The sequence below is a fragment of the Streptomyces aureocirculatus genome (genome assembly GCF_000720475.1).
Taxonomy (GTDB): Bacteria; Actinomycetota; Actinomycetes; order Streptomycetales; family Streptomycetaceae; genus Streptomyces; species Streptomyces aureocirculatus.
Map to the genome: position 1 here is coordinate 1 of NZ_JOAP01000040.1, position 114,019 is coordinate 114,019.

At 71.0% G+C, this 114,019-nt stretch carries 103 protein-coding genes, 2 tRNA genes, 1 other RNA gene, 1 pseudogene and 2 riboswitches (1 of these 109 cut by a window edge); of the genes and pseudogenes, 75 read left to right on the forward strand and 32 right to left on the reverse strand.

Annotated features, from left to right (window positions below):
- Window positions 1–2,793 (reverse strand): FHA domain-containing protein (locus IG78_RS0129715; RefSeq protein ID WP_030568649.1); only part of this gene is annotated, 2,793 nt, incomplete at its 3' end.
- 484 nt (window positions 2,794–3,277) lie between these two features.
- Between IG78_RS0129715 and IG78_RS0129720 the strand changes: the two genes are divergently transcribed.
- The 4 genes from IG78_RS0129720 to IG78_RS0129735 all read left to right on the forward strand — a co-directional run bounded on the left by IG78_RS0129720 (window position 3,278) and on the right by IG78_RS0129735 (window position 8,578).
- Complete coding sequence (locus tag IG78_RS0129720; RefSeq protein WP_030568651.1) at window positions 3,278–4,927, forward strand: serine/threonine-protein kinase; 1,650 nt, start codon at window positions 3,278–3,280, stop codon at window positions 4,925–4,927.
- Window positions 4,928–5,066: 139 nt separating this feature from the next.
- The gene (locus IG78_RS0129725) at window positions 5,067–6,299 is read left to right on the forward strand and encodes a serine/threonine-protein kinase (RefSeq protein WP_030568653.1); all 1,233 of its coding nucleotides are present in this window, start codon (window positions 5,067–5,069) and stop codon (window positions 6,297–6,299) included.
- A gap of 146 nt (window positions 6,300–6,445) precedes the next feature.
- Window positions 6,446–7,552: a peptide chain release factor 2 gene (prfB, locus tag IG78_RS0129730; RefSeq protein WP_030568655.1), complete on the forward strand. Its 1,107-nt coding sequence runs from the start codon at window positions 6,446–6,448 to the stop codon at window positions 7,550–7,552.
- A 327-nt stretch (window positions 7,553–7,879) separates the two neighbouring features.
- The gene (locus IG78_RS0129735) at window positions 7,880–8,578 is read left to right on the forward strand and encodes a hypothetical protein (RefSeq protein WP_030568657.1); all 699 of its coding nucleotides are present in this window, start codon (window positions 7,880–7,882) and stop codon (window positions 8,576–8,578) included.
- A 105-nt stretch (window positions 8,579–8,683) separates the two neighbouring features.
- Here the strand turns inward: IG78_RS0129735 and IG78_RS0129740 are convergent, their stop codons facing one another.
- Window positions 8,684–8,875: a hypothetical protein gene (locus tag IG78_RS0129740; protein ID WP_030568659.1), complete on the reverse strand. Its 192-nt coding sequence runs from the start codon at window positions 8,873–8,875 to the stop codon at window positions 8,684–8,686.
- Window positions 8,876–9,124: 249 nt separating this feature from the next.
- Between IG78_RS0129740 and ftsE the strand changes: the two genes are divergently transcribed.
- The 6 genes from ftsE (at window position 9,125) to dacB (ending at window position 15,022) form a co-directional block, all read left to right on the forward strand.
- Window positions 9,125–9,814, forward strand: a complete 690-nt coding sequence (ftsE, locus tag IG78_RS0129745) for a cell division ATP-binding protein FtsE (protein ID WP_030568661.1) — start codon at window positions 9,125–9,127, stop codon at window positions 9,812–9,814.
- An 82-nt stretch (window positions 9,815–9,896) separates the two neighbouring features.
- Window positions 9,897–10,814 (forward strand): permease-like cell division protein FtsX, encoded by a 918-nt coding sequence (gene ftsX, locus IG78_RS0129750; protein ID WP_030568663.1) that lies wholly within the window; start codon window positions 9,897–9,899, stop codon window positions 10,812–10,814.
- Between the two features lie 119 nt (window positions 10,815–10,933).
- A complete protein-coding gene (locus IG78_RS0129755; RefSeq protein WP_030568665.1) occupies window positions 10,934–12,148 on the forward strand; it encodes a S41 family peptidase in 1,215 nt (404 codons plus the stop codon).
- Window positions 12,149–12,166: 18 nt separating this feature from the next.
- A complete protein-coding gene (gene smpB, locus IG78_RS0129760; protein WP_051853044.1) occupies window positions 12,167–12,688 on the forward strand; it encodes an SsrA-binding protein SmpB in 522 nt (173 codons plus the stop codon).
- Between the two features lie 121 nt (window positions 12,689–12,809).
- Window positions 12,810–13,180, forward strand: a transfer-messenger RNA (tmRNA) gene (gene ssrA, locus IG78_RS44975).
- Window positions 13,181–13,453: 273 nt separating this feature from the next.
- Window positions 13,454–15,022 carry a D-alanyl-D-alanine carboxypeptidase/D-alanyl-D-alanine endopeptidase gene (dacB, locus tag IG78_RS0129765; protein ID WP_078965899.1) on the forward strand — a complete coding sequence of 523 codons (1,569 nt, stop codon included), beginning with the start codon at window positions 13,454–13,456 and terminating at the stop codon, window positions 15,020–15,022.
- On the opposite strand, the gene IG78_RS0129770 is transcribed toward dacB, so the two are convergent.
- A complete protein-coding gene (locus IG78_RS0129770) occupies window positions 14,946–16,430 on the reverse strand; it encodes an MFS transporter (RefSeq protein ID WP_078965898.1) in 1,485 nt (494 codons plus the stop codon). The two genes, dacB and IG78_RS0129770, sit on opposite strands and share 77 nt — an antisense overlap.
- An 83-nt stretch (window positions 16,431–16,513) precedes the next feature.
- Here IG78_RS0129770 and IG78_RS0129775 point away from each other — a divergent pair, with 83 nt between their 5' ends.
- From IG78_RS0129775 to IG78_RS0129805, 7 genes are all read left to right on the forward strand, one after another.
- Window positions 16,514–17,647, forward strand: a complete 1,134-nt coding sequence (locus IG78_RS0129775; RefSeq protein WP_078965897.1) for a LysR family transcriptional regulator — start codon at window positions 16,514–16,516, stop codon at window positions 17,645–17,647.
- Window positions 17,648–17,820: 173 nt separating this feature from the next.
- Window positions 17,821–18,483, forward strand: a complete 663-nt coding sequence (locus IG78_RS0129780; RefSeq protein WP_030568682.1) for a hypothetical protein — start codon at window positions 17,821–17,823, stop codon at window positions 18,481–18,483.
- Window positions 18,480–19,514, forward strand: coding sequence for a hypothetical protein (locus tag IG78_RS0129785; protein ID WP_225882389.1), 1,035 nt, complete (start codon window positions 18,480–18,482; stop codon window positions 19,512–19,514). Before IG78_RS0129780 ends, IG78_RS0129785 begins: the two co-directional genes overlap by 4 nt.
- Window positions 19,515–19,730: 216 nt before the next feature.
- Entirely contained in the window at window positions 19,731–20,357 is a 627-nt protein-coding gene (locus IG78_RS0129790) for a hypothetical protein (protein WP_157855912.1), read from the forward strand.
- Window positions 20,358–20,622: 265 nt separating this feature from the next.
- On the forward strand, window positions 20,623–21,600 hold the full coding sequence (locus tag IG78_RS0129795) for a hypothetical protein (RefSeq protein ID WP_030568694.1): 978 nt from the start codon (window positions 20,623–20,625) through the stop codon (window positions 21,598–21,600).
- Between the two features lie 166 nt (window positions 21,601–21,766).
- Window positions 21,767–23,215, forward strand: a complete 1,449-nt coding sequence (locus IG78_RS0129800; RefSeq protein WP_078965896.1) for a nitrate/nitrite transporter — start codon at window positions 21,767–21,769, stop codon at window positions 23,213–23,215.
- 89 nt (window positions 23,216–23,304) lie between these two features.
- The gene (locus tag IG78_RS0129805; RefSeq protein ID WP_030568698.1) at window positions 23,305–24,450 is read left to right on the forward strand and encodes a uroporphyrinogen-III synthase; all 1,146 of its coding nucleotides are present in this window, start codon (window positions 23,305–23,307) and stop codon (window positions 24,448–24,450) included.
- Here the strand turns inward: IG78_RS0129805 and IG78_RS0129810 are convergent.
- A complete protein-coding gene (locus IG78_RS0129810; RefSeq protein WP_051853047.1) occupies window positions 24,396–25,010 on the reverse strand; it encodes an anthrone oxygenase family protein in 615 nt (204 codons plus the stop codon). The two genes, IG78_RS0129805 and IG78_RS0129810, sit on opposite strands and share 55 nt — an antisense overlap.
- Window positions 25,011–25,311: 301 nt before the next feature.
- On the opposite strand from IG78_RS0129810, the gene IG78_RS0129815 reads away from it, so the two are divergent.
- The 6 genes from IG78_RS0129815 (at window position 25,312) to IG78_RS0129840 (ending at window position 32,845) form a co-directional block, all read left to right on the forward strand.
- On the forward strand, window positions 25,312–25,908 hold the full coding sequence (locus IG78_RS0129815) for a CGNR zinc finger domain-containing protein (protein WP_030568702.1): 597 nt from the start codon (window positions 25,312–25,314) through the stop codon (window positions 25,906–25,908).
- A 225-nt stretch (window positions 25,909–26,133) separates the two neighbouring features.
- Entirely contained in the window at window positions 26,134–26,712 is a 579-nt protein-coding gene (locus IG78_RS0129820; RefSeq protein ID WP_078965895.1) for a sigma-70 family RNA polymerase sigma factor, read from the forward strand.
- Complete coding sequence (locus IG78_RS0129825) at window positions 26,709–27,578, forward strand: anti-sigma factor family protein (protein WP_063768107.1); 870 nt, start codon at window positions 26,709–26,711, stop codon at window positions 27,576–27,578. Before IG78_RS0129820 ends, IG78_RS0129825 begins: the two co-directional genes overlap by 4 nt.
- Window positions 27,579–27,667: 89 nt before the next feature.
- Window positions 27,668–30,292 carry a HelD family protein gene (locus IG78_RS50695; protein WP_037703006.1) on the forward strand — a complete coding sequence of 875 codons (2,625 nt, stop codon included), beginning with the start codon at window positions 27,668–27,670 and terminating at the stop codon, window positions 30,290–30,292.
- 429 nt (window positions 30,293–30,721) lie between these two features.
- Window positions 30,722–32,164: an NAD-dependent malic enzyme gene (locus IG78_RS0129835; RefSeq protein WP_030568709.1), complete on the forward strand. Its 1,443-nt coding sequence runs from the start codon at window positions 30,722–30,724 to the stop codon at window positions 32,162–32,164.
- A gap of 399 nt (window positions 32,165–32,563) precedes the next feature.
- On the forward strand, window positions 32,564–32,845 hold the full coding sequence (locus IG78_RS0129840) for an HU family DNA-binding protein (protein ID WP_016645140.1): 282 nt from the start codon (window positions 32,564–32,566) through the stop codon (window positions 32,843–32,845).
- A gap of 111 nt (window positions 32,846–32,956) precedes the next feature.
- Here the strand turns inward: IG78_RS0129840 and murA are convergent, their stop codons facing one another.
- Window positions 32,957–34,303, reverse strand: coding sequence for a UDP-N-acetylglucosamine 1-carboxyvinyltransferase (murA, locus tag IG78_RS0129845; protein WP_030568710.1), 1,347 nt, complete (start codon window positions 34,301–34,303; stop codon window positions 32,957–32,959).
- Window positions 34,304–34,556: 253 nt separating this feature from the next.
- Here murA and IG78_RS0129850 point away from each other — a divergent pair, with 253 nt between their 5' ends.
- From IG78_RS0129850 to IG78_RS0129880, 7 genes are all read left to right on the forward strand, one after another.
- A complete protein-coding gene (locus tag IG78_RS0129850; protein WP_030568712.1) occupies window positions 34,557–35,117 on the forward strand; it encodes a YqgE/AlgH family protein in 561 nt (186 codons plus the stop codon).
- Between the two features lie 64 nt (window positions 35,118–35,181).
- Window positions 35,182–35,478 (forward strand): DUF3039 domain-containing protein, encoded by a 297-nt coding sequence (locus tag IG78_RS42885; RefSeq protein WP_037687448.1) that lies wholly within the window; start codon window positions 35,182–35,184, stop codon window positions 35,476–35,478.
- Window positions 35,479–35,805: 327 nt separating this feature from the next.
- On the forward strand, window positions 35,806–37,431 hold the full coding sequence (locus tag IG78_RS0129860) for a beta-N-acetylhexosaminidase (RefSeq protein ID WP_030568716.1): 1,626 nt from the start codon (window positions 35,806–35,808) through the stop codon (window positions 37,429–37,431).
- Between the two features lie 297 nt (window positions 37,432–37,728).
- Window positions 37,729–38,631: an FAD binding domain-containing protein gene (locus tag IG78_RS0129865; RefSeq protein WP_030568718.1), complete on the forward strand. Its 903-nt coding sequence runs from the start codon at window positions 37,729–37,731 to the stop codon at window positions 38,629–38,631.
- Window positions 38,628–40,955, forward strand: a complete 2,328-nt coding sequence (locus IG78_RS0129870) for a (2Fe-2S)-binding protein (protein ID WP_037687155.1) — start codon at window positions 38,628–38,630, stop codon at window positions 40,953–40,955. The genes IG78_RS0129865 and IG78_RS0129870 overlap by 4 nt, the downstream gene beginning before the upstream one ends.
- Window positions 40,952–43,249 (forward strand): xanthine dehydrogenase family protein molybdopterin-binding subunit, encoded by a 2,298-nt coding sequence (locus IG78_RS0129875; protein ID WP_030568722.1) that lies wholly within the window; start codon window positions 40,952–40,954, stop codon window positions 43,247–43,249. The genes IG78_RS0129870 and IG78_RS0129875 overlap by 4 nt, the downstream gene beginning before the upstream one ends.
- A gap of 160 nt (window positions 43,250–43,409) precedes the next feature.
- Window positions 43,410–43,907 (forward strand): AAA family ATPase, encoded by a 498-nt coding sequence (locus IG78_RS0129880; RefSeq protein WP_030568724.1) that lies wholly within the window; start codon window positions 43,410–43,412, stop codon window positions 43,905–43,907.
- Between the two features lie 262 nt (window positions 43,908–44,169).
- On the opposite strand, the gene IG78_RS0129885 is transcribed toward IG78_RS0129880, so the two are convergent.
- Together IG78_RS0129885 and IG78_RS0129890 are read right to left on the reverse strand one after the other, a co-directional pair.
- The gene (locus tag IG78_RS0129885; protein WP_078965815.1) at window positions 44,170–44,925 is read right to left on the reverse strand and encodes a L,D-transpeptidase; all 756 of its coding nucleotides are present in this window, start codon (window positions 44,923–44,925) and stop codon (window positions 44,170–44,172) included.
- On the reverse strand, window positions 44,915–45,544 hold the full coding sequence (locus tag IG78_RS0129890) for a SigE family RNA polymerase sigma factor (RefSeq protein WP_078965816.1): 630 nt from the start codon (window positions 45,542–45,544) through the stop codon (window positions 44,915–44,917). Before IG78_RS0129890 ends, IG78_RS0129885 begins: the two co-directional genes overlap by 11 nt.
- A gap of 221 nt (window positions 45,545–45,765) precedes the next feature.
- On the opposite strand from IG78_RS0129890, the gene IG78_RS0129895 reads away from it, so the two are divergent.
- Entirely contained in the window at window positions 45,766–46,752 is a 987-nt protein-coding gene (locus IG78_RS0129895) for a L,D-transpeptidase (RefSeq protein WP_051853048.1), read from the forward strand.
- A gap of 69 nt (window positions 46,753–46,821) precedes the next feature.
- Here the strand turns inward: IG78_RS0129895 and IG78_RS0129900 are convergent.
- Window positions 46,822–46,896: transfer RNA gene (locus tag IG78_RS0129900), tRNA-Cys, on the reverse strand.
- A gap of 287 nt (window positions 46,897–47,183) precedes the next feature.
- On the opposite strand from IG78_RS0129900, the gene IG78_RS0129905 reads away from it, so the two are divergent.
- The 4 genes from IG78_RS0129905 to IG78_RS0129920 all read left to right on the forward strand — a co-directional run bounded on the left by IG78_RS0129905 (window position 47,184) and on the right by IG78_RS0129920 (window position 50,635).
- The gene (locus IG78_RS0129905) at window positions 47,184–47,612 is read left to right on the forward strand and encodes a hypothetical protein (protein ID WP_030568731.1); all 429 of its coding nucleotides are present in this window, start codon (window positions 47,184–47,186) and stop codon (window positions 47,610–47,612) included.
- Window positions 47,613–47,683: 71 nt separating this feature from the next.
- The gene (locus IG78_RS0129910) at window positions 47,684–49,138 is read left to right on the forward strand and encodes a hypothetical protein (RefSeq protein ID WP_030568733.1); all 1,455 of its coding nucleotides are present in this window, start codon (window positions 47,684–47,686) and stop codon (window positions 49,136–49,138) included.
- Between the two features lie 13 nt (window positions 49,139–49,151).
- Window positions 49,152–49,760 (forward strand): hypothetical protein, encoded by a 609-nt coding sequence (locus IG78_RS0129915; RefSeq protein WP_030568735.1) that lies wholly within the window; start codon window positions 49,152–49,154, stop codon window positions 49,758–49,760.
- A gap of 38 nt (window positions 49,761–49,798) precedes the next feature.
- Window positions 49,799–50,635 carry a histidine kinase gene (locus IG78_RS0129920; RefSeq protein WP_225882342.1) on the forward strand — a complete coding sequence of 279 codons (837 nt, stop codon included), beginning with the start codon at window positions 49,799–49,801 and terminating at the stop codon, window positions 50,633–50,635.
- Window positions 50,636–50,682: 47 nt separating this feature from the next.
- Here IG78_RS0129920 and melC2 read toward each other — a convergent pair whose 3' ends face one another.
- The 3 genes from melC2 to IG78_RS0129940 form a co-directional block, all read right to left on the reverse strand.
- Window positions 50,683–51,510, reverse strand: a complete 828-nt coding sequence (gene melC2, locus IG78_RS0129925) for a tyrosinase MelC2 (protein ID WP_030568740.1) — start codon at window positions 51,508–51,510, stop codon at window positions 50,683–50,685.
- A gap of 17 nt (window positions 51,511–51,527) precedes the next feature.
- Window positions 51,528–51,935, reverse strand: coding sequence for an apotyrosinase chaperone MelC1 (gene melC1 / locus IG78_RS0129930; RefSeq protein WP_030568748.1), 408 nt, complete (start codon window positions 51,933–51,935; stop codon window positions 51,528–51,530).
- Between the two features lie 382 nt (window positions 51,936–52,317).
- Window positions 52,318–52,728 (reverse strand): ATP-binding protein, encoded by a 411-nt coding sequence (locus IG78_RS0129940; RefSeq protein WP_030568751.1) that lies wholly within the window; start codon window positions 52,726–52,728, stop codon window positions 52,318–52,320.
- Window positions 52,729–52,886: 158 nt separating this feature from the next.
- Between IG78_RS0129940 and IG78_RS0129945 the strand changes: the two genes are divergently transcribed.
- From IG78_RS0129945 to IG78_RS0129985, 10 genes are all read left to right on the forward strand, one after another.
- Window positions 52,887–53,756: a helix-turn-helix domain-containing protein gene (locus tag IG78_RS0129945; RefSeq protein WP_030568753.1), complete on the forward strand. Its 870-nt coding sequence runs from the start codon at window positions 52,887–52,889 to the stop codon at window positions 53,754–53,756.
- Window positions 53,753–53,959, forward strand: a complete 207-nt coding sequence (locus tag IG78_RS0129950) for a DUF397 domain-containing protein (protein WP_030568755.1) — start codon at window positions 53,753–53,755, stop codon at window positions 53,957–53,959. The genes IG78_RS0129945 and IG78_RS0129950 overlap by 4 nt, the downstream gene beginning before the upstream one ends.
- A 55-nt stretch (window positions 53,960–54,014) precedes the next feature.
- A complete protein-coding gene (locus IG78_RS0129955; protein WP_157855913.1) occupies window positions 54,015–54,677 on the forward strand; it encodes a DcrB/PsbP domain-containing protein in 663 nt (220 codons plus the stop codon).
- A 249-nt stretch (window positions 54,678–54,926) separates the two neighbouring features.
- Window positions 54,927–55,382, forward strand: a complete 456-nt coding sequence (locus IG78_RS0129960; RefSeq protein ID WP_030568758.1) for a hypothetical protein — start codon at window positions 54,927–54,929, stop codon at window positions 55,380–55,382.
- A gap of 9 nt (window positions 55,383–55,391) precedes the next feature.
- The gene (locus tag IG78_RS0129965; protein ID WP_030568760.1) at window positions 55,392–57,188 is read left to right on the forward strand and encodes an alpha/beta hydrolase; all 1,797 of its coding nucleotides are present in this window, start codon (window positions 55,392–55,394) and stop codon (window positions 57,186–57,188) included.
- A 7-nt stretch (window positions 57,189–57,195) separates the two neighbouring features.
- Window positions 57,196–57,699, forward strand: coding sequence for a hypothetical protein (locus IG78_RS49535; protein ID WP_157855914.1), 504 nt, complete (start codon window positions 57,196–57,198; stop codon window positions 57,697–57,699).
- A 111-nt stretch (window positions 57,700–57,810) separates the two neighbouring features.
- On the forward strand, window positions 57,811–59,295 hold the full coding sequence (locus tag IG78_RS0129970) for an MFS transporter (protein ID WP_030568762.1): 1,485 nt from the start codon (window positions 57,811–57,813) through the stop codon (window positions 59,293–59,295).
- 230 nt (window positions 59,296–59,525) lie between these two features.
- Window positions 59,526–61,319, forward strand: a complete 1,794-nt coding sequence (locus IG78_RS0129975; protein WP_030568764.1) for a DEAD/DEAH box helicase — start codon at window positions 59,526–59,528, stop codon at window positions 61,317–61,319.
- 360 nt (window positions 61,320–61,679) lie between these two features.
- Window positions 61,680–62,321: an IclR family transcriptional regulator gene (locus tag IG78_RS0129980; protein WP_030568766.1), complete on the forward strand. Its 642-nt coding sequence runs from the start codon at window positions 61,680–61,682 to the stop codon at window positions 62,319–62,321.
- Window positions 62,322–62,409: 88 nt separating this feature from the next.
- Entirely contained in the window at window positions 62,410–63,219 is an 810-nt protein-coding gene (locus IG78_RS0129985) for a S16 family serine protease (RefSeq protein ID WP_030568768.1), read from the forward strand.
- A 180-nt stretch (window positions 63,220–63,399) separates the two neighbouring features.
- On the opposite strand, the gene IG78_RS0129990 is transcribed toward IG78_RS0129985, so the two are convergent.
- The 6 genes from IG78_RS0129990 to IG78_RS0130020 all read right to left on the reverse strand — a co-directional run bounded on the left by IG78_RS0129990 (window position 63,400) and on the right by IG78_RS0130020 (window position 68,443).
- Window positions 63,400–64,014 carry an ArsR/SmtB family transcription factor gene (locus IG78_RS0129990; RefSeq protein ID WP_030568862.1) on the reverse strand — a complete coding sequence of 205 codons (615 nt, stop codon included), beginning with the start codon at window positions 64,012–64,014 and terminating at the stop codon, window positions 63,400–63,402.
- A gap of 143 nt (window positions 64,015–64,157) precedes the next feature.
- A complete protein-coding gene (locus tag IG78_RS0130000; protein ID WP_030568770.1) occupies window positions 64,158–65,138 on the reverse strand; it encodes a glycine betaine ABC transporter substrate-binding protein in 981 nt (326 codons plus the stop codon).
- Window positions 65,135–65,986 carry an ABC transporter permease gene (locus IG78_RS0130005; protein WP_030568772.1) on the reverse strand — a complete coding sequence of 284 codons (852 nt, stop codon included), beginning with the start codon at window positions 65,984–65,986 and terminating at the stop codon, window positions 65,135–65,137. Before IG78_RS0130005 ends, IG78_RS0130000 begins: the two co-directional genes overlap by 4 nt.
- A gap of 5 nt (window positions 65,987–65,991) precedes the next feature.
- The gene (locus IG78_RS0130010) at window positions 65,992–67,233 is read right to left on the reverse strand and encodes a betaine/proline/choline family ABC transporter ATP-binding protein (protein ID WP_030568774.1); all 1,242 of its coding nucleotides are present in this window, start codon (window positions 67,231–67,233) and stop codon (window positions 65,992–65,994) included.
- On the reverse strand, window positions 67,226–67,873 hold the full coding sequence (locus IG78_RS0130015) for an ABC transporter permease (RefSeq protein WP_030568776.1): 648 nt from the start codon (window positions 67,871–67,873) through the stop codon (window positions 67,226–67,228). Before IG78_RS0130015 ends, IG78_RS0130010 begins: the two co-directional genes overlap by 8 nt.
- A 90-nt stretch (window positions 67,874–67,963) precedes the next feature.
- The gene (locus IG78_RS0130020) at window positions 67,964–68,443 is read right to left on the reverse strand and encodes an Lrp/AsnC family transcriptional regulator (protein ID WP_030568778.1); all 480 of its coding nucleotides are present in this window, start codon (window positions 68,441–68,443) and stop codon (window positions 67,964–67,966) included.
- Between the two features lie 121 nt (window positions 68,444–68,564).
- Here IG78_RS0130020 and hppD point away from each other — a divergent pair, with 121 nt between their 5' ends.
- Window positions 68,565–69,710, forward strand: a complete 1,146-nt coding sequence (gene hppD / locus IG78_RS0130025; protein ID WP_030568780.1) for a 4-hydroxyphenylpyruvate dioxygenase — start codon at window positions 68,565–68,567, stop codon at window positions 69,708–69,710.
- A gap of 144 nt (window positions 69,711–69,854) precedes the next feature.
- Here hppD and IG78_RS0130030 read toward each other — a convergent pair whose 3' ends face one another.
- Entirely contained in the window at window positions 69,855–71,474 is a 1,620-nt protein-coding gene (locus IG78_RS0130030; protein WP_225882343.1) for a tetratricopeptide repeat protein, read from the reverse strand.
- 91 nt (window positions 71,475–71,565) lie between these two features.
- Here IG78_RS0130030 and IG78_RS0130035 point away from each other — a divergent pair, with 91 nt between their 5' ends.
- The gene (locus IG78_RS0130035) at window positions 71,566–72,999 is read left to right on the forward strand and encodes an FAD-binding oxidoreductase (RefSeq protein ID WP_404827805.1); all 1,434 of its coding nucleotides are present in this window, start codon (window positions 71,566–71,568) and stop codon (window positions 72,997–72,999) included.
- An 18-nt stretch (window positions 73,000–73,017) separates the two neighbouring features.
- On the opposite strand, the gene IG78_RS0130040 is transcribed toward IG78_RS0130035, so the two are convergent.
- Window positions 73,018–73,497, reverse strand: coding sequence for an SsgA family sporulation/cell division regulator (locus IG78_RS0130040; protein WP_030568786.1), 480 nt, complete (start codon window positions 73,495–73,497; stop codon window positions 73,018–73,020).
- 248 nt (window positions 73,498–73,745) lie between these two features.
- Here IG78_RS0130040 and IG78_RS0130045 point away from each other — a divergent pair, with 248 nt between their 5' ends.
- On the forward strand, window positions 73,746–75,506 hold the full coding sequence (locus IG78_RS0130045) for an RDD family protein (protein ID WP_030568788.1): 1,761 nt from the start codon (window positions 73,746–73,748) through the stop codon (window positions 75,504–75,506).
- Between the two features lie 549 nt (window positions 75,507–76,055).
- The gene (locus IG78_RS0130050; protein WP_078965818.1) at window positions 76,056–76,709 is read left to right on the forward strand and encodes an RDD family protein; all 654 of its coding nucleotides are present in this window, start codon (window positions 76,056–76,058) and stop codon (window positions 76,707–76,709) included.
- Window positions 76,710–76,849: 140 nt separating this feature from the next.
- Here IG78_RS0130050 and IG78_RS0130055 read toward each other — a convergent pair whose 3' ends face one another.
- Window positions 76,850–77,170 (reverse strand): hypothetical protein, encoded by a 321-nt coding sequence (locus tag IG78_RS0130055; protein ID WP_030568792.1) that lies wholly within the window; start codon window positions 77,168–77,170, stop codon window positions 76,850–76,852.
- 492 nt (window positions 77,171–77,662) lie between these two features.
- Between IG78_RS0130055 and IG78_RS0130060 the strand changes: the two genes are divergently transcribed.
- Window positions 77,663–80,101, forward strand: coding sequence for an immune inhibitor A domain-containing protein (locus IG78_RS0130060; RefSeq protein WP_030568794.1), 2,439 nt, complete (start codon window positions 77,663–77,665; stop codon window positions 80,099–80,101).
- A gap of 134 nt (window positions 80,102–80,235) precedes the next feature.
- Window positions 80,236–80,553, forward strand: a complete 318-nt coding sequence (locus IG78_RS0130065; protein WP_030568796.1) for a hypothetical protein — start codon at window positions 80,236–80,238, stop codon at window positions 80,551–80,553.
- Here IG78_RS0130065 and IG78_RS44365 read toward each other — a convergent pair.
- The 4 genes and pseudogenes from IG78_RS44365 to IG78_RS0130085 form a co-directional block, all read right to left on the reverse strand.
- Complete coding sequence (locus tag IG78_RS44365; protein ID WP_051853050.1) at window positions 80,471–81,664, reverse strand: YncE family protein; 1,194 nt, start codon at window positions 81,662–81,664, stop codon at window positions 80,471–80,473. The genes IG78_RS0130065 and IG78_RS44365 overlap by 83 nt on opposite strands.
- A 70-nt stretch (window positions 81,665–81,734) precedes the next feature.
- Complete coding sequence (locus IG78_RS51735) at window positions 81,735–82,034, reverse strand: hypothetical protein (protein WP_030568799.1); 300 nt, start codon at window positions 82,032–82,034, stop codon at window positions 81,735–81,737.
- Window positions 81,976–82,464, reverse strand: a pseudogene (locus tag IG78_RS46470) (isochorismatase family protein); the annotation flags it as partial. The pseudogene IG78_RS46470 and the gene IG78_RS51735, both read right to left, overlap by 59 nt.
- Before the next feature lie 249 nt (window positions 82,465–82,713).
- The gene (locus tag IG78_RS0130085) at window positions 82,714–84,051 is read right to left on the reverse strand and encodes a nicotinate phosphoribosyltransferase (protein WP_030568802.1); all 1,338 of its coding nucleotides are present in this window, start codon (window positions 84,049–84,051) and stop codon (window positions 82,714–82,716) included.
- Window positions 84,052–84,131: 80 nt separating this feature from the next.
- Here IG78_RS0130085 and clpS point away from each other — a divergent pair, with 80 nt between their 5' ends.
- The 10 genes from clpS to IG78_RS0130130 all read left to right on the forward strand — a co-directional run bounded on the left by clpS (window position 84,132) and on the right by IG78_RS0130130 (window position 92,427).
- Window positions 84,132–84,449, forward strand: a complete 318-nt coding sequence (clpS, locus tag IG78_RS0130090; RefSeq protein WP_030568804.1) for an ATP-dependent Clp protease adapter ClpS — start codon at window positions 84,132–84,134, stop codon at window positions 84,447–84,449.
- An 11-nt stretch (window positions 84,450–84,460) separates the two neighbouring features.
- Window positions 84,461–85,066, forward strand: coding sequence for a DUF2017 domain-containing protein (locus IG78_RS0130095; protein ID WP_030568805.1), 606 nt, complete (start codon window positions 84,461–84,463; stop codon window positions 85,064–85,066).
- 343 nt (window positions 85,067–85,409) lie between these two features.
- Window positions 85,410–86,909, forward strand: coding sequence for an amino acid permease (locus IG78_RS0130100; protein ID WP_051853055.1), 1,500 nt, complete (start codon window positions 85,410–85,412; stop codon window positions 86,907–86,909).
- Between the two features lie 89 nt (window positions 86,910–86,998).
- Window positions 86,999–87,421 (forward strand): M67 family metallopeptidase, encoded by a 423-nt coding sequence (locus tag IG78_RS0130105; protein ID WP_030568808.1) that lies wholly within the window; start codon window positions 86,999–87,001, stop codon window positions 87,419–87,421.
- Between the two features lie 2 nt (window positions 87,422–87,423).
- Window positions 87,424–87,544: riboswitch (cobalamin riboswitch) on the forward strand.
- Between the two features lie 44 nt (window positions 87,545–87,588).
- A complete protein-coding gene (locus IG78_RS0130110; RefSeq protein WP_030568810.1) occupies window positions 87,589–88,593 on the forward strand; it encodes an ABC transporter substrate-binding protein in 1,005 nt (334 codons plus the stop codon).
- A 236-nt stretch (window positions 88,594–88,829) separates the two neighbouring features.
- On the forward strand, window positions 88,830–89,849 hold the full coding sequence (locus tag IG78_RS0130115; RefSeq protein ID WP_030568812.1) for a FecCD family ABC transporter permease: 1,020 nt from the start codon (window positions 88,830–88,832) through the stop codon (window positions 89,847–89,849).
- Window positions 89,850–89,908: 59 nt separating this feature from the next.
- Window positions 89,909–90,676 carry an ABC transporter ATP-binding protein gene (locus IG78_RS0130120; RefSeq protein ID WP_030568814.1) on the forward strand — a complete coding sequence of 256 codons (768 nt, stop codon included), beginning with the start codon at window positions 89,909–89,911 and terminating at the stop codon, window positions 90,674–90,676.
- Window positions 90,677–90,830: 154 nt separating this feature from the next.
- Complete coding sequence (locus IG78_RS52475) at window positions 90,831–90,935, forward strand: putative leader peptide (RefSeq protein WP_016638880.1); 105 nt, start codon at window positions 90,831–90,833, stop codon at window positions 90,933–90,935.
- Window positions 90,936–91,174: 239 nt separating this feature from the next.
- Window positions 91,175–91,462 carry a MoaD/ThiS family protein gene (locus IG78_RS0130125; RefSeq protein WP_030568816.1) on the forward strand — a complete coding sequence of 96 codons (288 nt, stop codon included), beginning with the start codon at window positions 91,175–91,177 and terminating at the stop codon, window positions 91,460–91,462.
- A gap of 14 nt (window positions 91,463–91,476) precedes the next feature.
- Window positions 91,477–92,427: a PLP-dependent cysteine synthase family protein gene (locus IG78_RS0130130; RefSeq protein WP_030568818.1), complete on the forward strand. Its 951-nt coding sequence runs from the start codon at window positions 91,477–91,479 to the stop codon at window positions 92,425–92,427.
- A gap of 205 nt (window positions 92,428–92,632) precedes the next feature.
- Here the strand turns inward: IG78_RS0130130 and IG78_RS0130135 are convergent, their stop codons facing one another.
- Window positions 92,633–93,091, reverse strand: a complete 459-nt coding sequence (locus tag IG78_RS0130135; RefSeq protein WP_030568820.1) for a type II toxin-antitoxin system PemK/MazF family toxin — start codon at window positions 93,089–93,091, stop codon at window positions 92,633–92,635.
- A gap of 251 nt (window positions 93,092–93,342) precedes the next feature.
- Between IG78_RS0130135 and IG78_RS0130140 the strand changes: the two genes are divergently transcribed.
- Entirely contained in the window at window positions 93,343–94,095 is a 753-nt protein-coding gene (locus IG78_RS0130140) for an MBL fold metallo-hydrolase (RefSeq protein ID WP_030568822.1), read from the forward strand.
- A 98-nt stretch (window positions 94,096–94,193) separates the two neighbouring features.
- On the opposite strand, the gene IG78_RS0130145 is transcribed toward IG78_RS0130140, so the two are convergent.
- Together IG78_RS0130145 and IG78_RS0130150 are read right to left on the reverse strand one after the other, a co-directional pair.
- A complete protein-coding gene (locus IG78_RS0130145; RefSeq protein ID WP_030568824.1) occupies window positions 94,194–95,444 on the reverse strand; it encodes a PTS transporter subunit EIIC in 1,251 nt (416 codons plus the stop codon).
- A 243-nt stretch (window positions 95,445–95,687) separates the two neighbouring features.
- Entirely contained in the window at window positions 95,688–97,019 is a 1,332-nt protein-coding gene (locus tag IG78_RS0130150; RefSeq protein WP_030568826.1) for a PTS transporter subunit EIIC, read from the reverse strand.
- Between the two features lie 222 nt (window positions 97,020–97,241).
- Between IG78_RS0130150 and IG78_RS0130155 the strand changes: the two genes are divergently transcribed.
- The 4 genes from IG78_RS0130155 to rdgB all read left to right on the forward strand — a co-directional run bounded on the left by IG78_RS0130155 (window position 97,242) and on the right by rdgB (window position 99,637).
- Window positions 97,242–97,475: a PTS sugar transporter subunit IIB gene (locus IG78_RS0130155; RefSeq protein ID WP_030568828.1), complete on the forward strand. Its 234-nt coding sequence runs from the start codon at window positions 97,242–97,244 to the stop codon at window positions 97,473–97,475.
- Window positions 97,476–97,658: 183 nt separating this feature from the next.
- Window positions 97,659–98,390 carry a ribonuclease PH gene (gene rph / locus IG78_RS0130160; RefSeq protein ID WP_030568830.1) on the forward strand — a complete coding sequence of 244 codons (732 nt, stop codon included), beginning with the start codon at window positions 97,659–97,661 and terminating at the stop codon, window positions 98,388–98,390.
- Between the two features lie 187 nt (window positions 98,391–98,577).
- Window positions 98,578–98,973: a frataxin family protein gene (locus IG78_RS0130165; RefSeq protein WP_030568832.1), complete on the forward strand. Its 396-nt coding sequence runs from the start codon at window positions 98,578–98,580 to the stop codon at window positions 98,971–98,973.
- Window positions 98,974–99,034: 61 nt separating this feature from the next.
- A complete protein-coding gene (rdgB, locus tag IG78_RS0130170; protein ID WP_030568833.1) occupies window positions 99,035–99,637 on the forward strand; it encodes an RdgB/HAM1 family non-canonical purine NTP pyrophosphatase in 603 nt (200 codons plus the stop codon).
- 61 nt (window positions 99,638–99,698) lie between these two features.
- Here the strand turns inward: rdgB and IG78_RS0130175 are convergent.
- The 3 genes from IG78_RS0130175 to bcp form a co-directional block, all read right to left on the reverse strand.
- Window positions 99,699–99,782: transfer RNA gene (locus IG78_RS0130175), tRNA-Leu, on the reverse strand.
- A 47-nt stretch (window positions 99,783–99,829) separates the two neighbouring features.
- Complete coding sequence (gene proP / locus IG78_RS0130180; protein ID WP_030568834.1) at window positions 99,830–101,353, reverse strand: glycine betaine/L-proline transporter ProP; 1,524 nt, start codon at window positions 101,351–101,353, stop codon at window positions 99,830–99,832.
- A gap of 204 nt (window positions 101,354–101,557) precedes the next feature.
- Entirely contained in the window at window positions 101,558–102,025 is a 468-nt protein-coding gene (gene bcp / locus IG78_RS0130185; RefSeq protein WP_030568835.1) for a thioredoxin-dependent thiol peroxidase, read from the reverse strand.
- 155 nt (window positions 102,026–102,180) lie between these two features.
- On the opposite strand from bcp, the gene IG78_RS0130190 reads away from it, so the two are divergent.
- The 3 genes from IG78_RS0130190 (at window position 102,181) to IG78_RS0130200 (ending at window position 103,458) form a co-directional block, all read left to right on the forward strand.
- Window positions 102,181–102,507 carry a DUF3618 domain-containing protein gene (locus tag IG78_RS0130190; protein ID WP_030568836.1) on the forward strand — a complete coding sequence of 109 codons (327 nt, stop codon included), beginning with the start codon at window positions 102,181–102,183 and terminating at the stop codon, window positions 102,505–102,507.
- A 97-nt stretch (window positions 102,508–102,604) separates the two neighbouring features.
- A complete protein-coding gene (locus IG78_RS0130195) occupies window positions 102,605–102,907 on the forward strand; it encodes a GroES family chaperonin (RefSeq protein WP_106967814.1) in 303 nt (100 codons plus the stop codon).
- A gap of 137 nt (window positions 102,908–103,044) precedes the next feature.
- Window positions 103,045–103,108, forward strand: a riboswitch (guanidine-III (ykkC-III) riboswitch).
- 29 nt (window positions 103,109–103,137) lie between these two features.
- A complete protein-coding gene (locus IG78_RS0130200; protein WP_030568837.1) occupies window positions 103,138–103,458 on the forward strand; it encodes a DMT family transporter in 321 nt (106 codons plus the stop codon).
- Window positions 103,459–103,515: 57 nt separating this feature from the next.
- Here IG78_RS0130200 and IG78_RS0130205 read toward each other — a convergent pair whose 3' ends face one another.
- Window positions 103,516–106,473, reverse strand: a complete 2,958-nt coding sequence (locus tag IG78_RS0130205) for a transglycosylase domain-containing protein (RefSeq protein WP_404827806.1) — start codon at window positions 106,471–106,473, stop codon at window positions 103,516–103,518.
- Window positions 106,474–106,698: 225 nt separating this feature from the next.
- Here IG78_RS0130205 and IG78_RS50700 point away from each other — a divergent pair, with 225 nt between their 5' ends.
- Genes IG78_RS50700 through IG78_RS0130230 form a run of 4 tightly spaced genes read left to right on the forward strand, consistent with a single transcriptional unit; the run spans window position 106,699 to window position 110,282 of the window.
- On the forward strand, window positions 106,699–107,520 hold the full coding sequence (locus tag IG78_RS50700; RefSeq protein WP_030568839.1) for an ABC transporter permease: 822 nt from the start codon (window positions 106,699–106,701) through the stop codon (window positions 107,518–107,520).
- The gene (locus IG78_RS0130220) at window positions 107,513–108,403 is read left to right on the forward strand and encodes an ABC transporter permease (protein WP_030568840.1); all 891 of its coding nucleotides are present in this window, start codon (window positions 107,513–107,515) and stop codon (window positions 108,401–108,403) included. The genes IG78_RS50700 and IG78_RS0130220 overlap by 8 nt, the downstream gene beginning before the upstream one ends.
- Window positions 108,404–108,410: 7 nt before the next feature.
- Complete coding sequence (locus IG78_RS0130225) at window positions 108,411–109,490, forward strand: ABC transporter ATP-binding protein (protein WP_225882347.1); 1,080 nt, start codon at window positions 108,411–108,413, stop codon at window positions 109,488–109,490.
- 9 nt (window positions 109,491–109,499) lie between these two features.
- The gene (locus IG78_RS0130230) at window positions 109,500–110,282 is read left to right on the forward strand and encodes a DUF1707 domain-containing protein (protein WP_078965820.1); all 783 of its coding nucleotides are present in this window, start codon (window positions 109,500–109,502) and stop codon (window positions 110,280–110,282) included.
- Between the two features lie 77 nt (window positions 110,283–110,359).
- On the opposite strand, the gene IG78_RS0130235 is transcribed toward IG78_RS0130230, so the two are convergent.
- Window positions 110,360–111,691: an SGNH/GDSL hydrolase family protein gene (locus IG78_RS0130235; protein ID WP_030568843.1), complete on the reverse strand. Its 1,332-nt coding sequence runs from the start codon at window positions 111,689–111,691 to the stop codon at window positions 110,360–110,362.
- Window positions 111,692–112,070: 379 nt separating this feature from the next.
- Between IG78_RS0130235 and IG78_RS0130240 the strand changes: the two genes are divergently transcribed.
- Both IG78_RS0130240 and IG78_RS0130245 read left to right on the forward strand, forming a co-directional pair.
- On the forward strand, window positions 112,071–113,369 hold the full coding sequence (locus tag IG78_RS0130240; RefSeq protein ID WP_051853052.1) for a DUF445 domain-containing protein: 1,299 nt from the start codon (window positions 112,071–112,073) through the stop codon (window positions 113,367–113,369).
- A 249-nt stretch (window positions 113,370–113,618) separates the two neighbouring features.
- Window positions 113,619–114,019, forward strand: partial view of a hypothetical protein gene (locus IG78_RS0130245; protein ID WP_030568845.1) — the 5' portion only. Its footprint extends 1,270 nt past the window's final position; only the first 401 of its 1,671 coding nucleotides appear in the window; it begins with the start codon at window positions 113,619–113,621; the stop codon falls past the right edge of the window.

Sequence of the window (114,019 nt, forward strand, 5' to 3'; positions counted from 1 at the left end):
AGCCCGCCCCGCCCCGCCCCCCGGCCCCCCGGCCCGCTGCGTCACCATCCGCCCGGACACCTCCCGCTGCGTATGCCACTCGGCGAACCCCACCCGGCCGAGCAGCTCCGCCCGCCGCTTCAGCTCCGCCGTCAGCGACTGCGCGAACTCCCGCATCCGTACGGGGTCGTTGGCCGTGAGGTGGGTGGTCACGTGCGGCAGCTCCGTACAGGGCCGCAGACCTTCACCGGGGCGCTGGCCGGTTCCGCCCGCGCTGCCGCCAGGACCGCCGTCGCGGCCGTCGATCAGCACGATCCCGAGCCGGTCCGGGCGCTCCGCCGCGGCGAGGGACGCCGCCACCGACCGCAGCAACTCCGTGCGTCCGCTGCCCGCGGGGCCCTCGACCAGAAGATGCGGTCCGTCCGCGGCCAGGTCCACCACGACCGGTCCGCGCGCCCCCGCCCCGAGCACCGCCCAGGCCCGTCCGCCGAGTGCCTGGGTGTCGTCGGCGGCGGCCGCCCACCGCGCCATCAGCGAGGCGGGCGTGGCCCGGGCGAGCCCCAGCTCGTCCAGGAGCCGCGCCGACTGCGGCAGCGGCGTCGCCACGCGCGCGTGCCCGGCCCCGGCCGCCCCGTCGGGCCGCAGCGGAGCGAGCGCCCGCGCGAACCGCTGCGCCCACGCCACCGACACCGCGTCCACCACGGCCACCGTGCCGTGCCCCGCGGGCCGCCCGTCCGCCGTGCGCAGCACCCGCAGGGCCGTCGCCACGTCCCCGCTGAGCAGCGCCGCGGCCCCGCACGCGCGGAACGCGGGCGACACCTCGCACGCCGTCTCGTACGTATCCGTCACCGGTGACACGGGGGAGGCGGCCGCCGTCTCGGCCAGGCACACCACATGGATCCCCGCCCGCGCCCCCTCGCGGGCCAGCCGCACGGCGGCCTCCCGCAGGTCCGCCGCGCCCGGGTCGCCGTCCACCACCACGACCGTGCGCGGCCCGGCCGCCGCCGGGCCCACGGCGGAACCGGTCAACTCCTCGGCGGAGAAGCTCCGTCCACCCGCTCCCGCCTCCGCGGGCTCGTCCAGGCGGCGCAGCAGCTCACTCGTACGCGCCGCCGCCTGCTCGCGGTCGTACGCGAGGAGCAGTCTGCAGTCCTGTCCGTGGCCGGGCCTGACGTGCGGCAGCCAGCCGAGCCAGGACCACTCCTCGGCACGCTCCCGCGCCGTGCGCCCGCGGTCCGTGCTGATCAGGACGATCTCCAGGGCGGCGGGGGAGTGCAGCGCGGCCAACTGCGCGAGCACCGACCTCGCCAGGCCCGCGAGCCGCTCCCGGGGCCCGGCGAGCCCCAGCGCCCCCGCCTCCCGCAGGCTGACCGTCACCGGCACGGCGGGAAGGAGGCCCGCCGCGCCGGGCGCGGTCCTGTCCGTCGTACCGAGCCGCACGGCGAGGGCCTCCGGATGCGCGGGCCCGCGCTCCCACAGCCGCGCCCCCGGGCCGAGCGCAGCAAGCAGCAGCGCCGCCGCGTCGGGCCACACCTCGGGCGCCGGGGCACCGGCCCCCGCCCCGCCGAAGTACTCGTCCCCGCCCGCCCCCGCGTACTCCCCACCGGGCCCTCCGACGCCGCGGAGACCGGCGTGCGTCTTGTCGTACGAGGGGTGCGGGGCGGGCGCGGCGTGCGGGGTGAGGGAGGAGTCGTGCGGGGGGTACGCGGTGGAGTCGTGCGCGTCGGTGTCGTACGTGTCGTACGTGTCGTACGCGTCGTGGGCGTCCTGCGTCCCCTCGCCGCGTTCCGTCCCGTCGCCCCTGCCCCCGGCAAGACGCCGCGCCCACGCCGAGAGACCGCCGCGCTTGCGAAGGCCCCGGGGCACGGTGGTGCCCCGCGGGGGCGTACCCGTACGGTGCCGCTCCGTCTCGGGCGTGCCGCCCTGCTGCGGCACCGCCGCTGCCCGTGCCCCGGGAGCGTCCCCGGTGCCGCCGCCCGCGTCCGCGGTCCCGTGTCCGGTCCCGCCGCCCCCGGCCGCCGCGCCCCAGTCCGCCGAGCCGTACGCATGCTGGGTCGAACCGTCCGCGGACGGCGGGGAACCGGCGGGAGCGCGGGGCGCGGGCACCGCGGCGCCGGCGGCGTCTCGCGCGCCCCCCTGCGCGTTCTCGGGCTCGGGCAGTGTAGCGACGCGCACCCGCACATGGCCCTCCCCGTCCGGCGCGGTCGGCAGGGGGCCGTCCGGGACGCTGCCGGTGGTGAGGCGCAGCACGGACTCGCCGACGCGCAGGAGGGAGCCGGAGGAGAGGGGGACGGGGCGGTCGCCGATCGCGCGGCCGTCGACCGTCGTGCCGTTCGTCGAGCCGAGGTCCGTGACCGTGACCCGGCCGTCGGGGGCGAGGGTGACCGCGCAGTGCACCCGGGACACGTCGGGGTCGTCGAGGGGCACGTCGGCCCGGTCGGAGCGGCCGACCTGGATCTGGCCGCCGTGCAGCAGGTGCACACCGCCGGCGTCGGGGCCCGCGACCACGTGCAGCCGCGTCGCGGCGTCGGCGAGCTCGGGGCCCGGCTCGGCGGGGGCGCCGACGGACAGGACGGCGCCGTCGATCAGGGGCGGCTCGCCGAGCGTGCAGCGCTGGAGGTCGAGGCGGTCCGACTGCGCGTACAGCACGGCGGGGCCCTCGCCTGCGGAGACGGCCGCGGCGAGGCCGGAGGCGACCGCGGCGAGCGCGGTTCCGGCGGGGGCGGTGACCAGCACGTCGCAGGCCGCCGCGGGGCGTCCCCCCGGCTCGGTCTGGCCGCCACGCGGCCCGAGGACGGTCAGCCGGATCTGCATCGCCGTCGGCGGTCCCTTCTGCCCTTGCCGCCCGGCACGGGGACTCGCGCTGTGATTCCCCCCACCGCACACGGGCACGTCGGCCAGTACGGGAGCATCCTCGCACCTGCCACTGACAACACGCCCGCCCCCCACCCACAAGTGATCTTGATTGGTCGGCTCTGCTCGGAAAAGTTCCCGCAAAGTGCCTGCTCGGACGGATGCGGGCGAGGGTGTCAGGCCGATTCAGGCGCCCGTACGGAGGTACCGGCAACCAACCGCGCCGGTCGCGCGTCTTCACACCGAACAAAGGTCCGTGCGCGGGTCCGTGCCACCCCCCGGCGAACGCGAGATCATCGGACGGCGCCCCGTCCGGCGGCACTACAGTGGGTCGGAACCCAAGACCGGAACCACAGACCGGGATCGCAGTACGGAACCAGAGACCGGGATCGCAGTCCGGAACCACAGGACCAGAGACCAGCCAGATCAGCAGGGAGCGCATGACGTGCGGCCGGTAGGCAGCAAGTACCTCCTCGAGGAGCCGCTCGGGCGCGGCGCCACGGGCACCGTCTGGCGAGCCCGCCAGCGGGAGACCGCGGGTGCCGAGGCGGCGGTGGCCGGTCAGCCCGGTGAGACCGTCGCGATCAAGGTCCTCAAGGAGGAGCTCGCCAACGACCCGGACGTGGTGATGCGCTTCCTCAGGGAGCGCTCCGTCCTGCTCAGGCTGACGCACCCGAACATCGTGCGGACCCGCGACCTGGTCGTCGAGGGTGATCTGCTCGCCCTGGTGATGGACCTGATCGACGGTCCCGACCTGCACAAGTACCTGCGTGACAACGGCCCCTTCACGCCCGCCGCGGCGGCCCTGCTGACCGCGCAGATCGCCGACGCGCTGGCCGCGAGCCACGCCGACGGCGTCGTGCACCGTGACCTCAAGCCCGCGAACGTCCTGGTCAAGCAGGACGCGAGCGGCATGCACCCGATGCTCACGGACTTCGGCATCGCCCGCCTCGCCGACTCGCCGGGCCTCACCCGCACCCAGGAGTTCGTCGGCACGCCCGCGTACGTCGCGCCCGAGTCGGCCGAGGGCCGCCCGCAGACGAGCGCCGTCGACATCTACGGCGCGGGCATCCTGCTGTACGAGCTGGTCACAGGCCGCCCGCCGTTCTCAGGCGGCTCCGCGCTCGAAGTCCTGCACCAGCATCTGAGCGCCGACCCGCGCAGGCCCTCCACCGTGCCCGACCCGCTGTGGACGGTCATAGAGCGCTGCCTGAGCAAGGACCCCGACCGCCGCCCGAGCGCCGAGAACCTGGCGCGCGGACTGCGTGCGGTCGCCGACGGCATCGGGGTGCACGCCAACGCCGCCCAGATCGCCGCCGCCGAGGGCGTGGCCGCGCTGCTCGCCCCGGACCCCTCGCCCGCGCCGGTGCCCGGCACCCCGGGCGCCGCCGACCCCACCCAGGTCCTGCCGAACACCAACGCGGGCGGTTACGACCCGGCCGCCGCCACCAGCGTCCTGCCGCACACCGGCGGACCCCAGGGCGGCGGGCCCCACGGCGGCGCCGACCCCACGGCCGTCATGCCGCCGGTGGGCCCGGGACAGGGCGGCGGCCCCGACGACCCGCACCCCTGGCAGAACCAGATGCGTGCGGCCCGCGACCGCAACGACCAGACCCAGGTGCAGCACCTGGACCCGAACCAGGACCCGCTGCGCCGCCGCCCCCAGCGCCAGGTGGCGCGCCCGCAGCAGCCCCAGCCGTACGCCCCGCAGAACCAGCAGCAGCCGTACCCTCCGCAGAACCAGCCCCAGCCGTACGCGCCCCCGGTACAGCCGCGCCGTCGGACGCCGCAGCCGCAGCAGCCCCAGCCGTACGCGCCGCCGCAGCAGCCCGCCCCGCAGCAGCCCGCGCCGCCGCAGCAGCCGGCCGCCCCGCGCCAGCGCCGCCGCGACAATCCGAACCGGACGCGCATCCCCGGCCTCGGCTGCCTCAAGGGCTGCCTGGTCGTGCTCGTCATCCTGTTCGTCGCGAGCTGGCTGGTCTGGGAGCTGAGCCCGCTCCAGGACTGGATCGGTACCACGAAGGGGTACTGGGACCAGGTCAAGGACGTCTACAACACCGTCGGCGACTGGATGGGCAAGGTCGGCGGGAACTGACGCCGGGCCGGGTCCGGCCACCGGGTCCGGCCGACTCTGTGGATTTGTCGACTCCTACGGGGTGATTTCCCGTGCGGATGTGATGGTTGGCGCCCTGGCCGCGTAGTTTTGGGCCCACACACATCCCGTAGGAGCAGTCTTGGGACGGAAGATCGGCAGCCGGTACACGGCCCACCAGATTCTGGGACGGGGCAGTGCCGGCACGGTGTGGCTCGGCGAGGGACCCGAGGGTCCGGTCGCCATCAAGCTGCTGCGCGAGGACCTGGCCTCCGACCAGGAGCTCGTCGGCCGCTTCGTCCAGGAGCGCACGGCACTGCTCAGCCTCGACCACGCGCGCGTGGTCGGCGTCCACGACCTGGTGGTCGACGGCAACGACCTCGCCCTCGTGATGGACCTGGTCCGCGGCACGGACCTGCGGACGCGTCTGGAGCGCGAGCGGCGGCTCGCCCCCGAGGCCGCCGTCGCCATCGTCGCCGACGTCGCCGACGCGCTCGCCGCGGCGCACGCGGCCGGGATCGTGCACCGCGACGTCAAGCCCGAGAACGTACTCCTGGACATGCAGGGGCCCCTCGGCCCCGGCGGCGCGCACCCCGCCCTCCTCACCGACTTCGGGGTCGCCAAGCTCATCGACTCCCCGCGCCGGACCCGCGCCACGAAGATCATCGGTACGCCGGACTATCTGGCGCCCGAGATCATCGAGGGCCTGCCGCCGCGCGCGGCCGTGGACATCTACGCCCTCGCCACCGTCCTGTACGAGCTGCTCGCGGGCTTCACGCCGTTCGGCGGCGGACACCCCGGAGCGGTGCTCAGACGCCATGTCACCGAGACCGTGGTCCCGCTCCCCGGCATCCCCGAAGAGCTCTGGCAGCTCATGGTCCAGTGCCTGGCCAAGGCCCCCGCGTCCCGACTCCGTGCCTCCGAGCTCGCCACCCGCCTGCGCGAGCAGTTGCCCCTGCTCGCGGGCATGCCGCCGCTGGACGTCGACGAGCCGGACGCGGAGCCCGAGGAGTCCTACGAGGAGGCGGCGCCGCAGCCGCGCGAGAAGCCCCCGCGCCGGGGTGCCGTGCCCCTGGTGCCGGGCGCCGCGCCCGCGGACGCCAACCGGGACACGCACACCTCCATGCGCGTACCCGCCCCTGACGAGCTGGCAGGCGGCGCCCGGGGCACCGCACGGGCCCCCCGCACCGCGGGCGCCGTCCGCCCCGGCTCGGCCCGCCACCGCGCCTCGACGCGCCGCCGCCGGATCACGCTCGGCGTGGCAGGGGCGCTTGTGGCCGCCGCGGTGGGCGTCGGCGCCTGGTACGCCACCTCCGGCGACGAGTCATCGCCGTCCACCCCGGACAACGGAAACTCGGCCCCGCCGGTCCCGTGAGCCCGGCCCTGGGCCCCGTGGATCGCGCTTCGCGCTCGTCCTCAAACGCCGGACGGGCTGAAACCTCGCCGCACCGGCAGCGCCCCGCGAGGGCCTGTCCCGGCCACCGGGGGAGGACTGCTTGCCGCAGCCGTTAGGCTGGAGCTGTGGCAGTCGTCGATGTATCCGAAGAGCTCAAGTCCCTCTCCTCGACCATGGAGTCGATCGAGGCCGTCCTGGACCTCGACAAGCTGAGGGCAGACATCGCCGTGCTCGAGGAGCAGGCGGCCGCGCCGTCCCTGTGGGACGACCCGGACGAGGCGCAGAAGATCACCAGCAAGCTGAGCCACCTCCAGGCAGAGGTGCGCAAGGCGGAGAACCTGCGCGGGCGCATCGACGACCTCGGCGTGCTCTTCGAGATGGCCGAGGAGGAGGACGACACGGACACCCGCGCGGAGGCCGAGTCGGAGCTCACGGCGGTCAAGAAGGCGCTGGACGAGATGGAGGTCCGCACCCTTCTCTCCGGTGAGTACGACTCCCGTGAGGCCGTCGTCACCGTCCGCGCCGAGGCCGGCGGCGTCGACGCCTCGGACTTCGCCGAGAAGCTCCAGCGCATGTATCTGCGCTGGGCGGAGCGCCACGGCTACAAGACCGAGCTGTACGAGACGTCGTACGCGGAAGAGGCCGGCATCAAGTCGACGACCTTCGCCGTCAACGTCCCGTACGCCTACGGCACGCTCTCCGTCGAGCAGGGCACGCACCGCCTGGTGCGGATCTCGCCGTTCGACAACCAGGGCCGTCGGCAGACGTCCTTCGCGGGCGTCGAGGTCCTCCCGGTCGTCGAGCAGACCGACCACATCGAGATCGACGAGAGCGAGCTGCGCGTCGACGTGTACCGCTCATCGGGCCCCGGCGGCCAGGGCGTCAACACGACCGACTCCGCGGTCCGCCTGACGCACATCCCGACGGGCATCGTCGTCTCCTGTCAGAACGAGCGCTCGCAGATCCAGAACAAGGCCACGGCCATGAACGTCCTCCAGGCGAAGCTGCTCGAGCGCCGCCGCCAGGAGGAGCAGGCCAAGATGAACGCGCTCAAGGGCGACGGCGGCAACTCCTGGGGCAACCAGATGCGTTCGTACGTCCTGCACCCGTACCAGATGGTGAAGGACCTGCGTACGGAGCACGAGGTCGGTAATCCGGAAGCGGTGTTCAACGGCGAGATCGATGGCTTCCTTGAGGCCGGAATTCGCTGGCGCAAGCAGCAGGAGAAGTAATTTCGGCGCTATGTCGACAAATTGAGCCGATCTGAAGCAGAGGCAACTGTGGCCCATGGGGCGACGGTTGCCTTTGTTCATGGGGCCTGTGTGGGCTTCCTGCGCCTTTTACGTCACAGTCACATGTCCGTACGCCGGTCAACCGCCCTATAACGGGCATCGCGCCCGCAACAGCCTTGACGGCCTTTCGAAAACTGGAAAGGCTAGCGGGCGGCATGCGTATCTCTGGGACGCGTGTGATCCGGGGGGCCGATCGAAAAGTCATCCCGCGACCGCGATCCGGGACGCTGCCTCACTGACGATTCAGCTACTGGGGGTAGCAGCCAGATGACGAAGAAGACGCGGATCCGCGTCGCGCGGATCGCCGCCGGCGCGGTGATCGCCGCCGGCGCCTCGCTGACCGCCGCCGGCGCAGCCTCGGCCCTCGATGTCGGCGTCGAGCTCGGCGGTACGGGCGCGAGCGCCTCCGCCGACGAGAACGGCATCGGTGTCGACGTGGACCTCCCGGGTACGGACGACGCGACCGACGACCCGCCGGAGCCCAGCAACCCGCCGGAGCCCACCGGCGAGCCGACGGACCCGCCGGAGCCCAGCGAGCCGCCGGAGCCCACCGACCCGCCGGAGCCGACGCAGCCGCCGGAGCCGACGAACCCACCCGAGCCCTCGGTCCCGCCCACCTCCCAGCCCACCGACCCGGGTGACGGCGACGGCGGTGACGACGACAACGGCAATGGCAACGGCAACAGCAACGGCACCGGCGGCGGCGGCAGCGGCGGCAACGACGCCGACCCCGACGGCGGCTCGGGCCCGGCCGAGCAGGGCGGCAAGGACAGCCTGACCGACACCGGCTCCAAGCCCGTCGAGCAGATCTCCGACAACGGCAGCGCCAAGAATGACGGCGAGCTCGCCGAGACGGGTGCCACCGAGACCACCTTCCTGATCATCGGTGCCGCCACCATGATCGCCGGTGGCATCGGCTTCCGTTTCCTGCCCCGCCTGGCAGGCAACCGGGGCGCCGCGGCCTGACCGTACCGGCAGTGCGCGTGAGAAGGGCCCGGAGCCTGACGGCTCCGGGCCCTTCCTCGTGTCCTGGGATGCTCTTCGGCCGCTCTTCGGCCCGGCGCCCTTCGACTACGCGGTCTGATGCGCCACCAGTGCCATCGCCATGATCAACACCACGAGCAGCCCTATCAGGGTGGCAGGGCTGAGGCCGCCGAAGGGGCCCTCCTGCTGCATCCGCTCCCGGCTGGCCCGGCACACGGGGCAGCGGCCCTCACTCACAGGCGCCGCGCAGTTCGCGCACACCAACCTGTCATAGGTCATGCGCTTCTCCTCCGCACAGTCTCAGCCTGCCCAACGCTCGGGGAACCCCAACCGTTCCCCCTACCACTGTGCCAGCTTCCGCGGAATTCGGCGCGGCCCACCGCCCGACAAGCCCCACGGCCCACCGGTGCCCCGTTTGCACCTGGTGGTTTCCGCAACAAAACGCGCAACTCAGGACGCCGACTGCGCGGCCGCACCCGGTTCGCGTATGGTCACGCTCACCTACCCCCGGCTACCCGTGGTGCATCCGTGATCCGATTCGACAACGTCTCCAAGGCCTACCCGAAGCAGAACCGCCCAGCCCTCCGCGATGTGTCGCTGGAGATCGAGAAGGGCGAGTTCGTCTTCCTGGTGGGCTCATCCGGCTCCGGAAAGTCCACCTTCCTGCGGCTGATCCTCCGCGAGGAGCGCACCAGCCACGGCCAGGTGCACGTCCTGGGCAAGGACCTGGCGCGGCTCTCCAACTGGAAGGTGCCGCACATGCGCCGCCAGCTCGGCACCGTCTTCCAGGACTTCCGGCTCCTTCCGAACAAGACCGTCGCCGAGAACGTGGCCTTCGCCCAGGAGGTCATCGGCAAGACGCGCGGCGAGATCCGCAAATCCGTGCCCCAGGTCCTCGACCTCGTCGGCCTCGGCGGCAAGGAGGACCGGATGCCGGGCGAGCTCTCCGGCGGTGAGCAGCAGCGCGTGGCGATCGCCCGCGCCTTCGTCAACCGGCCGAAGCTCCTCATCGCCGACGAACCGACCGGCAACCTCGACCCGCAGACGTCGGTCGGCATCATGAAGCTCCTGGACCGCATCAACCGGACCGGCACCACCGTCGTGATGGCCACCCACGATCAGCAGATCGTGGACCAGATGCGCAAGCGCGTCATCGAGCTGGAGAAGGGCCGCCTGGTCCGCGACCAGTCCCGCGGCGTCTACGGCTACCAGCACTGATCCGGGCCCCGGCGCCTGCCATGGCCGCCGGTGTCCGCTCCGTGCTGCCCCTCCGCTCCACCTGATCCACTGAAAGGCCGCCATGCGCGCCCAGTTCGTCCTGTCGGAGATCGGCGTCGGTCTCCGCCGCAATCTCACGATGACCTTCGCGGTCGTCGTCTCCGTAGCGCTCTCGCTCGCCCTGTTCGGCGGCTCGCTGCTCATGCGCGACCAGGTGAGCACGATGAAGGGCTACTGGTACGACAAGGTCAACGTCTCGATCTTCCTGTGCAACAAGGGGGACGCCGAGCAGGACCCCAAGTGCGCCAAGGGCGCGGTCACGAACGAGCAGAAGCAGCAGATCCTCACCGATCTGAAGAAGATGCCCGTCGTCGACACCGTCCAGCACGAGACGGCCGACCTGGCGTACAAGCACTACAAGGAGCAGTTCGGCGACTCCCCGCTGTCCAGCTCGCTGACCCCGGACCAGATGCAGGAGTCGTACCGCATCAAGCTGAAGGACCCAGAGAAGTACCAGGTGGTCGCGACCGCCTTCTCCGGAAGGGACGGCGTGCAGTCCGTGGAGGACCAGAAGGGCGTCCTGGACAACCTCTTCGAGCTCCTCAACGGCATGAACTGGGCGGCGCTCGCGGTGATGGCCCTGATGCTCGTGGTCGCCCTGATGCTGATCGTCAACACGGTGCGCGTCTCGGCGTTCAGCCGTCGCCGCGAAACCGGGATCATGCGGCTCGTGGGCGCGTCCAGCTTCTACATCCAGATGCCGTTCATCCTGGAGGCGGCCGTCGCCGGTCTGATCGGCGGCGGACTCGCCTGCGGATTCCTGCTCCTCGGCCGGTACTTCATCATCGACCACGGACTGGAGCTGTCCGAGAAGCTCGATCTGATCAACTTCATCGGCTGGGACGCGGTTCTCGCCAAACTGCCGCTGGTGCTCGCCATCGGACTGCTGATGCCCGCCCTTGCCGCGTTCTTCGCGCTGCGCAAGTACCTGAAGGTGTGACGCGGGCACCAAAGGCGTGAGACGGCGGGCGACTTCCGTTTCCCAGGTGTGAGGAGTGCCTCGGGCGCCGTACGGTCAACCGGCCGTGCGGCGCCCGTCGTTGTCCTAGACTCACCGACATGTCAGGCCCTGATCGGCTCGCCGAGCCCCGTCGCACCCGCCGCGGGGCAGCCCTGACGTTGGTCTTCGCGAGTGTCCTCGCCACCGGCGCGGCCACCGGCTCCTGGACCGAGGACGCGGCGCACGGCCAGAACGAGGCGCCGCCCGCCCGCTCCGTCGCCTCCTCCAAGGACAGCGACAAGGACCGCGGGTCCCGCGGCGAAGGCCGCGACCCCTCCGACGCGGCCGCGGACGCCGCCGCCGACGCCATGGCCGATGGCAAGTCGGGCAAGGACACCGCCGAGGCCGCCGAGGAGGCCGTCAGCCGCAGCGGCGACCGCTGGGCTTCGGTCTACTCCCAGGGGGAGTACCGCGCCTTCGAGCAGTCCCTGGACGGCGCCTACACCGGCGTCGGCCTGTGGGCCAAGCGCGCCGCCGACGGCAGGATCGAGGTGTCCCGGGTGCAGCGCGGCGGCCCCGCCGAGCGGGCAGGCATCCGCGCGGGCGACCGGCTCACCGCCGTCGACGGCGAGAAGGTCGCCGGACGCCCCGTCACGGACGTGGTGTCCCTGCTCCGCGGCGACCACGAGAACACCCCGGTCACCCTCGGCCTGCGGCGTGCCTCGCGCGCGTGGACCGAGACCCTGCGCCGCGCCCGCCTGTCGACGGACTCCGTGACCGTGAGCAGGCTCCCCGGCGGCGCCGTGATGATCAAGGTCGGGGCGTTCACCAAGGGGTCGGGCGAGGCGGTGCGCAAGGCGGTGCGCAAGGCACCCCCGGGCGCCGGCATCCTGCTCGACCTGCGCGGCAACTCCGGCGGCCTGGTCACCGAGGCCACCAAGGCGTCCTCCGCGGTCCTGGACGGCGGCCTCGTCGCCACGTACGACGTACGAGGACGGCAGCGCGCCCTGCACGCCCGGCGGGGCGGGGACACCACCAGACCCGTGGTCGCGCTCGTCGACGGCGGCACGATGAGCGCGGCCGAGCTGCTCACCGGGGCCCTCCAGGACCGCGGACGCGCGGTCGTCGTGGGCTCCAGGACGTTCGGCAAGGGCTCGGTGCAGATGCCGAGCCGACTGCCGGACGGCTCCGTCGCCGAGCTGACCGTCGGGCACTACCGCACCCCTTCGGGGCGGGCGGTCGACGGCCGGGGCATCACCCCGGACCTGGAGGTCGAGGACGGCGCCCAGGAGCGGGCCGAGACAGTATTGACTGGCCTCGGACCCCCCTCGTAGTGCGAAAATGGCCGCACTATGGCTAAGGAAAAGCAAAAGCGCAAGGCGGCCAAGGCCGCCGAGAAGGCGCCCGCGCGCAAGATGATCGCGCAGAACAAGAAGGCGCGGCACGACTACCACATCCTGGACACCTACGAGTGCGGCCTGGTTCTGATGGGTACGGAGGTCAAGTCCCTCCGGCTCGGCCGGGCCTCCCTGGTGGACGGCTTCGTGCACATCGACGGCCATGAGGCGTGGCTGCACAACATCCACGTACCGGAGTACGTCCAGGGGACGTGGACCAACCACTCCGCCACGCGCAAGCGCAAGCTGCTCCTGCACCGCGCGGAGATCGACAAGCTGGAGTCGAAGTCCCAGGAGACGGGCCACACGATCGTGCCGCTCGCGCTGTACTTCAAGGACAGCCGCGTGAAGGTCGAGATCGCGCTCGCCAAGGGCAAGAAGGAGTACGACAAGCGGCAGACGCTGCGGGAGAAGCAGGACACCCGCGAGACGAACCGCGCGATCTCGGCGGTGCGGCGGCGGCAGGGGATCGGGTAACCCCGTCCCCCCGGGTGCAGGAATAGGCTGGCACCCACCGGCGTTGGTCACGTACGATGGGACACGTCCCGCAGGTGACGGGACGCATCGGACCTCAGGGTCCGGCTTGAAAAAACAACATGGGGATGATCGGTTTCGACAGCGGATGTCGAAGCAGGGGAAGCGTGTCGAGGAAGCGGCAATGATCTCGTAAACCATATGTCGCAACCAATAATCGCCAACACCAAGCGCGATTCCTTCGCCCTCGCTGCCTAAGTAGCGACTTGCGAAGTGTCAGCCCGGGGGCTGTTCCCGACCCGGATCCTGGCATCAGCTAGGGAACTAAACTTCTAGACCCGGTCACGGGGTCTGGGAGGAAATCAAACAGTGACTGAGCCCGTCGGAGACTTGTCCACGAGATCTCCGGGGCCGAGAAAATCGAAGTGGACTGCACACGGAGAAGCCCTGATTCCGCACCGTTGGACGCGGGTTCGATTCCCGCCATCTCCACGAAGTCGACAGGCGACGTGTGCCCGCGAACAGCGCGGGCCATGTCGCCTTCGTCGTTTCTGCGCGGCTGCGCCGCGCGTTGCGGGGGCTGCGCCACCCGCACCCCCTTGGGTCGGACAGGTGACGTGTGCCCGCGAACAGCGCGGGCCGCGTCGCCTTCGTCGTTTCTGCGCGGCTGCGCCGCGCGTTGCGGGGGCTGCGCCACCCGCACCCCCTTGGGTCGGACAGGTGACGTGCTGACCCATGAGTAGACCTGTGAGACGCGTCCATCCCCGTATGCGCCACTGGATCTGGCCCGCCGTGCTCGGAGTCGGCGTGGCCGCTCTCTCCCTCGGTTCCCTGACCGCCCCCGCCGGGGCGGACTCCGAGCGGAGCGGGCTGCCCGAGGCCATCGACACCGTCCTCGGTGACCCCCGTATGGAAGGCGGCGCCGCGAGTGTCGTGGTCGCCGACGCCGCGACCGGCAAGACCCTCTACCAGCATCTGCCCAGCGGGCGGCTCATGCCCGCGTCCAACACCAAGATGCTCACCTCGGCCGCCGCCCTCGAACTGCTCGGCCCGGACCACCGCTTCCGCACCGACGTGCTCACCACCGGCGACCGGCACGGGCCCGTGCTCAAGGGCGATCTGTATCTGCGCGGCACCGGCGATCCGACGACGCTCGCCAAGGACTACGACCGGCTCGCCGCCGAGGTGGCCGACGCGGGCGTCAAGCGGGTGTCGGGGCGGCTTATCGCCGACGACACCCGGTTCGACGACCGGCGCCAGGGCGACACCTGGGGCGCCGACGACGAGTCCTCGTACTACGCGGCGCAGATCTCCGCGCTCAGCGTCGCCCCCGACACCGACTACGACACCGGCACGGTCGTCGCCCAGGTGGCGCCGGGAGCCGCCGCCGGGGACCGCCCGCGGGTCACCGTGACCCCGAAGACCGACTACGTGGACATCGACCTGCGGGCCAGGACCGTCGCCGCGGGCGGGGCCGACACCCTCGCCGTCGAGCGGCAGCACGGCAAGAACACCATCACGGTCACCGGGACGGTGCCCGTGGGCGGCGCCACCACCAAGGAGTGGATCACCGTCTGGGAGCCCACCCGGTACGCCGCCGCGATCTTCCGGGCCGCCCTGACCGCCCATGGCGTGAAGGTGAGCGGGCCCACCAGGGCGGGGATCGCCGTCCCCAAGGGGGCGCGTGAGCTGGCCGCGCACGACTCCATGCCGCTCAGGGACCTCCTGATCCCCTTCATGAAGCTGTCCAACAACATGCACGCCGAGTCCCTGACGAAGGCCATGGGGCACAAGGCGACCGGGCGGCCGGGGAGTTGGGGCGACGGCATCGCGGCCGTCGCCGGCTATCTGAAGACGGCCGGTGTCGACCCCGGCGCCCTGCGCCAGGTCGACGGCTCCGGTCTCTCCCGGAAGAACAACGTCGCCGCCGACCAGTTCATCGAGCTGCTGCGCTCGGCGAAGGGCGAGCCCTGGTTCGCCGACTGGTACCGGTCGCTGCCGGTGGCGTGCGACCCGGACAAGTTCGACGGCGGCACGCTGCGCTCACGCATGTGCGGGACACCGGCGGCACTCAACGTCCGTGCCAAGACCGGAACGCTGACCGGGGCGTCCGCCCTTTCCGGGTACGTGACGGACGCGGGCGGCCGCGAACTGGTCTTCAGCATCATCCTCAACAACTATCTGCCCGCCTCCGTCAAGGCGCTTGAGGACGCCATCGTCGTCACCCTCGCGAAGTCCGACGAGGACAAGGCCGTGCCGGTCAGGCCCCGTACGGAGCGCGGCTCTGATCCGGGCGGCGCGCTCGAGTGCTCGTGGCGCAAGCCCGCGCGGTGCTGAGCAGCAGCGCGCACAGCGCGGCGGCGGCCACAACGGTGTAGCCGGCGGTGGGGCCCAGGTGCTCCACCGCCCAGCCGCCGCCCGCGGCGCCGCACGCGATGCCCCCGAGGAGCCCGGTCACGGCGAGGGTCATGGCCTCGTTCAACTGCCCCTCGGGAGCGAGGCGCTGGACCAGGGTCATCCCCGTGACCATGGTCGGCGCGGTCGCCGTCCCGGCGATCAGGAGCGCCACCGCGAGCACCACGAGCGAGCCGGTCACCGAGACGGCGAGCAGCGGCAGCGTCATCAGGGCCGCCATCGCCGCCCCGCACAGGACGTGGCGGCGGTCGGCGGACCCGCTCGGCCGCAGCGCCCCGTAGGAGAGGCCCGCGGCGCACGAACCCGCGGCCTGGAGGGCGAGGATCACACCCGCGGCCGACTTGTGGCCCTGCTCGTCCGCGAAGGCGATCGTCGCGACCTCCATCGAGCCGAACACCGCGCCCGTCGCGAGGAAGACGACGAGCAGGGCGGGCATCCCCCGCGCGCGGAGCGGTGATTTCGGCTTCCCCCGCGTACGCCCCCGGGGCGGAGGTTCCGTCGACCGCTGGGCGGTGAAGAGCAGCACCCCGGTCAGCAGGAGCACGGCGCCCACGAGGGTGCCCGCCTGCGGGAACAGGGCGCCGCACAGGAACGCGGCGAGCACCGGGCCGAGCATGAAGCACAGCTCGTCCGCAGCCTGCTCGAAGGAGTTCGCGGAGTGCAGGGCGTCCGGTTCGCCCTTCAGCAGGTGCGACCAGCGGGCCCGCGACATGCCGCCGGTGTTCGGGGTGGTGGCCGTGGCGGCGTACGAGGCGAACAGGGTCCAGTCCGGCGCTTCGAAGCGTACGCACAGCAGCAGCGAGAGCGAGCCGAGCACCGCGAGGGCCGTCGCGGGGACCGCGACGCGCGCCTGCCCGTGCCGGTCCACCAGACGTGCCGTCCAGGGCGCCACGACCGCGGTCGCGGCGAGCCCGGTGGCGGTGACGGCGCCCGCGAGGGCGTACGAGTCACGGGCCCCGGCAATCATGATCACGGCACTGACGCTGAACATGCCCATGGGGAGCCGGGCGATGAGGTTGCCGACGGTGAAGGCGGTGGCGCCGGGTATCGCGAAGAGGCGGGTGTAGGGGTTGCGGGGGTGGTTCGGCCCTTGGGGGGCCTTGGGGGCGGTCTTGGGGTCGGCGTCGGGGGCAGCCTCGCGGTTGGCGTTGGCGCTGGCGTTGGCGTTGGCGTTGGCGTTGGAGTTGGAGTCGGGGTCGGCCTCGGGGTCGGCGGTGGCGCTGGCGTTGGAGTCGGGGTCGGCGTCGAGGTCGGGATCGGCCTCGGGGTCGGCCTTGGGGTCGGTCTCGGGGTCGGGGGAGTGGTGGGTCAGGGCGGCGGGCTCGGGCATGGGTTCAGGCTCACGGGGGTGCGGGGGCGGGGTCCAACACCTTCTCGGGAGCGATTCACGCACCCGGGTTGTAGGTTCACCGGATGACCGAACCGCCGGCGCCCCCGGCGCCGGGCGCCGCGGCGCCCCGCGACATCGACCCGCGCCTCCTGCGGTCCTTCCTCGCCGTCGCCGAGGAACTGCACTTCACCCGGGCCGCCGCCCGCCTGTACGTGGCCCAGCAGGCCCTGAGCCGTGATGTGCGGCGGCTCGAACGTGACCTCGCGGTGGAGCTGTTCGTGCGGTCGACGCGGCGGGTGACGCTGACGGCCGACGGCACGCGGCTCCTTCCGTACGCGCGGCGTGTGCTCGCTGCGCACGACGAGCTGTCCGCCGCCTTCGCGCGTACGGGGCAGGCGGCCCGCCCGCTGCTCGTGGACCTGAACAGCCCGGGGCTGTTCTCCGCCCGGGTCCTTGACCGGGCCCGCGAACTGGCTCCGCACTGCGAACTGATGGCCCGCTTCGAGAGTGGTCTGACCGGGGCGGCCGCCGAGATCGCCGCCGGCCGTCTCGACGCGTCGTTCGGCCGGTTCGCCGGACTGCCCGGCGGGGTCCGCGCGGGCCTGGAACAGCAGCCCGTGCGGTACGAGCCGATGGCGGTGCTGCTCCCCGTGGGCCATCCGCTGACCGGCCTGGACGCGGTGCCGCTCGACCGCCTCGCGGGCGAGCGCGTGTACGCGGGCGCGGGCAACGAGCGCACTCCGGAGTGGACCGACCTGGCCCGCCGTCTCTTCGAGGGCCGCGGCATCGAGGTCGCGCCGCCCGCGCCGCTCGCTGTGGGCCCCGAGGAGTTCGCCCGCATCATGGCCAAGCACCGCTATCCCGTCCTCGCCGTCGTCGGCTTCCCCGAGCTGCCCGGATCGGTCCTTCGGCCCCTGGTCGATCCGGTGCCGCTGTCCCCGGTGTCACTGGTGTGGCGACGCGGGCTGCGGCACCCCGGGCTTGACGCCCTGCGGCGGGCGGCGGCGGAACTCGCGGCGGCGGAGGACTGGCTGGCCGTCCCTTCGGACGGGTGGGTTCCGGCTGCGGACGCCCTCGTCATGAAAGGCGCGTCCGCGGCCGCAGCCCACCCGTCTCCCACCCCTACGGGTCCCCCGCATCCGGAGCCCGAACATCCGCCTCGCGCCCTGGCGGACCGGGTACGAAACGCAACGCTTCGGACTGACACAAGGCGGTAATCATCGCGGGGCGTTGTGCGACCGTTAGGAAACAACGTCCCGCACAGGGCTTCGATATGCCCCTCTCTGTCCCCCTGCTAGGGATACCTCACTCTCGCGTCAGCCTTTGCCCGTGGATAGCGTGGGTTCACTCAAGTGAACCCACTGACCCCACGTCCCATCGGGAGCTGACTGTGAACCGCCGACCTGCCTTGCTCGCGGTGGCCGCGCTGACCACTGCCGCGGCCCTGACGCTCTCCGCCTGCGGTGGCGGAGACGGCGACTCCAAGGGTGACGACAAGATCGAGGGCGCCGGGTCCACGGCGAGCGAGAAGGCTTCGCCTTCGGCGTCGGCGGCGGGTGATCGAGCAGACCGCCCGAAGGTCGACATGCCCAAGGGCGTGAGCAACGTCTTCGAGGGCGGGTCGACCGGGGACGCGAAGAAGGACGCGGTCCTCGACGACAACGCGCGGAACCTCGATGCCATCGATGTGGCCATCACGGTGGGCGGGAAGGCCTCCCAGAAGGCGCTGAAGTTCTACAACAGGGACAAGGCCCTGATCGCCACGGCCTCTTACATCCAGGGCTATTACGACGACGGGAAGAGTTACGTCGGCGCCACGCGCTATTACGACCGCCAGGTCACCATGCACGGGGCGGACGAGGCGTCTTTGACGTACTGCGCGGACGCGACCAAGACGTACCCCAAGGACCGCAAGACCGGCAAGGTGAACAGGTCCATTCCTGCCTCTGCCGACGACTACACGTTCTTCAACGAGCGCCTGAAGAAGAACGCCGAGGGAGTCTGGCAGTCGGTCGATGTCCTGTCCGAGACGGGAGCGAAGAAGTGCATGTGATACGTCCGAGGAGGCCCGCCAAGCTGGCCGCGCTCGCCCTGACCGTGGTGGTGGCCGCGACGCCTGCCACCGCTTACGCGGCCGGTGGCGAGGGCGGTAAGAAGCACCAGCGCGATTCCAGTGCGCAGGGCGGCGTGCGGGACGGCAAAATCAATATCGAGACGAGAGTCCAGACGAAGGTCCCCGGCAGTGCCGGGCCCGCCAAGCCGGGCAAACTCTCCTCTGTCGACGGCGACTGGACCCCGCCCGCCTGTTGGTACGAACCCGCTTTCTCTCCCAAGGAGATCGAGGCCAGGGTAAAGGCGTGGCGGAAGGTCAAGATGTTCGGCCTCGGGGACTTCGTCGGCGACGTCTACGACGCGTATTACAAGGACGGTCATCCCTACAAGGACTACAACCTGGACAAACAGGGTGAGGGGATGTTCTGGGCCGCGGCCATCAACCCCAACCGCAAGGACGACCCGGAAGCCAACGCTTGCGACAAGCTGCCGTTCTGGGTGCCCGAGAGCGAGACGCCCAAGGAGCCTCTCGCCGTCTCTCCCAGGATTCTCGCGGAATACGCCTACGACGAACTTCCGCTTCCCAAGACCGAGATCACCATGGCGCCCGAAGGCGAGACGAAGGTCAATCTGCCGACCTGGGTCTGGCTCGACAAGGCCAAATTCAAGAAGGTCTCGGTGACGGCGAGCCTGCCCGACACCAACATCTCCGCCACCACAACCGCCGAACCGATCTCCCTGAAGATCAACCCGGGCACGAAGGACGCCACGACGTACCCCGCTTCCGGCGAGTGCCCCATCGTGGACGGCCGGATCGGCGAGCCCTGGGCCAAGGGCAAGTCCAAGCAGACGCCGCCGTGCGGAGTGAAGTACCTGCGGTCCTCGGGCGACGGTTCGTACAAGCTCAATGCCACGGTCACCTGGAAGATCACGTGGACGAGCACGACGGAAGGCGGGGACCGGCTGCCCGACGCCGAGTTCGGTGCCGACCAGAACGTCGTCGTCAAGGAGATCCAGTCCATCAACCGCTGACGCGCTGAACGCGTGAGCCAACGGCCGCCCCGACTGTATGTGAGCCGGGGCGGCCTACGGCTACGGTTGTGCCGCTGGTAACGGGAGCGAAGGGCAGGGGGAGTCGTGGCGTTCGGCAGGCGGAGGGCACGTGAGGAGGACAGCGGGGAAATCCGAGAGGAGGAACCCGTTTCCCCGGTCGAGTGGGCTCGCGTGCGGGAGTTCACCGTCGGAACCGTGGAGCGTCCGGTCACGAAGAAGCGCACCCGCCCCGTGCGAGGCCCCCGGGCCATCCGCGTCCCCAGCGGCGCGGGGGAGGCCAAGGCGTTCGCTCCCTGCGCCTATGCCGCCCGCGTCGCCCCTCCCGCCCCGCCCTTCGCCACGGAGCCTTGCCTGTACGAGGACCCTGAATCGAAAAAACTGCTCTGCTATCTCATTGCGGAGGAAAGAGACAGCGGTGAGCGGCGCTATCGCGTACACGATAAGGACGGCACGGAGATCGGTGTTCTCCGGCGCATTCCCCCGGCCAGCAAGATTTTCAAGCACACATGGCGCATCGATCAGCCCGGGTATCCGGAAATCGTCGGACGCAACGAGTGGGCCAGTGGCGGCGTCAAGCAGGTTGCTGGCCGGGCGGTCGGCAAAGCTCTGACAGAGACGCTGAACAACCTGCACTCCATCGTGCCTCCCGGAGAGGACTGCACCTACGGCGACGGCGGCTCCCGGCGGCAGAGCCGCAGACTGGAGTGGTGGTCCGGCGGCGAGTTGGTCATGGTCTCCCAGAGCATCCAAACCCTGGCGGTCAAGGCGCATTGGCTCGACCGTCGTCTCGCTTTCGCTTTCGCCGTCATCGGGGACGCCTGAGAGCGCGGGAGCGGGCAGGCGGGCTGCGCCGGGCCGGTTTCACAACGGAGGACTTTTTCACGGCGCAGGACTTGAAGAGGCACGCGGGCCAGCGCCAGGGCCCGACGCCCAATGACCTGCTCCTTGCCGACTCCCTCGCCACCCGCCGGGACCAAGAGCCGGGGACACCGCCGGGACCAAGAGCCGAAAGACCCCCGCCTCACTGTGACGGACTCGTCGGATTTACGGATGTGACGCCGCACCCCCGGGAGTTACGCTCCGCGCTATGACCCAGCCACCTGGCCAGCCGCCGCAGGGCGGGTTCGGGGCGCCGCAGCAGCCGTCGTCGGACCAGCCGTATCCGCCCGACCAGCCGCAGCCGCAGCCGCAGCCCCCGTTCCCCGGGCAGCCGCCGGCCGCCCCGCCCCCGCCCGCGGCGCAGCCGGGCTACGGGTATCCGCTGCAGCCCCCGGCTCCGTACGGTGCCCCGCCGCCCGCGGGCGCGAACCCGTACGGGCAGCCCCCGCAGGCGCAAGGGCCGTACGGGCAGCCCCCGCAGGTGCAAGGGCCGTACGGGCAGCAGCCCCCGCAGGGGCCCTACGGGCAGCCCCAGTTCGGTGCCTACCCGCCGCCTCCGCCCGGTGGCGGTCCCGCGCGGAAGAAGGGTGCTGTCCTCATCGCGGCAGCCGTGGCCGCCGTCCTCGTCATCGGTGGTGGCGCCTTCTTCCTCCTCAGCGACGGCGACGACAAGGACGACAAGGCCGACAAGAAGCCGCAGGCCGACAAGAGTGTGTCCGCCGATGTGACGCCGGGGGGCTCCGGCGAGCCCTCCGACGGTACGGACGACGACGGCGGCGGTCCGGGGGACGAGTCGCCCTCGATACCCTCCGCCGACCCCAGTACCGACGTACCGGACAGCGGCGGCATCGGCGGCGATGACGACGACGGCCCCGCGCCCGCCACCGGGTACAAGGGGCAGTGGCAGAACGAGAGCCTCAAGACCCTCACCGTCGCCGACAAGCAGACCACCGGCCAGGCCGCGGGCAAGCACATCGTGTCGTACCTCGACCCCGGCGGTGTGGGCATGTGCACCGGGCTCGGACAGGACCGGTCCGGCGGCGAGTTCCGGCTCGCCCTCAAGTGCGGCAGCGGGACGAAGGAGAAGTTCGTCGGCGCCGATCTGTCCCGCTCCGGCGACTCCGTCGTCATGGACTGGGACAAGGGGGGTTCCGACACCCTCAAGTGGGCCGGGGGGCTCGACTAGCCAGGCGGGGGCCTCGACCGGGCGCCCTCGGCACGGGACGCCCGCCCTCACCCCCCACCCCACCCCACCGTGAGCCCAACGTTCCCCCACGGTCACCCGGCAGCACAGGCCTGAAACGCGCCCTCCCTACCTTCGGGATCATCAGCCGCTGGCCGGGAGGCGTGGGATGACCTTGACGACGGGAAAGACCCGAAAGACCGGGAAAACCGGGGAGGCCGGGAAAACCGGGGAGGCCGGGAAGTCCGGGGAGGGCGGGAGCAAGCGGGCTTGGATCTCGCGGTGGGAGCCCGAGGACGAGGAGTTCTGGGAGCGGGAAGGCGCGCGCGTGGCGCGGCGCAATCTCGCCTTCTCGGTCCTGTCCGAGCACATCGGGTTCTCCGTGTGGACGCTGTGGTCGGTCATGGTGCTGTTCATGGGGCCCGAGTACGGGATCGACGCCGCCGGGAAGTTCTTCCTGGTGTCGATGGCCACGCTCGTGGGCGCCGTCGTCCGTGTCCCCTACACCTTCGCCGTCGCCCGCTTCGGCGGACGCAACTGGACCGTCGTCGCGGCCTCGCTGCTCCTGCTGCCGACCATCGCGGCGTTCGTCGTCATGGAACCCGGCACCTCCTACACCACCTTCATGGTGTGCGCCCTGCTCACCGGCGTCGGCGGCGGCAACTTCGCCTCCAGCATGACGAACATCAATTCCTTCTTCCCGTTGCGGAAGAAGGGCTGGGCGCTCGGCCTCAACGCCGGGGGCGGCAACATCGGCGTACCCGTCATGCAGCTCGCGGCCCTCGCCGTCATCGGGGCTGGCGGCGGCCCCAGGCTGCTGCTCGGCGTCTACATTCCGCTGGTCGTCGTCTCGGCCGTCTGCGCCGCGCTCTTCATGGACAACCTCGCGACGGTACGCAACGACACCGGCGCGGCACGCGAGGCCGTGCGCGATCCGCACACCTGGATCATGTCGCTGCTCTACGTGGGGACGTTCGGGTCGTTCATCGGGTACAGCTTCGCCTTCGGGCTGGTGCTCCAGACGCAGTTCGGGCGCACGCCCCTTGAGGCCGCCCAGGTCACCTTCCTCGGACCGCTCCTCGGATCGCTGATCAGGCCCGTCGGCGGACGGCTCGCCGACCGGTACGGCGGGGCCCGCATCACCCTGTGGAACTTCACGGGCATGGCGGCGGCCACCGGCGTCGTCGTGGTGGCGTCCGAGCGGGAGTCGCTCGCCCTGTTCACCGCCGCGTTCATCGTCCTCTTCGTGCTCAGCGGGCTCGGGAACGGGTCCACGTACAAAATGATCCCCGGGATCTTTCATGCCAAGGCGGTGCGTGCGGGGCTCGTGGGGGAGGAGGCCGCGCGGTACGGGCGGCGGCTCTCCGGAGCCGCCATGGGGCTCATCGGCGCCGTCGGCGCGCTCGGCGGCCTGGGCATCAACCTCGCCTTCCGGGAGGCCTTCCGTACGGCGGGACCGGCAGGATCGGGCACCGGCGCGTTCGTCGCCTTTCTCGCCTGCTACGCGCTCTGCTTCGTGGTCACCTGGGCCGTATACCTTCGCCGCCCCGCCACCCCGCGCCCCTCATCGGCCCCCGCCGCGGGCAACGAACCGCAGCGCGCCTACGCCGAGGTGTGACGCGGCGACGTAACACCGGGGGCACCCTGGTAACACACAGGACATCGTGGTGATCCGGGACCGTCACCGGGCGTTGGCACGCTCGACGCATGAACGTCAGCCAGCAGCACGGACCCCTCTCCGGGTTCACCGTCGGCGTCACCGCGGCCCGCCGCGCCGACGAGCTCGGCGCGCTGCTCCAGCGGCGCGGCGCCACCGTCCTGCACGCCCCCGCCCTGCGCATCGTGCCCCTCGCGGACGACAGCGAGCTCCTGACGGCGACCAAGGAGTTGGTCGACCTCGCCCCGGACGTGGTGGTCGCCACCACCGCCATCGGGTTCCGCGGCTGGGTCGAGGCCGCCGACGGCTGGGGGCACGGCGAAGCGCTGCTCGCCCGACTGCGCGGGGTGGAGCTGCTCGCCCGCGGGCCGAAGGTCAAGGGCGCCATCCGCGCCGCCGGGCTCACCGAGGCCTGGTCGCCGTCGTCGGAGTCCCTCGCCGAGGTGCTCGACCGGCTCCTCGCGGAAGGCGTCGACGGGCGGCGCATCGCCGTACAACTGCACGGGGAGCCGCTGCCCGGGTTCGTGGAGGCCCTGCGCGCGGGCGGCGCGGACGTCGTCCTCGTCCCGGTCTACCGCTGGCTGCCGCCCGCCGACCTCACCCCGGTCGACCGGCTACTCGACGCCACCGTGGCCCACGGCGTCGACGCGCTCACCTTCACCTCCGCGCCCGCCGCCGCCTCGCTGTTCGCCCGTGCCGCGGAACGGGGGATGACGGACGAGCTGACCGCCGCGCTCCGCCGCGACGTGCTGTCCGCCTGCGTCGGCCCCGTCACCGCCCTCGCGCTGCGGACCCGGGGCGTGGACACCGTGCAGCCGGAACGCTTCCGGCTCGGCCCCCTCGTCCAGCTCCTCTGCCAGGAGCTGCCCGGGCGGGCGCGGGCGCTGCCGGTCGCGGGGCACCGGGTGGAGATCCGCGGGCACGCGGTACTCGTCGACGGCGAGCTGCGGGCCGTGCCGCCCGCGGGGATGGCACTCCTCAGGGCCCTGGCCCGGCGGCCCGGCTGGGTCGTCGCCCGCGCCGAACTCCTGCGTGCGCTGCCCGGCGACGGCCGCGACGAGCACGCCGTCGAGACCGCGATGGCCCGGCTGCGCGCCGCACTCGGCACCCCGAAACTCATCCAGACCGTCGTCAAGCGCGGCTACCGCCTCGCGCTCGACCCGGTGCCTGGGGACGGGTCCAAGTACGCGGACTGAGCACCCGCCCCGGACGTACGCCCCGCGGCCCTACGCCCGCCGAACAGTACGAGCGCCCGGACGAGGAAGCCGAGGGCGAGCGTGCTCAGGAGCGCACGCACCGCGTTCCACGCCACCCACGCGTCCTCGAAGTCCGCGCGCACCGCGGCCGGGTCACTGATGCGCGCCGGGTCGCCCGCGTCCGCGAGCCGGTCGTTGAGGGGGATGTTCACGGCGACGGTGAGGACGAACGCGACGGCGTACACGGCCAGCGCCGCCAGCGCCCACCGGCAGGGCGTGCCGGTGCGCCGCAGCCGCCAGGCCGCGGCGGCCGTGAGCAGTGGCGCCCCCAGGAAGCTCGCGAAGAACACCGGGTTCTCGATCGCTTCGTTCATGTGCTGCATGACCTCGATGTACGTACGGTCCGGACCGCGGGCCAGGCCCGGCATCACGGCGCAGGCGAAGGTGTAGAAGGCCCCGGCGCCCAGGCCCATGGCCACGGTGGCGGCGCCCAGGAGCACCCCGGCGCCACGGCTCGGACGTACCGCCGTGTCGTCCCGGTTCCTGTCGTCTCGGTTCATGGTTCGAGTCAAGCGCCGGGCGCCCGCGGCGACCATGGCCGAGGCGCGCGGAGGCATACGCGTGCGTCTGCACAAGGGTGCGTCCACGCGGCGCGGGCCGGCGGCAGGGGTTCCGGTGGGGCCCGCGGGCGGGCACTGTAGGGGTACGGCACTCACCGGCACACCCCGAGGCGGTGAAAGGCGCATGGTGTTGGGTGCGTCCAAGTCTGCGTCCCCTTCAGTGTCCCGCTCCACGTCCCCTCCCGCGTCCCCTCCCACGTCCCCTCCCGCGCGCTCTTCCGCACGCCCTCCCGCCGCACCGATGGCGTCGGCGCCGCCCGCGGCGCCCCCCGCCTTCCAGGACCTGCGTTTCGACGCGGGCCGCCCCTGCCTCGACCTCCTCGCGACCAGCCATCCCGTGGAGCGGCTCGACGGCGTGCAGCGGCTGCGGGACTGGCTCGCCGGGGCGGGTCTCGTACCGGCCGGTACGCCGCTGCCGGGCGCCGACCCCTCCTGCCTCGCCGCCGTCCGTGAACTGCGCGGCCACATCGCCCAGTTGGTCCGTGCCGAACTCCTCGGGCGGCGCGCCGACCCCGCGCTCGCCCGCGTCAACGCCCTGGCAGCGGCGGCCCCGCCCGCCCCGCGCGCCGTCCGGCTGGCCGACGGCACCCTGACCCGCGCCCTGCACGGCGTCCCCGGCCGCCCCGCGCTGCTCGCCGCCGTCGCGAGGGACGCCGTCGACCTGCTCACCGACCCGGTGGCGCGCTCGCTCCTGCGCCAGTGCGAGGGCGACAACTGCACCATCGTGTATCTGGACACCTCGCGCGGCCGCCGCCGGCGCTGGTGCTCCAGCGAGGTGTGCGGCAACCGCGAGCGGGTGGCGAGGCACCGACGGCGTGCGGCCCTCGAACGGGCCTGAGCAGGAACGTTCGCGCGCCACGCAGGGACGGCCACGCCCCCGCGGCAGAGGAATCGCCACGAAGGTCCGGTCCCCGCGGCAAGAAACCGCCCCCGCTCCTTGAACGGACGCGAGCCCCGGTCCGTACGTCCAAGGTGACCAGCCGACAGGACCGACTGCGCCGACCCCGCGCGGAGCACGGCCGAGACGGGCAGCCGAGACGAACAGCGGACACCGGAGGCAGCCGTGCGCAAGGATTCCGCCGTGGCCGATGAACGCCCTCACCGACGACATCGCCTGACGCCGACTCCCGCCCCCGAGCCGGACGAGGAGCTGATGCGCGCGCTCTACCGCGAGCACGCGGGCCCACTTCTCGCCTATGTGCTCCGCCTTGTGGCGGGCGACAGGCAGCGGGCCGAAGATGTCGTACAGGAAACGCTCATCCGTGCCTGGAAGAACGCCGGTCAGCTCAACCGGGCCACCGGTTCGGTACGCCCCTGGCTGGTGACGGTCGCACGTCGCATCGTCATCGACGGCCACCGCAGCCGGCAGGCCCGGCCGCAGGAAGTCGACCCGTCACCGCTGGAGGTCATCCCCGCGGAGGACGAGATCGATAAGGCGCTGTGGCTGATGACCCTCTCGGACGCGCTGGAGGACCTGACTCCCGCGCACCGGGAGGTACTTGTCGAGACCTACTTCAAAGGGCGTACGGTCAATGAGGCGGCACAGACACTGGGCATACCCAGCGGGACGGTGCGCTCGCGGGTCTTCTACGCGCTGCGCTCGATGAAGCTCGCGCTTGAGGAGCGGGGGGTGACGGCATGAGTACGCCGTACGACGCACAGGGCCACGGGCAGGACCGGTGGGGCCCTGGCCCCGGTTCGGGCGATGTGCACGAGACCGTCGGCTCCTACGCCCTCGGGATCCTCGACGACACGGAGGCCACCGAGTTCGAGGCGCATCTGGCGGGCTGCGATTTCTGCGCGCGGCAGTTGGAGGAGCTCTCCGGCATGGAGCCGATGCTCGCCGCCCTCGCCGACTTCCCCGACGCCGGTCTTCCGGGCCCCTCGAACGCGGCCGGTGGCCACCGGCGCGGCGCGCCCCGGATCGGCGAACAGCTCGCCGCCCGGCCGGACCCGGGGCTCGCGGACCGGCTCGTGGACGAGGTCGCGGCCAAGCGGTCCCAGCGGCGCAGGCGCGGGATGTACCTGGTCGCGGCGGCCGCGGCACTGATCATCGGGGGGCCGCTCGCGGTCGTCGCGGCGACCGGGGACGACGACGGCAGCGACAGGAGGGACATCTCGGGCAGCGACCCGCACCCGACGTCACCCGCGGAGGACGCCTTCTTCCACCACATGGTGACGAAGAAGGCCGCCACCGATCCCACGACCAAGGTCACGGCGACGGTGGGCACCGAGAAGAAGGCCTGGGGCACGCACACGGTCCTGGAGCTGAAGAACGTCAAGGGCCCGCTGAAGTGCTCGCTGATCGCGGTCGGCAAGGACGGCAAGAAGGAGACCGTGACGACCTGGTCGGTGCCCCAGTGGGGCTACGGCATCCAGGGCAGCCCGCACCAGGGCGCGCAGAAACCGCTGTACGTGCACGGCGGCGCCGCGTTCGACCGCAACGACATCGACCACTTCGAGGTGCGCACGTTCGAGGGCGAGCGTCTCGTGGAGGTGGACGTGTAGGCGGACGGCGACTGCACAAGCGGGGCCCCTTTCGCGTACGGTGGACGGCTGCTCAATACGGGCAGCAGCACGTCAGGAAAGGGGCCCCGGTGGCCGACGTACGCGACCGCGAGATCAGCGTCGAACAGGAGCATCTCGACCAGGTCTACCGGCGCCTCGAAGAGAAGATCCACGAGGCCGAGTTCCTGATGAACGACGCCGCCAAGCGGTCTCAGGTGGGCACGCCGGGCGCGCTCGCCGAACGGGACGCGCAGGTGTTCCGCGCGGGCGTCCATCTCAACCGCCTCAACAACGAGTTCGAGGACTTCCTCTTCGGCCGTATCGACCTGTTGCCCGGCAAGGACGGAAAGAAGGGCCCCGACGGCGCGTACACGGCGGTCGAGCCCGCCGAGGGGGCGGTCCGGGAGGTCGAGGACGGTGGGCCCGACGGGTCCGACGGGTCCGACGGGTCCGACGGGTCCGACGGGGACTGCGGGACTGACGGGGCCCCCAGGGACGGCGGGGGCAGCGAGACTGCTGGTGCTGGTGCTGGTGCTGGTGCTGGTGCTGCGCGGCGGTTGGTGGCCGATATCGCGGAGACCCTGCACATCGGCCGCATCGGCGTGCTCGACGCGGACTACTCCCCGCTGGTCATCGACTGGCGCGCGCCCGCGGCCGCGCCCTTCTACCGCTCGACCCCGGTCGATCCCGGCCGGGTCGTGCGCCGGCGCGTCATCCGCTCCAAGGGCCGCAGGGTCCTGGGCGTCGAGGACGACCTGATGCGCCCGGAGCTGACGGCGTTCCTGAACGGCGAGCAACTGCCCGTCATCGGTGACGGCGCCCTGATGGCCGCGCTCGGCCAGGCCCGCAGCCACACCATGCGGGACATCGTGGCGTCGATCCAGGCGGAGCAGGACCTGGTGATCCGCGCTCCGGCCGCCTCGGTGACGTACGTGGAGGGCGGCCCCGGCACGGGCAAGACCGCCGTCGCCCTGCACCGCGCGGCCTACCTCCTCTACCAGGACCGGCGCCGGTACGCGGGCGGCATCCTCATCGTCTCCCCGACCCCGCTGCTCGTCGCCTACACGGAGGGCGTCCTGCCGTCCCTCGGCGAGGAGGGCCAGGTGGCGATCCGGGCGGTCGGCTCCCTGGTCGACGGCATCGAGGCCACGGTCTACGACACCCCAGCGGTGGCTCGTGTCAAGGGTTCGTCCCGCATGATGAGGGTCCTGCGCCGGGCGGCACGGGGCGCCTTGGAGTCCCCACCCGGTGCCGCGAGCACCGCCCGTGCCGGGGGCGCCGCCCCCGCTGCGGCCGCTCCCGCTGTGGGCAACCGGTCCGCCCAGAGGGCGGAACGGGTGGGCACAGCCGACCCGCACCCGCCAACGGCGAACGCCCGACAACTCGCCTTCGGCGAGGACGACACCGAAGCCGAAGGCGAGGAGACAGGGGCGCCATCCACCCCCGCACGCCTACGCGTAGTGGCCTTCGGCCGCCGCCTGGAACTCGGCGCCGAGCAACTGCACCGAATCCGCCAGACGGCACTGAGCGGTACAGCCCCCGTCAACCTCCTGCGCCCCCGCGCCCGGAAACTTCTCCTGGACGCCCTCTGGGAGCAGTCCGGCGCCGCAGGCAGGCACGACGACCCGGAACTCGCGGCCGAACTCCGCTCGTCCTTCGACGACGACATCACCTCCGAGGACGACTTCCTGGCCTTCCTCGACGCCTGGTGGCCCGAGCTCACCCCGCGCGCCGTGCTCACCGCGATGGGCGACGAGCGCAGCCTGCACCGCTGGGCGCGCCGCGTCCTGAACCCCGGCGAGATCCGCAAGGTCGCCCGCTCCCTGAGACGCGACGCCCTGTCCGTGCACGACGTGGCGCTGCTCGACGAGCTGCAGGCGATCCTCGGTACGCCGCACCGGCCCCGCAAGAAGAAGGAGCTCGACCCGCTCGACCTGCTCACCGGCCTTGACGAGCTGATGCCGCAGCGCGAGGAGTCCCAGCGCGAGCGCGCCGAACGCCTGGCGGCGGAGCGCACCGAGTACGCGCATGTGATCGTGGACGAGGCGCAGGACGTGACGCCCATGCAGTGGCGCATGATCGGCCGCCGCGGCAGGCACGCGACCTGGACGGTCGTCGGTGACCCGGCGCAGTCCTCCTGGTCCGACCCGGACGAGGCGGGCGCGGCCAGGGACGAGGCCCTCGGCACCCGCCCGCGCCGCCGCTTCACCCTCACCGTCAACTACCGCAACCCCGCCGAGATCGCCGAACTCGCCGCGAAGGTCCTGGCCCTCGCGATGCCAGGATCCGATGCGCCGTCCGCGGTCCGCTCCACCGGCATCGAGCCGCGCTTCGCCGTCGTCGGCCGCGCGGCGGGGGACGGCGGCGGGCGCGAGGGCGCCCTCGGCCGGTCGGTGCGCGAGGAGGCGGCCCGCCTGCTCGACCGGGTCGATGGCACCGTCGGCGTGGTCGTGGCCATGAACCGCAGGGAACAGGCGGCCCGCTGGCTCGACGGTCTCGGGGAGCGCGTCGTCGCCCTCGGCAGCCTGGAGGCCAAGGGCCTGGAGTACGACGCGACGCTCGTCGTCTCGCCCGCCGAGATCGCCGACGAGTCCCCTGCGGGCCTGCGGGTGCTGTACGTGGCGCTGACCCGCGCCACACAGCAGCTCACCGTCCTGTCGGGCGAACGGGATGACCCTGACGGGCAGGGCGTGCCGGACCTGCTGCGGGAGTGACCGTCAGGGCTGTCCGGCGGTGACCGTCAGGGCAGCGCGCGAGTGAACGTCACGACGGCGCGCCGTACGCCGGGGGCGAATCCGCGGGATGGGAATTGCCTTACGGGGTTCGTTTGTTACCTTTGATGTGGCACCGGCCCGATCCAAGCCCCCGGGCCCAACCTTCGTCGCTACGAGCGACCACTTGCCGCGAGGCGAGCATGGCGGGTCGGTGTCACTCAGCGTAAGAAGAGGTCCGCGTCACCCAGTGGCGCGGGCCTCTTTGCGTTCCCCTCTTTCTGTTTCCGTTAACTTCTCGTATGGTGGAAGTCGTTTTCCGAAAGCAGAGTGAACAAAACGTTCGTAATCCGATGCGGCTACCGCGTACTCAGTGGTAGGTGCGACGATCGAACGGCAACAGCTACAAGGTGAAAGCAGAGGAAGTCCGCCATGGCAACGGCGCCCAGCGTCTCCTACTCGATGACGGTCAGGCTGGAGGTGCCCGCGAGCGGAACCGCGGTCTCCCAGCTCACCACGGCCGTGGAGTCCTCCGGCGGCTCCGTCACCGGCCTCGACGTCACGGCGTCCGGCCATGAGAAGCTGCGCATCGACGTCACGATCGCGGCGAGTTCCACGTCGCACGCCGACGAGATCGTCGAGGAACTGCGCGGCATCGAGGGCGTCACCCTCGGCAAGGTCTCCGACCGTACGTTCCTGATGCACCTCGGCGGCAAGATCGAGATGCAGTCGAAGCACCCCATTCGCAACCGCGACGACCTCTCCATGGTCTACACACCGGGTGTCGCCCGCGTGTGCATGGCCATCGCGGAGAACCCCGAGGACGCGCGCCGCCTCACCATCAAGCGCAACTCCGTCGCGGTCGTGACGGACGGCTCCGCGGTGCTCGGCCTCGGCAACATCGGCCCGAAGGCCGCCCTCCCGGTGATGGAGGGCAAGGCGGCCCTCTTCAAGCGCTTCGCCGGTATCGACGCCTGGCCGCTGTGCCTGGACACCCAGGACACCGACGCGATCGTCGAGATCGTCAAGGCCATCGCGCCCGGCTTCGCCGGCATCAACCTGGAGGACATCTCCGCGCCGCGCTGCTTCGAGATCGAGGCCCGGCTCCGTGAGGCCCTCGACATCCCGGTCTTCCACGACGACCAGCACGGCACCGCGATCGTCGTCCTCGCCGCCCTGACCAACGCGCTGCGCGTGGTGGGCAAGGGCATCGGGGACGTCCGCGTCGTCATGTCCGGCGCCGGAGCGGCCGGTACGGCCATCCTCAAGCTGCTGCTCGCCGCGGGCGTCAAGCACGCCGTCGTCGCCGACATCCACGGCGTGGTGCACGCGGGCCGCGAGGACCTGGCGTCCGCCGCCACGGACACCGACCAGGGTTCGCAACTGCGCTGGATCGCCGACAACACCAACCCCGAGGGCGTCACCGGCACCCTCAAGCAGGCCGTCGTGGGCGCCGACGTGTTCATCGGCGTGTCGGCCCCGAACGTGCTCGACGGCGACGATGTCGCCGCCATGGCGGACGACGCGATCGTGTTCGCGCTCGCGAACCCGGATCCGGAGGTCGACCCCGCAATCGCCCGCGAGACGGCGGCAGTTGTGGCCACGGGCCGCTCCGACTTCCCCAACCAGATCAACAACGTCCTGGTCTTCCCCGGCGTCTTCCGCGGCCTGCTCGACGCCCAGTCGCGTACGGTCAACACGGAAATGATGCTGGCCGCCGCCACCGCCCTGGCGGACGTGGTCACCGAGGACGAGCTGAACCCGAACTACATCATCCCCAGCGTCTTCAACGACAAGGTCGCGGGCGCGGTCGCCGGAGCGGTGCGCGGCGCCGCCAAGGCGGCGGGGGCCGCTGTGACGGGTACCACGGCCTGACCGCACGGCGCGTCGCGGAACGCGGCGCCCGTGACGGCCCTCTAGGGTGGCGGGACGCGGGCCTCAGGGCCCGCAGCGGCCCTACCGGGCCCCAAGGGCCCCGCACCGGCCCCACGCCGGTCCGTCGGGGCACGCGGGTCCGGCACCGGGAGCGGACGGAGCGTCACCATTTCGAGGCACCCAGCCGAGAAAGGGGCGCTTTTCGTGTGACTTCCACGGGTGCCGGATTGGCTTTCCCGCCGCAGGTGGGGGCAGGATGCGTCTCTGGGCGCGAGGGTCCGACGGGGACCCGGTCCGGGGCTCGCCTGAGGACCCTGGCAGCATCGGCTTCGCTGTGCCCGGTATGCGGCTCCGCCGCGTGGCACGCCTCAACAGCAAGAAGAACACGGGAGTACAAACATGAACCGCAGTGAGCTGGTGGCCGCGCTGGCCGACCGCGCAGAGGTGACCCGCAAGGACGCCGACGCCGTGCTGGCCGCGTTCGCCGAGACCGTCGGCGAGATCGTTGCCAAGGGCGACGAGAAGGTCACCATCCCCGGCTTCCTGACCTTCGAGCGCACGCACCGTGCCGCTCGCACCGCCCGCAACCCGCAGACCGGCGAGCCGATCAACATTCCGGCCGGCTACAGCGTCAAGGTCTCGGCGGGCTCCAAGCTCAAGGAAGCAGCCAAGGGCAAGTAAGCAGGCCTCTGGCCCTGTGCAGCGAAGGGCGGCCACCCCGTGGGGTGGCCGCCCTTCTGCGTGCCGTCAAAAGATGGCCTCAAACGCCGGCCGGGCTGAATCTGCCCGGCTTCAGCTCGCCGGCTGGCCCGGGAGTTCTACCTTCGCTCCCAGTTCCACGAGCTTGTCCATGAAGTTCTCGTAGCCTCGGTTGATCAGGTCGATGCCGTGGACCCGGGACGTGCCCTGGGCCGCGAGGGCGGCGATGAGGTACGAGAAGCCGCCCCGGAGGTCCGGGATGACCAGGTCGGCGCCCTGGAGCTTGGTGGGGCCGCTCACGACCGCCGAGTGCAGGAAGTTGCGCTGCCCGAAGCGGCAGTCGGAGCCGCCGAGGCACTCGCGGTAGAGCTGGATGTGCGCACCCATCTGGTTGAGCGCCGAGGTGAAGCCGAGCCGGGACTCGTAGACCGTCTCGTGGACGATGGACAGGCCCGTGGCCTGCGTCAGGGCGACCACCAGGGGCTGCTGCCAGTCGGTCTGGAAGCCGGGGTGGACGTCCGTCTCCAGGGCGATGGATTTGAGCTGGCCGCCCGGGTGCCAGAACCGGATGCCCTCGTCGTCGATCTCGAAGGCACCGCCCACCTTCCGGTAGGTGTTCAGGAACGTCATCATCGAGCGCTGGAGGGCGCCGCGGACGTAGATGTTGCCTTCGGTCGCGAGCGCCGCGGACGCCCAGGAGGCGGCCTCCAGGCGGTCAGGCAGGGCCTGGTGGGTGTAGCCGCCGAGGGTGTCCACACCGGTGACGCGGATGGTCCTGTCGGTGTCCATCGCGATGATCGCGCCCATTTTCTGCAGGACGCAGATCAGGTCCTCGATCTCGGGCTCCACGGCGGCGTTGGACAGCACCGTGACGCCCTCCGCGAGGACGGCCGTGAGCAGCACCTGCTCGGTGGCGCCCACGGACGGGTACGGCAGCCGGATCTTGGTGCCGCGCAGCCGCTGCGGGGCCTCCAGGTACTGGCCGTCGGCACGCTTCTCGATGGTCGCGCCGAACTGGCGGAGCACCTCGAAGTGGAAGTCGATGGGACGGCCGCCGATGTCGCAGCCGCCGAGGCCCGGGATGAAGGCGTGCCCGAGGCGGTGCAGGAGCGGCCCGCAGAACAGGATCGGAATGCGCGACGAACCCGCGTGCGCGTCGATGTCGGCGACGTTCGCGCTCTCCACGTGCGAGGGGTCCATGACGAGCTCGCCCGGCTCCTCACCGGGGCGGACCGTCACACCGTGCAACTGCAGCAGGCCGCGCACGACGCGGACGTCTCGGATGTCGGGGACGTTGCGCAGCCGGCTCGGTGCGCTGCCGAGCAGGGCGGCGACCATGGCCTTGGGCACGAGGTTCTTCGCGCCGCGGACACGGATCTCACCCTCCAGCGGGGTGCCGCCGTGGACAAGCAGTACGTCTTGGGTGCCGGTGACGGTCATGAATCTCGCGTTCCGAAGAGGTGGACGGGGGGATCAAAGGGCAAGCGTAATGGCCGCGTACCCCCCTTGAGTAAGCCCGAGGCGGGCTCAGACACGTCATGACTCCGCTACAACACGAACCGTGCGGAACCGGACGCTCACGGTCACTGGACCGACAGTGCGCCCCAGGCGCCCCGGCGCCCGCTGAGCTGGGTTCCCCCGCGTCGGCCCATTGGCTCCCCGTCCGGGCCCGGGATGCGGGATCATGTCTGGCATGACCGAGGTGTCCTCGCTCACAGGGCGGCTGCTCGTGGCCACGCCTGCCCTGTCGGACCCCAATTTCGACCGTGCGGTGGTGCTGCTCCTCGACCACGACGAGGAGGGCTCCCTCGGGGTGGTGCTCAACCGGCCGACCCCGGTGGGCGTCGAGGACATCCTGGAGGGCTGGGGCGACCTCGCGGGCGCGCCGGGCGTGGTCTTCCAGGGCGGCCCGGTCTCGCTCGACTCCGCCCTCGGCGTCGCGGTGATCCCCGGCGACGAGGGTCCCCTCGGCTGGCGCCGGGTGCACGGCGCCATCGGCCTCGTCGACCTGGAGGCCCCGCCGGAGCTGCTCGCCTCCGCCCTCGGCAGCCTGCGGATCTTCGCCGGGTACGCCGGGTGGGGACCGGGCCAGTTGGAGGACGAACTCGCCGAAGGTGCCTGGTACGTGGTCGAGTCCGAGCCGGGCGACGTGTCATCGCCGGACCCGGAGCGGCTGTGGCGCGCGGTCCTGCGGCGACAGCGCAGCGAGTTGGCGATGGTGGCCACGTACCCGGACGACGCGTCCTTGAATTGACGTTCAGGTGGCTCCGGCGCCTTGCGCTGCCAGCACGCGCCCGGCGTGAGTACCCTTGGCAGCTATGAGCACTCTTGAGCCCGAGCCCGAGCGCGGGGCAGGTACGGGGACCCTCGTAGAGCCGACGCCGCAGGTGTCGCACGGTGACGGCGACCACGAGCGCTATGCGCACTATGTCCAGAAGGACAAGATCATGGCGAGCGCTCTCGACGGTACGCCCGTCGTGGCGCTCTGCGGCAAGGTGTGGGTCCCCGGCCGCGACCCCAAGAAGTATCCCGTCTGTCCCATGTGCAAGGAGATCTACGAGTCCATGAGTGCGGGGGGCGACAAGGACAAGGGCGGCAAGGACGGCAAGAAGTAGCCGCCCTCTCGGCCGGCCGACCACTCGGGGCCCCGGTACGCGCAGGTGCTGTGCGTACCGGGGCCCACGTGCGTGGGGGCTTTTTCGCCGCTTCGCGGCGGTTTCCCACCCACCCACCCACCCGTTACTGGCGGCTCCACCGTGCCGTCGGGCGGTTGCTGCGTCCCGCCCCTCCGTGCCGCCGGGCGGTTGCTGCGTCCCGCCCCTCCGTGCCGCCGGGCGGTTGCTGCGTCCCGCCCCTCCGTGCCGTCGGGTGGTTGCTGCGCCCGTGTTGCAGCCCGCGCAACGCCTCTTTTGCAGGCTGCAATCGCATGGCAGCCTCCTCCCATGACCTTTGAGCAACTGATCCCGGCGCCCGCACGCGCCGAGGGCCCCGGTGGCGACGGCTTCGTACTGGACGCGTCGACCACGCTCTGGGCAGGACCCGGTACGCAGTCCACGGAGCACTGGCTGCGCGGCACGCTCGGTGGTGCGCTCCGGCTGCCGCTCGCGCCCGGTGCGGAGGGTGCGCCGGGCTCCGTGTCCCTGCGGCTCGACAGCGCACTGGAGGCAGAGGCGTACCGTCTGACCGTCACCGGTGACGGCGTCGAGATCCGCGGCGGTGCCGCGGCCGGTGTCTTCTGGGGGGCGCAGACGCTGCGTCAGCTCCTCGGCGCGGCGGCGTTCCGCCGGGCACCGATCGCGCCCGGCCGGGAGTACACCGTCCCGCGGGGCGTCATAGAGGACGCCCCGCGGTTCGGCTGGCGCGGCATGATGCTGGACGTGTCCCGGCACTTCACGCCGAAGGAAGGCGTCCTGCGCTACCTGGACCTCCTCGCCGCGCACAAGCTCAACGTCTTCCACTTCCACCTCACCGACGACCAGGGCTGGCGACTTGAGATCAAGCGCTACCCGAAGCTCACGGAGGTCGGCGCCTGGCGCTCCCGCACCAAGTGGGGGCACCGCCAGTCGCAGTTGTGGGACGAGAAGCCGCACGGTGGCTTCTACACCCAGGACGACATCCGCGAGATCGTCGCGTACGCCGACGCGCTGCACATCACCGTCGTCCCTGAGATCGACATCCCCGGGCACTCGCAGGCCGCCATCGCCGCCTACCCCGAGCTCGGCAACACCGACGTCATCGACACGTCCGCGCTCGGGGTCTGGGACACCTGGGGCGTCACCCCGAACGTCCTCGCCCCCAACGACCACACCCTGCGCTTCTACGAGGGCGTCTTCGAAGAGGTCCTGGAGCTGTTCCCGTCGACGTTCATCCACGTCGGCGGCGACGAGTGCCCCAAGGAGCAGTGGAAGGACTCGGCCGCCGCGCAGGCGCGCATCGAGGAGCTCGGCGTCAGCAACGAGGACGAGCTGCAGAGCTGGTTCATCCGCCACTTCGACAAGTGGCTCTCCGCGCGCGGGCGTCGGCTCATCGGCTGGGACGAGATCCTGGAGGGCGGCCTCGCCGAGGGCGCGGCCGTCTCGTCCTGGCGCGGTTACAGCGGCGGCATCGCGGCCGCCCAGGCGGGGCACGACGTCGTCATGTGCCCGGAGCAGCACGTCTATCTGGACCACCGTCAGCACGGCGGCCCCGACGAGCCGGTGCCCATCGGCTGGGTCCGCACCCTGGAGGACGTCTACCGCTTCGAGCCGGTCCCGTCCCAGCTCGGCGCGGAGGAGGCCAAGCACGTCCTCGGCACCCAGGCCAACGTGTGGACCGAAGTCATGGAGTCCCACGGGCGCGTGGACTATCAGGTCTTTCCGAGGCTCGCGGCGTTCGCCGAAGTCGCCTGGCGTACGCTCCCGGCGCCCGCCGAGCGCGACTTCGCCGATTTCGAACGGCGAATGACCGCCCACTACGCGCGGCTTGACGCCCTGGGCGTCGACTACCGCCCGCCGGGCGGCCCGTTGCCGTGGCAGCAGCGCCCCGGAGTGGGCGGACGTCCGATCGAGGGGCTCCCCCCGATGGTGTGAGGTGACGCCCCGAGCCTGTGCTTCCGGCGGTCCGCGGTGACACCGTGGGCCGCCGGGAGAAAGCCGTACACAGCTCACCGAAGAGTGGCAATTCCCGCTGACCGGCAAGGGAGTGCGAAAACGGCATATCCCCCAGGTCTGCGGACGAACACCTCCTAGCGGACCCCAGCGCCGGGGCCCTGCGAAGATGTGCCAGAGTTGCCACGTCCGGGTTGTGAGCACGTACCGTACGGCGGAACAGGCGTAACGGTGGGACGGCACGCAAGCCGCCGGGTCATCGGGAAGGGGCAGCCGGTTTTGACCACGCACGCACCGCGGGCGGCGCAGGGGGCGCAGTCTGTGACGCTGCCTGTCACGCTCGACGAGGCCGTCGCGGCGCTCGCCGCCGTGCCCGCCGCCGTGCCCGTCGCGGGCGGCACGGACCTGATGTCCTCGGTCAACGCCGGCCAGCTCCGCCCCGCAGCGCTCGTCGGCCTCGGCCGCATCAACGAGATCCGCGGCTGGCAGTACCAGGACGGGCACGCACTCCTCGGAGCCGGTCTGACGCACGCCCGCATGGGGCGCCCGGACTTCGCGGCGCTCATCCCGGCGCTCGCCGCCGCCGCGCGCGCCGCGGGGTCGCCGCAGATCCGCAACGCGGGCACCCTCGGCGGCAACATCGCGTCGGCCGCGCCCGCCGGCGACTCGCTGCCCGTACTCGCCGCACTCGACGCCGTGTTGATCATCGCGGGCCCGGGCGGCACCCGCCGCGAGATCCTGGTCTCGCACCTGCTCGCCGGCATGGAGATGCTGGCCCCCGGCGAGCTCATCGGCTACGTCCGCGTGCCCCTGCTGCACGCCCCGCAGGTCTTCCTGAAGGCGACAGGGCGCACCGGGCCGGGGCGCGCGACCGCGTCCGTCGCCCTGGTGCTCGACCCGGCGCGCAGGGGTGTGCGATGCGCCGTCGGCGCCATCGCGCCCATGCCGCTGCGGCCCCTGGAGGCCGAGCAGTGGGTCGCGGGCCTCATCGACTGGGACGGCGAGCGCGGTCTGGTGCCGGAAGCCCTCACGGCCTTCGGCGAGTACGTCGCCGCGGCGTGCGTCCCGGACCACCCGCCCGCCGAGGACGGCACGGCACAGCCGCTGCCGCCCGCCGTACTGCACCTGCGGCGCACCGTCGCCGCGCTGGCCCGACGAGCACTGGGGAGGGCGCTGTCGTGACCGACGGTCAGAGGAACGGCACCAGCGGCTGGCAGCCGCACCCGCAGGGCGAGTACGACGCGGACGCCACCGCGTTCGTGCAGTTGCCCGAAGGCGCCGTCGACGCGGTGAGCACGCCGCTCGCCGCGCCCGGACACGGGTACGTGCCGCCGCAGATAACGGTCACGCCGACAGCACCCGACGCCACCGACCCCGCCTCCACCGGGGTGTGGGTGCTGCCGCCCGAGATCACCGGCGTGCCGCCCGCCGCACCCGCGCCCCCGGCCGACCCGCAGAACGCGGTGCGCTGGCCCGAGCCCGGCTCCCAGGGCGCCGCAGGGGACCCCTACGACCCTCGGGCCACCGGCCAGTGGTCGTTCCCGGACGCCGTGGCCCCGCAGGAGGGCGCGCAGAACGGGCACGCGCACGGCCATGCGCCCGCGCCCGCGCCGCACGATGTCACCGGGCAGTGGTCGATCCCCGTCGCGGACGGCGATCTGCCGGACGAGTCCGGGGAGTACGCGGCCTCCTCACTCGCCGGGGACGGGATCCCCCCTGCCCACTCGCCGTTGGGCACCTGGGCGGGGGGCGGTACACCGCCCGCCACGCTGCCCGGCGGGGCGTCCGCGCCCTGGGCCACGTCGTGGCCGACCGCGGCCCCGGAAACACCGCAGGCCCCCGAGGCCCCGCACGCCCAGCGGTCCTCCGAGTACGCGGCCGGGCACGCCCCCGCGGGACCGGCGCCCGTGCACGGACAGCACGGACAGCACAGACAGCACGGACAGCACGGGCAATCCGGGCAGCACGGACAGCGCGGCACCGAGGAGACCCCCTTCGAACGGACGGCCAAGCTGTTCGTCGTGAGCCGCCGCCCGGACGGTTCCCTCGGCCCGGCGGGACCTACGGGGCCGGAGGGGGACCCGGTTGACCAGGAGCACGGCCAGGAGCACGGCCACGGCCAGGGCCAGGGCCAGGGCCAGGGCCAGGACCATGACCACGGCCAGGAGACCGCCCCCTACGAGTCGGCGCGGCACGCCGCCGAGGCGGCGGAGGCCACCGCGGCCCACGCGGCGGAACTCGCGCACGCGGTTGCACCCGCACACGATGCCGACTTCGGGCACGAGGCCGACTTCGGGCACGAGGCCGACTCCACGCACGAGGCCGACTTCGGGCACGGGAAGGACCTCGGGCACGACACCGACTTCGCCCCCGGCGCGGACTTCGCGCACGGAGGCGCACCCGTGCACGCGGCGGACCTCGGGCACGGGGCCGGTCTCGCGCACGACCCCGGGCACGCCGGGAGCCCGGCGCACGCGGACGACCCCGCGTTCGACACCTTCGACCCCGCGGTCCACGAGGCCTACCCGGGGCCGGACGCGGACTTCGCAGACGGGATCGCCGCCGCACACGAGGCCGACCTCGCCGACATCGCCGACGACTCCGTACACAGCCAGGAACCGGACCTCGTACCCGACCCGGACCCGGTACGGGAGCTGGACGGCGCCCTGGACCACACCCCGGAGCCGGACGAGCCGGAGGCGCCGGAAGAGCCGGAGCCGTCGGACCTCGCCCCGGAGGCGGACCTCGCCCCGGACACCGACACCACCCCCGACGACACGGACTCCGCCCCCGACGCGGACACCCCCGCCGAGGAAGCCGCGCCCACCGACCCCCGTACCCCGGAGCAGGACGAGGAGCAGGAAGGGCAGGCCGCGCTTCCGCAGGAAGAGCAGGCCGCGCCCCCGCACGAGGACCACCCGCTGGTGTCCTACGTCCTGCGCGTCAACGGCGCCGACCGGCCCGTCACCGACGCCTGGGTCGGGGAGTCGCTGCTCTATGTGCTGCGGGAGCGGCTCGGGCTCGCGGGGGCCAAGGACGGCTGCTCGCAGGGCGAGTGCGGGGCGTGCAACGTCCAGGTGGACGGGCGGCTCGTCGCGTCCTGCCTGGTGCCCGCGGCCACCGCGGCGAGCAGCGAGGTGCGCACCGTCGAGGGCCTCGCCGACGACGGCAGGCCCTCCGACGTACAGCGCGCGCTCGCCAACTGCGGCGCCGTGCAGTGCGGCTTCTGCGTACCGGGCATGGCGATGACCCTGCACGACCTCCTGGAGGGCAATCCCGCCCCCAGCGACCTGGAGACCCGCCGCGCCCTGTGCGGCAACCTGTGCCGTTGCTCCGGTTACCGGGGCGTGCTCGACGCGGTGCGCGACGTCGTCGCCGAGCGCCGGGCGAAGGGCGCCGCGGCCCAACAGCAGGACGGACGGGACGGACAGGACGGGGCGGCGCAGGGCGGGCCGCGCGTACCGCACCAGGCGGGCCCGTACGAGCAGGACGGAGGCCAGGCGTGAGCAACGAGACCGTCGCCGCGTCGGCGCCGGGCACCGAGCAGTTGCCGCACGGCGTCGGCTCCTCGCTGCCGTCGGCGGATCTGCGGGCCAAGACCGAGGGCACCTTTCCCTACGCCGCCGACCTGTGGGCCGAGGGCCTGCTGTGGGCGGCCGTGCTGCGCTCCCCGCACGCGCACGCGCGCATCGTGTCCATCGACATCACCCACGCGCAGGAGATGGCGGGCGTCCGCGCCGTCGTCACGCACGAGGACGTACCGGGCGAGCCGCTGCACGGCCGCAAGACCGCCGACCGCCCGCTGTTCGCCGCCGAGGTCGTGCGCCACCACGGCGAGGCCATCGCCGCGGTCGCCGCCGACCACCCCGACACCGCCCGGATGGCCGCCGCCGCGATCATCGTCGAGTACGAGCTGCTCGACCCGGTGACCGACCCCGAGCAGGCCTTCGAGGCCGAGCCCCTGCACCCCGACGGCAACCTCATCCGCCACATCCCGCTGCGCCACGGCGACCCGGAGGCGGCCGGCGAGGTCGTCGTCGAGGGCCTGTACCGCATCGGCAGGCAGGACCCGGCGCCCATCGGCGCGGAGGCGGGGCTCGCCGTGCCGCGCCCGGACGGCGGCGTCGAGCTGTACATCGCCTCCACCGACCCGCACGGCGACCGCGACATGGCCGCCGCCTGCTACGGCCTCGCCCCCGAGCGTGTGAAGGTCGTCGTCACCGGTGTGCCAGGCGCGAGCGCCGACCGCGAGGACGCCAGTTTCCACCTTCCCCTCGGCCTGCTCGCCCTGCGGACGGGCTGCCCGGTCAAGCTCACCGCGACCCGCGAGGAGTCCTTCCTGGGCCACGCCCACCGCCACCCCACGCTCCTGCGCTACCGCCACCACGCGGACGCGGACGGCAAACTGGTGAAGGTGGAGGCGCAGATCCTGCTCGACGGGGGCGCGTACGCGGACACGTCGGCGGACGCCCTCGCCGCGGCCGTCTCCTTCGCCTGCGGCCCCTACGTCGTCCCGCACGCCTTCATCGAGGGCTGGGCGGTCCGTACGAACAACCCGCCGTCCGGCCATGTACGCGGTGAGGGCGCCCTCCAGGTGTGCGCCGCCTACGAGGCCCAGATGGACAAGCTCGCCAAGAAGCTCGGCGTCGACCCGGCCGAGCTGCGGCTGCGCAACGTGATGGCGACCGGCGACATCCTGCCTACGGGACAGACGGTGACCTGCCCGGCGCCGGTGGCCGAACTCCTGGACGCCGTACGGGACTTCCCGTTGCCCGAGCTGCCCAAGGACACCCCGCAGGAGGACTGGCTGCTGCCCGGGGGGCCCGAGGGCGCGGGCGAACCGGCGGCCGTGCGGCGCGGTGTGGGCTACGGCCTCGGCATGGTCCAGCTCCTCGGCGCCGAAGGTGCCGACGAGGTGTCCACGGCCACGGTGAAGGTCCACGGCGGCGCCGCCACGGTGATCTGCGCGGCCGTCGAGACCGGCCAGGGCTTCGCGACCCTCGCCCGGCAGATCGTCCAGGAGACCCTGGGCATCGACGACGTGCGCGTGGCCCCCGTCGACACCGACCAGCCGCCCTCGGGCCCGAGCTGCCACGGCCGCCACACCTGGGTGTCGGGCGGCGCGGTCGAGCGCGCCGCGAAAATGGTGCGCACCCAGCTCCTGCAACCCCTCGCGCACAAGTTCGGCATGTCGACCGAGCTGCTCCAGATCGCCGACGGCAAGATCACCTCGTACGACGGGGTGCTCTCCACCACCGTCGAGGAGGCGATGGACGGCAAGGAGCTGTGGGCCACGGCACAGTGCCGCCCGCACCCCACCGAGCCCCTCGACGCCGACGGCCAGGGCGACGCGTTCGTCGGCATGGCCTTCTGCGCGATCCGCGCGGTCGTGGACGTCGACATCGAGATCGGTTCGGTACGGGTGGTGGAGCTTGCCGTCGCCCAGGACGTGGGCCGCATCCTCAACCCCGCGCAACTGCGGGTCCGTATCGAGGCGGGGGTCACCCAGGGTGTCGGCGCGGCGCTCACGGAGAACCTGCGTACGCCGCGCGGCCTGGTGCGCCACCCCGACCTGACGGGGTACGCCCTGCCCACGGCCCTGGACGCGCCCGACATCCGTATCGTCAAACTCGTCGAGGAGCGCGACGTGGTCGCTCCCTTCGGCGCGAAGGCCGCGAGCGCGGTACCCGTGGTCACGGCCCCCGCGGCGGTCGCTTCGGCGGTGCGGGCGGCGACCGGGCGCCCGGTGAACCGGCTGCCGATCAGGCCGCAGGCGGCGGTGGGGGCGGAGCTGGCGTAGGCCCTGGGAAAAGGGGAGGAAGCCGGGGGCGCGTTGCGGTACGTTCGCGCGCGTGAGTGCTGCAACCAGCCCCGAGGGGCGCCCCGGAGGTCACCCTGACGGTAGCCGCGAAGGCCACCCTGGAAGCCACCCTGAAGGGGTCGTCGTCATCACCGGCATCATGGCCGCCGGGAAGTCCACGGTCGCGCAGGCCCTCGCCGAGCGGCTGCCGCGGGCGGCGCACGTCCGGGGCGACGTCTTCCGGCGCATGATCGTCTCCGGGCGCGAGGAGTACGCGCCGGGGGCCGACGCCGAGGCCGAGGCCCAACTGCGGCTGCGCTACGGCCTGTCGGCGTCCACGGCGGACGCGTACGCCGCCGCGGGCTTCACCGCGATCGTCCAGGACGTGATCCTCGGCGAGGAGCTGAAGCGGTACGTCGACCTGGTGCGGACCCGTCCCCTGTACGTCGTCGTGCTGGCCCCGCGCCCGGCCGCGGTCGCCGAGCGCGAGGCCGCCCGGGGCAAGAGGGGCTACGGAGAGTGGACGGTCGAGGCCCTGGACGAGGGCTTCCGTGCGACCACCCCGCGTCTCGGACTGTGGCTGGACAGCTCGGAGTTGACCGTGGACAGGACGGTGGACGCGGTTCTCGCGCGCCTCGGCGAGGCGGCGGTGGCCTGAGAGCGGAATGTCACCGACCGGTGCCCGTACGGTCGCGATGACGCCTCAGGGATGGCATCCCCCCATAAATCCCTTTTGACGGACGGCCGTCGCAAGGCACCATCGAAGATGTCCCGAGCAACTACGCCACTACTACGGGGGAATCATGGGGGATGAAGACACGGGCTGGGGCTGAGCCCGGCTCACCGGAGGGGCGGTCCCTTGAGGGGCCGCCCCTCGTCGTGCCGGTCGCCTGAGGGGCCACCCTTCGTCGCGCCGCCGGTCAGGCCGTGGGCGCGGTCCCCTCGATCGTCACCACGGAACCCGGACCGACCTGCTCGTAGAGCCACTTGGCGTCACCGGGCCGCAGCCCGAGCATGCCGCGGGTGATGTCCCTGGTGCCGGGAGCCCCGTCGTCGTACGTCAGGGCGACGAGGTAGTTCGTACGGCCGCCGGAGTCACGGAGCTCGACCACCCACGGCAGCGTGAGGTCGTATGCGTTGCCGAGGCCGACCGCCGTGCCGGAGAGCCGCTTGGTCCTGTGCTTGGCGACGACGGTCATGCGCCCGGGCTTCGTGGGGTGGCTCGCGGTACCGGACGAGACGGGCAGCGTACGCCCGCGCACGGTCAGCGTCCGCGCGGCGAGGTCGACGCCGACGGCGGGCGCGGTGGCCGACGCGGTGGGGGACGGGGGCGCGGCGGGGGGCGTGGGGCCGGAGCCGTCCTCACCGCCGAGACCGGCAGCCAGCCCGAACACCAGCGCGCCGACCGCGACGGCGACACCCCCCGCGACGACCGCGCGCCGCCGCCGCCCGCGCACCTGCGCGCGCCGCCGCACTTGGGCACCGGTGCCGGGGGCGGGGGTGCGGCTGCTTTCGGCGAGGCCGCGGAGGGCGGCGGAGAGGTGTGGTGCCGGGGCGGGGGGCTCCGGCGCGGGGGCGGGGTGCTCCGGGGTCGGGGCGGCGTGCTCCGGTGTCGGGGCGGGCGGCGTCCGTCCGGGTTCGCCGGACGGTCGGCCGGTCAGCGGCTCATCGGACATGGCCGCCCTCCTTCCCGCTCCGTACGCGGTCGTCGCTGCCGTCCCGTAGGGGCACGGCGCTGCTGCCCCGGGGGCGTTCGGTGCCCGCGCCCCGGGCCGGGTTCTTGCCGCCGTCCCGTACGGGAGCCACGCCGAGCACGTCGTCCTCGTTCGTGGCGAGGTGCTGGGCCAGGGCCGCGCGGCCGCGGGCGAGCCGGGCCTTCACGGTGCCGGTCGGGGCGCCGGTCTCGGAGGCTACCTGTTCCACGCTGAGGTCACACAGGTGGTGCAGCACGATCGCGAGGCGCTGCGCGTCCGGTATCCGCCGCAGCGCCTCGACCAGGGCGAGGTGTTCGGGCCCCGGCCCTGGAGCGTGCTCGGGCGGCGGGGTGCGGCGCACGAGTTCCAGCCAGCGGCGGGCCCGGCGCCAGTGGCTGACGGCGAGCCGCATGGCCACCGTACGGATCCAGGCCTCCGGGGCCTGGACGGCGCTGAACTCGCGCCGCCGGTCCCAGGCCCGCACGAACGCCTCCTGGACGGCGTCCTGGGCCTGCCCGTGGTCGCCGGTCAGGGCGTAGACCTGGCCCACGACACGGGGGAACGCGGACGCGTAGAACACGTCGAACTCGTCCTCCGTCATGCCCCGCCGTCCCTTGCCGCGGCCGCGCCGCCCGTCCCGGCAGCCCGTCCCGAAATTTTCCCGCCCGCACCATGCAACCCGGCGGCCTCCGCCGTGCGTATGGGAGGCGTACATGGAAGCACACCGGCTCGGCCGGAACACCACGGGCACATTTCACAGGGCTAACAGGGCTCACCGGGCTCACCGAGCTCACAGGACTCACAGGACTCACAGGGGGACAGATGACCAGGCGCACCAGAAACCGGCACGTCGCGCGCGGGGCGGCCATCCGGCACGTCGCGCGCGGGGCGGCCGCGGCGGCGCTCTGCACGGCCGTGCTCGCGGGCTGCTCGGGCGGCTCCGGGGACGGCGGACGCGACGGCGGCGGGCAGGCGCCGGCGGCCGCGGGTGAGCGGGGGAGGGACGGCGCGAGCACGCCGACCGAGCGGGCGAAGCCCATCGTGGAACCGGCGGCGCTGCGCGGGGACGGGGTGCGCGTCAACGTCGCCGACGGGCAGCGGGTGGGCGTCGGCATGCCGGTGTCCGTGACCTTCGCCCGGCCCGTCCCGGCAGCGGAACGGGCCGCCGTGGAAAAGCGCCTGCGCGTCCGGACGAGCACGCCGACCACCGGCTCCTGGAGCTGGGTGAAGGACCGCAATCTGCACGAAGGGCAGCGCGTCGACTACCGCCCCAGGTCCTACTGGAAGCCAGGCACCGAGGTCACGGTGCGCGCGGGCGCCGACACCGTACGCCGCTTCACGGTCGCCCGCTCGCTGGTCGCCACCGTCGACGTGCGCACCCACACCATGACGGTGACCAAGGACGGCGTGACGCGCCGCGTGCCGGTCACGGCGGGGGCTCCGGGCATGGACACCTGGAACGGCACGATGGTGGTCTCCGACAAGCAGCGCCGCGTCCTGATGGACTCCAGGACCGTGGGCTACGCGGACGCCTACAAGGACTACTACAACTACGCCGTCCACCTCACGACGTCCGGCACCTACCTCCACGAGAACCCGAAGGCCAACACGTACGCGGGCAACAGCAACGTCACGCACGGCTGCATAGGCCTCGCCACGGACGGCACGGCACGCCGCTTCTTCGAAGAGGTCATCCCCGGTGACGTCGTCCGGGTGACCGGCTCCAAGGAGACGGTGGCACCCGGGAACGGGTACGGGGACTGGAACGTGCCGTGGAAGGAGTGGAAGTCGGGGAGCGCCCTGAAGTGAGGTGAGCACCGACCGCCGGGCGGCACGGCGACTCCGCTTCGGGAACGCGGTGCCGCCCGGGGCACTGTATGGAGGCCGTGACCGGAATCGAACCGGCGTGCTTCGCTTTGCAGGCGAATCCCTCAACCACTCGGGCACACGGCCATGTCGTACTGCCTCCCTCGACCGTAGGCGCGGCGCCCGCCCCACTCAACCCTGGCGCGGGCACCGCAACGCGACTGCCATACGGCGTTCACGAACGGTCTGATCCCGGGCCGCGGACGCTCTGGGGCGGGGGGTGGACGCCGCGCGGCGATTGGTTGGCGGCGAACTCGCCTCCATGTGGCCAATTTTGCACTGGCAACGCCAGGTTCCCGGTAGTCACTGTGGACGAACAAGAGTGACAACTGAGAACTAGCCCTGGCCACACGGGGGTGCTGTGGCACACGACCATGGGGTTTGACCAGGAATGGGCCCAGACGCGGGCCGATGCGGCCGAGCGGCAGCCGACGTCGATGCGGCTCAATCAGACGGATCCTCCGGGGCCGCCGTCCGGGGGCACACCGGACCTCGCGACGACACCGCGGGAGAAGAAGGCCGCCGCGCACACCATCGAGACCGAGCTACAGCCGGACACCCGCAAGGCCGGTGCGTGGGCTGACGCGGCGACCGGCAAGGCCATCAGCGGATTGGGCGGTTGGGCCACTGCCGGTGGCCTGAAGAAGGTGCAGACCACCTGGGACAGCCAGGTCAAGACGCTCATGGGGCGGCTGGCCGCGGAAAAGGACGCGCTGCGGTCCACGAACAAGACCTTCACCGAGACCGACCTGGGCACCTCGCGGCGCATCGGTGGGGCCACCTCGAAGCTCGACCAGTACTGAATCGCTGTCAGGCCCCGACGCGAGGCGCCGGAGCGGCATGGCATCCCGATGCTTTCCGGAGGAAGCGCAGCGTGCTGACGTACTACGAAGTCATGACGACGGACTTCGGGAGTCTCTCCGACGCCGCCGACAAGTGGCAGGAGATGGCGGACGAGTTCCACAAGGTCGAGCGCCGCTACCGGGACGGTGTCCAGAAGATCACGAAAGGCCAGGCCTGGCTCGGCGAGAGTGCGAGGGCGGCGCATACGAAATTCGCCGCCACGCGCTATGAGTACCAGGCGGCCCAGACGCAGGCCAAGGCGACCGCGACGCTGCTGCGCAACGCGCACCAGCAGTTCGTCGAACTCAGGAAGCAACTCGAGACAGCCCGCGCCGATGCGGTCAAGGCCGGGATGAAGGTCTCCGAACAGGGGAAGGTCGCGTACGACTACGACAGGCTCAGCCCCTCGGAAAGCAGCGCCGCCCGTCTGAACCCCACCCACGCGGCGAGCGTCAACGCGAGCGTGGACGCCTGGGCCGACTTCATCAGGCTGTGCGTCAAGGCCTTCGACGACGCCGACCAGGACCTCAAGCGGGACCTGGAGGCCGTGGTCAAGGACGGCAAGGGCAACAAGAACGATGGGACCGCGGGCACCGGCTTCAACGGTGACGCCGGGCAGGTGGCGAAGTCCGATGGCGCGCAGAAACGAGCACGGCATGATCCTGACTGGTTCAAGAAGCGGGACGACGAAACGCTGGACGACTATATGGAGCGGCTTCGTCGTGACGGGGTGACCCGCCTGACGGGGAGCGCGCAACTCGGGGACTTGGTCAACGCCGTGACCAAGGGGACGATGACGGCCGGGGCCTTCGCACTCGTCACAGGCACGTCCGTCACGTACTCCTTCAACTTGATGAGCCATTTCAAATCCGATAAGGCGCTCAATGCTCCCGGCACCTTGGTATCACGCTTCGCGAATACCCAACTGGCCGGAACAGCCCCGGGAAGCGTACTCAGTCGAGTTCCGCCTGGTCTGGTCACTGCTATGACCGGATCAGATGAAGCCGCCATGTACGGCGCCTTCATGAAGAACGGCACCTTCGTCATTCCGGCGGCGTCGGAGGCCAATCTAATTCGGGTCGCGCGGGGCGGCGGTCTCGCACAAGCCGGAAAGGCCGCCGGGTGGATACGGGGCGCGGGCGTCGTCGGTGGCGCCGCGGGGACCGTCTATGGGGTTGCCAATCTTTCCACGTATGACGGGGACAAGATCAAAGCGGACCCGGCGAAGTTCGCCTCGGATCTCAGTGGGACGGCGTTCAGCGGCTCCATGACCGCGCTGACCGTGGCGCCCAACCCCGTGACTGCCGGGCTGGCATTGGGGACCGGAGTGGTTTACGGAGGGGCTCTGATCTGGGACAACCACGAGGCCATCGGCAAGGGCATGGGCGAGGCGAAGGACTGGGTCGGTGACAGGACCAAGGATCTCGGGTCCGGCATAGCCAGTGGTGCGAAGAAGTTCAAAGACGTCGCCAACCCGTTCGACTAGTGAGGGATCAGAAATGCACACCACCACTGCTTCGTTCACCCTGCACTACTGGAAGCAGCGCGAAAAAGGCAAAAAGCGTCAGTTCGGCTGGCAAGGCATCTCGGAGGAGTTCGGCGACATCAAGGTGACGAATCAGTACCAGAGTCACCATGAAAGTCTCACCGCCGAGGTGCGAGGTGGCTCGATTCCCACCGCCACCTTCGAATCGCGCGGGATTCACACAGCGGCGATGTTCAGGCCGTCCCTGAACCGCGCGACGCTTCGAGTCGGCGACGCCCATGTCTACATGACGAGGAATCGGTTGGGCGTGACTCATCGAGGGCGGTCGTTGACCCTGAAGTACGCGGGGGACAAGTATCAGTTGGCGGCGATCAACCGCCGAACGTACGTCCTCCGCCGAGAGGCGGACGATGAGGACCGCGGAGTCATCATCACGGTGCGTGAGACGGGCCGAGGATCGAGGAAGAAGTTCACGATAACCGTCGAGAAACGGGCCGTCGGTGCTGATATCGCACTCGCAGCGCTCTTCACGGGTGTTGACAGGGCAACGTTGACTCGGCGAGGAGCCGTACGGGCGGGAATCTCAAGAGTCTTCAACCTTTCCATGCAGTCCCAGTACTGACCACGTCCTGACCAGGGCGTGGTGAACGCAACCTCAGAGTGAGTGATGACGTGCCTTCCATAGACGTTTCCAGGTCCCGGTTTCGCCTGGGCGACGACCACGTCGTCGTTCTCTGCTGCCTGGCTACGGGAGACGCGCCGCCCGACGAGATGGCCCTGGCCCACAGCGAGTTACGCGAACGCGGTCTGATCAATCAGGCAGGTGAGCTCTCCAGCCTCCTTCTTCCGCTGCTCACGACGATGGTTCGCCCCGTGGTGGCCATCTCGTTGGAGGTGGCGGGCCGGCAGGGGAAGCTGCACCACGGGATGTTCATCGGCGAGGACCACGTGGTCACCCACGAGACATGGCCCGGCCAGGCGGAATCGGAGTACGCCTGCGTCGAACCCAGCATGCTGCTGTGGGCACTCGCGAACATGGTGAACCTACGGCGGGTCGATTCGCTACACGACGCGCGAGCCACCGTCGTCGAGACGACCGTCGGAACACTCGACGCGGGCTTGTCCGCCCTGGAAGCGATGTCCCTCACCGCATCCGGGCGCGAGGACCGCGACCACATCCGGAACGCGCTGGCGGCGGGCGGGACCTTGGACGGCCCGCCGCTCAGCGTCTTCACCGACATGATCTCCGAACTGCGGTCGAGCTGGCGCATGACCGCCGCCTGGCAGAGGTGGCCCGGGGAGCCGGACAGCGTGACAGCACGCGCACTCGCTGTCTGGGACTGCGGCCCCCTCGGCTACTGGCATCGTGAGCTGCCCGCAGAACCGGTGGAAGTTGGGCAGGTCGGTCCGGACAGCCCTATGAAGCTCTGCCGTGTTGCAGCCAAGCAGGTCTGGGACATGATCGCTGAGACTCTGCCCCCGGACGACGGCATGTGATCTCACTCTGAGCCCCGACGTCACCGCCCCCTGACCGGAAAGAGGTCCTAGGCCGCGGTGTCGTACGTGTAATAGAGAGTGTGGTCGAGCATGGCGGCGGGGGTGACGTTGCCCCAGGGGCGCATCGTGTCGTTCAGGTCGACGACGTTGCGGGTGCCGGAGGTGGGCAGGTAGGGGGAGCCGGGGTGGCGGGTCTGCCACTGGGTCCACAGCTTGTCTATGTAGGCGTGGTGGAGCCAGAAGACCGGGTCGTTGGGGGAGGCTCCGGTGGCCATGTGGCCGCCGACCCAGACGTGGACGCGGTTGTGGAGGTTGACGCCGCGCCAGCCTTCGAGGTGGTTGCGGAAGCCGTCGGAGGCGCTGTTCCACGGTGCCATGTCGTACGTGGACATCGCGAGGACCGAGTCGACCTCGGCCTTGGTGGGGAGTTGGCGCACGCCCGCGCCGAGGTTGCGGCGCAGGAAGTCGCGGCCGTCGACGCGGACGTTGATGCGCCAGCCGTTGCCGGAGGCAGCGAAGGCGCCGTCGGTGACCTGCCCGTCGCGGCTGCGGCCGGTGCCGCCGAGGAAGTCGGGGGCCCAGAGGGAGGAGGCAGCCGTGCGGTCGGTGGTCCAGTCCCAGTAGGGGAGGGTGACGGCCGGGTCCACGGACTGCAGCGCCTCCTCGAACTGTATGAGGAAGCGGCGGTGCCAGGGCAGGAAGGACGGCGAGCGGTGACCGACACGGTCGCCGTCGTCGGTGTCGCTCATGATGAAGTCGTTGTGGGTGCTGACGAAGGAGTCGTAGCGTCCGTCGCGCTTGAGGGCGAGGAGCGCGGCGACGAAACGCCGCTTCTCGTCGGCGGTGAGCTGAGCTTGGTTCTTGCGTACGGCCATGGTGGCGGGGCTCCGGGTCAGGCGGCGGACGGGGACGGGGCGAGCGGCACGAGGACGGCGCCCTGGAGCTCGGCGACGGCGGCGCGGGCGACGGCGCGCGGCGTCGCCCGCGGCTCGTAGTGGTTGATGACGCTGATCCAGGTGCCGTCGGCGTTGCGCATGATGTGCAGTTCGTCGCCGTCTATGCGGACGGCGTAACCGTCACCGTGGTCCCCGTGGTGTCCTCCGCCGTGGCCTCCGGTGGGCCCGCCCTGTATGCGGCGGCCGAGGTACACCTCGTCGAAGGAGCCGGGTTCACCGGTGGGGCGGTGTCGGCCTTGCGGCTCCTCGGCCTGCGCGTAGCTCCGGGCGGCCCCGGCGACGGCGAGACCGGCGGCGGCGCTCGCGGTGATGCCGAGGGCCTGGCGGCGGGTGATTCCGGACATGCGTGTTACCCCCAAGTGAGCGTGGTGTAAGGGCGGTTCCGGTGGTCGGCCGGAGTGCCCAGACCATGCGTACAGGGAGGTCTGTGCGGCGCCGTAATCGGCGGGAGGAGTTGCCCCTTATTACGGACAATCGCGGGTAAATAGTGCAGACTTGGACAAGCGCAATCCTGTTGCCCATCCGTCCTGGGGGCATGTAGACCGCAAATCCTGCGCCTTAAGTGAGGATAGCGTGAAAGATCTTCACGCATGCTCCATGAGGCGTGCGCCGGGTCACAGGGAAAAGCTGGCCAAAAGGAGCGCCGTACGGAGCCCCATGACGACCCTGCCCGGCCGCCCCCGCACCGCCGTCCTTGTCATCGACATGCGGTTCCCGGCGGCCGGCTCAGCCGTCGATCTCCGCCCACACCGTCTTGCACGGGGCCGGCCCCGCCTCCGTGCCCCAGCGCGTCGCGAGGGCCTCGACCAGGAGCAGGCCGCGCCCCGACTCCGCGTCGGGGTCCGCGTGCCGGGCCGTGGGCAGTACGTCGCCCCGCGTGTCGGTCACCTCCACGCGGAGCGTGGCCCCGGTCACCGTCAGCGTGAGCCGGAAGTTCCGGCCCGCCGTCCGGCCGTGCAGCGCGGCGTTGTTCGCCAGCTCGGCGACGATGTGTTCCGCGTGGTTGAAGTGGCATTGCCACGCGGCCAGTTGGGCCACCGTCAGGCACCGGGCCAGGCGGGCGCCCCTGCGGGTCGAGGACAGCAGGGTCGTGAACTGGCGTACGGGGGTGGGGGCGTGGCTGAGTTCTTGATTCACGTCTATCAGCGTGGCCGCGTGCGCGCATTGTTCCCAGTGGGACTGGCTGTGCGTATGTCGTTTGTCTGGTGCTTGTCCTGGCTTGTCTTAGCTGTCCGGCGTGACATCTGGGTACGGGTGCGCGTTGGGGTTGGACGGTACGTCGGAGGTGGGCGCGCATGAGCGAACGTGCAGATGACACGGCGGGCGAGATGGATGAGCCTGGTTGGGACGTCGACCCGGAGGATGAGATCGCCTCGGTGGTCGAGGCGTTGGGGCGACAGCAGAAACTGTGGCGCGAGGCAGCCGGGCTGCGAGTGGTCGACTTCGCGGAGACCGTCGGGTACGGCGAGGACCTGGTCCGGAAGGTGGAGCGTGGAGCGCGCATTCCACGGCCGGAGTACCTGGAACGCGCGGACGAGGTCCTTGGGGCCAACGGGTTCATCTCGGCGATGAAGGAGGAGATGGCCAAGGCCCGGTACCCCAAGAAGGTGCGGGAGTTGGCGAAGCTGGAGGCGCGGGCGGTCGAGATCGCGGCGTACGGCAACCACAACCTCCACGGCCTGCTGCAGACGAAGGAGTACGCGCGGGCGCTGTTCGGCTTGCAGCGGCCTGCGTACTCGCAGGATCAGGTGGAGCGTGGCTTGGCGGCACGTATGGCCCGGCAGGCGGTCTTCGAGCGGTCACCGGCAGCGGATTTCGGCTTCGTTCAGGAGGAGGTGACTTTGCGGAGGCCCATCGGGGGAAGAATGGTCCTGCGTCAGCAGCTCGAGCGGCTGCTGGAACTTGGGCGGTTGCCGAATGTCACGCTCCAGGTGATGCCGACCGACAGCGAAGGGCATGCCGGAATCGAAGGCGGACGGATTCAGTTGCTGAAGTTCGGGGACGGAACGGCGGTGGGGCGCTCCGAAGGTGAGTTCAACGGCCGCCCGGTCTCCGACCCAAGGCAGCTCCGAATCCTTGAGCTGCGGTATGGCATGATCCGGGCGCAGGCTCTCACGCCACGGGAGTCGTTGGCCTTCATCGAGAGAGTGCGGGGAGAGACATGACCCAAAAGCCCTCTGCCGGGGACGGTTACGAGCTCAACTGGTTCAAGAGCAGCTACAGCGACAGCAGCAACATCAACGACTGTGTGGAGGTCGCTGTAGTCCCCCGCGGCATCCAGGTCCGCGACTCCAAGAGCCCCGCTGGCCCCCAACTCACCCTCCCGCCAACGGCCTGGGCCGACTTCATCGCGTACGCAACTGAGTAGGGCCCTGAGTAGCCGTACTCAGGGAACTCCAGTACGGGGCCGCAAAGCTGTCAGCATGACAACCGCGCCCCCGATGCCCCAGATGCCGCCGCAGGCACCCGCACCGCAGCCGCAGGGCCGCCGCCGGGCGGGGACGACCACGATCGTCGCGGCCCTGGTCGCCGCACTGCTGGCCGCGGGCCTCGGCGCGTGGTGGTGGACGCGGGACGGTGACGGGGACCCGTTGGCGGGCAGGCCGCGGGTGACCGACGCCAAGGCAGGGCTTTCGTACGGGATTCCGCAGGGATGGAAGCGCCCCGACAAGGGCAAGGACGACTTGATCGACGCGTTCACGTCCACGATCTCCAAGGCGGGCAAGGACGAGGACGAGGCCGGACAAGAGGTGGGCGCCACGGTCCTCGCGGGCCGTTCGGACCCGGTCCCCGAGCCCGCCCTGAAGAGCCGGACGGAGAGCGCGGCCCGCTCGAACGCGGAGTTCTTCTTCCCGAACGGTTCGTCGAGGCGCGAGGAGTCGAAGGCCACGACGGTGGACGGCCGCCCGGCACACACGGTGGCGCTGGCGGTGCAGGACGGCGAGGGCGGCACCGCGCACCTGCGCCTGACGGTGATCACGGTGGACGACGGCCGGACGGCGTTCCTGCTGGGGATCGCGATGCCGGGCACGAGCCCGGAGAAGCAGACGGTGGACGACGTCCTGGCCAGCGCGTCGACTGGCTGATATTGCACCTGCGACGTGCAGGCGCAGGCGACTTGGACGGAGCGGTCTGGTTCGCGGTGGGCCAGGGGGGCGGCGACGAGCCGAAGAAGGGCAACGCCGCCGAAATTCGCCGGAAAGGCACGCCACTTGAGTACTTCTACTCACTCGGCAGGCGCTGACTATCGGTAGCCTCACGGAGGTTGCCGTAGCACAGTCGCAACGCGTGGAGCACAGGCGTGCTTCGCGCGGGACACGGGGAGGTCCGAACGCATGGTCTGGCAGGAGTGGGAGCAGTTGAAGGCCGACGCGGCCGAGCGGCACTCCCCGGCGATGCAGATCAACAGTGCGCCGAAGGGGGACGACGGCGGGGGTGGGGGCGCCTGGGGTGGCCTCAGATCCAGCAAGGCGGCGTGGACCAAGGCGGGAGACGGGGTCGGCGGCCTGCGGGAGGGCTTGGGGAAGGCACTGGCGAAGCTGGAGGAGGGGCAGGCGGGGCTCGGCGGACTTGACGGGTGCCAGAGCGCCGCCGCGCAGCGGGAGGTGCACCGTTCCTGGGAGCGGTACGTGAAGGACGTGAGCAAACGCTGCGGGAGCCTCGGGGAGTTGCTGGCCAAGATGGGGAGCGACCAGCAGAAGACCGATGACACGGTCAGGGCGGAAATCGAGAAGTTGAAGGACGTGTACGCGGATACGTCGGCGCTCGGCGGTCAGCCAAAGGAACGGTGACCCCGCCCCGTGGACTACAAGACGCTCAAGTCCCTGAAGCCTTCCGAGTTCGAGGACGCCGCTGATGGTTACCGCGCGACGAGCGACATGGCCAGCGCGGCCAAGGACCGCATTGAGAACTTGGTCGCTCCCGGCATGCGGACCTCGCTGGAGGGAAAGACCCAGGAGGCCGCGCTCCAACAGCTCAAGGCGCTGAGCCAGAACTTCCACTACACCCAGACGGAGTGCGGCCTGATCGCCACGTCGCTCAACGCGCTCGCCCACGACCTGGCCTCGGCCAAGCGGAAGCTCGACTCGGCGGTCGCGGACGCGCAGGCCGAGAAGTTCACCGTGAACCCGGACGGCTCCGTGACGTACCCGGCAGCCGGGGAGAAGACCGACGGCAAGCTCCCCGAGGGCGGCACCGCGAAGGGCACGACGGACGACGCCGCTGCCGACGTCTACCGCCAGTCGGCCAACTTCAACCCCAACCCGAACTTCGGCCGCGCCCAGGAGTACGCCAACCGCATCGCCGCCGCCCTCCAGGAGGCCACGGAGGCGGACGGGGAGTGGGCGCCGAAGCTTCGGGCGCTGAAGGCGGACGACGATCTGACGGTGTCCCATCGGGACTGGGCGGACGTCCAGTCCGATACGCGTGGTGTCAACAAGGGGGCCAAGGAGTACCTGGAGACGCTTGGGGGGCCACCGAAGGACGGCACTCCTCAGGACAATGCGAAGTGGTGGAAGAGCCTGACTGAGGAGGAGCGTGCCGACTACGTCGCTCTTCGCCCAGCTTCAGTTGGCGTGCTCGACGGGCTGCCCGCCGATGTGCGCGACGAGGCCAACCGCACGGTGCTCGCCGAGAAGCGAGCTCAGTTCCATCTGGAGCTGAATTCCTTCCCGCCGATGCCGATGAAGTATCAGCCGCCGACGTCCGGCACAACGCGCGAGTACCGGGAATGGGTGGAGAGGACGGGTGGGGAGGACCGGCTGGAGTTCCTGAGGAACTCGATCAAGGGTATGGACACCATCCAGGATCGCTTCGACCGCACCGGGCAAGGGCCTGATGGTCTGCCCCGCGCCTATCTCCTGGGCTTCGACCCGAAGGGAGCCGGGGATGGGCGGGTCATCATCGCCAATGGAAATCCGGACACGGCGGACCATACAGCGGTTTATGTGCCGGGAACGGGAACAGACCTTGCTGAGATCGGAGGGGACCTCAAGCGCAGTGATGACCTCTGGGCGACGACCAGCAGCAAGGTGCCAGGCCGTGAAGTTTCAACGATTACCTGGCTCGACTATGACGTTCCCAGATCAGCGAAGCCAGTGGTTGAGGGAGACCTCATTCCGGAGGCTAGTAATCCGAAGTGGGCGATACGGGCGGCGTCGCCGTTCAGCGAGTTCATGAGTGGCGTGCAAGAGGCACAAGGCGGTCCGCAGGCGAGTCACACCACTGTTGTTGGTCACAGCTACGGCAGTACGGTCATCGGTGAGGCATCCAAGCACGGGGACCTCGCGTCCGACGACATCGTGGTGGCCGGCAGTCCAGGGATGCAGACGAAGCATGCGGACAATCTTGATGTGGAGAACGGGCACGTATGGGCGATGAAGGCTGAAGGGGACGCAGTCCCCACATTGGGAAGCCTTGTGGGACTCGGTGAAGACTCCACCGTGCCCACGGATCCTGAATTCGGTGCCAATGTCATGAAAACAGATACGGACGGCCACAGTGGATACTGGGATAGCGATAGCGGCCGCCCTTCGCTTAGCTTGAAAAATCAAGCTGCTGTCATCGCGGGGAAGTATGACGAAGTGGTTCTCAAGTAAGTGTGTGATGTCGGTCCTGCTGGCCGCCGTGGCGGCTTCTTCGATCACAGGATGTACGGAGATGGATGATTCTGGTAAAGAGCCGCAGAAGCGCGAGGAAAAAGATTCCACCGATGATGCGGCGAAGTTGTCCAGTCAGATACTGGACATCATGGGCCTGAAGGGTAAAGTCACCAAGGCGGCTCCAGGTGCATACCCGTGTGGCGACAGGGATCACGAGAAATACTACGCGGTGCATCATCCCTGGAGCGTTTATGATGTACCCGTGCCGGATATGGAGAAAGCGATGAAGCGTCTCAAGGAAGAGCTGCCGCAGCGGGGTTGGAAAGTTACTGGATACGGTCCCGACTCCAGCCGTGCCAAGAGTCTGCAACTTGGCGCTGAATTCTCTGAGAAGAAGTTCAAAGTGGTTATCACCCTCCAGGACCGCCGAGGGCGTAGCAAGGATCCATCCATTCTTGAAGTCGACCTTGGGTCGGCCTGTTTCCAGTACCCTGACAAGTCATCGTGACCTTCGTGCACCGCGCGGCTGAAGGTCCCGCGGATGTACGACCAAGGGACCAGGCCGGGGCCGTCCTCCGGCAGGCGCGGACTGTCAGTGCTGGCTCCTAGTCTGGCCCGCATGAGTAGCCCTGAGCCCCCTGACGTGGATGTCGTCACCGGCACCTCCGCCAGCGAGGCAGTGTCGTCCTTGCCGGAGGAGCAGCGGCACAAGGGCGGCGGCGTCCTCGCCAAGCCCTACCGTGCCCTCAGCGCCGGCATAGTCTCCGTCGTCTTCCTCATCGCCTTCGAGGCGACCGCCGTCGGGACGGCCATGCCCGTCGCGGCGCGGGAGCTCGACGGCATCCCGCTGTACGCCTTCGCGTTCTCGGCGTATTTCACGACGAGCCTGTTCGGGATGGTGCTCTCGGGGCAGTGGGCCGACCGGCGCGGGCCGTTGGGGGCGCTCGCGGGCGGGATCGGGGCGTTCGCGGCGGGGCTGCTGCTCGCGGGGACCGCGGGTGCGATGTGGCAGTTCATCCTGGGGCGCGCGGTGCAGGGCCTCGGCGGCGGGCTCGTCATCGTGGCGCTGTACGTGGTGGTCAGCCGGGCCTACCCGGAGGCGCTGCGGCCGTCCATCCTGGCGGCGTTCGCCGCGAGCTGGGTCATACCGTCGGTGATCGGCCCGCTGATCGCCGGCACGGTCACCGAGCACGCCGGCTGGCGCTGGGTCTTCCTCGGCATCCCCGCGCTCGTCGCCGTCCCGCTCGCCCTCGCCCTGCCCGCGATCAAACGTGCCGCCGCCGGTCCTGTGGACCCGGACGCCCCGGCCGAGGCATTCGACCGGCGCCGCACCCGCCTCGCCCTCGGCATCTCCCTCGGCGCGGGACTGCTCCAGTACGCGGGCCAGGACCTGCGCTGGCTGTCCCTGGTCCCGGCCCTGCTCGGCGCCGCCGTCCTCGTCCCCGCCGTCCTCGGACTCCTGCCGCGCGGCACCTACCGGGCCGCCCGCGGGCTGCCGTCCGTCGTGCTGCTGCGCGGCGTGGCCGCGGGCTCGTTCGTCGCCGCCGAGTCCTTCGTACCGCTGATGCTCGTCACCGAGCGCGGCCTGTCGCCCACCCTTGCCGGGCTCTCCCTCGCGGCGGGCGGCGCGACCTGGGCCCTCGGCTCGTACGTCCAGTCCCGGCCGCGCATGGAACCCCACCGGGGCAAGCTGGTGGCCCTCGGGATGGTGCTCGTCGCCGTCGCCATCGCGTCCGTGCCGAGCGTCCTCGTCGACGCCGTGCCGGTGTGGATCGTCGCCGTCGCCTGGGGCGTCGGCTGCCTCGGCATGGGCGTCGTCATCGCCTCCACCAGCGTCCTGCTGCTGCGCCTCTCGCCTCCCGCGGACGCGGGCGCCAACTCCGCCGCGCTCCAGATATCCGACGGCCTGGCCAACGTCGTCCTGCTCGCCGCGGGCGGCGCCGCGTTCGCCGCGCTCGGCGGCGGCGCGGTGGGCGGCCACGGCGCCGGTGCCGACGTCGCGGGCTCGCACCCCACCGCCTTCGCCGCCGTGTTCCTGCCGATGGCGGCGGTGGCACTCCTCGGGGCGTGGGTGGGCACCCGGCTGCGCGTCCCGGCCCCGTAAGGGGCGCGGGGAACTGCGCGAGCAGCCAGAGAAAAGCCGCAGACGCCTCTGCCGAGGTCCCCGCAGACGCGTCTGCGGCTTTTTCGTGGCCGGCCGCGCAGTTCCCCGCGCCCCTTACCGGGCACCCCTGGCCCTACTGTGACCCCGGTCGCACCCGGGCCACCGGTAGGGTGGCCGGGTTGTCGTACCCGTCCAAGCCGCCCCGCGGCCCCCCGTCAGACCCGGAGACCGTGACTACCACCGCCGCCTCCTCACATCACCTCTCCCCGGCCTTCCCGGGCCGTGCCCCCTGGGGCACCGCAGGCAAGCTGCGTGCCTGGCAGCAGGGAGCGATGGACCGGTACCTGCAGGAGCAGCCGCGCGACTTCCTCGCCGTGGCCACGCCCGGCGCAGGCAAGACGACGTTCGCGCTGACCCTCGCGTCCTGGCTGCTCCACCACCACGTGGTGCAGCAGGTGACCGTGGTCGCGCCCACCGAGCACCTGAAGAAGCAGTGGGCCGAGGCGGCGGCGAGAGTGGGGATCAAGCTGGATCCCGAGTACAGCGCGGGACCGCTCAGCCGGGAGTACCACGGCGTCGCCGTGACGTACGCCGGTGTCGGCGTGCGGCCGATGCTGCACCGCAACCGCGTGGAGCAGCGCAAGACGCTGGTCATCCTCGACGAGATCCACCACGCCGGTGACTCGAAGTCCTGGGGCGAGGCCTGCCTGGAGGCGTTCGAGCCCGCGACCCGCAGGCTCGCCCTCACCGGTACGCCGTTCAGGTCCGACACCAACCCGATCCCCTTCGTCGCGTACGAGGAGGGCAACGACGGCATCCGGCGCTCGGCCGCCGACTACACCTACGGATACGGCAGCGCCCTCGGCGACGGCGTCGTCCGGCCCGTGATCTTCCTGTCCTACAGCGGCAACATGCGCTGGCGCACCAAGGCCGGGGACGAGATCGCCGCCCGGCTCGGCGAGCCCATGACCAAGGACGCCGTCTCGCAGGCCTGGCGCACCGCGCTCGACCCACGCGGCGACTGGATGCCCAACGTGCTCCAGGCCGCCGACCGGCGTCTCGGCGAGGTCCGCAAGGCCATCCCGGACGCGGGCGGCCTCGTCATCGCCTCCGACCAGGACTCCGCGCGCGCCTACGCCAAGCTGATCCGGGAGATCACCGGGCACAAGGCCACGCTCGTGCTCTCCGACGACGCCGGGGCCTCGCAGCGCATCGACGACTTCAGCCGGAGCGACGACCGGTGGATGGTCGCCGTCCGCATGGTGTCCGAGGGCGTCGACGTGCCGCGGCTCGCCGTCGGTGTGTACGCCACCACCATCTCGACGCCGCTGTTCTTCGCCCAGGCCGTGGGGCGCTTCGTGCGGTCCAGGCGGCGCGGCGAGACCGCGTCCGTCTTCCTGCCCACCGTCCCCGACCTGCTCACCTTCGCCAACGAGATGGAGGTCGAGCGCGACCACGTGCTCGACAAGCCGAAGAAGCAGGGCGAGGAGGACCCGTACGCCGAGTCCGAGCAGGAGATGGACGAGGCCAATCGGCAGGAGGACGAAGAAGACGGGGCCACCGGCGAGCAGTTGCCCTTCGAGGCGCTCGAGTCCGACGCCGTCTTCGACCGGGTCCTCTACGACGGGGCCGAGTTCGGCATGCAGGCGCACCCGGGCAGCGAGGAGGAGCAGGACTACCTCGGCATTCCCGGTCTCCTCGAACCCGACCAGGTGCAGATGCTGCTGCAGAAGCGGCAGGCGCGGCAGATCGCGCACAGCAAGAAGAAGCCCGCCGAAGAGGCCGATCTGCTCGAACTGCCCGCCGAGCGGCGGCCCGTGGTCTCCCACAAGGAACTGCTCGAACTGCGCAAGCAGCTCAACACCATGGTCGGCGCGTACGTCCACCAGAGCGGCAAGCCGCACGGCGTGATCCACACCGAGCTGCGCCGCACCTGCGGCGGCCCGCCCAGCGCGGAGGCCACCGCGGGTCAGCTCCGCCAGCGCATCGCCAAGGTCCAGGAGTGGGCCACCCGCATGAAGTGACCCCCGGGGCGCGGGGCGGCGTGCGGGGCGAGACACGGGCGGAACCGTACAAATACAGTGCCGCGCGCCGGGCCGCACACCGTGCCCGACCGTACGCCGTGGTACGTCAGCGCGTAACGGTTCGTGCGTGTCACGTGCAGACACTGTGCGCGCCGCGTCCATCGGCGGGCGGGCGTACCGGGGTATTACGGGCAGTCTTTCCGCGCTCTTGACCGGATTCTGGACGGAGTCTTCCGCTGAGCGGGACGCCCTCGCTACTGTCCCCGCTACACAACGCACCGTGGCAGCGTCGCCCCGGAGCGCGTCCGGTGCCCGCCGCAGAGGGGGCCGTCGACCCTCACCACCAAAGGAGTGGGCGTCGTGACCGCGGAGACATCTCAGACGCTCGACCGAGGACTGCGCGTCCTCAAGCTGCTCGCCGACACCGACCACGGACTCACCGTCACCGAGCTGTCCAACAAGCTCGGCGTGAACCGCACCGTGGTGTACCGCCTGCTCGCCACGCTCGAACAACACGCGCTCGTACGCCGCGACTTGGGCGGCCGTGCGCGCGTCGGGCTCGGTGTGCTGCGGCTCGGCAGGCAGGTCCACCCGCTCGTCCGGGAGGCCGCGCTGCCCGCTCTGCGCTCCCTCGCCGAGGACATCGGCGCGACCGCGCACCTCACCCTCGTCGACGGCACCGAGGCACTCGCCGTCGCCGTCGTCGAGCCGACGTGGACCGACTACCACGTGGCGTACCGCACCGGCTTCCGCCACCCCCTGGACCGGGGCGCCGCGGGACGCGCCATCCTCGCCGCCCGGCAGGGCCAGATCACCGATCCCGGGTACGCCCTCACCCACGGCGAACTGGAGGCGGGCGCCAGCGGGGCCGCCGCCCCGCTCGTGGGGGTCACCGGCATAGAGGGGAGCGTGGGCGTGGTGATGCTCGCCGACTCCGTGCCGGAACGGGTGGGGCCACGCGTGGTGGACGCCGCCAGGGAGGTGGCCGACGCGCTGCGCTGAGGCGTATCAAGCCCGTCCGGCGTTTGAGGACGAGCCAGGCCGGAGGCCGCGATCACCCACGACGGCGCTCAAGCTTTAGAGTGAGGCGGTGTTCTCCCGCCTCGCTCGACTGAGCCGCCCCAAGGCCCTCGCCGTCTCGGCGGCCCCCCTCGCCGCCCTGCTCGCGGTCGCCGCGCTCGCGCCGCTGCCGTTCGCCGTCGCCCAGCCGGGCGGCACCGCGGACGTGCTCGGGAAGTACAAGGGCAAGCCGGTCCTCACCGTCACCGGAGCACCGCAGCGCAAGACCGAGGGGCAGTTGCGGATGACGACCATCGTGGCGACGGGCCCGCAGATGGACGTACGGATCGGGGATGTCGTCGACGGATGGTTCCGCACGGACCGCGCCGTGATGCCGAAGGACTCCGTCTATCCGAGCGGCGACGACGTCGAGAAGGTCGAGGAGCACAACCTCGGCGACATGCGGAAGTCCCAGGGCAAGGCCACGCGGGCCGCGCTCCGCTATCTGCGCGAGAACGGCGTCGAGGGCACCGACAAGGTCGGCGTCGACGTCGACCTCGGCAAGATCGGCGGGCCGAGCGCGGGCCTCTTCCTCTCCCTCGGCATCATCGACAAGCTGGACGGCGACGGCAGCGGCGGGGACCTGACCGGCGGCCGCACCATCGCGGGCACCGGCACCATCAGCGAGGACGGCGAGGTGGGAGCCGTCGGCGGCGTCGCCCTGAAGACCCAGGCCGCGGGCCGGGACGGCGCCACCGTCTTCCTCGTACCCAAGGACGAGTGCTCGGACGCCGAGGCCGAGAAGCCCGAAGGCCTGAAGCTCATCCCGGTGACTACGCTGTCGGGCACGATCGACGCGCTGCGAGCCCTGCGGAAGGGCGAGCCGGTCCCGAGCTGCTGACCAGGCGCAGGCCCAACTCGACCATGGTCCATCCCAGTTGGCTGCGGATCGGGGCGCGCGGCTCGGGCCGCACGGTCGCCGCCCTGGTCAGTTCCGCCGCGCGGGTACGGTGCAGATACAGATGTACGTCCGGGTGCATCGCCATGCCTCTCAGTCCGTGTCGGTCCGTGTCAGTCCGTGTCAGTCCGTGCGCCGGGTCGGGAGCAAGTGCGTGTGGACGCGGACCGTCGCCGTGTCGGCCGTTTCCGTCTCCGGCGCCAATCCCCGGTAGCTCTCCACGAGTTCGTGCAGGCGCGCCTTCAGCTCCGCGGTCTGCCCGGGCGTCAGGGTCAGGGAGAAGTCGCTGATGTCGGAGCTCTCGACCCACTCCTGCGTCCAGTCCTCGTCGGTGGCGATCCAGGTGGTGACCTCGGTGGCGTGCTGGGTCGCGTGCTCGTACATGAACGCGTTGTAGGCGCCGCGCACCTCCGGGTCCGCGTCCCTGCCGAGCTGGTTGTCCACGTACGTACCGTCGTAGGTCGCCCGCCACCACCGCTCGCGCCCCTTGCCGCGCCCCGGGTCGTCCTCGGCGAAGCCGTGCTCCGCGAGCTGGCGCAGGTGATAGCTCGTGGCGCCGCTGGATTCGCCCAGGCGCTTGGCGAGCTGGGAGGCGGTCGCGGGGCCGTCCAGGCGCAGCGAGCCGAGCAAGCGCATCCGCAGCGGATGCGCGAGCCCGCGCAGCGAGCGCGGATCGAGATGCTTGACCTTGCGGGGCTGTGCCGCCTGCTCCGGCGGCGACTGTGGCTCATCCGTCATGCTCCGCAGCCTACGCGTGCAAAGACTCCGTTGCAACGGTTTCTTTGCAGCGAAGTCTTTGCATGATCCCCCGGGTGCTCCGGGTGCTCCGGGTGCTCCGGGTGCTTCGGGTGCTCCGGGTGCTCCGGGCGGCGCGGCCGGGCCTACTCCTTCACGAACCCCTCCGCCACCATCCAGTCCTTCGCCACCTCGTGCGGGTCCTGGCCGTCGACGTCCACCTTCGCGTTCAGGGCCCGCGCCACCTTGTTGTCGAGCTTCTTGGTGACGGGGGCGAGGATGTCCGCGATCTCCGGATGCTTCTTCAGGGTCTTGGAGTTGATCGCGGGGGCGGCGTTGTAGTTGGGGAAGAAGTTCTTGTCGTCGGCCATGGGCGTCAGGTTCATGGCCTTGATGCGGCCGTCGGTCGTGAAGACCTCGCCGTAGGTGCAACTGCCCTTCTCGGCCTGGGTGTAGATGATCCCGGTGTCCATCTGCGTGATGTTCCCCGCGGGGAGCTTCATGCCGTACTTCTTCTGCATGCCGGGCAGGCCGTCCGCGCGGTTGGCGAACTCGCCCTCGACGCAGACCGTGACCGCCTTCGGGTCGGACTTCGACAGGGCGGCGACGTCGGAGAGCGTCTTCGTGCCGTACTTCCTGGCGTTGGACTCGTTCATCGCGAGGGCGTAGGTGTTGTTCAGGGAGGCCGGGGGCAGCCAGGTCAGGCCGTTGCCGGCGTCCGCCTTGCGTACGGCGTCCCACTGCTGGTGCGGGTCCGTGATGGGGTCGGAGTTGCCCAGGTAGGTGATCCAGGCGGTGCCCGTGTACTCGTACATGGCGTCCGCGTCCCCGCCCTTGACGGCCTCGCGCGCGCCGATGGAGCCCTGGATGCCCGTCCGGTCGAGGACGTCCGCGCCTGCCGCCTGGAACGCGATGCCCATGATCGCGCCGAGGATGAGCTGTTCGGTGAACTCCTTGGAGGTGACGGTGAGGTCGGCGCCCTCCAGGGGCCTGCCCTTGCCGACGGTGCCGGGCTCGACGTCGTCGACCATGGGCGAGCCACTGGTGAGACCGCACCCGACCGCCGCGAGCAGAACTCCGCCCACCGCCGCGAGCACCTTCGTACGAGTAAGCAGTACGAGCCTCATGACCGCACCTCCAGGCCACGCGGACTGAGCACCAGTTCCGCCAGGGAGGCCAGCCAGTCCACGAGCAGGGCGAGCACCACCGTCAGGATCGAGCCGAGCATCAGGACCGGCATGCGCTGGTTGGTGATGCCCGTGGTGATCAGGACGCCGAGGCCGCCCCCGCCGCCGAAGGTGGCGAGCGTCGCCGTGCCCACGTTCAGGACGAGCGCGGTGCGCACACCGGCGAGGATCAGGGGCACCGCGAGGGGCAGCTCCACCTTCACGAGCACGCCGAGCGGGGACATGCCGATGCCACGCGCCGCCTCCAGGAGCGTGGGGTCGTTGGCGCGCAGGCCCGCGATGGTGTTGGAGAGTACCGGCAGGACGGCGTAGATGACGATGCCCGTCAGAGCCGCCTTCTCGCCGATGCCCATCCAGATGACCAGCAGGGCGAGCAGGCCGATCGCCGGGGTCGCCTGGCCCGTGTTCGCCAGGGCCATGACCACCGGCGCGCCCTTGCGGAAGGCGCCGCGGGTCAGCAGGATGCCGAGCGGGATCGCGATGATCAGGACGAAGAACGTGGAGATCACCGTCAGCTCGATGTGCTGGCGCAGGGCCTTGCCCACCTGCCCGTTGGACAGCGCGTTCTCGGAGAGGGGGTCCAGGTCCGCCTGCTCGAACCAGAGCCAGGTGGCGACCAGCACGGCCGCGAGCACGGCGGGCAGGACGGTCACCTTCTGCCAGGTGACGCGGCGCGGCTGCCGCGCCGCCACCGGCGAGGCGGGCGCCTCCTGCCCGGCCGTGTCCTCCTCGCGCAGGGTGCCGTCGAAGGCGGGGTCTTCGGGTTCGCGGGGCTCGGCCCCGGGCATCGGCGTCACGCCCTCGCCTCCCCGCTGCCGCCCTCCTGCTCGTGCCGCGTCAACTGCGAGCGCTGCTCCTCCAGTTCGTGCTGGTGCTCAAGGGCGTCGAGCCGGTCGGCCTCCAGCATCTCGTGCACGGAGTTCATCAGGGTCTCCATGTCGACGACGCCCAGGTACTCGCCGCGGCGGCCGGTGACGGCGACCCGGCCCGCGTTGTCGGTGAGTACGGCCTCCAGGGCGTCCCGCAGCGTCGCGTCGCGGGTCACCGTGTCGTGTACGAGGGTGCCCGCGCGGGCCAGTGAGCCCCTGGCGCGCATCAGGTCGCCGCGGCGCAGCCACTTGTAGGGGCGGTGCCGCTTGTCGAGCAGGAGAAGTTCGTTGGTGCCGCTCGCGCGCAGCTTGTCGAAGATGAGCTGGAGCGGGTCGTCCACGGTCACCGTCGGTACGTCGGCCATCTCCACGTCGCGCACGCGCGTCAGGTTCAGGCGCTTCAGGGCCGCGCCCGCGCCCACGAACCCGGACACGAAGTCGTCGGCCGGGTTGGTGAGGATCGCCTCGGGGGTGTCGAACTGGGCGATGTGCGAGCGCTCACGCAGGACGGCGATGCGGTCGCCCAGCTTGATGGCCTCGTCGAAGTCGTGCGTGACGAAGACGATGGTCTTGTGCAGCTCGTGCTGGAGCCGGATCAGCTCGTCCTGGAGGTGGTCGCGGGTGATGGGGTCGACCGCGCCGAAGGGTTCGTCCATCAGGAGTACGGGCGGGTCCGCGGCGAGCGCGCGGGCCACGCCCACGCGCTGCTGCTGGCCGCCGGAGAGCTGGCGCGGATAGCGGCCGTGGAACTCACCGGGGTCGAGGCCCACCAGGTCGAGCATCTCCTCCACCCGTGCGGAGACCCGTGCCTTCCGCCAGCCGATCATCTTCGGTACGAGCGCGATGTTCTGGGCGACCGTCATGTGCGGGAAGAGCCCGGAGGACTGGATGGCGTAGCCCACCTTGCGGCGCAGCTTCACCGGGTCGATGTCGGTGACGTCCTCGCCGTTGATGCGGATGCGGCCGCTCGTCGGCTCGATCAGACGGTTGATCATCTTCAGCGTCGTGGACTTCCCGCAGCCCGAAGGGCCCACGAAGATGACGGTCTCGCCCGCCTGGATCTCCATGTTCACGCTGTCCACGGCCGGTTCGCCGCTGCCCGGATAGCGCTTGGTGAGGTGGTCGAGCTCGATCGTCGCGCCGGTGGTGGCTGCGGTCTCAGACACGGATACCCCTCGGAATCGTCAGCCGGCCGATCAGGACGTACACGGCGTCGAAGAGCAGCGCGAGGAGGATGATCCCGAGCGTGCCCGCGAGTACCTGGTTGAGCGCGTTCTTGCTGCCGAGGGAGGCGATGCCGCGGAAGATCTCGTTGCCGAGCCCGGGCCCCGAGGCGTACGCGGCGATCGCGGCGATGCCCATCAGCATCTGCGTGGAGACCCGGATACCGGTCAGGATCGGCGGCCAGGCAAGGGGCAGCTCGATCCGCACGAGCCGGTGCAGCCGCGACATCCCGATGCCCTTCGCGGCGTCCACCAGGGTCGGGTCGACCCCGCGCAGGCCGACGATCGCGTTGCGCACGATCGGGAGCAGCCCGTACAGGGTCAGCGCCGTCACCGTCGGCGCGACGCCCAGGCCCACCACCGGGATCAGCAGACCGATCATGGCGAGGGACGGAACGGTGAGGATCGTGGAGGTCACCGTGGTCGCCAGGTTCCCCGCCCACGCGCTGCGGTACGTCAGCACACCGATGAGCACGCCGACGGCCGTGGCCACGACCATGCACTGGAAGACGGCGCCGGCGTGCTGGAGCGCGTCCGCGAGCAACTGCTGACGGCGATTGCCGAGGTACTCCCAGAAGTTCATCTGTGCCGCTCACCTCGCCGAGCTCGCCCGGACGGCGCCGGGATCCTCCCGTCGCCCGCGTGCGCCGCGTATTCCTACCGCCGCGTATCCCTACCCACGTCCCGCGTCGCCGGACGCCTGTTCCACGAGCGGGATGAACCGCAGCGGAACGGGGTTCTCCATGACGATCGCCGTGGAGGCCCGGACGATGCCATCAAAACCCACCACCCTGTCGATCACACGTTGGAGATCGGCGTTCGAGCGCGCCACCAGACGGCAGAGCATGTCGCCGTGACCGGTGATGGTGTGCAGTTCGAGGACCTCGGCCACCGTCGCCAAATGGGCCCGTACGTCGGCGCCCTGACCCTGTTTGATCTCCAGCGTCGCGAACGCGGTGACCGGGTAGCCGAGCGCCGCGGGATCGACGTCGGGACCGAAGCCGCGGATGACTCCGTTCGACTGAAGGCGGTCCATCCGGGCCTGCACCGTGCCGCGCGCGACGCCGAGCCGCCGGGACGCCTCCAGCACCCCGATCCGTGGCTCGCGCGCGAGCAGCACGATGAGCCTGCCGTCCAGATGATCGATCGCCATGTGGCCTCCCTGATGAGCATCCTGTACAGAACGCCCGCTGACTCTTGCATCGAGCTGTGCACGTTGACCAGTGAAAACGCGAACTATTGCGCAGCTTGTGGATCGGCGGGACTCTCGACGCATGACTCAGACCACACACACCACCCCCGACACCGCGCGCGAGGCCGACCCCTTCCCGGTCAAGGGAATGGACGCGGTCGTCTTCGCCGTGGGCAATGCCAAGCAGGCCGCGCACTACTACTCCACGGCGTTCGGCATGAAGCTCGTGGCCTACTCCGGACCGGAGAACGGCAGCCGCGAGACGGCCAGTTACGTCCTCACCAACGGTGGCGCGCGCTTCGTCCTCACCTCCGTCATCAAGGCGTCGAGCGACTGGGGCACCTTCCTCGCCGACCACGTCACCGCGCACGGCGACGGCGTGGTCGACCTCGCCATCGAGGTGCCGGACGCGCGGGCCGCGTACGCGTACGCCGTCGAGCACGGCGCCCGCGGCATCGAGGAGCCCCACGAGGTCAAGGACGAGCACGGCACCGTCGTGCTCGCCGCGATCGCCACGTACGGCAAGACCCGGCACACGCTGGTGGAGCGCTCCGGGTACACCGGGCCCTACCTGCCCGGCTACGTCGCCGCCGAGCCCATGGTCGAGCCGCCCGCCAAGCGCACCTTCCAGGCCATCGACCACTGCGTGGGCAACGTCGAGCTCGGGAAGATGAACGAGTGGGTGGGCTTCTACAACAAGGTCATGGGCTTCACGAACATGAAGGAGTTCGTGGGTGACGACATCGCCACCGAGTACTCGGCGCTGATGTCCAAGGTCGTCGCCGACGGCACGCTCAAGGTCAAGTTCCCGATCAACGAGCCCGCCATCGCGAAGAAGAAGTCGCAGATCGACGAGTACCTGGAGTTCTACGGCGGCGCGGGCGTCCAGCACATCGCGCTCGCCACGAACGACATCGTCGCGACGGTACGGGCCATGCGGGCCGGCGGTGTGCAGTTCCTGGACACCCCCGACTCCTACTACGACACCCTCGGCGAGTGGGCCGGCGAGACCCGGGTGCCCGTGGAGACCCTGCGCGAGCTGAAGATCCTCGTCGACCGTGACGAGGACGGCTATCTGCTCCAGATCTTCACCAAGCCGGTCCAGGACCGGCCCACCGTCTTCTTCGAGATGATCGAACGCCACGGCTCGATGGGCTTCGGCAAGGGCAACTTCAAGGCGCTCTTCGAGGCGATCGAGCGCGAGCAGGAGAAGCGCGGGAACCTGTAGCCGGCCGGCACCCGGGTGAACGGCCCGCCGCTACCGCGGCGGGTTCTCCCACCCACCCACCAGTTCCCCCGCCTTCCCCGCTGTGGGCAATCGTCCCGCAGGGCGGGACGGGTGGGCACAGCTACGGTGCGGATCTGTGGGCGTTCACCGGTCCGACGTACGGGGCTCGGGCTTCCCCGAGGGCTTCGGCGAGGGCAGCGGAGCGGGAACCTCCCCGGGCGGGGCGTACACCTGCGAGGGCCCACCCCCGGGCGGCTCCCCGAGGGCACCGAGTGCCTTGCGCGCCGCGGGCACCCCGAGCGGCGAGAAGTAGGGATTGATCCGCAGCGCCTCGCTCAGATGCCGCCGCGCGGCCCCGTACCGCTCAAGAGCCCGCTCGATCTCCCCCCGGTGATAGAAGAACACCGCACTGCGCGGCCCCTTCTTCACCGCCGCCTCCACATGCTTGAGCCCCGCCTTGGAGTCCCCGGCCCGATGCAGCGCCCACCCGAGGGCATCCGCGTTCTCCGGGCTCCCGTGCCGCTTGAACTCCGCGGTGAGCCGCCGCACCGCCGACTCCGGATCCCCGTGGTCCGCCTCGAACCGGCCGAGCACCCGCTCGTCGTTCACCCCGCCGAGCGCCGCCTGCTTCACCCGCGTCCGCAGCAGGTCGTACTGCGCGCGGGCGGCGGGCCGCAGCTTCAGGAACTCGTACAGCTCGCCGAGCTCCAGGGCGTACTCGGGCGCGGGCTGCCGGGCGAGCGCGCCCTGGTAGGCGCGCAGCGCCTCCGACGTGCGGCCGAGCGCCGCGAGGGCCCGCCCCTTCCCGGCCAGCGAGGGGTGGTGGTCGGGGTCGGCCGACAGCGCCGCCTCGTAGTGGCGCAGCGCGTCGGCGGGCTCGCCACGCTCCCAGGACAGCTCCCCGACCTGGTACAGACAGGCGGCACGCTCCGCCGGGCTCTTCGCCAGCGCGGCCGCGTCCGTGAGCGCAGCCGCCGCGTCCTCGCGCCAGCCCCGGTCCCGGAACACCGTCCCGGTCCGCACCCGCACCGCCGCCCCGGAGCGCAGCTTGCGCACCTGTTCGAGGGCGCGCGCGACGCCCTTGGTGTCCCCGAGCCCCCGGTAGGCGTCGAGGAGGGCCGCGTGCGCCGTCCACCGCCTCGGGGCGAGCCGCACCGCCTGCTCGCCCCACTTCTTCGCGGCCCTGAAGTCGTGCCGGGCGTTGCCGAGCGCGGCCAGGCCGGTGAGGGCCTGCACATTGCCCTCGGGCCGCGCCTTCAGTGACGTACGCAGCGCGTGCTCGGCCTTCGGGTAGTACCCGGAGTCGGCGGTCCTGAGGCCCCGCTCCACATAGGCGGAGCCGAGCACCGACCATGACTCGTCGTCCCCGGGATAGGCCCGCAGATGGGCCTCGCGCTCACCGATGAGCACCGCGAGGTCGGAGAGCGCGGCCGGTGTCCCCGCCCCCACCGCCGCCATCGCCCGCCCGGAGGGACCGAGCGCGGGCGGCTTCGCGTCCTCACCTCGCCCCTGGGCCAGCAGGACACCGCCGAGCACGGCACAGCCCACCAGCGTGCCGACGACGGCACCCCGCAGGGCGGGGGAGCGGAGCGGTCCTGGCAGACCCGGAAGGGCCGCCCGGGACCTCCGCGAACCCCCCGGGCCCCGCGAGGTCCGCGAGTGCCGGGGGATCCGTACGTCCGAACTCAGCACGGCCCGCCTGTCCGACGGTCCTGGCGGGGGCGGCGCGGCGGATGCGTCCTGCGGGGTCTCCTCGGTCTCCATGGCGTTCACTGTGCGTCAATACGAAGAGCACATCCCGGCACACGAACGGCGTCGCACACGGGTTCACACCGATGGCCCCGAGTGCGAGGCTGTGATCATGAGCAGTGGCACGCACAGCACGCCCGACGCCCTCGGCGCCCCCGACACCCGCGCCGGTGGACCCGGTCTGATCGAACGGCTGCGCGCGGGCCTCCCCGCGGACGCCGTCCTCACCGACCCCGACGTCACCTCGTCGTACGCACACGACATGGCGAGCTTCTGCGAAGCGGGCACCCCGGCCGTCGTCGTGCTGCCGCGCACCGTCGAGCAGGTCCAGCACGTGCTGCGCACGGCCACCGCCCTGCGTGTCCCCGTCGTCCCGCAGGGCGCGCGCACGGGCCTGTCCGGGGCGGCGAACGCCACCGAGGGCTGCGTCGTCCTGTCGCTCGTCAAGATGGACCGCATCCTGGAGATCAGCCCCGTCGACCGGATCGCCGTCGTCGAGCCCGGCGTCATCAACGCCACGCTCTCGCGCGCGGTCGGCGAGCACGGCCTGACCTACCCGCCGGACCCGTCGAGCTGGGAGATGTGCACCATCGGCGGCAACATCGGCACGGCCTCCGGCGGCCTGTGCTGTGTGAAGTACGGGGTGACGGCCGAGTACGTCATCGGACTCGACGTCGTCCTCGCCGACGGACGTCTCCTTCGCACCGGCAGGCGCACCGCCAAGGGCGTCGCCGGATACGATCTGACGCGTCTCTTCGTCGGCTCGGAGGGCAGCCTCGGCGTCGTCGTGCGCGCCGTCCTCGCGCTGAAGCCCCAGCCGCCCCGGCAACTGGTCCTCGCGGCCGAGTTCGGTTCCGCGGCCGCGGCCTGCGACGCCGTCTGCCGGATCATGGCGGCCGGGCATGTGCCCTCGCTCCTTGAGCTGATGGACCGTACGACCGTCCGGGCCGTCAACGCCCTTGCCCACATGGGCCTGCCCGAGACCACCGAGGCCCTGCTCCTCGCCGCCTTCGACACCCCCGACCCGGCCGCCGACCTCGCCGCCGTCGGCGCCCTGTGCGAGGCGGCGGGCGCGACCCAGGTCGTTCCGGCGGAGGACGCGGCCGAGTCCGAACTCCTTCTGCAGGCACGGCGGCTCTCCCTCACCGCCCTCGAAGCGGTCAAGGGCACGACGATGATCGACGACGTGTGCGTGCCGCGCTCACGCCTCGGCGACATGCTCGAAGGCGTCGAGCGCGTCGCCGACAAGTACGGCCTGACGATCGGGGTCTGCGCGCACGCGGGCGACGGCAACACCCACCCCACCGTCTGCTTCGACGCGGCGGACCCCGACGAGTCGCGGCGCGCCCGCGAGTCCTTCGACGAGATCATGGCGCTCGGCCTCGAACTCGGCGGCACCATCACCGGTGAACACGGCGTCGGCGTCCTGAAGAAGGAGTGGCTCGCGCGTGAGCTGGGGCCGGTGGGCGTGGAGATGCAGCGCGCCGTCAAGGCCGCGTTCGACCCGCACCACCTCCTCAACCCCGGCAAGCTCTTCTGACCCGGCACGGCCGGGTACTCACTCACCGTCCTTGGACTCGTCCGAGGGCCACGGGTCGCGCAGCCACAGCTCGTCGGCGCGGCCGGTGGTGGGGGCGAGCAGCTCGGCGAGGCCGTCGTCGATGCCGAGCCGCTCGGCCTCAGAGCCCGGAGGGACCACCCGCAGGGTGCGCTCCAGCCAGGCCGACACGGCGGGCGCCGGGGCCTCCAGGAGGGCGTCGCCGTCCGGTGAGCTGAGTGCCATCAGGACCACGGACCGGCCGTCGACCTTCGTCGGCCACACCCGCACATCGCCGTGGCCGCAGGGCCTGAACACCCCCTCCACCAGGAGTTCCCGGGCGAACGTCCAGTTCACCGGGGACTCGGAGCCGATGTGGAAGGCGATGTGGACGGCGTAGGGGTCGTCGGTCCTGTAGGTGAGTCGGGCCGGAACGGGGATCGCCCGTTCCGGCGAGAGGACGAGTTTGAGCTCAAGCTCGCGTTCCACCACGGTGTGCATGTCGGGTGCGCTTCCCTTCTCGCTGTACCGGGCCCGTGGCCGGGCCCGCAGTGAGTGAGAGCGCCTGGACCGCCGGGCATTACGCGAGTTCGGGAAGTTTTTTCGACACCGGGTGCCGGACGGCCGGGCGTGACGGGGAGGAACCGTGCACGGAAGGGGGCGGAGCGGCGGGAGCCGCCCGACGGAACACGCGGGTCTGATAGATGTGGAGCCCCACAAGACCCCCGAGCAGATACGGGACGACGGACATGAGCGCCCCAACCCCGGCCCCCGGCGACGACAGGCCCCGCGAAGGCTACTACCCCGATCCGTCCATTCCGGGATATGTCCGGTACTGGAACGGTGCGTCCTGGGTGCCGGGAACGAGCCGGCCCGCGCCGTCCGACGGTGAACCGCTGCCCGCGCCCCCGCAGCCGGCGTCCCCGCAGCAGGCGCACGGGGTGCCCACGGCGGCGGAGGAGACGGGACCGGTGTTCTTCGACGAGGAGCCGGGCGGGGTGACGCAGACGACAGGACCGGCGACGGGCGAGTACAGCGTGGCCGTCCCCGGGGACCCCGGGGACGCGCAGCACGGGAGCAGGCCCGAGCCCGCGACGGCCTGGCTTGCGGACTCGGCCCGGCAGACCGGTCTCGGCGGCGAGCAGGACCAGCGGGTGTCGTGGGGCTCGCCGGGACGACCGGACCCCCGGGTGCCCGGTGCTGGGTCGGCGCCCGGCGCGGCGGCAGCGGACGGCGGGGGTACGGCGGGCGCGGCCGAGGGCGGCGCGCCGCGCGTACCGGCGCAGCAGCAGCCCGGGGCGCGGCAGGAGCCGGAGCAACCGGCGCAGGCTCCGGCGTCCGGTGACCGCCAGGACCGGCACGACCGTACGGAGGCCGACGGCCCCGGCACGGTGACGATCCGCGCCGTCAAGCCCGGCGTACCGAAGCCCACCAGCGGCGAGGGCACGGTGACCTTCCGCAGGCCGACGGGCCCGGTGAAGCCCGCGGGGTCCGGGACACCGGGCGCGGACGGCGGCACGGACGGCACGATGTCGATCCGGGCCGTGCGGCCCAAGTCCACCCCGTCGGTGGCTGCTTCCGGTACGGGCGCCGCGGGCGCGGCTGCCGCGAGCACGGGTGCCCCCGCGGCGGCGCAGGCCGCGGGACCCCAGGCGGGCCCTCAGCAGGCCGTGCCTCCACGGCCCGCGCCGCAGCAATCCGGGCCCGCGCAGGCCGCGTCCGCTCAGGCCGCGTCCGCGCAGTCCGCGACCCCGCAGTCCGTCCCCCCGCAGGCGGGGCCGCCCGCGGGACAAGGCGGTGCCGCTGGTGCCCCCGGTGCGGCCGACTCCCCGGTGACGTCGGGTCCCGGGGGCGGTGCGGCGTCCTGGGCGCAGCAGGTGCACCAGCTCGCCCAGGCGTCCGGGCAGCAGGCGTCCGGGCAGCAGGCGTCCGCACAGGGGCTCTCGGCACCGCAGGCCGAGGGCCCGGTGCTGCCGTGGAAGCCGGTGGCCGCCGACCCCTTCGCGGCGGTGGTGCAGGCCCAGGCGTCGGCGCGGCCCGCGGCGCTCGGCAAGCGGTTCGCGGCCCGGCTCATCGACACGGTCGTCCTGGCCGCCGTCACCGCGGGCGCGGCACTGCCGCTCGGCATGCGCGCGGCGGACCACATCGACAGCAAGATCGACGCGGCGAAGCTGTCGGGCGAGAAGGTCACGGTGTGGCTGCTCGACGGGACCACGGCCGGCTACCTGGGGACCGTGCTCGGGGTGCTGCTACTCTTCGGCGTCCTGTACGAGGCGCTGCCCACGGCCAAGTGGGGCCGCACCCTAGGCAAGAGGGTGTGCGGGATCGAGGTCCGGGACATCGAGGAGCACGCGGCGCCGTCGTTCGGCGCGGCACTGCGGCGGTGGCTCGTGTACAGCGTGCCGGGCGTACTGGTGATCGGGCTCGTCGGCATGGTGTGGTGCGTGTTCGACCGCCCGTGGCGCCAGTGCTGGCACGACAAGGCGGCGAACACCTTCGTGGCGGGTTGATCGGCGATCTGTGACGCTCGCCGCAAACCGACCGGCGGTGATATCGAGCCCGACCGGCGGTGATATCGAGCCCGACCGGCGGTGATATCGAGCCCGACCGGCGGTGATATCGAGCCCGTCCGGTGGAGATACCAAGCCCGTCCGGCGTTTGAGGACGAGCCCGGAGGGCGATGGGCGTCCACCCCGGCTGGTGGTGGTATCGAGCCTGTCGGGTGGTGATATCGAGCCCGTCCGGTGGTGATATCAAGCCTGTCCGGCGTTTGAGGACGAGCCCGGAGGGCGATCGACGTCTACCCCGGCTGGCGGTGGTATCGAGTCCGTCCGGTGGTGATATCGAGCCTGTCCGGCGTTTGAGGACGAGCCCGGAGGGCGATGGGCGTCCACCCCGATTGGCGGTGGTATCGAGCCCGTCCGGTGGTGATATCAAGCCCGTCCGGCGATTGAGGACGAGCCCCGGGGGCGATCGACGTCCACCCCGGCCGACGGGGAGGTAACCCGGACAGCCGTCCGTCGGATGCGGCACCCCCCGGTCCGCGATCCACTCACCTCATGAGTACCGACCCGCCGCAATACCCCAACCCCCCGGACCCCGAGGACAACGACCCCTTCCGGAAGCAACCGCCCCCACCGCCGGGAGGCGCCCCACCCCCGGGAGGCGCCCCACCGCCGGGAGACACCCCACCCCCGGGCGGAGGAAGCCCGTACGGAGGCGACCCCTACGGGGGCGGATACGGCGGCCAGGACCCCCTCGCCGGCATGCCCCCGCTAGCGGACAGCGGCAAACGCGTCCTCGCCCGCATCATCGACATGCTGCTCGTCGGCATCGTCGTCTGGCTCCTGACGCTGCTGTTCGGGACGAACGAGTACGACCTCGACCCGGACGAGGTCGAGGCCGGTAAGTCGTTCGGCCAGTCGCTGCTGGCCGCGGTGCTCTACATGGCGTACGACAGCTACTTCATCTCCAGGACCGGCCAGACACTGGGCAAGAAGTGGATGGGGCTGCGGGTCGCGAACCTCAACGACGGTGCGACGCCCACCCTGCAGACGGCGCTCGTGCGCTCCGCGGTCCTGTGGCTGCCGTTCGCGTTCTGCTGCGCGTGCATCTGGACGGCGATCTGCGGCGGCTGGAGCTTCTTCGACAAGCCGTACAAGCAGGGCCTGCACGACAAGGCCGCCAAGACCGTGGTGGTCAGCGTGCGGTGAGCCCGCGCGGACGGTGCGGAAACCCGGGCGCGGCACGGGCCGGGGTGCGGGCACGCGTACGGCCCGGCGCTGCGGCGGCGCCGGGCGGTACGGCGTACGGCGGGTTCGTGGCGGCCGTCACGTGCAAGGCACGGACGGCGTCACGGACCCGCCGGTTCGCGTACGGGGTGGGCCGGGCGGGACGGGTGGGTCTGGTGGGTGGCGGGGTCGGGGGTGAGCACGGTGCGCTGTACCGGAATTTGATCCTCCGGGGCCTTGGCCGCGGGCTCCGCGACCGGCTCCGGAGCCCGTTGGGGCAGGGGTACCGTCAGCGCCACGAGCAGCCCGAGGCCGAGCGCGGCGAAGGTTATGACCGCGATACCCGGCGTCGAACTCGCCTGGGAGAGCAACAGCATGGCGAGAGCGCTACAGACGACGGTCACGGAACCGTAGGTGAGCTGTGCGACGGTCGGACGAGGCATGGGGCGAGACATGGCGTGATCCGTCCTCGGGACAGCGGTGCGGGGGAGAGATCCAGACGAAGTGGACGTATAAGAATCAAAGGGTGCTCAAAGGTGCCGACTTGGAAGCCTCGCCGAGTACCCGTGCGCACCGTCGAATTGACTCTATTCGCCTGCATGCCCGACGGGAACGAGCGGTAAGCGTGACCTAACGCACGGTGCCGGAGCACAGGGGGCGCACCGATTCACGCGTCCCGCCAACTGGACGGCGCGGCGCGCCTGTTGTGGGGACGCCGTCCGACCCGGGTGCGCTGCCGGGTGGCGGTGGACGGAGTCCGGATATCGGACACGCGAGCGCGCATAGGGCACTTGGCCTGTTCAAGTCAAGGTCTGTCTTTTCTTCGTTCTCTCCGGTCGAATGTCGTCACTTGTGACGCGCATATCGCGCGCGGACCTCTCTCCGACCGGGAAGTTTCGGTCCGTGAACGCGGGCGCGGGGGAGGACAGCATCAAGTGACAGTCAAGAGACGGACGTATCGAGCGGCCGCGGCTGCGGTGGCTCTCGCGGCGGCGACCGCGACGTTCTCGGCGTACGGAGTGGCGGCTGCCGACGACGGCGGGAGCGCCGCCAGGGCGTCCGCGTCGGACAAGGCGCCCGCCATCGACCGCCGCGATCCGGCGGACGCCAAGACCCATGTCGACCACGACCTCGAGGGGCCGTTCAGCAAGCAGCAGGCGCAGCATCGCAAGGCCGCCCTTGAACAGGTCGTCGCGGGTGACGCCAAGGTTCAGAAGCGCGACGGGTCCAACGTCGTGAAGCTCGACGACAAGAAGTACGTCGAGCTGGGCCGGGAGAAGACCGACAAGATCTTCACGATCCTGGTCGAGTTCGGGAACAAGGTGGACGACACCACCATGTACGACCCGGACGGTCCCGACGGGCCCGAGCAGCCGGTCAAGAAGTACGGCGGCGAGCCGGGTCCCGCGCACAACAAGATAGCCAAGCCGGACCGTGCGAAGGACAACAGCACGGCCTGGCAGGCGGACTACAACCAGAAGCACTTCAAGGACCTGTACTTCGGCAAGGGCAAGGACAGCAAGGGCAAGCCCAAGCACTCGCTGAAGACCTACTACGAGAAGACCTCCTCCGGCCGCTACTCGGTCGACGGCACGGTCTCCGACTGGGTCAAGGTCGACTACAACGAGGCCCGATACGGCTCCAACTACTGCGGCGACTCCAACTGCGCCAACGTGTGGGACGCGGTGCGCGACGGCACGACGGCCTGGGTCAAGGACCAGAAGGCCAAGGGCCGCACGGACGCGCAGATCAAGGCGGACCTCGCCAAGTACGACCTGTGGGACCGCTACGACTTCGACGGCGACGGCGACTTCAACGAGCCCGACGGGTACATCGACCACTTCCAGATCGTGCACGCGGGCGAGGACGAGTCCGCGGGCGGCGGCGCCGAGGGCGAGAACGCCCTGTGGGCGCACCGCTGGTACGCGTACGGCAACGACGCGGGCAAGACCGGTCCGGCGGACAACAAGTCCGGCGGCACCCAGATCGGCGACTCGGGCATCTGGGTCGGCGACTACACGATGCAGCCGGAGAACGGCGGCCTCGGTGTCTTCGCCCACGAGTACGGCCACGACCTGGGCCTGCCCGACCTGTACGACACCACGGGCCAGGCCGAGAACTCGGTCGGCTTCTGGTCGCTGATGTCGGCGGGCTCCTGGCTCGGCACCGCCAAGAACGCCATCGGTGACCTGCCCGGCGACATGACCGCCTGGGACAAGTTCCAGTTGGGCTGGCTCGACTACGCCAAGGCCAAGGCCGCGACGACCTCCGAGCACAAGCTCGGCGTGGCGGAGTACAACACCCGGCACCGCCAGGCGCTCCTCGTCGACCTGCCCAAGAAGGCGGTCACCACCACGATCGTGAAGCCCGCCGCGGGCTCCAAGCAGTGGTGGAGCGACCAGGGTGACGACCTGAAGAACACCCTCACCCGCTCCGTGGACCTCACCGGCAAGTCCAAGGCCGAGCTCTCCCTCAAGGGCTGGTGGGACATCGAGGCCAACTACGACTACCTCTACACCGAGGTGTCCACCGACGGCGGCGCCAACTGGACGCCCGTCGACGGCAAGGCCGACGGCAAGCAGATCACCCGTGACGCGGGCGACAAGCCGGCCCTGACCGGCGTCTCGACGAAGTACCAGAGCCTGGTCTTCCCGCTGGACGCCTACGCCGGCAAGAAGATCGACCTCCGCTTCCGCTACGCCACCGACGGCGGCACCGCGGGCAAGGGCTTCGCCGCCGACGCCCTCACGGTGACCGCGGACGGCGCCAAGCTGTTCGAGGACGGCGCCGAGGGCGACGACAACGGCTGGCGGACGAAGGGCTTCTCGCGCATCGGAGAGTCCTTCACCAAGAAGTACGACCAGTACTACCTCGCGGAGAACCGCCAGTACGTGTCGTACGACAAGACGCTGGAGAAGGGTCCGTACAACTTCGGCTTCTCCGCGTCGCGTCCCGACTGGGTCGAGCACTACCCCTACCAGACCGGCCTGATGATCTGGCAGTGGGACACCTCCCAGAAGGACAACAACGTCAGCCAGCACCCCGGCAAGGGTCTGATCCTGCCGGTCGACGCCCACGCCAAGCCGATGAAGTGGAAGGACGGCACGCTCCTGCGGAACAAGATCCAGCCGTTCGACGCGCCCTTCTCGAAGTACGCGACGGACGCGTTCACGCTGCACAACGCGGACGTGGCGCTCAAGATCAAGTCCAAGAAGGGCGTCCCGGTCTTCGACGACCGCAAGGGCACCTACTGGTACGCGGAGAACCCCACGGGAAGTGTCAAGGTCACTGACACCAACACTCGGATCAAGATCGTCAAGCAGCCGAAGGATGGCTCGACGATCACGGTCGAGGTGGGACGCTCCTCGAAGTAATTTGCGTCATCGCAGGTCATAGGCCTGTGTCCAGCCGATCGGCCGTCGCCCTCTAGCGGGCGGCGGCCGATCGTGTTTAGGTGCGTCCTGTGGTTCTCTTATTGACACGACGTCTCACGGGGGTGTGACACAGCATGGCCGCAGGAGGTTTCTGCAAGCTGCCGAACGGCACCGTGGTGGTGGCGCTGACCCTGCCGGGACCACCGCCGGACGGCACCGAGAAGGTCCGTGTGCTCGTGCACGCGGTGAACCGGGCGCGGGCCCTGACCAGGCTGCGCAACCTCGGTCTCCGGGCGGTCTATCTGCGCGGCAACGCACGCCCGCCCACACCGGACGAGGTCACGGCGGTGTTGCACCACCCGGACGGTCTCATATGGCGCACGGAGGCCACCGTGACCGGAGAGCTGTGGCATCCGATCCGGGCGCTGCTCGGGCGGCGCGCCGCCGCGTAGGGCACCTGCCGCGGTCCGCGGCCCCCCCCCCCCCCCCCCCCCCCCCCCCCCCCCCGGGCTGGTTCCCCGCGGGCAGGGTCGCCCGTACCTTCTGTGTCGTCGGGCTGACCACCGAGACGGTGTCGGAGCCCTCGTTGGTGACCCAGACCCGGTTGCCGCCCGGGCTGAGCGCGAGGCCCTGGGGCGTCTTGCCCACGGGCACCCGGCCGATGACCCGGCCGGTCGAGGTGTCGATGATCAGGAGTGTGTCGTCCCCGGAGTCGGCGGCGTACAGGCGAAGCCCGTCGGGGCTGACCCCGAGGCCCAGCGGACCCTTGCCGACCGCCCAGGTGGCGGCCACCTTACGGGTGCCGGTGTCGATGACCGAGATGGTGCCGGAGCCCGTATTGGCGACGTAGACCCTGTCACCCTTCACGGTGCCGGTGATCCCGCTGGGGAAGTCACCCACCGGGATGCGGGCCACCGGGCGGTTCTCCTTGGACAGCACGGTGACATCGTTGGTGCCGCTGTTGCTGACGTAGGTGATGTCGCCGGGCAGGGTGGCCACGCTGTGCGGGAGTTCCCCCACGGGGGTGGTCGCGGTGACCCTGCGGGTGGCGGCGTCGATGACCGACACGGTGTCGCTGCCCCAGTTCGCGGTGTAGATCCGGTCCCCGTCACGGCTCGGGGTTGCCGAGAACGGGTACGAGCCGACGGGGACGGTCGCCACGACCTTGTGGTGGGTGGTCTCGATGAAGGAGACGGTGTTGGACGGGCCGTTCGCCACGTACACGGTGGCGCCGTCGGGGGCCGCGCCCACACCGGTGGGGCCGTTGCCGACCTCCGTGGACGTGACGCGCCGCTCCAGGCGGACGTCGAAGGAGTGGGCGGTTCCGGTACCGCTGCTCGCCACGTAGGCGATGATCCGCATCGGGAAGCCGCCGCCGGGCGCACCCTTCGACCCCGGTTCCACCGCCGGGGGTACGGGCGGCCAGGGCGAGGCCGCGACCGAGGCGCACGCCATGGCCGTGAGCGCGGCACCGACCGTCACTCTGGAACGGAAGCGGCGGGTGTTCGCGGCGTGAGCGCGCCGGGAGCCGGGGATACGGCCGGACAGGACAGAGCGCAGCATGGCATCACCTTTGGGGCTGGCGTTCGAGAAGGCCTCGGCAGACACATACGTTCAAACGCCGGACAGGTGTTTAGCGCACGGCAGGAAGAAGAAGTCGTTCTTTCGCACAGGGCCAGGTGGGCCAATGCGGCTGTGCGGGTGAAGGCGGGCGCGCGAAGGGCTGGAGGACCGACTCGCCGGTGACCTGGAGGACCGGCTTGCCGGTGACCTGGAGGACCGGCTTGCCGGTGACCTGGAGGAGCGGCTTGCCGGTGACCTGGAGGAGCGGCTTGCCGGTGACCTGGAGGAGCGGCTTGCCGGTGACCTGGAGGGAGCAGTACGTGCGTACGGAAGCCCGCGCGCACCGCGTCGAGCGCGGTCGCCCGCACACAGTGGTCCGTGGCGATCCCCACCACGTCGACCTCCCGCACCTGCCGCTCCCGCAGCCACACGGCAGGCGAGAGCCCGTTCTCGTCGACGCCCTCGAAACCGCTGTAGGCGGCGGAGCGAGCGCCCTTGTCGAAGACGGCGTCGACCGCCCCGGACGCCACGGCGGGCGCGAAGTTCGGGTGGAAGCCGACGCCCTCCGTGCCCGCCACGCAGTGCGGCGGCCAGGAGTCGACGAAGTCGGGGTGGTCGGAGAAGTGGTCGCCGGGGTCGATGTGGTGGTCGCGGGTGGCCACGACATGGCGGTAGGCGACCGATGCCTGGCCAATGAGTTCGGTGATGGCGGCGGCCACGTCCGCGCCGCCCGGGACCGCCAGGCTGCCCCCTTCGCAGAAGTCGTTCTGTACATCTACGACGATCAGGGCGCGACGCATGGCGGGTTTCCTTAGCTAGCTGGATGAACCGAGCGTAGAGACTTCACGACCGCAGCGGGAGAGGGCGTGGCGGGGCGCACGCGTTCACGGCGGGTACTCACGGGTAGGCACAGGCGGTCACACGCGGTGACACGTATGGAGTCGCGGGTGCTCCCACGGCCACAGGCACTCCCACGCTCCCGGGAACTCCCACGCTCCCGGGAACTCCCACGCTCCCGGGAACTCGCACGCTCCCTGGCACTCCTCCGCTCACAGGTACTCCGTGGGGATGACCGCGTCGCCGCGGGAGAGCTGGGTGGCGGACAGGGGCAGCAGGCCACGGGCCGCCGCGTGCCGCTCCCGCACCGTGTCGAGGGGCTCGCGGGCGATGACGTCGCCGCCCTTGACCAGCTCGACCTGGAGCAGGCTCTCGGCGAGCGCGGCGGGTACCGGACCGGTGCCGACGACCTCGGCCTCCGCGAACCCGTCCGCGTCCGTGCGCCGCGCCGCCCACTTGCGGCCGCCGTGCGAGGACTTCCCGCCGAGCGACTTCTTGGCGACGGGTTCGAGCGGGGCCTTCGGGTCGGCGGAGCGGGCGCGGGCGACCAGCTTGTAGACCATGGAGGCGGTGGGGTGCCCGGACCCCGTGACCAGTTGGGTGCCCACGCCGTAGGCGTCCACGGGCGCCGCCGCGAGGGAGGCGATCGCGTACTCGTCCAGGTCGGATGTGACCACGATCCTGGTGCCGGTCGCGCCGAGCTCGTCCAGTTCCTTGCGCACCCGGTGCGCCACGAGCAGCAGGTCGCCGGAGTCGATGCGGACGGCGCCGAGCTCGGGCCCGGCGATCTCCACGGCCATGCGGACGGCCTCGGTGACGTCGTAGGTGTCGACGAGGAGGGTGGTGCCGCGGCCGAGCGCGTCCACCTGGGCGCGGAAGGCGTCCCGCTCGCTGTCGTGCACCAGCGTGAAGGAGTGCGCGGAGGTGCCGACGGTCGGGATGCCGTAGCGGAACCCGGACGCCAGGTTGGAGGTGGTGGTGAAGCCGCCGACGTACGCGGCCCGGGACGCCGCGACCGCCGCGAGCTCGTGGGTGCGGCGGGCGCCCATCTCGATCAGCGGCCGCCCGCCCGCGGCGGAGGCCATCCGGGACGCGGCGGCCGCGATGGCCGAGTCGTGGTTGAGGATCGACAGGATCACGGTCTCCAGGAGCACGCACTCCGCGAAGCTGCCCTCGACCCTGAGGATCGGCGAGCCGGGGAAGTACACCTCGCCCTCGGGGTAGCCCCAGATGTCCCCGCCGAAGCGGTACGAGGCGAGCCATTCGAGCGTCCGGGCGTCCACCACGCCGCGCTCGCGCAGAAAGTCGAGGACACCGGAGTCGAAGCGGAAGTTCTCGACCGCGTCCAGAACCCGCCCGGTGCCGGCCACCACGCCGTAGCGGCGGCCCTCGGGCAGTCTGCGGGTGAAGACCTCGAAGACCGAGCGCCGGTCGGCGGTGCCGGAGCTCAGCGCGCCCTGGAGCATCGTCAACTCGTAGTGATCCGTGAAGAGCGCGGTGGAGGGGACGTCCACCGGCAGCCCCAAGTCATGCTGCTCCCCAAAGTTCATGTCAAGAATGCTACCCCGCATCTCGTCACTCTGACGATTTCAGGGGTCCGTTTGTGCGGTGGGCCCCTCCGGGTGGCAGCATGGGGCAGGTGAGTAGCGCTGCTCCCGTAGAGATCACCCGCCCGGACGCGGAAGAACAGACCTTCGCGGTCCCCGAGCCGGACGTGCCGTGGATCACGCTCGTGCACAACGACCCGGTCAACCTCATGAGCTACGTGACCTATGTCTTCCAGTCGTACTTCGGGTACTCGAAGGAGAAGGCCACCAAGCTGATGATGGACGTGCACCACAAGGGCCGGGCGGTCGTCTCCAGCGGCAGCCGCGAGGAGATGGAACGCGACGTGCAGGCGATGCACGGATACGGGCTGTGGGCAACGCTCCAGCAGGACCGGAAGTAGCGACGCGACTGATGCCAGGACACTTCGAACCGATCCCGGGGGGCGGCGCCGCCGTCGCGCTCGACGAGGTCGAGATCTCGATCATCCGCTCGCTCGCCGTGCAGCTCCTGGAGCTGATCGGCCCGGGCGAGGAGCCCGCGGGCGACGACGGCGATCCGCTCGCGGAGCTGTTCGCGGAAGGACCGAGCGAGCCGCCCGCCGACCCGGTCCTGAAGCGCCTGCTCCCGGACGCGTACGGCGGTCCCGGCAGCGAGGGCTCCCTGGAGAGGGCCGACGAGCTGCGCGCCTACTCCGCCGAGTTCCGGCGGTTCACGGAGAACGATCTGCGGGCCCGCAAGCGGGACGACGCGCTCACCGTGATCCGCTCCCTGGACGCGCTCACGGTGGCGGGCGAGGGCGGTGCCGTCCTGAAGCTGTCCGCCGACGATTCGCGGTCCTGGCTCGGCTCGCTCAACGATCTGCGCCTCGCGATCGGCGCCCGGCTCGACGTCACGGACGAGGAGGACACGGACATCCTCTACCGGCTGCCGGACACCGACCCGCGCAAGCCCATGGTGATGGCCTATCTGTGGCTCGGCGGCCTCCAGGAGACACTCGTCGAGACGCTGCTGCCGTGACGGTTTCCTGACCGGCGTGTGACGCCTTTTTGAAGATCATGCACGTCCGCTCAACGGGTGCTCAAATCCGCATAACGATCCTGTCACCTCGTTGTCCTGGTTCGTGGCGTCGAGGGAACTTTGTCCGCTTCTTCCTGTGGTGTGTGCCACATAAGGCTCATTCGATCACTGTGGCGGCCGTGATAAATCTTCACGACCGCTCGGTGACGCCACCCATGTCACCGGGGGCGCCAGGGACCGGCAGACCGTCGGCGGCACTCCATCACCATCCGGGGGGATCAGGACCTGGTCCGCGGCGAAACCGCAGTTCGCGGCGCGGATCAGCATGGAGAAAGGCGTCACCATGACCTCAGTGCAGGTCGAAGAGCACCACGACGAGCACGGCGGCAATGGTGCCGCGGGCGCCGGCGGGGCCGGCGACAGCGAGGGCTATCAGCGCGGGCTCGGAGCCCGGCAGATCCAGATGATCGCGATCGGCGGTGCCATCGGCACCGGCCTGTTCCTCGGCGCGGGCAAAGCCATCCACAAGGCGGGCCCGAGCCTCATCCTCGCGTACGCGATCGCGGGTCTCGTCATCTTCTTCATCATGCGCGCGCTCGGCGAGCTCTTGATGTACCGCCCCGTCTCGGGTTCGTTCTCGGAGTACGCCCGCGAGTTCGTCGGCCCCTTCTTCGGGTTCGTGACCGGCTGGACGTACTGGCTCTTCTGGGTCGTCACCGGCATCACGGAAGTCACCGCGGCGGCCCAGTACATGCAGTACTGGACCCATGGCTCGGTCCCGCAATGGGCCTACGCCCTGATCTTCACCGTCATCCTGTACGGCGCCAACCTGATCTCCGTGAAGCTCTTCGGCGAGCTCGAGTTCTGGTTCTCCATGGTCAAGGTCACCGCCATCATCGGCATGATCCTCATCTGTGCCGGCATCCTCACCATCGGCTTCTCCGACGCCGGTGACACCGCCACCGTCTCGCACCTGTGGGACAACGGCGGCTTCTTCCCCAACGGCATCGGCAACACGCTGATGACCCTGCAGATCGTGATGTTCGCCTTCCTCGCCGTCGAGCTGGTCGGCGTCACCGCGGGCGAGTCCAAGGACCCGAAGAAGACCCTGCCCAAGGCGATCAACACCGTGCCGTGGCGCATCGCCGTCTTCTACGTCGGCGCCCTCATCATGATCCTTTCGGTCGTGCCGTGGACGCACTTCCAGCCGGGCGTCTCCCCGTTCGTCGCCGCCTTCGAGCAGATGGGCCTCGGTGTCGGCGCCGCCATCGTGAACTTCGTGGTCCTGACGGCCGCGCTCTCCTCCTGCAACTCGGGCATGTACTCCACCGGCCGTATGCTGCGCGACCTCGCGCTCAACGGCCAGGGCCCGAAGTTCTTCACCAAGCTCACCAAGAACGGCCTGCCGCTCGTCGGCACCACCGCCTCCGCCGCCCTGATGCTCGTCGGCGTGTGGATCAACTACCAGTGGCCGGGTGAGGCGTTCAACTACGTCGTCTCCTTCGCCACCATCTCCGGCATGTGGGCCTGGATCATGATCCTGGTGTCCCAGATCAACTACCGCCGCAAGGCCGACCGCGGCATCCTGCCGCAGTCCAGCTTCCGCGCGCCGGGTGCCCCGTACACCAGTTGGTTCGCGCTCGCCTTCATCGGCATGGTCATCGTGATGATGGGCATCGACAAGGACGCCAGGATCTCGCTGTACTGCGCCCCGATCTGGGCCGCCATCCTGTGCGTGTCCTACCTGGTCCTGAAGAGCCGCAACCCGGACGCCGCCGCCTTCAAGAAGCGCGAGCACGGCGGCCCCGCGGCCGAGACCGGCGCGAAGCTCAGCAAGGACTGACCTCGGCGTCGAGCTCCGTACGTCCAGCATGCGGGCGGCCCCGTACCACACTTCGGTACGGGGCCGCCCTGCTGCTTATCCTGGCCGACATGCTGACCATCACCCAGGCCCTCCACGACCAGATCGTCGCGCACGCGCGCAAGGACCACCCCGACGAGGCCTGCGGCGTCGTCGCGGGCCCCGCGGGCACCGACCGCCCGGAGCGGTTCGTCCCGATGCTGAACGCGGCCCGCTCGCCCACGTTCTACGAGTTCGACTCCGCCGATCTGCTCAAGCTGTACCGCGACCTCGACGACCGCGACGAGGACCCGGTGGTCATCTACCACTCGCACACCGCGACCGAGGCCTACCCCTCCCGCACCGACATCTCGTACGCCAACGAGCCCGGCGCGCACTACGTCCTGGTCTCCACCGCGGACACCGACGACGCGGGCCCCTTCCAGTTCCGCTCGTTCCGGATCGTCGAGGGTGAGGTCACCGAGGAGGAGGTCCGGGTCGTACCGGCATACTGAGCATGACCTTTGAGGCGGCAGGACCCAGGAAGCCGGTGCGAATCCGGCGCGGTCCCGCCACTGTGACCGGCCCGCGTCCGCGCGGTCCGTGAGCCAGGAACTGGCCTGCCGCCCTCTCCCACCTGACGCAGGGGACGCGGAAATCCCCTGGAGGAGGCCGCGCCGCCATGCTCTCGCGCCGTACCCGCCCGCTCACGCACGCCCTCACCGCCGCGGCGATGCTGATCCCCCTCGCCGCATGCTCCTCGTCGGACTCCGGCTCCGGCTCCGACGACGCCGGGAAAGCCGGGGCGTCCGCCGCCGGATTCCCGTACACCGTCACCAACTGCGGTGAGAAGACCACGTACGAAGCGCCCCCGAAGCGCGCCGTCACCATGAACCAGCACGTGACGGAGATCCTCCTCGCGCTCGGCCTCCAGGACCGCGTCGCCGGGACCGCCTACCTCGACGACAAGATCCTCCCCAAGTACGAGAAGGCCTACAAGTCCCGCCCGGTGCTCGCCAAGGAGTACCCCTCCTACGAGAAGCTCCTGTCCGTCAACCCCGACTTCGTGTACGGCGGTTACGCGAGCGCCTTCACGGCGGGCGAAGGACGCTCGCGCCAGGCCCTCGCCAAGTCCGGCATCAAGTCCCGGCTCACCATCGAGGGCTGCGCCAAGAAGTCCGTCACCATGGACGACCTCTACCGCGAGGTGCGCGAGGTCGGCGCCACCTTCGGCGTCCGTGACCGGGCCGAGAAGTGGATCCGCGACGCCAAGGACGAACTGGCCGCCACGGCGAAGAAGTCCGCCGAGTCCACGAAGGACGGCGAGCCGCCCGCGGTCTTCGTGTACGACAGCGGCGACAAGACGGCGTTCACCGCGGGCGGCCGGGGCATCGGCAACGACATCATCGAGCGCGCCGGCGGCCGCAACATCATGTCCGACCTCGACAAGTCCTTCGGCGACGCCTCCTGGGAGACCGTCGTGGACCGCCGCCCGGACGTGATCGTGATCTACGACTACGGCGCCTCCACCGTCGCCCAGAAGAAGAAGCGCCTCCTCGACGACCCTGCCCTCAAGGACGTCCCCGCCGTCAAGAACAAGCGGTTCGCCGTGCTGCCGCTGTCGGATGTGGTCCTTGGGGTGCGGGCACCGGGGGCGGTGCGGAAGCTGGCGGAGCAGTTGCGGTGAGGGGGTTTCGCCTTTCGGGCGCGGCGAGGCCCGCTCCGGTGAGCACGCAGCCTGCTCCGGGGACCACCCAGCCTGCTCCGGGGGTCACCCAGCCCGCTACGGGGACCCCTCAGCCCGCTCCGAGGACCACCCAGCCCGCTACGGGGACCACTCAGCCCGTCCGGCGTTTGAGGACGAGGCCGAAGGCCGACCGACGGTACGCCGCCCCACCCGAGGGGGAACCTCCCCGCACCAGGCTGGCGTACGGCACGGTCATAGCCGCCCTGCTCCTCGCCCTGGCGGCCGCAGGCATCGCAGCCCTGGCGTGGGGCTCGGTGAAGATCCCGCCCGCGGACGTCTTCCGCATCCTCACGGGCCAGGCCGAGGACCCGTCCCCGTACCGCACGATCGTCCTGGACGTCCGCCTCCCAAGGGTCCTGCTCGGCGCAGCCGTGGGCGCGGGCCTGGCCGTGGTCGGCACCACCCTCCAGGCCCTGGTCCGCAACCCCCTGGCTGACCCCTTCCTGCTCGGCATCTCCTCGGGCGCATCGGCCGCGGCGGTCTCGGTGATCGTGCTCGGCGTGGGCGCGGGCCTGGCCACGACGGTGACGATCCCGGCGGCGTCCTTCGTGGGCGCGTTCCTCGCGCTGCTCCTCGTGTACACGCTCGCCCGGGAGCCGGGCGGCGGCTTCACCACGAGCCGCCTGCTCCTCGCGGGCGTCGCGGTCTCCTACGTCCTGGCCGCGCTGACCAGCCTGATCCTGGTGGTCTCGGCCCGCGCCGACCACCTCAAGGAGGTCCTGTACTGGACGCTCGGCGGCCTGGGCAGCGCCCGCTGGGACACGCTCGCGCTGCCGCTGATCGTCCTTGCGATCGGTACGGGCGTCCTGCTCGCGCTCGCCCGGCCCCTCGACCTGCTCCTGGTCGGCGAGGAGGGCGCCACCGTCCTCGGGCTGAACACGGCCCGGTTCCGCGCGGGCGTCTTCGCCCTGGCCTCCCTGGTGACCGGGGTGCTCGTCGCGCAGAGCGGGGCCATCGGCTTCGTCGGCCTGATGGTGCCGCACGCGGCCCGCATGCTGGTGGGGGCCGCGCACCGAACGCTGCTTCCGGTGGCCGCGCTGACGGGGGCGGTGTTCCTGGTCCTCGCGGACCTCGCCGCGCGTACGGTCGCGGCACCGCAGGACATCCCGGTGGGTGTGCTCACGGCTCTCACCGGGGGCCCGTTCTTCCTGTGGCTGCTGCGCAGGGACCGGTCGCGGCAGGAGGAGGCGGCGTGACCCACCCGGGCACCGCGGAGACGGCGACCCAGCCGACCGGACCGTCGGCCACGGCCCCCCTGCTGCGCACCACGGACCTCACCTTCCGCGCCCCCTCCGGCAGTCGCCTCGTCGACGCCGTCTCACTCACCGTCTCCGCGGGTGAGACAGTGGGCCTGGTCGGCCCGAACGGCAGCGGCAAGACGACACTCCTCCGCTGTGTGTACGGGGCGCTGACGCCCACCGGCGGCCAGGTGCTCCTCGACGGCGCGGACCTGGCGGGCGCGAGCGCCAAGACCCGCGCGCGCCGGATCGCCACGGTCCCGCAGGACGGCCAGGCGGGCTTCGAACTCACCGTCCGCCAGATCGTCGCCATGGGCCGCTCCCCGCACAAGCGCTTCTGGGAGGCGGACACGGCAGCCGACGAGGAGCTGGTGCGCGGCGCCCTCGCGCGGGTGGGCGCGGCGGACCTGGCGGGGCGGTCCTTCGCCCGGCTCTCCGGCGGCGAGCGGCAGCGGGTCCTGACGGCGCGGGCCCTGGTGCAGGAACCCGCCGTCCTCGTCCTCGACGAGCCCACGAACCACCTGGACATCCGCTATCAACTGGAGATCCTCGGCCTGGTACGGGACCTCGGCACGGCCAACCTCCTCGCCCTGCACGACCTGACCCTTGCCGCGTACTACTGCGACCGCCTCTACGTCCTCGACGCAGGCCGCGTCGTCGCCTCCGGGTCACCTCGGGAGGTCCTCACCGCCGAGCTCCTGGCGGAGGTGTACGGGGTGGCGGCTGAGGTGTCGGTGCATCCGGTGACGGGGGCGCCGACGGTGACGTATCTGCCGGGGGTCTAGGGGAGGTGTCCGCCCGGTGCCCGGGCGGCGTGTCCCCCGGGGGCGGCCCGTAGCGAGAGGGCTGTGAGGGGGGCTGTCCAGCCTGCGAACGGATCACGTCCGGCATACGAGATCACATTCCGGGTCCCGGACCGGGAATCGTTACGATGACCGCATGGTTTCGAACGACGTGAGCATTGATACGACGCCGGGCGCTCTGCTCGTCGGCCGGCTGCACGTCGACCTGTGCCGTCTCGCCAGCGCCATCTGTCGGCCCTGACGCGCGCCGTCCCGCCGTGCGCGACGGCACCGCGCGTGCGGCAACGCCCCGAGGCGCGCCGTACGCCCCGTGCCGCACGCACCCCGACTCCCTCCGGGACACGGCCGGGCCCCCGGCCCGCAACCCCCGGCCCGCACCGCTGCACGATGCGCACCGTCTGCACGATGCGCACCGCAAGCCCAGCCAGGCACCACCCCCGAACACCCCGAACCGTCCGTCTCCCGACAGGAGCCCTCCGCATGGCCATCGAGGTCCGCATCCCGACCATCCTCCGCACCTACACCGGCGGTGAGAAGGCCGTCGAGGGCAACGGCGAGACCATCGCCGCGCTCTTCGCCGACCTCGAGTCCCGGCACGCGGGCATCCAGGACCGGCTCATCGACAAGGACAAGGACAACGCGCTGCGCCGTTTCGTGAACGTCTACCTGAACGACGAGGACGTCCGCTTTCTGCAAGGCGTCTCCACGAAGCTCTCCGACGGCGACAGCGTCACGATCCTGCCGGCCGTCGCCGGCGGCATGGCCTGACAGGCCCGGCACCGATGCGATACGACTCCCCGCTCGCGGCCGTCGGCAACACCCCGCTGGTCCGGCTGCCCCGGCTCTCCCCGGCGGCGGACGTGACGATCTGGGCCAAGCTGGAGGACCGCAATCCGACCGGTTCCGTCAAGGACCGGCCCGCCCTCCACATGGTCGAACAGGCCGAGAAGGACGGCCGGTTGACGCCCGGTTGCACCATCCTGGAGCCCACCTCGGGCAATACCGGGATCTCCCTCGCGATGGCCGCGAGGCTCAAGGGCTACCGCATCGTGTGCGTGATGCCGGAGAACACCTCCCAGGAGCGGCGCGACCTGCTCGCGATGTGGGGAGCGGAGATCATCTCGTCGCCCGCGGCGGGGGGCTCCAACACGGCCGTGCGCGTGGCCAAGGAGCTGGCGGCCGAGCACCCGGACTGGGTGATGCTCTACCAGTACGGCAACCCGGACAACGCGGGCGCCCACTACGCCACCACCGGCCCCGAGATCCTCGCCGACCTGCCGTCGCTCACCCACTTCGTGGCCGGGCTCGGCACCACCGGGACCCTCATGGGCGTCGGCCGCTATCTGCGTGAGCACAAGCCCGACGTGAAGATCGTGGCTGCCGAGCCCCGGTACGACGACCTCGTCTACGGTCTGCGCAACCTCGACGAGGGCTTCGTCCCCGAGCTCTACGACGAGTCGGTCCTCACCAGCCGGTTCTCCGTCGGCTCCGCCGACGCCGTCACGCGTACGCGCGAGTTGCTGCGCGAAGAGGGGATCTTCGCCGGTGTCTCCACCGGGGCCGCGCTGCACGCCGCCATCGGCGTCGGCCGCAAGGCCGTCAAGGCGGGCGAGCCCGCCGACATCGTCTTCGTCGTCGCCGACGGCGGTTGGAAGTACCTCTCGACGGGTGTCTACACGGCGGCGACGGACGAGGAGGCCATCGCGGCGGTGCAGGGGCAGTTGTGGGCGTAGCCCAACTGGGAGCTCCCCAGTCCCGCCCCTTCCCGAAACTGGGGGCTCTGCCCCCAGACCCCCGCTCCTCAAACGCCGGAGGGGCTATCTCCATAGCCCGTCCGGCGTTTGAGGACGAGCCGCGGAGCGGCGATAAGCGGGGGTCCGGGGGGCGGCAGCCCCCTGGTCACGGGAAGGGGCGGGACTGGGGAAGGCCCCGCCAGGGCTACCCAGCCAGACGCCGCACCTGATCCCACAGCGCGGGGTCCACGACCCCCGCCCGGCGCCGGAAGTCCCGCACCGGCACCTCCCGCACCTCATCTGTCTCAAGGAAACTCGGACGCCCCCGCGCGTCCCCCACACTCCCGGGCGGCAACGGGATCACCCCGCCCCGCTCGTCCCGGTACCCACTGGTGATCTTGGCGACGCGCACCCGCCCCCCACGGGCACCGAGCACAAGGCAGGGCCGGTCCTTGCCCCCGCCCCCGTCCTCGTAGGGCACCCGGGCCCACCAGATCTCCCCGGCCCGGGGCCGAGGGAGCGACGGCCTCTCCCTCTCCGCCGTCTCGATCTGCCGCGACCACCTCCGCTTTGGCCGCCCCGACCGCGCCCACCCGTCGACGAGGGTGACAACGAAGGCGAGCACCACCACACCGGCGAGCGCGAGCCACCACGACGTGTCCATACCACTGACGGTACCGGCGCTCCCACGGCCCGACCGCCCCGGGCCGAGCCGGGGCGAACGTGCTGACCCGGTGCTGACTCGGGCCCTGGGGTTACGCCCGCCCCCTGGAACTACGGGGGAAGAGTGACATGACCGGTGACTTCGCCCACAACGGCACGCGACGGAGGAGCGAGGCGAGGTTTCGCGCCTTACGCTCGACGAACCGCACGCCCCCCGATTCCCCCGACCGCCAGCGTGGAGGTTCCAGCTCTATGAAGCTCACCGTCGTCGGCTGCTCGGGGTCGTTTCCGTCCGCGGACTCGGCCTGCTCGAGCTACCTCGTCGAGGCCGACGGCTTCCGGCTGCTGCTCGACATGGGCAACGGCGCCCTGGGCGAGCTGCAGCGCCACATCGGTCTGTACGACCTCGACGCGATCTTCCTCAGCCATCTGCACGCCGACCACTGCATCGACATGTGCGCGTACTTCGTGGCCCGCTACTACCGGCACGAGGGCGGCCGCTGCGCGCCCCTCCCGGTGTACGGCCCCGAGGGCACCGAGCAGCGCCTGACCACGGCGTACGCCGACACGCCCTCCGCGTCGTCGATGAGCGAGGTCTTCGACTTCCACACGGTCAAGCCCGGCGCCTTCGAGATCGGTCCCTTCTCGGTGCGTACGGAGAAGGTGTGCCACCCCGTCGAGGCGTACGGCATCCGCGTCGAGCACGGCGGCCGGGCGCTGACGTACTCCGGGGACACCGGGGTGTGCCAGGCCCTTGACGAACTGGCGGCCGACACCGATCTGTTCCTGTGCGAGGCCGCGTTCACGCACGGCAAGGAGAACATCCCGGCGCTGCACCTCAACGGCCGCGAGGCCGGCGAGACCGCCCGCCGCGCGGGCGCCCGCCGCCTGGTGCTCACCCACATCCCGCCGTGGACGGACCCGCAGGTCAACCTCACGGACGCCCGGCGGGTCTTCGAAGGGCCGACGGAGCTTGCGGCCCCGGGCGTGACGTACGAGCTCTGAGGCATCCGGCGGCGGGCCCGAGCCGTCGCCCTCGTACGACGACGTGGGCCCCGGAACCGAACGGTTCCGGGGCCCACGTCATGCCGCTCGGGCGAGGCTCACGCCTTGGTGAGGTCCTCGATCTCCTCCTCGGGCTCGCGGCCCGGGGTGGGGATGTTGAACTTGACGATCGCGAAGCGGAAGACCACGTAGTAGACGGCCGCGAACACCAGGCCGATCGGGATGATCAGCCAGGGCTTCTCGGCGAACTTCCAGTTCAGTACGTAGTCGATCGCACCGGCGGAGAAGGTGAAGCCGTGGTGCACGCCGAGCGCCCAGGTGAGGGTCATCGCGACGGCCGTGAGGACCGCGTGGATGACGTACAGCGCCGGGGCGATGAACATGAACGCGAACTCGATCGGCTCGGTGATGCCGGTGACGAACGAGGTCAGCGCGAGGGACATCATCATGCCGCCGACGACCTTGCGGCGCTCGGGGCGTGCGGTGTGCGTGATGGCGAGCGCGACGGCCGGAAGCGCGAACATCATGATCGGGAAGAAGCCGGACATGAACTGGCCCGCGGTCGGGTCACCGTGCATGAAGCGCTGGATGTCACCGTGCCACATGGTGCCCGCGGAGTCCGTGAAGGAGCCGATCTCCTGCCAGGCGACGGTGTTCACGAACTGGTGCATGCCGACCGGGAGCAGCGCGCGGTTGACGACGCCGAAGACGCCGGCGCCGATGGAGCCGAGGCCGGTCATCCACTCGCCGAAGTTGGTGATCGCGTCGCCGACCGGGCCCCAGCACAGGCCGAAGAAGACACCGAGGGCGGTGCCGATGAAGGCCATGATGATCGGCACCAGACGGCGGCCGTTGAAGAAGCCGAGCCAGTCCACCAGCTTGGTGCGGTGGAACCGCTGCCAGACCACGGCGGATATCAGGCCCATGATGATGCCGCCGAAGACCTTGGGGTCGTTGTACGTGGCGGCGACGTCCTCACCGGCCTTGATCTGCTCCTCGGTGACCGGGAACGCCTTCAGGACGTTGGTGTAGACGAGGAAGCCGACGAGCGCGGCGAGGGCCGTGGAGCCGTCCGCCTTCTTCGCGAAGCCGATCGCCACACCGATGCAGAACAGCATCGGCATGTTGGAGAACACGGCGTCACCGGCGTTGGCGAAGACCGTGGCGACCTTGCCCCAGCCGAGGCCGTCCGCGCCGAACACGTCCGGCTGGCCGAGGCGCAGCAGGATGCCCGCCGCGGGCAGCACGGCGATGGGCAACTGCAGGCTGCGACCCACCTTCTGCAGACCCTGCAGCAGGCCGGAGCCCCGCTTCTTCGCGGGCGCCGCCGAGGTGGTGGCGGTACTCATGACTTCCTCCATGTGCGGGCGCTGCCGAGGGGGGGACAGTTGGGGGGGTGACAGCAGCCAGGTGGTCTACACCACTCAGTGGTGTAGACCTGTTGTAACACGGTCAAGGCGACATAAGGAACCCGCGATTCCTGTGGGGTCGGCCATAACGGCGCATCCACGTCGAAAAGCCCCCGGACCGTGGGGTCCGAGGGCCTCGCCAAGGGTATCGCGGAGGTTCCGCTTCCGTGTCCGCGCCTGGGTCTATGCCTTGGTCTGCTCCTTGTCCAACTCCTCCGCCACTTCCTCCGGTTCGCGTCCCGGGGTGGCCAGGTCGAACTTCTTGATCACAAAAAGGAACAAGAAGTAGTAAACCACCGCGAAAGCCAGGCCGATTGGGATGATCAACCAAGGTTTTGTGGCCAGACTCCAGTTGATGACGTAGTCGATCAGGCCCGCGGAGAAGCTGAAGCCGTCCTTGACGCCGAGCCCCCAGGTCACCGCCATGGAGACGCCGGTGAGGAGCGCGTGGATCGCGTACAGGGCGGGCGCGATGAACAGGAAGGAGTACTCGATCGGCTCGGTGATGCCGGTGACGAACGAGGTCAGACCGACGGAGAGCATCATGCCGCCGACCACCTTGCGGCGCTCCGGGCGGGCCGCGTGGGTGATCGCCAGAGCCGCCGCGGGCAGCGCGAACATCATGATCGGGAAGAAGCCCGATGTGAACTGCCCGGCCGTCGGGTCCCCGGCCAGGAAGCGGTTGATGTCGCCGTGCACGACCGTGCCGTCCGCCTTGGTGTAGTCCCCGAACTGGAACCAGACGAAGGTGTTCAGGAACTGGTGCAGGCCCACGGTGAGCAGCGCCCTGTTGGCCACGCCGAAGATCCCCGAGCCGAGCCAGCCGAGGTCCACCAGCCACTTGGAGAAGCTGGTGAGGCCGTCACCGATGGGCGGCCAGACCCAGACGCACAGCCCCGCGAAGACCAGCCCGACGAAGGCCATGATGATGGGGACGAGGCGCCTGCCGTTGAAGAAGCCCAGCCAGTCCACCAGCTTCACGCGGTGGTAGCGCTGCCAGAACCAGGCGGTGAGCAGGCCCATGACGATGCCGCCGAAGACGCCGGGATTCTGGTACGAGGCCTGCGCCGCAGCACCGGCTGCACCGGAGGCGCCTTCCTGGGCCACGCACACCCCGCTCCACATGCCCGCCCCCGCGAAGTCGGTGCCCGCGGGGCAGTCCTCGGGGAAGGCGCGCAGGACCGCGTAGTAGACGAGGAAGCCCGCCACCGCGGCGAGCGCCGTGGAGCCGTCCGCCTTCTTCGCCATGCCGATCGCGACGCCGATGCAGAAGAGAAGGGGGAGGCCGAGCGAGGAGTCGAGCAGGGCGCCGCCCGCCGCCGCGAAGACCTTGGCCACATTGGTCCAGCCGAGGCCGTCGTCACCGAAGACGTCCGGCTGGCCGAGCCGGTTCAGGATGCCGGCCGCGGGCAGCACGGCGATGGGCAACTGCAGGCTGCGGCCCATCTTCTGCAAGCCCTGGAAAAGGCCGTTCCACCATTTCTTCTGCGGAACCTCGGCGGTAGCGGAACTCATCGGCGTTCCTCCCGGAACCGGCCTGGTTTGGCGGTCGTTGAAAACTGGTGTAGACCAGTTGCGGACGGGTGCGCGGCACGCCCCCACGAGGGGCGCACCTTGATCGTCATGATTGGGTACGGCTGCCGTGACCGCCCGCGAAGATGGGCCAACCGTGCGTTACCGTGACAAAGCGGACCTACGGTGTCGTGGCCGCGTCCTTTTCAGAGCAGGGAGAACACCATGGCCAGCAAGGCTGAGAAGATCGTTGCCGGGCTCGGCGGCATCGACAACATCGAAGAGGTCGAGGGCTGCATCACCCGCCTCCGCACGGAGGTCAAGGACCCGGGCCTGGTCGACGAGGCGGCCCTGAAGGCCGCGGGTGCGCACGGCGTCGTGAAGATGGGCACCGCGATCCAGGTCGTCATCGGCACGGATGCCGACCCGATCGCCGCCGACATCGAAGACCTGATGTGACGAGGCGCTAGCCGAGCGGCGTACGAGGGCCCCGTTCCGGCAGTCGGAACGGGGCCCTCGACGCGTGGAAGGTCAAGCCTGTCCGGCGATTGAGGACGAGGCCGTCAGGCCGATCGGCGGGCATGGGCGGCACTCCGGCAACTGCGCAAAGGCCAGGCTCAACGCCACGCTAGGCTCGACGCCATGTCTCGATTCGACGGCCGTACCCCCGAACAACTCCGCCCGGTGACCATTGAGCGCAACTGGAGCAAGCACGCAGAGGGCTCCGTCCTCATCTCCTTCGGCGACACCAAGGTCTTCTGCACGGCATCCGTCACGGAGGGCGTGCCCCGCTGGCGCAAGGGCAGCGGCGAGGGGTGGGTCACCGCCGAGTACTCGATGCTGCCGCGCTCCACCAACACCCGCGGCGACCGCGAGTCCGTACGCGGCAAGATCGGCGGCCGTACGCACGAGATCAGCCGCCTGATCGGCCGCAGCCTGCGCGCCGTGATCGACTACAAGGCCCTCGGCGAGAACACCGTCGTCCTTGACTGCGACGTCCTCCAGGCTGACGGCGGCACCCGCACCGCGGCCATCACCGGCGCCTACGTCGCGCTCGCCGACGCCGTCGCCTGGGCCCAGGGCAAGAAGCTGGTCAAGGCCGGGCGCAAGCCGCTCACCGGCACCGTCAGCGCCGTCTCCGTCGGCATCGTCGGCGGTGTGCCGCTGCTCGACCTCGCGTACGAGGAGGACGTGAAGGCCGACACCGACATGAACGTCGTGTGCACCGGCGACGGCCGCTTCGTCGAGATCCAGGGCACGGCCGAGGCCGAGCCGTTCGACCGCGCGGAGCTCGACGCGCTGCTCGACCTCGCGGTCGGCGGCTGTACGCAGCTCACGGCGTTGCAGCGCGAGGCGCTCGAAACGGTCAAGTAGGGCGGCCGCGCGGACCCGTGTCCCGCCGGGGCGGCGGGATATGGCCAAGTGGTGAGCGGCACGGCCCAGTTGCGATTCGTTGCCGTCGGCAAGGGAAGCAACCCTCGAGGCCCGGACGGGCGTTCTTATCCATGCGGGCGTACGGGCCAAGCCGTACGCCCGTCCGCAACCGGGGAGGGAACCACGCATGGCCGCGCGCCACCGCCGTACCGCTACCGCCATCATCACCGCTCTGATCGCCGTTCCGGCGGGCGTCGGCCTCGTGGGCTGCGACCCCGTCGACAAGGCCGTCGACTGCGTCAAGACGGCCGACGCCATCCACGACAACGTCGACGAGATGCAGGAGGCGGCCCAGGACGCCGCCATGAACCCATCGAAGGCGGACAAGTCGCTCGACGACATCGAGGACAACCTCGACGACATCCGCGACAAGTCCGAGGACGCCGACGTCGACAAGGCCCTCGACCACCTGGAGGAGGCGGTCGACAACGTCCGCGCCGCCTCCAACAGCGGCGACAAGACCCCCGACCTCAGTCCGGCCGCCGACGCGGCCAAGGAGCTGACGAAGGTCTGCACGAGCTGATCACCCCGGGGCCCGGCCCCGGTCACGCCGACGGGACGGGATCAGGCGGAATACTGGTCCCATGACCCGCCTCATCCTCGCCACCCGCAACTCCGGCAAGCTCACCGAGCTCAAGGCGATCCTCGCCGACGCCGGGCTCGACCACGAACTCGTCGGCGCCGACGCCTACCCTCAGGTCCCCGACGTCAAGGAGACCGGCGTCACCTTCGCCGAGAACGCCCTGCTCAAGGCGCACGCACTCGCCAAGGCCACCGGTCTGCCCGCGGTCGCCGACGACTCGGGCCTGTGCGTCGACGTGCTCGGCGGCGCCCCCGGCATCTTCTCCGCGCGCTGGGCGGGCCGGCACGGCGACGACCGCGCCAACCTCGACCTGCTGCTCGCGCAGCTCGGCGACATCGACGATCCGCACCGCGGCGCCCACTTCGCGTGCGCGGCGGCCCTCGCGCTGCCCGACGGCACGGAGCGGGTCGTCGAGGGCCGTCTGCTCGGCACCCTGCGGCACACCCCCGCGGGCACCGGCGGCTTCGGCTACGACCCGGTGCTCCAGCCCGAGGGCGAGACCCGTACCTGCGCCGAGCTGACGGCGGCGGAGAAGAACGCGATCAGCCACCGCGGCAAGGCGTTCCGCGCGCTCGCGCCGGTGGTACGGGAACTCCTCGGCTGAGCCGGGCCCGGCGCCGGGCATGACGAAGGGCGCCCCTCATCAGGGGCGCCCTTGGTCGTCGTGCGGCCGGAGGGACTCGAACCCTCACGGGAGTTACCCCACTGGGACCTAAACCCAGCGTGACTGCCAGTTCCACCACGGCCGCGTGCCGGGCCCATCGTAATGGCCGCCCGGCCGAAGCCGCCCGGGGAGTCAGAACTTCGGGACCGCGGCCTGCGCCTCCACCAGCTCGGCCGCCTCCTCCTTGCTCTCCACCGACGGCGGGGATCCGTTGAGCGGCTGCTGGGCGGTCTCCTTCAGGCAGGCCACCGCGACGATGCCGACGAGCGCGGCCGCCATGGCGTAGTACGCGGGCATCATGTCACTGCCCGAGACGCTGATCAGCGCGGTGATCACCAGCGGCGCCGTACCACCGAACAGCGAGGCGGAGACGTTGTAGCCGACCGAGAGCGAGCCGTACCGCACCGGTGTGGGGAACAGCGCGGGCAGCGTCGCGGACATCGTGCCGAGCAGGCACACCAGCGAAAGGCCGAGCATCAGCATGCCCGCGGAGACGGCGACCAGGGCGCCCTGCTTGATGAGCAGGAAGGCCGGGATCGACAGGACGAAGAAGCCGATCATGCCCGCCATCAGGAGCGGCTTGCGGCCGTAGCGGTCCGACAGGACACCTACCCGGCTGATCACCAGCATCAGGACCAGCATGGTGCCGATGAGGATCAGCAGGCCGTGGCTGTCGTCGTAGCCCAGCTCGTCGGTCAGATACGTGGGCATGTACGACAGGAGCATGTAGTGGGTGATGTTGTACGCGCCGACCAGGGCGACGCAGAGGATGAGCGACGGCCAGTAGTGGCGGAAGATCTTCGCCAGGTCGCCCTTGGCTGACGTCTCGACGGCGGAGGCCGCCTCGGTCGCCGAGTGGTACGTCTGGTCCTCCAGCTTCTGGAACGCCGGGGTCTCGTCGAGGCGCAGCCGCAGATAGAGACCGACAAGACCGAGCGGGCCCGCGACCAGGAACGGGATCCGCCAGCCCCACGACTCCATGGCGCCGTCGTCGAGCAGCGTGGTCAGAATGGTGACGAGCCCGGCCGCGCCCGCGTAACCGGCGAGCGTGCCGAACTCCAGGAAGCTGCCGAAGAAGCCGCGCCGCTTGTCCGGGGCGTACTCGGCGATGAACGTCGAGGCGCCGCCGTACTCACCGCCCGTGGAGAAGCCCTGCACGAGGCGGAAGAAGATCAGCAGTACCGGGGCCCAGAAGCCGATGGTGGCGTAGCTCGGGACGAGGCCGATGGCGAAGGTGCCGATCGCCATGAGGATCATCGTCAGGGCGAGGACCTTCTTGCGGCCGACCTTGTCGCCCATCGGACCGAACACCATGCCGCCGACCGGCCGCACCAGGAACGACACCGCGAACGTGGCGAACGACGAGAGCAACTGGACCGTGTCGTTCCCGGAGGGGAAGAAGACATGACCGAGGGTGACGGCCAGATAGCTGTAGATGCCGAAGTCGAACCACTCCATGGCATTGCCGAGTGACGCCGCCTTCACCGCCCTGCGTACCGCAGCTTCGTCGGTCACCGTGATGTCGGTGCGCCGCAGAGGCGGGTTCCGGCGCCGTCTGACGGCCCGGAACAGGGTGCGGTGACGTTTCACCGCCTCGGGGTCGGCGCCGGGATGCGCGGTGGCCTCGGGGTCGGCCTGATGACTGCTGGCCGCCATGGCCCTGGTCCTTTCGCTGCGGGGTGATTCTCGGGGCCCTGCGGACAGGGCCCCTCGCAACGCTTGCTCGAACTCCGCGATCGCAAACGGAAGCCCCCGGAGAGGGGGGCTTCGTCACATTTTGCGGCCACGGGCAGCGACTGGCCCGGCGGCCCACCGGCGGCCGGACCGGCGGCCCGACCGGCGGCGAAAGCGCGCGGTACCTCAGACGCCCAGGTCCCTGATGATCTTCGCTACGTGCCCGGTCGCCTTGACGTTGTAGAAGGCGTGCTCGACCTTGCCCTCCTCGTCCACGACGACCGTGGAGCGGATCACACCGGTCACGGTCTTGCCGTACAGCTTCTTCTCGCCGAAGGCGCCGTACGCCTCAAGGGTCTCCTTGGCCGGGTCGCCCACCAGCGTGACCTTGAGGTTCTCCTTCTCGCGGAACTTCGCGAGCTTCTCCGGCTTGTCGGGGGAGACCCCGATGACGTCGTAGCCCGCGGCGGCGAGCACGTCCAGGTTGTCGGTGAAGTCGCAGGCCTGCTTGGTGCAGCCGGGGGTGAGCGCGGCGGGGTAGAAGTACACGATGACCTTGCGGCCCTTGTGGTCCGCCAGGGACACCTCCGCGCCGTCCGCGTCGGGCAGGGTGAAGGCGGGGGCGGTGTCCCCGGGCTGCAGTCGCTCGCTCATTTCCGGTCTCCTCGCACGGCGCGCACGGGGGCGCACACGCATAGGGGTGTGGTGACGGGGTCGAGCGTAATGGGGGTGCCGCGGGGTGCGGCGCGGGCGAAGCTGACAGACTGTGGATCGACCAGTGCACGACACACACCCACGGAGGCAGCGCCGTGTCGGATGCGGATGCCAGGACCCCTGCGCAGATCGAGGCGGACATCAAGCGCCGGCGCGAGCAGCTCGCCGAAACCCTCGACGAGATCGGGGTGCGGGTCCACCCGAAGACGATCGTCGGCGACGCCAAGGCCAAGGTCGCCTCGAAGGTGGACCACACGCTCGGCCGTGCCTACGTCGGGGCGAACCGTCTCGTCTCCGACGTGAAGGGCCAGTTCGTCGCGGAGAGCGGCGAGCCGCGCCTGGAGCGGATCGTGCCCGTGGCCCTGCTCGTGGTGGGCGTGGTCGGGCTGCTTACGGTGGGCACCAAGCGCCGCAAGGCCTGACCCAGGGGCGTACAGGGCGCTCGCGGGCAGGTAGGTTCGGGGCGTGAGCGCCAAGACATCTGAACCAAGCACCCACGACGACAAGCTGCCGATCCGGATGCTGCACGACCGCGTGCTCGTGCGCCAGGACACCGCGGAGGGCGAGCGCCGCTCCGGCGGCGGCATCCTGATCCCCGCGACCGCGGCCGTCGGCAAGCGGCTCGCCTGGGCCGAGGTCGTCGCCGTCGGCCAGAACGTGCGCACGGTCGAGCCGGGCGACCGGGTCCTGTACGACCCGGAGGACCGGGCCGAGGTCGAGGTGCGGGGCGTGGCGTACGTCCTGATGCGCGAGCGCGATCTGCACGCCGTGGCCGCGGACCGCTTCGAGGGCTCCGAGGACTCGACGGGCCTGTACCTGTAGGAAGGTCCTGGGGGAAGACCCTGGGGAAAGGTCCTGGGAGAAGGCCCTGGGGGAAGGTCCTGGGAGAAGGCCCTGGGAAAGGTCCCGGGGAAGGTCCCGGGGGCTGGTGACCATCGTCACCAGCCCCTTCTCCATGCCCCTTGCTACCGTGGAAGCACCCGACGAGACGCGCCGTACCGGGATCCGCAAAGACGACGCACCCCTGAAGTCCACTTTTCGGAGGTGCCGTCATGGCCTGGGTCCTGCTTGTCGTCGCCGGTCTGCTCGAGGTCGGCTGGTCGATCGGAATGAAGTTCACCGACGGGTTCACCCGCCTGTGGCCGAGCGTGTTCACCGGCGCGGGCATCGTCGCCAGCATGGTGCTGCTCTCGTACGCCGCGAAGACCCTGCCCATCGGCACGGCCTACGGCGTGTGGGTCGGCATCGGTGCCGCCGGAGCCGCGGTGGTCGGCATGGTCGCGCTTGGCGAGCCCACCACCGCCGCCCGGATCTTCTTCGTCTGTCTGCTCCTGGTGGCCGTGGTGGGCCTGAAGGCGACGAGCGGTCACTGAACGACGAAGGGGGCCGGGGCCGCATCGGCCCCGGCCCCCTTCGGGCTGCGGAACGGTTCAGTCCCGCCCGCCCCGCCCGGGCGTCGTTCCCTCCGTGAGCCCGCCGAGGGCACCCTGGCCCTGCCCGCCGCCGTCGGCGGCGCCACCGTCCGCGGCACCCCCGTCGGCCGCGCCGCCGTCCGCCGTGCCGTCGGTCGGCCCCTGGGTCTGTCCCTGCGTCGGCCCCTGGGTCTGCCCCTGGTCCTGGCCCTGCGTCTGGCCGCCCTGGCCGGGGCCGCCGGTCGGGCCCTGGTTCTGCCCCTGGGTCTGACCGCCCTGGTCAGGACCGCCCTGACCGCCCTGGTCGGTGCCGCCGTCCGCCGCGCCGCCGTCGGTGGTGCCCCCGTCGGTGCCGTCCGTGCCACCGTCGGTCCCGTCCGTCGTGCCGCCGGTGTCCTCGTCGGTGCCGGGGTCCTCGGGGCTGCCCGACGGGTCCGGGGGCGGCACGTCCGCGCCGGGCTCGAGCTCCAGGTCGAACTCCTTGACCGGCTTGCCGTCGAGGGCGTCCTTGGTGAACTGCGCCCAGACCTTCGCCGGATAGCCGCCGCCGTTGATGCGCTGCTCACCGAGCGCCCCGTACAGCGGCGTCTGCTTGGCCGTCTCCGGGTCGGCGCCCATGATGGCCACGACCGTCGCCAGGTCCGGGGTGTAACCGGCGAACCAGGCCGCCTTGTCCTCCTCCGCCGTACCGGTCTTGCCGGCCGCGGGACGGCCCGCGGCGAGCGCCGCCGTGCCGGTGCCGGAGTCGACGACGCTGCGCAGGACCGAGGTCGTGGTGTCGGCGGCCTCCCGGCTCACCGCCGTCTTCTCGCCCCGCTCCGGCAGCGTGACCTCCTCGCCGTTCTTGGTGACCTTCTCGACCATCGTGTACGAGCCGTGCTGGCCGTGGTTGGCGAGGGTCGCGTAGGCCTGCGTCATGTCGAGCACGGACGCCGTGGACGGGCCGAGCGCGATGGACGGGGACGCGGTGAGGTCCGGGGTCTTCTCCGGCACGCCGAGCGCGACCGCGGTGTCCTTGACCCGGTCGGAGCCCACGTCGACGGCCATCTGCGCGTACACCGAGTTCACCGACTTGTCGGTGGCCTCGCGCACGGTGATGTCGCCGTACATGCCGTCGTCCTCGTTGGCGGGCGCGTACGTGCCGCCGTCCCAGCCCTGCACGGGACGCTTGTTGTTGCCGTCGTAGACGGTGTTCGGTGTGATCGGCTGACCGGCCTGGGTGACCGAGTCGTTCTGCACGGCCGAGGTGAACACGAACGGCTTGAAGGTCGAGCCGACCTGGTAGTCGCGGCGGGTCGCGTTGTTGACGAACTGCTTGGTGTAGTCGATGCCGCCGTACATCGCCACGACCTTGCCGGTCGCCGGGTCCACGGAGGCACCGCCCACCCGCACGTTCCGGTCGATCTTGCGGGCCTTCTTGTCGACCTTCGACATCACCTGGTCGTCGACGGCCTTCACGAAGGCGTCCTGCCGGGGCTTCTGCAGGGTCGTCGTGATGCGGTAGCCGCCCTTGTGGAGGTCGTCCTCCTCGATGATCCGGTTGTCGATGAGGTAGTCCTCGACGGCCTTGACCACATAGCCGCGCTGCCCGGACAGGTCCTGGTTGCCCTTGGCCTGCTCCGGCATCGGGAACTTCTGCTGCCGCTCGGCGGCGGGCAGCCAGCCCTCCTTGACCATGCCGTTCAGGACGTAGTTCCAGCGGCCCATGGCGTTCGGCTTGTTCTCCGGGTGGGCCACCACGTCGTAGGCGTTCGGGGCGTTCACCAGCGTGGCGAGGTAGGCGCCCTGGCCCACGGTGAGGTCCTCGACGTCCTTGCCGTAGTACGCCTGGGCGGCGGCCTGCACGCCGTAGGCGTTGCGGCCGAAGTAGCTGGTGTTCAGATAGCCCTCGAGGATGTCGTCCTTGCTCACCTCGCGGTCCAGCTTGATCGCGATGAAGAACTCCTTCACCTTGCGGGAGACGGTCTGCTCCTGGCCCAGGTAGTAGTTCTTCACGTACTGCTGCGTGATCGTCGAGCCGGACTGCTTGCCCTTGCCGGTGACGGTGTTGTACGCGGCGCGGAGCATCGCCTTCGGGTCGACGGCGGACTCACCGTAGAAGTCCCGGTCCTCGGCGGCGAGCACGGCGTGCTGCACATGCTTGGGGACCTTGGACAGCCGCACGTTCTCGCGGTTCATGCCCTTGCTGTCGTCCCTGGCCAGCTCGGTGCCGTCGGCGTACAGATAGACGTTGGCCTGCTTGGTGGCCGTGGCGTTGGCGGGCGGGATGTCGATGAGCAGATAGCCCGCGGCGAACGCGCCCACGCACAGCAGGACCACGAAGATGAACCCGCCGAGGACCATGCGCCACGTCGGGAAGAGCCGCCGCCAGCCCTTGCGCTTGGGCCGCTTCTTCTTGCCCTTCTTGCCGTTCCCGCCCTTCTCGCCGGGCACGGGGGCGTCGGCGGCAGCGGCGGCCGCGGCCCCAGGGGTGCCGCCGGGGCCGCCATCGGGCTCACGGGACGCCCACTGCGGGCGCCGCTGCCCCTGACCACCGGGGACGGGCCTGAGCTGCTGGGTGGAGGGGTCGGGGGCGGGGTGCGCGGAGGCGGCGGCGCCGGACGCCGCACCAGCCCCACCAGCCGCACCGGACGCTGCACCAGCCCCACCCGCGCTGCCCTTGCCGCCGACGGGCCGGAGCCGCTGCGTGGCCGGGCCGTCCTTCGGAGCCGTCGGGCTGTTGTCCGGAGCCCCAGGGCCGTTGCCCGGAGCCGCCGGACGGTTCTCCGGGGTGGCGCGGCCGCCCTTCGGGGCCGTGGGCCTCGGGGGGATGGGCCCCTTCGGGGCGGTGGGGCCCTGAGCGGGGTCACTCGGCCGAGGGGCACGGCTTCCGGGGCCGTCGGCCGGCCCGCTCTGCCGGGCGGCGGGTTCCCCTCGCCGGGCGGCGGGCTCTTCCTTCCCGTCGCCCAACTGCCGCTGTGGCTCGTCGCTGCTCATGTCTCGCGGAACTCCCGGTTCGCGTCGTACACCTCGTACGCCTCATACATCCAGTACGCCTCGTACGACCCATTGCACACTGCCACGCACACCTTCCCGACCAGGGACGCACCGCGGCCGAAATTGCCTGGCACGGGCGGACCCGTCCGCACTAGGCTCCTGCGCTTCGGTCCGGGACGGGCCCGGGCGCGGTGGCCTGGAGCGGGACGAGGCTCTCTGAAAGGGATGTGCGTGAGATCAGGACGGTTCCGCCTGTACGCGGCCGTCGCCGGGGGCAGCTTCCGGCGATACGCCACGTACCGGATCGCGACCTTGGCCGGTGTCTTCACCAACACTGTCTTCGGAGTGATCCTGACCTACACCTATATTGCCCTGTGGGACGAGAAGCCTGGACTTGGAGGATACGACCAGGCGCAGGCTCTCACGTACGTGTGGATCGGCCAGGCCCTCCTGACCACGGTCGCGGTGATGGGCGGCGGCTTCGAGGACGAGCTGATGGCGCGCATCCGCACCGGTGACATCGCCATCGACCTGTACCGCCCTGCGGACCTCCAGGCGTGGTGGCTGGCGGGGGACCTGGGCCGGGGCGCGTTCCAGTTGCTCGCGCGGGGTGTGGCGCCGATGGCGTTCGGCGGGCTCTTCTTCTCCCTGGCCCTGCCGGGCGACGCCTTGACGTGGCTCGCGGCGGCGGTCGCCGTGCTGCTCGGGGTGCTCGTCAGCTTCGCGCTGCGGTTCCTGGTGGCGCTCAGCGCCTTCTGGCTCATCGACGGCGCCGGTGTGGCGCAGATCGCGTGGCTCGCCAGCATGTTCTTCTCCGGGATGCTCCTCCCGCTGAACGTCTTCCCTGGGGCGCTCGGCGAGATCGCCCGCGCCCTGCCCTGGTCGGCGCTGATGCAGGTGCCCGCCGATGTCTTCCTCGGCAAGCGCACGGGCATGGACCTGCTCGCCACGTACGCGTTCCAGGCCGGATGGGCCGCCGTGCTGCTCGCGGGCGGGCGGCTGCTGCAGTCCGTGGCGACGCGCAGGGTGGTGGTGCAGGGTGGCTGAGCCGACGCTGCGGGACGGGGCGGCCCGCGACGCGCCCTCCGGGCTCCGCGACGGCACCGCCGAAGGACCACTGGCCCGGGCCCTGGACGGCCTGCGCGCCTACCGCATGATCAGCGCGATGTGGATCCGCTCCACCATGGCCTACCGGGCGTCCTTCGCCATGACGGCCCTCGGCAACTTCGCGGCCACGGCCCTCGACTTCGTCGCGATCCTGCTGATGTTCTCCCAGGTCGACGCGCTCGGCGGCTACCGTCTCGCCGAGGTCGCCTTCCTGTACGGCGCGGCGTCCACCGCCTTCGGCCTCGCCGACCTGGCCATCGGCTCCATGGACCGGCTCGGCAGACGGGTGCGCGACGGCACCCTCGACACCCTCCTGGTACGCCCCGCGCCGGTGCTCGCGCAGGTCGCGGCGGACCAGTTCGCGCTCAGGCGCCTCGGCAGGGTGACACAGGGCCTGCTGATCCTCGGGTACGCCCTGTTCGCCCTCGACCTCGCCTGGACGCCCCTCAAGGTCCTGCTGATCCCGCTGATGCTGGTGAGCGGCGCGGGCATCTTCGTGGCGGTCTTCATCGCGGGCGCGGCCTTCCAGTTCCTCGCCCAGGACGCCTCCGAGGTGCAGAACGCCTTCACCTACGGCGGCAACACGCTCCTGCAGTACCCGCCGACCGTCTTCGCCAAGGACCTGGTGCGCGGCGCCACTTTCCTGGTGCCCATCGCCTTCGTCAACTGGCTGCCCGGCCTGTACGTGCTCGGGCGCCCCTATCCGCTGGCCCTGCCGACGTGGGCGGCCTTCACACCGCCCCTGGTGGCCGTCGCGTGCTGCGCGCTCGCCGGTCTCGCCTGGCGCGCGGGCCTCCGCTCGTACCGCAGCACAGGAAGCTGAGCACACCATGGACAGCACCAGCGACAGCACGAGCGACAGCACCAGGGACAGCACGAGTGACATCACGAGTGACATCACGAGGGACATCACGAGTGACATCACGAGGGACATCAAGGACGACCCGGACGCCGACTTCATCGCGCTCGACGGCGTCGAGAAGGTCTTCGACGTACGCAAGAAGACCGGCTTCCTGCGCCGTGAGCGGCACCAGGTGCGTGCCGTGGACGGGATCACCTTCCGGGTGCGGCGCGGCGAGATGGTCGGCTACATCGGGCCGAACGGCGCCGGGAAGTCCACCACGATCAAGATGCTGACCGGCATCCTCACCCCGAGCGGCGGCCAACTGCGGGTCGCGGGCATCGACCCGGCACGCGAGCGCACCCGCCTCGCGCGGCGGATCGGCGTGGTCTTCGGGCAGCGCACCACGCTGTGGTGGGACCTGCCGCTCATCGACTCGTACCGCCTGATGCACCGCATGTACCGCATCCCGGACCGCCGGTACGCCGAGAACCTGGACCGCTGCGTGCAACTCCTGGATCTGGGCGCCCTCCTGGACGTGCCCGTGCGCCAGCTCTCGCTCGGGCAGCGGATGCGCGGCGACATCGCGGCGGCGCTCCTGCACGACCCGGAGGTGCTGTACCTGGACGAGCCGACGATCGGCCTGGACGTGGTCAGCAAGGCCAAAGTCCGCACCTTCCTGCGCGACTTGAACACCGAATCCGGCACCACCGTGCTCCTGACCACCCACGACCTCACCGACATCGAGCAGTTGTGCCGCCGCGTCATGGTCATCGACCACGGGCACCTGATGTACGACGGTCCGCTCGCCGGTCTGCACGAGGTGGGCGAGAGCGAACGCACCCTCGTCGTCGACCTGGAACGCGAACTTCCGCCCCTGGAGGTCGAGTCGGCGCGGGTCGTGAAGGTCGAGGGCCCCCGGCAGTGGCTGGCGTTCCCCGCCGCCGCGTCGGCCGCGCCGCTCGTCGCCGCGGTCGCGGCGCGCTACCCGCTGGTGGACCTGTCCGTGCGGGAACCCGACATCGAAGCGGTCATCGCCAAGATGTACGCGGACCGGGTGACCTCGTAGGCTGCCGACATGACGGACGCCGAGCCCACGCCGCCGCGCCCCGAAGGGCCGGACTCTCCCACCGCTCCCGCCCCGCGCCCCGCCGACCTGACCCCCGCGGCGCCGGGTTCCGCCGAGCTGAGCCACGACCGGCTGCGGGCATCCGACGCCGACCGTGAGCGGGTCGCCGACGCGCTCCGCGAGGCGCTGGCCGAGGGCCGCCTGGACATGGAGGAGTTCGGCGAGCGCCTGGACGCGGCCTACCGGGCCCGCACCTACGGCGAGCTGAGCCCCCTCACCCATGATCTGCCCGCCGCCCTGCAGCCGGGGCCCAGGATCTCCATGGCCAAGCGGACCACGGACGACGACGGCTCCCTGGAGATCGACTGGTCCGAGCGGGTCGTCGGCGGTGAGCCCTCGTCCACCGGGGCGGTCGCCATCTGGGGCGGCTTCAACCGCAAGGGCGGCTGGACGATCGGGCGGCTCTTCACGTCGTTCGCGATGTGGGGCGGCGGCGAGATCGACCTGCGCGAGGCCCGCTTCGCCGACCGGGACGTCGTCATCCGCTGCTTCGCGCTCATGGGCGGCATCCACGTCACCGTGCCGCCGGAGCTGAACGTCACCGTCAAGGGCTTCGGGATCATGGGCGGCTTCGACGACGACGCGACGGGGGTGGGCACACCCGGCTCACCCCGGGTCGTCGTCACCGGGTTCGCCCTGATGGGCGGGGTGGGGGTGGACCGGAAGCTGCGCAAGGAGGAACGGCGTGCGCTGCGGGCACAGCGCCGCGAGGAGCGCCGCCGGTTGCACTGACCGTGCCGGTGGCTGCCCTGCGCCCGTCCGGCGATCCGGAACCAGGACACTGCCCGCCCCCCCGGCCGACGCAGCGGCTAAAGCTCCGCGTCCGCCGAACCCCGCAGGTCGGACGGGTCGAACGTATGTGCCATGCGCCGGAAGCCTTCGTCGCTGGGGTGCAGATGGTCACCGGAGTCGTACCGGTCGAGGAGAGACCGCGGGTCGTAAGGGTCGCGAAGGGCCTTGTCGAAGTCGGCGACCTCGTCGAAGACCTTCCCGGAGCGGATCTCGGCGTTCACGGACTGCCGCACACGCTCCCGGGCGGGCGAGTACCCCCGGTGCCCGCCGAAGGGCATGAGCGTCGCCCCGACCACCCGCAGCCCGCGCGTGTGCGCCTGCCGGGTCAGCTCGCGCAGCCCGTCGGTGATGCGGCGGGCGTCGGTCTCCTGGTCGCGCAGGACGTCGTTGACGCCGAGGGCGATGACGACGGCCTTGACGCCGGTGCGGCTCAGCACGTCGCGGTCGAAGCGGGACAGGCCGCTCGGGTTGGCGCCGGGCCCGCCGCGCCGCCCCGGCCGCCCGTCGGACAGGACGCGGTTGCCGCTGATGCCCTGGTTCACGACGCTGTAGCGCGGCGCGCCCGCCTCCTCGCGGAGCCGGGCGGCCAGGCCGTCGGTCCAGCGGCGGTTGGCGCCCATGGTGGAGGAGATGCCGTCGGTGATGGAGTCGCCGATGACGACGACGGTGCCCTCGGTCTCGTTGCTGAGCACGTCGACGGCGGAGAGGTAGCGCCAGTAGGGGCTCTGCTCCTGGTACGCGGCCCCGCTCGGGTCCTCGGTGCGGTCGCCGTCGGCGACGTACGAGATCTGCCGGGCGTGCGGGTGGTACGTCACGGGCCCGGAAGCGGCCGGGGAGAAGGTCGTGACCAGCAGGTCGGCGTCGTGCGGCACGCGCAGCCCGGCGGCGTCGCTCACGATCTGCTGCCCCGGCGGGATCACCACCGAGGTGTCGCCGCGGAAGGTGAGGCGGCGCAGCGTGCCGACGTCGGCGGCCGGGTTGTTCGAGGCGACGGCCACGGCCACGGAGGCGTGGGTGACGGTGAGCGGCTGGGTGCCGTACAGGTTGGACAGGGTGATGCGGGCGCTCTCGCCGCCGACGCTGGTGTGCACCACGTTGCGTACCGAGCGGCCCGCCATGCCGCGTTCCTCGGTGCCGGGTTCGGCGCCGGCGGGGGAGGCGGACCAGGTGGCGACCCAGGTGCCCGCGGAGGCCGGTGCCGCGGAGTTCCGGGGGCCCGCGGAGCCGGCACCGAACTGGTCTTTTCCGTCCCCGCCGGTACCGTTGACGCCGACGTATATGGCGGCCGAAACGACCACTATGACCGCGAGCAGGGCGGCCAGCAGTGCATAACCGTGACGCTTGGTCATGCGGGCTGTGTCTCCTCGGGCAGGGGGAGCCCGAGGCTCCGGTGTGAACACCCCATGATGCGTCATGGGCCGGGAGCGGACCGACACTGCCCCCTCCGCTCACTCAGACGCCGGGAACTTGTGGTTCGTTCCGGGAGTAGGACTGGAGGAGGCGACGCGTACGGGGTACGCGTACGGAGAATGCTCACTGAGCGATCAGCGACACGCGCGATGCGACATGGATGAAGACGGGGCGCCAGGCATGGAACGTACGAAGACGGCGGGGGCTGTCGGCACCGGTGGCGGTCCGGCTGTGCCCGGTGACGGCGGTGCGGGCGGGCCCGGCGGTGGCGGTCCGGGCGGGCCCGGTGACGGTCCGGTAGGGCCCGGTAACGGTCCGATGGGGCCCGGGGGCGGTCCTATGGGCCCCGGCGGGCCCGGTGGCTTCAGTGCGGCCGACGCGGAGAAGCAGCGCGGCGTGCGCCGGATGAAGCTGACGGCGACGGGCCTGCTGCTGTTCGTCGCGGTCGTGTACGTACTCGCGAAGTGGGCGCAGAACACCGGCGCGGGCGCCTGGGCCGGATATGTCGCGGCGGCGGCCGAGGCGGGCATGGTCGGCGCGCTGGCCGACTGGTTCGCGGTGACGGCGCTGTTCCGGCACCCCCTCGGTATCCCCATCCCGCACACGGCGATCATCCCGAAGAAGAAGGACCAACTGGGCGCCTCGCTCGGCGACTTCGTGGGCGAGAACTTCCTCTCCCGGACGGTGGTGCGCCAGCGCCTGCGCGCCGTCGGCATCGGCAGCCGCCTGGGCACCTGGCTTGCCGAGCCCGAGCACGCCGACCGCGTGACCGCCGAACTGGCCACGGCACTGCGCGGCGCGCTCACCGTCCTGCGCGACTCGGACGTGCAGGCCGTGGTCGGCGAGGCCATCACGCGCCGCGCCGACGCCCAGGAGATCGCCCCCGGCATCGGCAAGATGCTGGAGAAGGTGGTCGCGGACGGCGGCCACAAGCGGGTCGTGGACCTGGTCTGCGTACGCGCCCACGACTGGCTGATCACGCACGGGGACTCGGTGATGGTCGCCGTACAGGGCGGCGCCCCCGGCTGGACCCCGCGCTTCGTGGACAAAAAAGTGGGAGAACGCGTCTACAAGGAACTCCTCCGCTTCGTCACCGAGATGCGGGACATGCCCGAGCACCCCGCCCGCGGCGCCCTCGACCGCTTCCTCACCGACTTCGCCTCCGACCTCCAGTCCGACACGGACACCCGCGCCCGCGTGGAGAACCTCAAGCGCGACGTGATCGCCCGCCCCGAGGTGCAGGACCTGATCGCGTCCGCGTGGTCGGCGGTCCGCCAGATGATCGTGGCCGCCGCGGAGGACGAACGCAGCGAACTCCGCCTGCGCGTCCGCGCGGCCCTCCTCTCCCTCGGCCAACGCATGGCCACCGACACCCGCCTCCAGGAGAAGGTCGACGGCTGGGTCGAAGGCGCGGCGGTGTACGTCGTGACGACGTACCGCAACGAGATCACGTCCCTCATCACGGACACCGTCGCCGGTTGGGACGCCGAACACACCTCAAAGAAGATCGAGGCCCACATCGGGCGGGACCTACAGTTCATCCGGATCAACGGCACGGTGGTGGGGGCGTTGGCGGGGGTGGCGATCTATACGGTCTCGCGGGCGCTCGGGGGGTAGCCGGGCCCCCGGGACGCGCCCCGCTCGTCGTGACCGACCGATGGACGCATCGACCTCGAGGCACGGGCACGGGCCGAGTTCGTCACCGCCCTGCGGGAGTTGCAACGGCCCTGCCCCCGCGCTTGTTGGCAACTACCGTCACTGCTGACAAGGTTGCTCGAACAACACCAGCTCGAGCGGCGGGGGCGGAGGGGGATGGGACATACGCGGCGGCGCGCGGCGCTGGCGGTTGGAGCGCTCGCTCTAGCCGTGGCGGCGTGGGTGTTTCCCGTCAACGTGGACGACGCCGTCGACGCCACTCAGTTCACCATCGCCTTCTTCGCCACTCTCCTCACCGGCGAAGCCGTGATCTTCGCGCTCTCCTTCTCCGCAGCCAGTTCATGGCCTTCTCTACGGGCCATCGACAGCCATATCGCCTTCCGGGAGTGGGTGCTCGCCGGGTGGGTCGCCGCGATGTTCACCGCAGGCGGGCTGTTGTGGCAGAGCGAGCGAAGTACGACGTACGGAGCACTGCTGTTTCTGCTGGCCAACTGCTTCGGAATCTTCTCCTTCGTCCGGCTCTTCGGGCTCGCCAGCGTCGGCGGGCGCAATCGGCTGCTGCGGCGGACTCTCTCCCTTGGGCTGACCGAACTCCATGTGCGTCAGAGCTC

Coding starts and splice junctions, on each gene's coding strand:
- IG78_RS0129735 (WP_030568657.1), top strand. CDS start 7,880: ATGACGAAGAAGACGCGGATCCGCGTCGCGCGGATCGCCGCCGGCGCG.
- IG78_RS0129740 (WP_030568659.1), bottom strand. CDS start 8,875: ATGACCTATGACAGGTTGGTGTGCGCGAACTGCGCGGCGCCTGTGAGT.
- ftsX (WP_030568663.1), top strand. CDS start 9,897: ATGCGCGCCCAGTTCGTCCTGTCGGAGATCGGCGTCGGTCTCCGCCGC.
- IG78_RS0129755 (WP_030568665.1), top strand. CDS start 10,934: ATGTCAGGCCCTGATCGGCTCGCCGAGCCCCGTCGCACCCGCCGCGGG.
- smpB (WP_051853044.1), top strand. CDS start 12,167: ATGGCTAAGGAAAAGCAAAAGCGCAAGGCGGCCAAGGCCGCCGAGAAG.
- dacB (WP_078965899.1), top strand. CDS start 13,454: ATGCGCCACTGGATCTGGCCCGCCGTGCTCGGAGTCGGCGTGGCCGCT.
- IG78_RS0129770 (WP_078965898.1), bottom strand. CDS start 16,430: ATGCCCGAGCCCGCCGCCCTGACCCACCACTCCCCCGACCCCGAGACC.
- IG78_RS0129775 (WP_078965897.1), top strand. CDS start 16,514: ATGACCGAACCGCCGGCGCCCCCGGCGCCGGGCGCCGCGGCGCCCCGC.
- IG78_RS0129795 (WP_030568694.1), top strand. CDS start 20,623: ATGACCCAGCCACCTGGCCAGCCGCCGCAGGGCGGGTTCGGGGCGCCG.
- IG78_RS0129800 (WP_078965896.1), top strand. CDS start 21,767: ATGACCTTGACGACGGGAAAGACCCGAAAGACCGGGAAAACCGGGGAG.
- IG78_RS0129805 (WP_030568698.1), top strand. CDS start 23,305: ATGAACGTCAGCCAGCAGCACGGACCCCTCTCCGGGTTCACCGTCGGC.
- IG78_RS0129810 (WP_051853047.1), bottom strand. CDS start 25,010: ATGAACCGAGACGACAGGAACCGGGACGACACGGCGGTACGTCCGAGC.
- IG78_RS0129815 (WP_030568702.1), top strand. CDS start 25,312: ATGGCGTCGGCGCCGCCCGCGGCGCCCCCCGCCTTCCAGGACCTGCGT.
- IG78_RS0129825 (WP_063768107.1), top strand. CDS start 26,709: ATGAGTACGCCGTACGACGCACAGGGCCACGGGCAGGACCGGTGGGGC.
- IG78_RS0129835 (WP_030568709.1), top strand. CDS start 30,722: ATGGCAACGGCGCCCAGCGTCTCCTACTCGATGACGGTCAGGCTGGAG.
- IG78_RS0129840 (WP_016645140.1), top strand. CDS start 32,564: ATGAACCGCAGTGAGCTGGTGGCCGCGCTGGCCGACCGCGCAGAGGTG.
- murA (WP_030568710.1), bottom strand. CDS start 34,303: ATGACCGTCACCGGCACCCAAGACGTACTGCTTGTCCACGGCGGCACC.
- IG78_RS0129850 (WP_030568712.1), top strand. CDS start 34,557: ATGACCGAGGTGTCCTCGCTCACAGGGCGGCTGCTCGTGGCCACGCCT.
- IG78_RS42885 (WP_037687448.1), top strand. CDS start 35,182: ATGAGCACTCTTGAGCCCGAGCCCGAGCGCGGGGCAGGTACGGGGACC.
- IG78_RS0129860 (WP_030568716.1), top strand. CDS start 35,806: ATGACCTTTGAGCAACTGATCCCGGCGCCCGCACGCGCCGAGGGCCCC.
- IG78_RS0129880 (WP_030568724.1), top strand. CDS start 43,410: ATGGCCGCCGGGAAGTCCACGGTCGCGCAGGCCCTCGCCGAGCGGCTG.
- IG78_RS0129885 (WP_078965815.1), bottom strand. CDS start 44,925: ATGTCCGATGAGCCGCTGACCGGCCGACCGTCCGGCGAACCCGGACGG.
- IG78_RS0129890 (WP_078965816.1), bottom strand. CDS start 45,544: ATGACGGAGGACGAGTTCGACGTGTTCTACGCGTCCGCGTTCCCCCGT.
- IG78_RS0129895 (WP_051853048.1), top strand. CDS start 45,766: ATGACCAGGCGCACCAGAAACCGGCACGTCGCGCGCGGGGCGGCCATC.
- IG78_RS0129905 (WP_030568731.1), top strand. CDS start 47,184: ATGGGGTTTGACCAGGAATGGGCCCAGACGCGGGCCGATGCGGCCGAG.
- IG78_RS0129915 (WP_030568735.1), top strand. CDS start 49,152: ATGCACACCACCACTGCTTCGTTCACCCTGCACTACTGGAAGCAGCGC.
- melC2 (WP_030568740.1), bottom strand. CDS start 51,510: ATGGCCGTACGCAAGAACCAAGCTCAGCTCACCGCCGACGAGAAGCGG.
- melC1 (WP_030568748.1), bottom strand. CDS start 51,935: ATGTCCGGAATCACCCGCCGCCAGGCCCTCGGCATCACCGCGAGCGCC.
- IG78_RS0129945 (WP_030568753.1), top strand. CDS start 52,887: ATGAGCGAACGTGCAGATGACACGGCGGGCGAGATGGATGAGCCTGGT.
- IG78_RS0129950 (WP_030568755.1), top strand. CDS start 53,753: ATGACCCAAAAGCCCTCTGCCGGGGACGGTTACGAGCTCAACTGGTTC.
- IG78_RS0129955 (WP_157855913.1), top strand. CDS start 54,015: ATGACAACCGCGCCCCCGATGCCCCAGATGCCGCCGCAGGCACCCGCA.
- IG78_RS0129960 (WP_030568758.1), top strand. CDS start 54,927: ATGGTCTGGCAGGAGTGGGAGCAGTTGAAGGCCGACGCGGCCGAGCGG.
- IG78_RS49535 (WP_157855914.1), top strand. CDS start 57,196: ATGTCGGTCCTGCTGGCCGCCGTGGCGGCTTCTTCGATCACAGGATGT.
- IG78_RS0129970 (WP_030568762.1), top strand. CDS start 57,811: ATGAGTAGCCCTGAGCCCCCTGACGTGGATGTCGTCACCGGCACCTCC.
- IG78_RS0129990 (WP_030568862.1), bottom strand. CDS start 64,014: ATGACGGATGAGCCACAGTCGCCGCCGGAGCAGGCGGCACAGCCCCGC.
- IG78_RS0130000 (WP_030568770.1), bottom strand. CDS start 65,138: ATGAGGCTCGTACTGCTTACTCGTACGAAGGTGCTCGCGGCGGTGGGC.
- IG78_RS0130005 (WP_030568772.1), bottom strand. CDS start 65,986: ATGCCCGGGGCCGAGCCCCGCGAACCCGAAGACCCCGCCTTCGACGGC.
- IG78_RS0130015 (WP_030568776.1), bottom strand. CDS start 67,873: ATGAACTTCTGGGAGTACCTCGGCAATCGCCGTCAGCAGTTGCTCGCG.
- IG78_RS0130020 (WP_030568778.1), bottom strand. CDS start 68,443: ATGGCGATCGATCATCTGGACGGCAGGCTCATCGTGCTGCTCGCGCGC.
- hppD (WP_030568780.1), top strand. CDS start 68,565: ATGACTCAGACCACACACACCACCCCCGACACCGCGCGCGAGGCCGAC.
- IG78_RS0130030 (WP_225882343.1), bottom strand. CDS start 71,474: ATGGAGACCGAGGAGACCCCGCAGGACGCATCCGCCGCGCCGCCCCCG.
- IG78_RS0130040 (WP_030568786.1), bottom strand. CDS start 73,497: ATGCACACCGTGGTGGAACGCGAGCTTGAGCTCAAACTCGTCCTCTCG.
- IG78_RS0130045 (WP_030568788.1), top strand. CDS start 73,746: ATGAGCGCCCCAACCCCGGCCCCCGGCGACGACAGGCCCCGCGAAGGC.
- IG78_RS0130050 (WP_078965818.1), top strand. CDS start 76,056: ATGAGTACCGACCCGCCGCAATACCCCAACCCCCCGGACCCCGAGGAC.
- IG78_RS0130055 (WP_030568792.1), bottom strand. CDS start 77,170: ATGCCTCGTCCGACCGTCGCACAGCTCACCTACGGTTCCGTGACCGTC.
- IG78_RS0130065 (WP_030568796.1), top strand. CDS start 80,236: ATGGCCGCAGGAGGTTTCTGCAAGCTGCCGAACGGCACCGTGGTGGTG.
- IG78_RS44365 (WP_051853050.1), bottom strand. CDS start 81,664: ATGCTGCGCTCTGTCCTGTCCGGCCGTATCCCCGGCTCCCGGCGCGCT.
- IG78_RS0130085 (WP_030568802.1), bottom strand. CDS start 84,051: ATGAACTTTGGGGAGCAGCATGACTTGGGGCTGCCGGTGGACGTCCCC.
- clpS (WP_030568804.1), top strand. CDS start 84,132: ATGGGGCAGGTGAGTAGCGCTGCTCCCGTAGAGATCACCCGCCCGGAC.
- IG78_RS0130095 (WP_030568805.1), top strand. CDS start 84,461: ATGCCAGGACACTTCGAACCGATCCCGGGGGGCGGCGCCGCCGTCGCG.
- IG78_RS0130100 (WP_051853055.1), top strand. CDS start 85,410: ATGACCTCAGTGCAGGTCGAAGAGCACCACGACGAGCACGGCGGCAAT.
- IG78_RS0130105 (WP_030568808.1), top strand. CDS start 86,999: ATGCTGACCATCACCCAGGCCCTCCACGACCAGATCGTCGCGCACGCG.
- IG78_RS0130110 (WP_030568810.1), top strand. CDS start 87,589: ATGCTCTCGCGCCGTACCCGCCCGCTCACGCACGCCCTCACCGCCGCG.
- IG78_RS52475 (WP_016638880.1), top strand. CDS start 90,831: ATGGTTTCGAACGACGTGAGCATTGATACGACGCCGGGCGCTCTGCTC.
- IG78_RS0130125 (WP_030568816.1), top strand. CDS start 91,175: ATGGCCATCGAGGTCCGCATCCCGACCATCCTCCGCACCTACACCGGC.
- IG78_RS0130130 (WP_030568818.1), top strand. CDS start 91,477: ATGCGATACGACTCCCCGCTCGCGGCCGTCGGCAACACCCCGCTGGTC.
- IG78_RS0130135 (WP_030568820.1), bottom strand. CDS start 93,091: ATGGACACGTCGTGGTGGCTCGCGCTCGCCGGTGTGGTGGTGCTCGCC.
- IG78_RS0130140 (WP_030568822.1), top strand. CDS start 93,343: ATGAAGCTCACCGTCGTCGGCTGCTCGGGGTCGTTTCCGTCCGCGGAC.
- IG78_RS0130145 (WP_030568824.1), bottom strand. CDS start 95,444: ATGAGTACCGCCACCACCTCGGCGGCGCCCGCGAAGAAGCGGGGCTCC.
- IG78_RS0130150 (WP_030568826.1), bottom strand. CDS start 97,019: ATGAGTTCCGCTACCGCCGAGGTTCCGCAGAAGAAATGGTGGAACGGC.
- IG78_RS0130155 (WP_030568828.1), top strand. CDS start 97,242: ATGGCCAGCAAGGCTGAGAAGATCGTTGCCGGGCTCGGCGGCATCGAC.
- rph (WP_030568830.1), top strand. CDS start 97,659: ATGTCTCGATTCGACGGCCGTACCCCCGAACAACTCCGCCCGGTGACC.
- IG78_RS0130165 (WP_030568832.1), top strand. CDS start 98,578: ATGGCCGCGCGCCACCGCCGTACCGCTACCGCCATCATCACCGCTCTG.
- rdgB (WP_030568833.1), top strand. CDS start 99,035: ATGACCCGCCTCATCCTCGCCACCCGCAACTCCGGCAAGCTCACCGAG.
- proP (WP_030568834.1), bottom strand. CDS start 101,353: ATGGCGGCCAGCAGTCATCAGGCCGACCCCGAGGCCACCGCGCATCCC.
- bcp (WP_030568835.1), bottom strand. CDS start 102,025: ATGAGCGAGCGACTGCAGCCCGGGGACACCGCCCCCGCCTTCACCCTG.
- IG78_RS0130195 (WP_106967814.1), top strand. CDS start 102,605: ATGCTGCACGACCGCGTGCTCGTGCGCCAGGACACCGCGGAGGGCGAG.
- IG78_RS0130200 (WP_030568837.1), top strand. CDS start 103,138: ATGGCCTGGGTCCTGCTTGTCGTCGCCGGTCTGCTCGAGGTCGGCTGG.
- IG78_RS0130205 (WP_404827806.1), bottom strand. CDS start 106,473: ATGAGCAGCGACGAGCCACAGCGGCAGTTGGGCGACGGGAAGGAAGAG.
- IG78_RS50700 (WP_030568839.1), top strand. CDS start 106,699: ATGTGCGTGAGATCAGGACGGTTCCGCCTGTACGCGGCCGTCGCCGGG.
- IG78_RS0130225 (WP_225882347.1), top strand. CDS start 108,411: ATGGACAGCACCAGCGACAGCACGAGCGACAGCACCAGGGACAGCACG.
- IG78_RS0130230 (WP_078965820.1), top strand. CDS start 109,500: ATGACGGACGCCGAGCCCACGCCGCCGCGCCCCGAAGGGCCGGACTCT.
- IG78_RS0130235 (WP_030568843.1), bottom strand. CDS start 111,691: ATGACCAAGCGTCACGGTTATGCACTGCTGGCCGCCCTGCTCGCGGTC.
- IG78_RS0130240 (WP_051853052.1), top strand. CDS start 112,071: ATGGGGCCCGGGGGCGGTCCTATGGGCCCCGGCGGGCCCGGTGGCTTC.